97 protein-coding genes, 3 tRNA genes, 4 rRNA genes and 4 pseudogenes (1 of these 108 running past the window's edge) are annotated in these 115,343 nt (G+C 52.8%); 68 read left to right on the forward strand and 40 right to left on the reverse strand.

Features of this window, described 5'->3' with window-relative positions; translation table 11 throughout:
* The 4 genes from pyrG to bglB all read left to right on the forward strand — a co-directional run.
* Positions 1-1,209, forward strand: the 3' portion of a protein-coding gene (gene pyrG / locus HC231_RS04540) for a glutamine hydrolyzing CTP synthase (protein ID WP_208229920.1). The gene continues 429 nt to the left of window position 1, outside the view; 1,209 of the gene's 1,638 nt are visible here — the last part of the coding sequence; its start codon lies beyond the left edge, outside the window; the stop codon is at positions 1,207-1,209.
* An 81-nt stretch (positions 1,210-1,290) separates the two neighbouring features.
* On the forward strand, positions 1,291-2,592 hold the full coding sequence (gene eno, locus HC231_RS04545; protein WP_208229921.1) for a phosphopyruvate hydratase: 1,302 nt from the start codon (positions 1,291-1,293) through the stop codon (positions 2,590-2,592).
* A 415-nt stretch (positions 2,593-3,007) separates the two neighbouring features.
* Positions 3,008-4,564, forward strand: coding sequence for an MFS transporter (locus HC231_RS04550; RefSeq protein ID WP_208229922.1), 1,557 nt, complete (start codon positions 3,008-3,010; stop codon positions 4,562-4,564).
* A gap of 43 nt (positions 4,565-4,607) precedes the next feature.
* Entirely contained in the window at positions 4,608-5,747 is a 1,140-nt protein-coding gene (gene bglB / locus HC231_RS04555) for a beta-galactosidase BglB (RefSeq protein WP_208229923.1), read from the forward strand.
* A gap of 142 nt (positions 5,748-5,889) precedes the next feature.
* On the opposite strand, the gene HC231_RS04560 is transcribed toward bglB, so the two are convergent.
* Positions 5,890-6,855, reverse strand: a complete 966-nt coding sequence (locus HC231_RS04560) for an MBL fold metallo-hydrolase (RefSeq protein ID WP_208229924.1) — start codon at positions 6,853-6,855, stop codon at positions 5,890-5,892.
* A gap of 190 nt (positions 6,856-7,045) precedes the next feature.
* Between HC231_RS04560 and queE the strand changes: the two genes are divergently transcribed.
* Positions 7,046-7,717, forward strand: coding sequence for a 7-carboxy-7-deazaguanine synthase QueE (gene queE, locus HC231_RS04565; RefSeq protein WP_208229925.1), 672 nt, complete (start codon positions 7,046-7,048; stop codon positions 7,715-7,717).
* Between the two features lie 201 nt (positions 7,718-7,918).
* Here queE and queD read toward each other — a convergent pair whose 3' ends face one another.
* Positions 7,919-8,281, reverse strand: coding sequence for a 6-carboxytetrahydropterin synthase QueD (gene queD, locus HC231_RS04570; protein ID WP_208229926.1), 363 nt, complete (start codon positions 8,279-8,281; stop codon positions 7,919-7,921).
* A gap of 376 nt (positions 8,282-8,657) precedes the next feature.
* Between queD and cysJ the strand changes: the two genes are divergently transcribed.
* From cysJ to HC231_RS04610, 8 genes are all read left to right on the forward strand, one after another.
* Complete coding sequence (cysJ, locus tag HC231_RS04575; protein WP_208229927.1) at positions 8,658-10,496, forward strand: NADPH-dependent assimilatory sulfite reductase flavoprotein subunit; 1,839 nt, start codon at positions 8,658-8,660, stop codon at positions 10,494-10,496.
* A 35-nt stretch (positions 10,497-10,531) separates the two neighbouring features.
* The gene (cysI, locus tag HC231_RS04580) at positions 10,532-12,247 is read left to right on the forward strand and encodes an assimilatory sulfite reductase (NADPH) hemoprotein subunit (protein WP_208231223.1); all 1,716 of its coding nucleotides are present in this window, start codon (positions 10,532-10,534) and stop codon (positions 12,245-12,247) included.
* Between the two features lie 12 nt (positions 12,248-12,259).
* A complete protein-coding gene (locus tag HC231_RS04585; protein WP_208229928.1) occupies positions 12,260-12,994 on the forward strand; it encodes a phosphoadenylyl-sulfate reductase in 735 nt (244 codons plus the stop codon).
* 541 nt (positions 12,995-13,535) lie between these two features.
* Positions 13,536-14,978 carry a siroheme synthase CysG gene (gene cysG, locus HC231_RS04590; RefSeq protein WP_208229929.1) on the forward strand — a complete coding sequence of 481 codons (1,443 nt, stop codon included), beginning with the start codon at positions 13,536-13,538 and terminating at the stop codon, positions 14,976-14,978.
* Between the two features lie 9 nt (positions 14,979-14,987).
* Positions 14,988-15,896 (forward strand): sulfate adenylyltransferase subunit CysD, encoded by a 909-nt coding sequence (gene cysD, locus HC231_RS04595; protein ID WP_208229930.1) that lies wholly within the window; start codon positions 14,988-14,990, stop codon positions 15,894-15,896.
* An 11-nt stretch (positions 15,897-15,907) separates the two neighbouring features.
* Positions 15,908-17,353: a sulfate adenylyltransferase subunit CysN gene (cysN, locus tag HC231_RS04600; protein ID WP_208229931.1), complete on the forward strand. Its 1,446-nt coding sequence runs from the start codon at positions 15,908-15,910 to the stop codon at positions 17,351-17,353.
* Positions 17,292-17,981, forward strand: coding sequence for an adenylyl-sulfate kinase (gene cysC / locus HC231_RS04605; RefSeq protein WP_208229932.1), 690 nt, complete (start codon positions 17,292-17,294; stop codon positions 17,979-17,981). The genes cysN and cysC overlap by 62 nt, the downstream gene beginning before the upstream one ends.
* 52 nt (positions 17,982-18,033) lie before the next feature.
* Positions 18,034-18,363, forward strand: coding sequence for a DUF3561 family protein (locus tag HC231_RS04610; RefSeq protein WP_208229933.1), 330 nt, complete (start codon positions 18,034-18,036; stop codon positions 18,361-18,363).
* 98 nt (positions 18,364-18,461) lie between these two features.
* On the opposite strand, the gene HC231_RS04615 is transcribed toward HC231_RS04610, so the two are convergent.
* From HC231_RS04615 to HC231_RS04625, 3 genes are all read right to left on the reverse strand, one after another.
* Positions 18,462-19,196 carry an amino acid ABC transporter ATP-binding protein gene (locus tag HC231_RS04615; protein ID WP_208229934.1) on the reverse strand — a complete coding sequence of 245 codons (735 nt, stop codon included), beginning with the start codon at positions 19,194-19,196 and terminating at the stop codon, positions 18,462-18,464.
* The gene (locus HC231_RS04620; RefSeq protein WP_208229935.1) at positions 19,183-19,947 is read right to left on the reverse strand and encodes an amino acid ABC transporter permease; all 765 of its coding nucleotides are present in this window, start codon (positions 19,945-19,947) and stop codon (positions 19,183-19,185) included. The genes HC231_RS04615 and HC231_RS04620 overlap by 14 nt, the downstream gene beginning before the upstream one ends.
* A 115-nt stretch (positions 19,948-20,062) precedes the next feature.
* The gene (locus HC231_RS04625) at positions 20,063-20,833 is read right to left on the reverse strand and encodes a basic amino acid ABC transporter substrate-binding protein (protein ID WP_208229936.1); all 771 of its coding nucleotides are present in this window, start codon (positions 20,831-20,833) and stop codon (positions 20,063-20,065) included.
* Between the two features lie 540 nt (positions 20,834-21,373).
* Between HC231_RS04625 and ftsB the strand changes: the two genes are divergently transcribed.
* The 7 genes from ftsB to rpoS all read left to right on the forward strand — a co-directional run bounded on the left by ftsB (position 21,374) and on the right by rpoS (position 27,171).
* Entirely contained in the window at positions 21,374-21,703 is a 330-nt protein-coding gene (gene ftsB / locus HC231_RS04630; RefSeq protein ID WP_208229937.1) for a cell division protein FtsB, read from the forward strand.
* A 3-nt stretch (positions 21,704-21,706) separates the two neighbouring features.
* Complete coding sequence (ispD, locus tag HC231_RS04635; protein WP_208229938.1) at positions 21,707-22,423, forward strand: 2-C-methyl-D-erythritol 4-phosphate cytidylyltransferase; 717 nt, start codon at positions 21,707-21,709, stop codon at positions 22,421-22,423.
* 101 nt (positions 22,424-22,524) lie between these two features.
* On the forward strand, positions 22,525-23,022 hold the full coding sequence (ispF, locus tag HC231_RS04640; RefSeq protein ID WP_208229939.1) for a 2-C-methyl-D-erythritol 2,4-cyclodiphosphate synthase: 498 nt from the start codon (positions 22,525-22,527) through the stop codon (positions 23,020-23,022).
* A gap of 2 nt (positions 23,023-23,024) precedes the next feature.
* On the forward strand, positions 23,025-24,071 hold the full coding sequence (gene truD, locus HC231_RS04645; RefSeq protein ID WP_208229940.1) for a tRNA pseudouridine(13) synthase TruD: 1,047 nt from the start codon (positions 23,025-23,027) through the stop codon (positions 24,069-24,071).
* Positions 24,072-24,198: 127 nt separating this feature from the next.
* A complete protein-coding gene (locus HC231_RS04650) occupies positions 24,199-24,825 on the forward strand; it encodes a protein-L-isoaspartate(D-aspartate) O-methyltransferase (protein WP_208229941.1) in 627 nt (208 codons plus the stop codon).
* A gap of 277 nt (positions 24,826-25,102) precedes the next feature.
* Entirely contained in the window at positions 25,103-26,131 is a 1,029-nt protein-coding gene (gene nlpD, locus HC231_RS04655) for a murein hydrolase activator NlpD (RefSeq protein WP_208229942.1), read from the forward strand.
* Positions 26,132-26,184: 53 nt separating this feature from the next.
* Positions 26,185-27,171 carry an RNA polymerase sigma factor RpoS gene (gene rpoS / locus HC231_RS04660; RefSeq protein WP_208229943.1) on the forward strand — a complete coding sequence of 329 codons (987 nt, stop codon included), beginning with the start codon at positions 26,185-26,187 and terminating at the stop codon, positions 27,169-27,171.
* 177 nt (positions 27,172-27,348) lie between these two features.
* Here rpoS and proS read toward each other — a convergent pair whose 3' ends face one another.
* From proS to metN, 6 genes are all read right to left on the reverse strand, one after another.
* Positions 27,349-29,067: a proline--tRNA ligase gene (gene proS, locus HC231_RS04665; RefSeq protein WP_208229944.1), complete on the reverse strand. Its 1,719-nt coding sequence runs from the start codon at positions 29,065-29,067 to the stop codon at positions 27,349-27,351.
* Positions 29,068-29,269: 202 nt separating this feature from the next.
* A complete protein-coding gene (tsaA, locus tag HC231_RS04670; RefSeq protein WP_208229945.1) occupies positions 29,270-29,977 on the reverse strand; it encodes a tRNA (N6-threonylcarbamoyladenosine(37)-N6)-methyltransferase TrmO in 708 nt (235 codons plus the stop codon).
* Positions 29,974-30,384 carry an Rcs stress response system protein RcsF gene (rcsF, locus tag HC231_RS04675; protein ID WP_208229946.1) on the reverse strand — a complete coding sequence of 137 codons (411 nt, stop codon included), beginning with the start codon at positions 30,382-30,384 and terminating at the stop codon, positions 29,974-29,976. The genes tsaA and rcsF overlap by 4 nt, the downstream gene beginning before the upstream one ends.
* 114 nt (positions 30,385-30,498) lie before the next feature.
* A complete protein-coding gene (locus HC231_RS04680) occupies positions 30,499-31,314 on the reverse strand; it encodes a MetQ/NlpA family lipoprotein (RefSeq protein WP_208229947.1) in 816 nt (271 codons plus the stop codon).
* A 69-nt stretch (positions 31,315-31,383) separates the two neighbouring features.
* On the reverse strand, positions 31,384-32,037 hold the full coding sequence (locus HC231_RS04685) for a methionine ABC transporter permease MetI (protein ID WP_208229948.1): 654 nt from the start codon (positions 32,035-32,037) through the stop codon (positions 31,384-31,386).
* Positions 32,030-33,061 (reverse strand): methionine ABC transporter ATP-binding protein MetN, encoded by a 1,032-nt coding sequence (metN, locus tag HC231_RS04690; RefSeq protein ID WP_208229949.1) that lies wholly within the window; start codon positions 33,059-33,061, stop codon positions 32,030-32,032. Before metN ends, HC231_RS04685 begins: the two co-directional genes overlap by 8 nt.
* 180 nt (positions 33,062-33,241) lie before the next feature.
* On the opposite strand from metN, the gene gmhB reads away from it, so the two are divergent.
* The 7 genes from gmhB (at position 33,242) to rrf (HC231_RS04725) (ending at position 39,781) form a co-directional block, all read left to right on the forward strand.
* Positions 33,242-33,817: a D-glycero-beta-D-manno-heptose 1,7-bisphosphate 7-phosphatase gene (gene gmhB / locus HC231_RS04695; RefSeq protein WP_208229950.1), complete on the forward strand. Its 576-nt coding sequence runs from the start codon at positions 33,242-33,244 to the stop codon at positions 33,815-33,817.
* Positions 33,818-34,189: 372 nt separating this feature from the next.
* Positions 34,190-35,731: ribosomal RNA gene (locus HC231_RS04700) — 16S ribosomal RNA — on the forward strand.
* A 175-nt stretch (positions 35,732-35,906) separates the two neighbouring features.
* Positions 35,907-35,982 (forward strand) — tRNA-Glu (locus HC231_RS04705).
* A gap of 257 nt (positions 35,983-36,239) precedes the next feature.
* Positions 36,240-39,234: ribosomal RNA gene (locus HC231_RS04710) — 23S ribosomal RNA — on the forward strand.
* A gap of 184 nt (positions 39,235-39,418) precedes the next feature.
* Positions 39,419-39,534, forward strand: a 5S ribosomal RNA gene (gene rrf / locus HC231_RS04715).
* A gap of 18 nt (positions 39,535-39,552) precedes the next feature.
* Positions 39,553-39,628: transfer RNA gene (locus tag HC231_RS04720), tRNA-Thr, on the forward strand.
* Between the two features lie 37 nt (positions 39,629-39,665).
* Positions 39,666-39,781 (forward strand): 5S ribosomal RNA (gene rrf / locus HC231_RS04725).
* The 16S, 23S and 5S rRNA genes sit together here with 2 tRNA genes alongside, the layout of an rRNA operon.
* Before the next feature lie 190 nt (positions 39,782-39,971).
* Here rrf (HC231_RS04725) and pssA read toward each other — a convergent pair.
* The 4 genes from pssA to trxC form a co-directional block, all read right to left on the reverse strand.
* The gene (gene pssA, locus HC231_RS04730; protein WP_208229951.1) at positions 39,972-41,327 is read right to left on the reverse strand and encodes a CDP-diacylglycerol--serine O-phosphatidyltransferase; all 1,356 of its coding nucleotides are present in this window, start codon (positions 41,325-41,327) and stop codon (positions 39,972-39,974) included.
* Positions 41,328-41,494: 167 nt separating this feature from the next.
* Positions 41,495-44,143, reverse strand: coding sequence for a bifunctional acetate--CoA ligase family protein/GNAT family N-acetyltransferase (locus HC231_RS04735; protein ID WP_208229952.1), 2,649 nt, complete (start codon positions 44,141-44,143; stop codon positions 41,495-41,497).
* Positions 44,144-44,192: 49 nt separating this feature from the next.
* Entirely contained in the window at positions 44,193-44,891 is a 699-nt protein-coding gene (locus HC231_RS04740) for a tRNA-uridine aminocarboxypropyltransferase (RefSeq protein ID WP_208229953.1), read from the reverse strand.
* 162 nt (positions 44,892-45,053) lie between these two features.
* Complete coding sequence (gene trxC / locus HC231_RS04745; protein ID WP_208229954.1) at positions 45,054-45,473, reverse strand: thioredoxin TrxC; 420 nt, start codon at positions 45,471-45,473, stop codon at positions 45,054-45,056.
* 268 nt (positions 45,474-45,741) lie between these two features.
* Here trxC and HC231_RS04750 point away from each other — a divergent pair, with 268 nt between their 5' ends.
* A complete protein-coding gene (locus HC231_RS04750; protein ID WP_208229955.1) occupies positions 45,742-46,893 on the forward strand; it encodes a tRNA/rRNA methyltransferase in 1,152 nt (383 codons plus the stop codon).
* A 235-nt stretch (positions 46,894-47,128) separates the two neighbouring features.
* Positions 47,129-47,572 carry a DUF3574 domain-containing protein gene (locus tag HC231_RS04755; protein ID WP_208229956.1) on the forward strand — a complete coding sequence of 148 codons (444 nt, stop codon included), beginning with the start codon at positions 47,129-47,131 and terminating at the stop codon, positions 47,570-47,572.
* Positions 47,573-47,714: 142 nt separating this feature from the next.
* On the opposite strand, the gene emrB is transcribed toward HC231_RS04755, so the two are convergent.
* From emrB to HC231_RS04805, 10 genes are all read right to left on the reverse strand, one after another.
* Positions 47,715-49,247 carry a multidrug efflux MFS transporter permease subunit EmrB gene (gene emrB / locus HC231_RS04760; protein WP_208229957.1) on the reverse strand — a complete coding sequence of 511 codons (1,533 nt, stop codon included), beginning with the start codon at positions 49,245-49,247 and terminating at the stop codon, positions 47,715-47,717.
* Positions 49,248-49,264: 17 nt separating this feature from the next.
* Complete coding sequence (gene emrA, locus HC231_RS04765) at positions 49,265-50,440, reverse strand: multidrug efflux MFS transporter periplasmic adaptor subunit EmrA (protein WP_208229958.1); 1,176 nt, start codon at positions 50,438-50,440, stop codon at positions 49,265-49,267.
* Between the two features lie 276 nt (positions 50,441-50,716).
* Entirely contained in the window at positions 50,717-51,232 is a 516-nt protein-coding gene (gene mprA / locus HC231_RS04770) for a transcriptional repressor MprA (protein ID WP_208229959.1), read from the reverse strand.
* A gap of 436 nt (positions 51,233-51,668) precedes the next feature.
* Positions 51,669-52,667: a glycine betaine/L-proline ABC transporter substrate-binding protein ProX gene (gene proX, locus HC231_RS04775; protein ID WP_208229960.1), complete on the reverse strand. Its 999-nt coding sequence runs from the start codon at positions 52,665-52,667 to the stop codon at positions 51,669-51,671.
* A 156-nt stretch (positions 52,668-52,823) separates the two neighbouring features.
* On the reverse strand, positions 52,824-54,053 hold the full coding sequence (gene proW, locus HC231_RS04780; RefSeq protein ID WP_208229961.1) for a glycine betaine/L-proline ABC transporter permease ProW: 1,230 nt from the start codon (positions 54,051-54,053) through the stop codon (positions 52,824-52,826).
* Positions 54,046-55,248 (reverse strand): glycine betaine/L-proline ABC transporter ATP-binding protein ProV, encoded by a 1,203-nt coding sequence (gene proV / locus HC231_RS04785; protein ID WP_208229962.1) that lies wholly within the window; start codon positions 55,246-55,248, stop codon positions 54,046-54,048. The genes proW and proV overlap by 8 nt, the downstream gene beginning before the upstream one ends.
* Before the next feature lie 653 nt (positions 55,249-55,901).
* Positions 55,902-57,284, reverse strand: coding sequence for an AtzE family amidohydrolase (locus HC231_RS04790; protein ID WP_208229963.1), 1,383 nt, complete (start codon positions 57,282-57,284; stop codon positions 55,902-55,904).
* Entirely contained in the window at positions 57,281-57,478 is a 198-nt protein-coding gene (hpxX, locus tag HC231_RS04795) for an oxalurate catabolism protein HpxX (protein ID WP_208229964.1), read from the reverse strand. The genes HC231_RS04790 and hpxX overlap by 4 nt, the downstream gene beginning before the upstream one ends.
* A 20-nt stretch (positions 57,479-57,498) precedes the next feature.
* Positions 57,499-59,085, reverse strand: a complete 1,587-nt coding sequence (locus HC231_RS04800; protein ID WP_208229965.1) for a gamma-glutamyltransferase family protein — start codon at positions 59,083-59,085, stop codon at positions 57,499-57,501.
* A gap of 172 nt (positions 59,086-59,257) precedes the next feature.
* A complete protein-coding gene (locus HC231_RS04805) occupies positions 59,258-59,395 on the reverse strand; it encodes a hypothetical protein (protein ID WP_208229966.1) in 138 nt (45 codons plus the stop codon).
* A 130-nt stretch (positions 59,396-59,525) separates the two neighbouring features.
* On the opposite strand from HC231_RS04805, the gene HC231_RS04810 reads away from it, so the two are divergent.
* The 10 genes and pseudogenes from HC231_RS04810 to HC231_RS04855 all read left to right on the forward strand — a co-directional run bounded on the left by HC231_RS04810 (position 59,526) and on the right by HC231_RS04855 (position 69,282).
* Entirely contained in the window at positions 59,526-60,365 is an 840-nt protein-coding gene (locus HC231_RS04810) for a MurR/RpiR family transcriptional regulator (RefSeq protein ID WP_208229967.1), read from the forward strand.
* 338 nt (positions 60,366-60,703) lie between these two features.
* Entirely contained in the window at positions 60,704-61,489 is a 786-nt protein-coding gene (locus HC231_RS04815; RefSeq protein ID WP_208231224.1) for a transporter substrate-binding domain-containing protein, read from the forward strand.
* Between the two features lie 13 nt (positions 61,490-61,502).
* The gene (locus tag HC231_RS04820; RefSeq protein WP_208229968.1) at positions 61,503-62,171 is read left to right on the forward strand and encodes an amino acid ABC transporter permease; all 669 of its coding nucleotides are present in this window, start codon (positions 61,503-61,505) and stop codon (positions 62,169-62,171) included.
* Complete coding sequence (locus HC231_RS04825; RefSeq protein WP_208229969.1) at positions 62,168-62,824, forward strand: amino acid ABC transporter permease; 657 nt, start codon at positions 62,168-62,170, stop codon at positions 62,822-62,824. The genes HC231_RS04820 and HC231_RS04825 overlap by 4 nt, the downstream gene beginning before the upstream one ends.
* Positions 62,805-63,548, forward strand: a complete 744-nt coding sequence (locus tag HC231_RS04830) for an amino acid ABC transporter ATP-binding protein (protein ID WP_208229970.1) — start codon at positions 62,805-62,807, stop codon at positions 63,546-63,548. Before HC231_RS04825 ends, HC231_RS04830 begins: the two co-directional genes overlap by 20 nt.
* A 140-nt stretch (positions 63,549-63,688) precedes the next feature.
* Positions 63,689-64,930, forward strand: coding sequence for a pyridoxal-phosphate-dependent aminotransferase family protein (locus HC231_RS04835; protein ID WP_208229971.1), 1,242 nt, complete (start codon positions 63,689-63,691; stop codon positions 64,928-64,930).
* Positions 64,927-66,182 (forward strand): annotated as a pseudogene (gene hpxK / locus HC231_RS04840) (allantoate amidohydrolase). The gene HC231_RS04835 and the pseudogene hpxK overlap by 4 nt, the downstream one beginning before the upstream one ends.
* Before the next feature lie 310 nt (positions 66,183-66,492).
* A complete protein-coding gene (locus HC231_RS04845; protein ID WP_208229972.1) occupies positions 66,493-66,849 on the forward strand; it encodes a YdiL family protein in 357 nt (118 codons plus the stop codon).
* A gap of 72 nt (positions 66,850-66,921) precedes the next feature.
* Positions 66,922-67,424, forward strand: a pseudogene (aroL, locus tag HC231_RS04850) (shikimate kinase AroL).
* A 638-nt stretch (positions 67,425-68,062) separates the two neighbouring features.
* Positions 68,063-69,282, forward strand: a pseudogene (locus tag HC231_RS04855) (MFS transporter).
* A 49-nt stretch (positions 69,283-69,331) separates the two neighbouring features.
* Here HC231_RS04855 and HC231_RS04860 read toward each other — a convergent pair.
* A complete protein-coding gene (locus HC231_RS04860; RefSeq protein WP_208229973.1) occupies positions 69,332-70,246 on the reverse strand; it encodes a LysR family transcriptional regulator in 915 nt (304 codons plus the stop codon).
* 727 nt (positions 70,247-70,973) lie between these two features.
* Between HC231_RS04860 and HC231_RS04865 the strand changes: the two genes are divergently transcribed.
* From HC231_RS04865 to HC231_RS04885, 5 genes are all read left to right on the forward strand, one after another.
* Positions 70,974-72,209: an MFS transporter gene (locus HC231_RS04865; RefSeq protein ID WP_208229974.1), complete on the forward strand. Its 1,236-nt coding sequence runs from the start codon at positions 70,974-70,976 to the stop codon at positions 72,207-72,209.
* 166 nt (positions 72,210-72,375) lie between these two features.
* Entirely contained in the window at positions 72,376-73,242 is an 867-nt protein-coding gene (gene ydiB, locus HC231_RS04870) for a quinate/shikimate dehydrogenase (protein WP_208231225.1), read from the forward strand.
* A gap of 11 nt (positions 73,243-73,253) precedes the next feature.
* Entirely contained in the window at positions 73,254-74,012 is a 759-nt protein-coding gene (gene aroD / locus HC231_RS04875; RefSeq protein ID WP_208229975.1) for a type I 3-dehydroquinate dehydratase, read from the forward strand.
* A gap of 265 nt (positions 74,013-74,277) precedes the next feature.
* Positions 74,278-75,870, forward strand: coding sequence for an acyl CoA:acetate/3-ketoacid CoA transferase (locus tag HC231_RS04880; RefSeq protein WP_208229976.1), 1,593 nt, complete (start codon positions 74,278-74,280; stop codon positions 75,868-75,870).
* A 21-nt stretch (positions 75,871-75,891) separates the two neighbouring features.
* A complete protein-coding gene (locus tag HC231_RS04885; protein WP_208229977.1) occupies positions 75,892-77,040 on the forward strand; it encodes an acyl-CoA dehydrogenase in 1,149 nt (382 codons plus the stop codon).
* Positions 77,041-77,480: 440 nt separating this feature from the next.
* Here the strand turns inward: HC231_RS04885 and HC231_RS04890 are convergent, their stop codons facing one another.
* Positions 77,481-78,392: an AraC family transcriptional regulator gene (locus HC231_RS04890; protein ID WP_208229978.1), complete on the reverse strand. Its 912-nt coding sequence runs from the start codon at positions 78,390-78,392 to the stop codon at positions 77,481-77,483.
* A gap of 806 nt (positions 78,393-79,198) precedes the next feature.
* Between HC231_RS04890 and HC231_RS04895 the strand changes: the two genes are divergently transcribed.
* The 5 genes and pseudogenes from HC231_RS04895 (at position 79,199) to fadK (ending at position 84,517) form a co-directional block, all read left to right on the forward strand.
* Complete coding sequence (locus HC231_RS04895; RefSeq protein ID WP_208229979.1) at positions 79,199-79,963, forward strand: electron transfer flavoprotein; 765 nt, start codon at positions 79,199-79,201, stop codon at positions 79,961-79,963.
* 22 nt (positions 79,964-79,985) lie between these two features.
* Positions 79,986-80,939, forward strand: coding sequence for an electron transfer flavoprotein subunit alpha (locus HC231_RS04900; protein WP_208229980.1), 954 nt, complete (start codon positions 79,986-79,988; stop codon positions 80,937-80,939).
* A gap of 213 nt (positions 80,940-81,152) precedes the next feature.
* A pseudogene (locus HC231_RS04905) lies at positions 81,153-82,441 on the forward strand (FAD-dependent oxidoreductase).
* Entirely contained in the window at positions 82,438-82,731 is a 294-nt protein-coding gene (locus HC231_RS04910) for a ferredoxin family protein (RefSeq protein WP_208229981.1), read from the forward strand. Before HC231_RS04905 ends, HC231_RS04910 begins: the two are co-directional and overlap by 4 nt.
* 124 nt (positions 82,732-82,855) lie before the next feature.
* Positions 82,856-84,517 carry a medium-chain fatty-acid--CoA ligase gene (gene fadK / locus HC231_RS04915; protein ID WP_208229982.1) on the forward strand — a complete coding sequence of 554 codons (1,662 nt, stop codon included), beginning with the start codon at positions 82,856-82,858 and terminating at the stop codon, positions 84,515-84,517.
* 31 nt (positions 84,518-84,548) lie between these two features.
* On the opposite strand, the gene HC231_RS04920 is transcribed toward fadK, so the two are convergent.
* Positions 84,549-85,316: an amidohydrolase gene (locus tag HC231_RS04920; RefSeq protein WP_208229983.1), complete on the reverse strand. Its 768-nt coding sequence runs from the start codon at positions 85,314-85,316 to the stop codon at positions 84,549-84,551.
* Entirely contained in the window at positions 85,304-86,461 is a 1,158-nt protein-coding gene (locus HC231_RS04925; protein WP_208229984.1) for a pyridoxal phosphate-dependent aminotransferase, read from the reverse strand. The genes HC231_RS04920 and HC231_RS04925 overlap by 13 nt, the downstream gene beginning before the upstream one ends.
* 153 nt (positions 86,462-86,614) lie before the next feature.
* Between HC231_RS04925 and HC231_RS04930 the strand changes: the two genes are divergently transcribed.
* The 5 genes from HC231_RS04930 (at position 86,615) to HC231_RS04950 (ending at position 89,184) form a co-directional block, all read left to right on the forward strand.
* Positions 86,615-87,229: a methylthioribulose 1-phosphate dehydratase gene (locus HC231_RS04930; protein ID WP_208229985.1), complete on the forward strand. Its 615-nt coding sequence runs from the start codon at positions 86,615-86,617 to the stop codon at positions 87,227-87,229.
* A complete protein-coding gene (gene mtnC, locus HC231_RS04935) occupies positions 87,226-87,930 on the forward strand; it encodes an acireductone synthase (RefSeq protein WP_208229986.1) in 705 nt (234 codons plus the stop codon). Before HC231_RS04930 ends, mtnC begins: the two co-directional genes overlap by 4 nt.
* A complete protein-coding gene (locus tag HC231_RS04940) occupies positions 87,927-88,472 on the forward strand; it encodes a 1,2-dihydroxy-3-keto-5-methylthiopentene dioxygenase (protein ID WP_208229987.1) in 546 nt (181 codons plus the stop codon). Before mtnC ends, HC231_RS04940 begins: the two co-directional genes overlap by 4 nt.
* A 95-nt stretch (positions 88,473-88,567) precedes the next feature.
* A complete protein-coding gene (locus HC231_RS04945; protein WP_208229988.1) occupies positions 88,568-88,801 on the forward strand; it encodes a type II toxin-antitoxin system Phd/YefM family antitoxin in 234 nt (77 codons plus the stop codon).
* Positions 88,798-89,184 carry a type II toxin-antitoxin system VapC family toxin gene (locus HC231_RS04950; protein ID WP_208229989.1) on the forward strand — a complete coding sequence of 129 codons (387 nt, stop codon included), beginning with the start codon at positions 88,798-88,800 and terminating at the stop codon, positions 89,182-89,184. The genes HC231_RS04945 and HC231_RS04950 overlap by 4 nt, the downstream gene beginning before the upstream one ends.
* 49 nt (positions 89,185-89,233) lie before the next feature.
* On the opposite strand, the gene mtnA is transcribed toward HC231_RS04950, so the two are convergent.
* Positions 89,234-90,274: an S-methyl-5-thioribose-1-phosphate isomerase gene (mtnA, locus tag HC231_RS04955; protein WP_208229990.1), complete on the reverse strand. Its 1,041-nt coding sequence runs from the start codon at positions 90,272-90,274 to the stop codon at positions 89,234-89,236.
* Between the two features lie 144 nt (positions 90,275-90,418).
* Between mtnA and mtnK the strand changes: the two genes are divergently transcribed.
* Positions 90,419-91,621, forward strand: a complete 1,203-nt coding sequence (gene mtnK / locus HC231_RS04960; protein WP_208229991.1) for an S-methyl-5-thioribose kinase — start codon at positions 90,419-90,421, stop codon at positions 91,619-91,621.
* A gap of 42 nt (positions 91,622-91,663) precedes the next feature.
* Here the strand turns inward: mtnK and yajD are convergent, their stop codons facing one another.
* From yajD to fadE, 3 genes are all read right to left on the reverse strand, one after another.
* A complete protein-coding gene (gene yajD / locus HC231_RS04965; RefSeq protein WP_208229992.1) occupies positions 91,664-92,017 on the reverse strand; it encodes a YajD family HNH nuclease in 354 nt (117 codons plus the stop codon).
* Positions 92,018-92,146: 129 nt separating this feature from the next.
* Positions 92,147-93,865, reverse strand: coding sequence for an ABC-F family ATP-binding cassette domain-containing protein (locus tag HC231_RS04970; protein ID WP_208229993.1), 1,719 nt, complete (start codon positions 93,863-93,865; stop codon positions 92,147-92,149).
* Positions 93,866-94,152: 287 nt separating this feature from the next.
* Positions 94,153-96,594 carry an acyl-CoA dehydrogenase FadE gene (gene fadE, locus HC231_RS04975; protein ID WP_208229994.1) on the reverse strand — a complete coding sequence of 814 codons (2,442 nt, stop codon included), beginning with the start codon at positions 96,592-96,594 and terminating at the stop codon, positions 94,153-94,155.
* A 321-nt stretch (positions 96,595-96,915) separates the two neighbouring features.
* Between fadE and lpcA the strand changes: the two genes are divergently transcribed.
* On the forward strand, positions 96,916-97,500 hold the full coding sequence (lpcA, locus tag HC231_RS04980) for a D-sedoheptulose 7-phosphate isomerase (RefSeq protein WP_208229995.1): 585 nt from the start codon (positions 96,916-96,918) through the stop codon (positions 97,498-97,500).
* A 34-nt stretch (positions 97,501-97,534) separates the two neighbouring features.
* Positions 97,535-98,302, forward strand: a complete 768-nt coding sequence (locus tag HC231_RS04985) for a class II glutamine amidotransferase (protein ID WP_208229996.1) — start codon at positions 97,535-97,537, stop codon at positions 98,300-98,302.
* On the opposite strand, the gene dpaA is transcribed toward HC231_RS04985, so the two are convergent.
* Both dpaA and HC231_RS04995 read right to left on the reverse strand, forming a co-directional pair.
* Positions 98,273-99,004 carry a peptidoglycan meso-diaminopimelic acid protein amidase gene (dpaA, locus tag HC231_RS04990; RefSeq protein ID WP_208229997.1) on the reverse strand — a complete coding sequence of 244 codons (732 nt, stop codon included), beginning with the start codon at positions 99,002-99,004 and terminating at the stop codon, positions 98,273-98,275. The two genes, HC231_RS04985 and dpaA, sit on opposite strands and share 30 nt — an antisense overlap.
* 299 nt (positions 99,005-99,303) lie before the next feature.
* On the reverse strand, positions 99,304-100,074 hold the full coding sequence (locus HC231_RS04995) for a class I SAM-dependent methyltransferase (RefSeq protein ID WP_208229998.1): 771 nt from the start codon (positions 100,072-100,074) through the stop codon (positions 99,304-99,306).
* Positions 100,075-100,215: 141 nt separating this feature from the next.
* On the opposite strand from HC231_RS04995, the gene dinB reads away from it, so the two are divergent.
* Positions 100,216-101,274 carry a DNA polymerase IV gene (gene dinB, locus HC231_RS05000; protein WP_208229999.1) on the forward strand — a complete coding sequence of 353 codons (1,059 nt, stop codon included), beginning with the start codon at positions 100,216-100,218 and terminating at the stop codon, positions 101,272-101,274.
* Between the two features lie 27 nt (positions 101,275-101,301).
* Here dinB and pepD read toward each other — a convergent pair whose 3' ends face one another.
* Together pepD and HC231_RS05010 are read right to left on the reverse strand one after the other, a co-directional pair.
* Positions 101,302-102,762, reverse strand: coding sequence for a beta-Ala-His dipeptidase (pepD, locus tag HC231_RS05005; protein WP_208230000.1), 1,461 nt, complete (start codon positions 102,760-102,762; stop codon positions 101,302-101,304).
* Between the two features lie 481 nt (positions 102,763-103,243).
* Positions 103,244-103,606 carry a hypothetical protein gene (locus HC231_RS05010; RefSeq protein WP_208230001.1) on the reverse strand — a complete coding sequence of 121 codons (363 nt, stop codon included), beginning with the start codon at positions 103,604-103,606 and terminating at the stop codon, positions 103,244-103,246.
* A gap of 239 nt (positions 103,607-103,845) precedes the next feature.
* Between HC231_RS05010 and gpt the strand changes: the two genes are divergently transcribed.
* From gpt to HC231_RS05060, 10 genes are all read left to right on the forward strand, one after another.
* Positions 103,846-104,304, forward strand: coding sequence for a xanthine phosphoribosyltransferase (gpt, locus tag HC231_RS05015; RefSeq protein ID WP_208230002.1), 459 nt, complete (start codon positions 103,846-103,848; stop codon positions 104,302-104,304).
* Between the two features lie 344 nt (positions 104,305-104,648).
* The gene (frsA, locus tag HC231_RS05020) at positions 104,649-105,896 is read left to right on the forward strand and encodes an esterase FrsA (RefSeq protein ID WP_208230003.1); all 1,248 of its coding nucleotides are present in this window, start codon (positions 104,649-104,651) and stop codon (positions 105,894-105,896) included.
* Between the two features lie 59 nt (positions 105,897-105,955).
* Positions 105,956-106,330 (forward strand): sigma factor-binding protein Crl, encoded by a 375-nt coding sequence (gene crl, locus HC231_RS05025; RefSeq protein ID WP_208230004.1) that lies wholly within the window; start codon positions 105,956-105,958, stop codon positions 106,328-106,330.
* 125 nt (positions 106,331-106,455) lie between these two features.
* Positions 106,456-107,559 carry a glutamate 5-kinase gene (gene proB, locus HC231_RS05030; protein WP_208230005.1) on the forward strand — a complete coding sequence of 368 codons (1,104 nt, stop codon included), beginning with the start codon at positions 106,456-106,458 and terminating at the stop codon, positions 107,557-107,559.
* A 10-nt stretch (positions 107,560-107,569) separates the two neighbouring features.
* Positions 107,570-108,823 carry a glutamate-5-semialdehyde dehydrogenase gene (gene proA / locus HC231_RS05035; protein WP_208230006.1) on the forward strand — a complete coding sequence of 418 codons (1,254 nt, stop codon included), beginning with the start codon at positions 107,570-107,572 and terminating at the stop codon, positions 108,821-108,823.
* Positions 108,824-109,013: 190 nt separating this feature from the next.
* Positions 109,014-109,089: transfer RNA gene (locus tag HC231_RS05040), tRNA-Thr, on the forward strand.
* 194 nt (positions 109,090-109,283) lie between these two features.
* Positions 109,284-110,189 carry a DUF6387 family protein gene (locus HC231_RS05045; RefSeq protein WP_208230007.1) on the forward strand — a complete coding sequence of 302 codons (906 nt, stop codon included), beginning with the start codon at positions 109,284-109,286 and terminating at the stop codon, positions 110,187-110,189.
* 122 nt (positions 110,190-110,311) lie between these two features.
* Positions 110,312-110,518: a helix-turn-helix transcriptional regulator gene (locus HC231_RS05050; protein WP_208230008.1), complete on the forward strand. Its 207-nt coding sequence runs from the start codon at positions 110,312-110,314 to the stop codon at positions 110,516-110,518.
* 32 nt (positions 110,519-110,550) lie between these two features.
* Positions 110,551-110,781, forward strand: coding sequence for a hypothetical protein (locus tag HC231_RS05055; protein WP_208230009.1), 231 nt, complete (start codon positions 110,551-110,553; stop codon positions 110,779-110,781).
* A gap of 83 nt (positions 110,782-110,864) precedes the next feature.
* Positions 110,865-111,137: a hypothetical protein gene (locus HC231_RS05060; protein ID WP_208230010.1), complete on the forward strand. Its 273-nt coding sequence runs from the start codon at positions 110,865-110,867 to the stop codon at positions 111,135-111,137.
* Between the two features lie 296 nt (positions 111,138-111,433).
* Here the strand turns inward: HC231_RS05060 and HC231_RS05065 are convergent, their stop codons facing one another.
* The 3 genes from HC231_RS05065 to HC231_RS05075 form a co-directional block, all read right to left on the reverse strand.
* Positions 111,434-113,596: an AAA family ATPase gene (locus HC231_RS05065; protein WP_208230011.1), complete on the reverse strand. Its 2,163-nt coding sequence runs from the start codon at positions 113,594-113,596 to the stop codon at positions 111,434-111,436.
* 524 nt (positions 113,597-114,120) lie between these two features.
* On the reverse strand, positions 114,121-114,495 hold the full coding sequence (locus HC231_RS05070; protein ID WP_208230012.1) for a hypothetical protein: 375 nt from the start codon (positions 114,493-114,495) through the stop codon (positions 114,121-114,123).
* A complete protein-coding gene (locus tag HC231_RS05075; RefSeq protein ID WP_208230013.1) occupies positions 114,485-114,994 on the reverse strand; it encodes a replication/maintenance protein RepL in 510 nt (169 codons plus the stop codon). The genes HC231_RS05070 and HC231_RS05075 overlap by 11 nt, the downstream gene beginning before the upstream one ends.
* Positions 114,995-115,343 lie beyond the last annotated feature (349 nt).

Below are 115,343 nucleotides of genomic sequence, written 5' to 3' on the forward strand. Positions count from 1 at the left end.
ACCGTCGGCGATATCGAATCACTGCCGTTCCTTGAGGCGATTCGTCAGATGGCGGTTGAAGTGGGCCGCGAGCATACGTTGTTTATGCACCTGACGCTGGTGCCTTATCTGGCCGCCGCCGGCGAAGTAAAAACCAAGCCGACCCAGCACTCGGTAAAAGAATTGCTTTCCATCGGTATTCAGCCCGATGTTTTGATCTGCCGCTCCGATCGTACCGTACCCGCCAACGAGCGTGCAAAGATTGCTTTATTCTGTAATGTGCCGGAAAAAGCGGTAATCTCCCTTAAAGATATTGATTCCATTTATAAAATCCCGGCGCTATTGAAATCTCAGGGTCTGGACGATTATATTTGTAAACGATTCAGCTTGAACTGTCAGGAAGCGAATCTGTCAGAATGGGAGCAGGTTGTTTACGAAGAAGCCAATCCGGGCGGCGAAGTAACCATCGGGATGATCGGCAAGTATGTCGCTTTGCCTGATGCTTATAAGTCCGTTATTGAGGCGCTTAAGCATGGCGGGTTGAAAAACCGCCTGACGGTGAACATCAAGCTTATCGATTCGCAGGATGTTGAAACCCGCGGCGTCGAAATTCTGAAAGATTTGGACGCTATCCTGATCCCCGGCGGATTCGGCTACCGCGGCGTTGAAGGTAAGGTGATGGCGGCGCGTTATGCCCGCGAGAATAATGTTCCTTATCTGGGCATTTGCCTGGGAATGCAGGTCGCATTGATGGAATATGCCCGTAACGTCGTCGGTATGGAAGGCGCAAACTCGACGGAGTTTGTGCCAGACTGTAAGTACCCGGTGATTGCGCTCATCACGGAATGGCGTGACGAAGACGGCAATATCGAGGTTCGCAGTGAAGATAGCGATCTGGGCGGCACCATGCGCGTCGGCGGGCAGCAATGTCATCTGGCCGAAGGCAGTCTGGTGCGCCAGCTCTACGGTGAACCGACGATCGTCGAACGTCACCGTCATCGTTATGAAGTCAACAACATGTTGTTGAAACAGATTGAAGCGGCGGGATTGCGCGTAGCTGGTCTTTCCGCCGATCGCAAACTGGTGGAGATCATTGAGTTACCCGATCATCCATGGTTCGTGGCTTGTCAGTTCCATCCGGAATTTACATCAACGCCGCGTGATGGACATCCATTGTTTGCTGGCTTTGTAAAAGCCGCTGGCGCGTACCAAAAGCGTCAGGTGAAGTAAGGTTTCGCCAGCGCCGCGCGGTCCAGAGATCGCGCGGTGTTCGTCTGAGGTTTTAGTTTAACTTGTACTGAGGAAATACTAATGTCCAAAATTGTTAAAGTCATCGGTCGTGAAATCATCGACTCACGCGGAAATCCAACTGTTGAAGCTGAAGTGCATCTGGACGGCGGTTTTGTTGGTCTGGCTGCCGCGCCATCAGGGGCTTCCACTGGTTCTCGCGAAGCGCTGGAACTGCGTGACGGTGACAAATCCCGTTTTCTGGGCAAAGGCGTAACTAAAGCCGTTGCCGCGGTAAACGGTCCGCTGGCTCAGGCTATCCTGGGTAAAGACGCGAAAGATCAGGCGAGCATCGATAAAATCATGATCGACCTGGACGGTACTGAAAACAAATCCAAATTCGGCGCCAACGCCATTCTGGCCGTGTCTCTGGCCGTGGCTAAAGCCGCCGCCGCTTCCAAAGGCCTGCCGCTGTATGCGCACATCGCTGAACTGAACGGCACTCCGGGTCAGTACTCCATGCCTCTGCCGATGATGAACATCATCAACGGCGGCGAACATGCCGACAACAACGTCGACATCCAGGAATTCATGATTCAGCCTGTTGGCGCGAAAACCGTTAAAGAAGCGATCCGTATCGGTTCCGAAGTGTTCCACAACCTGGCTAAAGTTCTGAAAGCCAAAGGCATGAACACTGCGGTAGGCGACGAAGGCGGCTATGCGCCGAACCTGGAATCCAACGCTGCTGCGCTGGCTGCGATCAAAGAAGCGGTAGAAAAAGCCGGTTACGTGCTGGGTAAAGACGTTACTCTGGCGATGGACTGCGCCTCTTCCGAGTTCTACAACAAAGAAACCGGTAAATACGAACTGAAAGGCGAAGGCAAAACCTTCACTTCTCAGGAATTCACTCACTACCTGGAAGGCCTGACCAAAGAATATCCGATCGTTTCCATCGAAGACGGTCAGGACGAATCCGACTGGGACGGTTTTGCTTATCAGACCAAAGTTCTGGGCGACAAAATCCAGCTGGTAGGTGACGACCTGTTCGTAACCAACACCAAGATCCTGAAAGAAGGCATCGACAAAGGCATCGCTAACTCCATCCTGATCAAATTCAACCAGATCGGTTCTCTGACCGAAACTCTGGCTGCGATCAAGATGGCGAAAGATGCCGGCTACACTGCCGTTATCTCTCACCGTTCCGGCGAAACTGAAGACGCCACCATCGCCGACCTGGCGGTAGGTACTGCGGCCGGCCAGATCAAAACCGGTTCTATGAGCCGTTCCGACCGTGTTGCTAAATACAACCAGCTGATTCGTATCGAAGAAGCGCTGGGCGCTAAAGCACCGTTCAACGGTCGTAAAGAAATCAAAGGTCAGGCTTAATTCTTAGCCTTTTCCTGCTGCTTATAACCAACGGCTCCTTCGGGGGCCGTTTTTTTTACCGCCATTCTTTGCTTCTTCGTATAAAAAACGCCGTTTTCGGCGCTCCGAAGGAGAACGGGTCAGGGCGCCCGTCATAAAAAAATTGCGGCCCGTCTCAAATCCTCCTCTTTCCGCATGCAGTAATACGCCGCCAGAACTACATTAATCAGACCGACGGTTCCATTAATATAAAATGCCTTTTTATAAAATATTTGAAGCCGATCGGTTAATTCTTTTCTGTGGTGCCAGTACGGGTCGCCCGGTGGCAAAAGCACAAAGGTGTGCGCTCGGTCTGAACGTTACCTTAGTGCCATGGCGGGTATAAGCATTTCGCCGGCTATGACACCTTCATAAAAATAACCGAGGAAGGATGGTAATGAAAACACGTAAGATCGGGCTGGCTAATTATCTGGCCTACGGCTCGGGCGACTTTCTTGGGGCAGGCACTACCGCACTGACGGCCGCCTGGTTACTCTATTTTTACACTACGTTCTGCGGTTTAACTCCGATTGAGGCAACCTTCATTTTTGCGATGGCGCGCGTATTGGATGCCGTCGTCAGCCCGTTAATGGGCTTCCTGACCGATAACTTCGGTTCTACCTGGCTGGGTAAACGCTTCGGCCGCCGTAAATTCTTTATCTTGCTCGGTATCCCTTGCGTATTCAGCTACAGCTTTATGTGGGTAGGCGATATGGGATATTGGTACTACCTGTTGACCTATCTGCTGTTTGATGTGATTTATACCATGGTGCTGGTGCCGTATGAAACGCTGGTGCCGGAAATGACCGACGATTTCAAACAGAAAACCAAATTCTCCGGCGCACGCATCGCGCTGGCTCAGCTTTCCGCCATTCTGGCCGCTTTCCTGCCCGGCATTCTGTTGGGATATTTCGGCAAAGACAACGCGGTTTCCTTCTTCTACGCCAGCCTGGTGTTCTCGGTGATCTGCGCCCTGGTGTTGACGCTGGTGTATTTGTTCACCTGGGAACGGCCTCGCGATCAAATGTCCGAGGCTTCTTTGCGGGCGGAAAAAGAGCGTCAATCCCTGTCGTTGGTGGATAGCCTGAAACGGCTGAATGTCGAACTGTTATCGACGCTGCGTATTCGTATTTTCCGCCAGCATTTAGGGATGTATCTGGGCGGCTATATCGCGCAGGATGTGTTCAATGCCGTATTCACCTATTACGTGGTCTTTGTGTTAATGCAAAGCCCGACGATGGCCTCTAACCTGATGGGGACGATGGCGATCCTGCAATTTATCGCGGTGATCGGCATGATCCCGCTGTGCATTCGCTTCGGACCCGCGCCGTCTTATCGTCTGGTGGTCTGCCTGTTCGGGCTGAGCGCGCTCTCTTACGCATTCCTCTGGTACAGCAATCTGCATGACGCTTTCTCGCTGCTGCTGCTGATTTCGGCGCTGGCCGGCTTGGGCCGCGGCGGGATTAACTACGTGCCGTGGAATACCTACACCTATATCGCCGATGTCGACGAGGTGATCACCGCACAGCGCCGCGAAGGGATTTTCGCCGGCATCATGACGCTGACCCGCAAGGCTTCCCAGGCAGGCGCGGTGATGCTGGTAGGGATCGTGCTGCAGCTTTCCGGCTTCGTATCCGGGCAGAGCGTACAGACGCCGGGCGTCAGCCACACCATCCTGATGATCCTGAGCTTCGGCACCGTTGGGGTGTTGGCGCTGGGCTTTCTGGTCTCCCTGCGTTTCAAACTCAATCTTCAGACGCACAGCGTATTGCGTGAGGAAACGCAGAAGATGCGCGAAGCCGGACGTCCGGTCCCTGAACAAATCACGCCGCAAGCCAGGGCGACCGTCGAAATGCTGGCCGGCATGCCTTATGAGTCGCTGTGGGGCAACAACAATATCGGCTACCTGAACCGGAATAAGGCGAACTCCGTAACGCGCGTGACTCAGCCCTGAACGTTTTGAATTGTTAAATGCTAACTAAATTGGATGATTTACTATGACCGTATTCAGTGTAAAACATAGCCCGCTTTTGTGTCAGCCCGAACGTTTCATCTCCCGCGAGGATCTGAAGGCGCTGATTTGCCGTATCACTGATAATCTGGTGAACATTGAAGATAAAACCGGCGAGTTTCTGCTGCGGCTGGATGACGGCCGGGTGATCGACACCAAAGGCTGGGCCGGTTGGGAATGGACGCACGGCATCGGTTTGTACGGTATTTATCAGTATTACCAGCAAACGGGCGATGAGCAGATGCGGGCCATCATTGACGACTGGTTTTCCGCCCGCCTGGCGGAAGGCACGCCGACCAAGAATGTGAATACCGTTTGTCCTTTCCTGACGCTGGCCTACCGTTACGAAGAAACGCATGATGCCCGCTGGCTGCCGTATCTGGAGCGCTGGGCCGAGTGGGTGATGTATGAAATGCCGCGCACCCAAAAGCAGGGATTGCAGCACATTGTTTATAACAATGAAAATACCGAGCAATTGTGGGACGACACGCTAATGATGAGCGTGCTGCCGCTGGCGAAAATCGGCAAGCTGTTAAACCGGCCGGAATTCGTGGAAGAAGCGACCTACCAGTTCCTGCTGCATGTTCAGTATCTGATGGATCGTCAAAGCGGGTTGTGGTTTCACGGCTGGACGTTCGCGGAAAAGCATAACTTTGCCAAAGCGCGCTGGGCGAGGGGCAATAGCTGGCTGACCGTGGCGATCCCCGAGTTTATCGAACTGTTGGAATTGCCGGAGCACAATGCGACGCGCCGCTTCCTGTTGCAGGTGTTGGAAAGCCAGATTGAGGCGCTGGCGAAATATCAGGATGACAGCGGTTTGTGGCACACCCTGATTGACGATCCGCAATCGTACCTTGAAAGCTCGGCGACGGCCGGTTTCGCCTACGGCATTCTGAAAGCCGTCCGCAAGCGCTACGTGGATAAAAGCTATGCGCCAGTGGCGGAGAAAGCGATTCGCGGCGTTATCAATCACGTAAATGCGGACGGTGAGCTGACTCAGGTTTCATTCGGCACCGCAATGGGCAACGATCTTGATTTTTATCGTGAAATAGCCCTGACTTCTATGCCGTACGGCCAGGCGATGGCGATCCTCTGCCTGTCGGAATATCTGCGGGTTTATCTGTAATGATGAAGGCGGGTATCCCGGCATGGGATGCCCGCCTCAGACTGTCGTAATGCCCGATATTAGGGTCAGCGCCCCTCGGCGCGATAATGAGGTTGTCGTCAACCGCAATGAACGTCTGGGCGGGGAATGCCCGCCTGAACGTTTAGTTGGTTAGCCCCGCCACGCTGTAATTAATCGGAACCCAGCGATAACCTGATTGCTCACCGGCTTTAACGTGGCCGATGCCGGGAAATGAAATGTGCGTGCCGGCCACCCAATAGCCCTGACTGGCGGCGTCCGCCAGTATTTTGCTGCGGGTTTGCGCCGCCGTATCCATATCGGAATCAAAACTGATGGTGGTGGCCGGCAGCGGGAACTGCACGGCCGCAACATGAATGATATCCCCCCAGATCAGCAATTTTTGTCCTGCGCTCTCTACCCAGAACGCCGTATGACCGGGCGTATGTCCGGGGGCGGGTAACGGCGTGATGCCGGTGAAGAGCGGATGCTCGCCGGCAAAGGTTTTCAGCTTGTTGGCCGCCTGGATGGTACGAAAGGCGGCCTGAACCCGCTGGAATGCCGGTTTCTGCGCTTCACCGGCCTGTTTCAGGTTCGCTTCGCTGAGCCAATAATCGGCCTCGGTCTGGCTGACGTAGACGGTGGCGTTGGGAAACGTGAGTTTGCCGTCGCTAATCAGGCCGCCGAAGTGATCGCCATGCAGGTGCGTCATTAACACCGTATCCACCTGTTCCGGTGAATAACCGGCGGCCTTAAGGTTATTCAATACCTTACCCACGGTAGGATTGGCCTGTTTGCCATTGCCGGTATCCACCAATATCAGATTTTGTCCGGTATTAATCAGATAGGTATTGATGGAGGTATCGACGGGCGCGCTCAGCGACTGTTCCGCCAGCCGGGTTGTGATTTGCTCCGGCGACGCCCGCGTCAGCAGTTTATCGACCGGCATGGCGTTGGTGCCGTCAGCCAGCGCGGTAATTTCAAATTGCCCCAGCAGCATGCGGTAATAGCCCGCTTGAGTTTTAACCTGCGGAACCGGCTGTGCCGTAGCGATGGCGGGGACGAAAACAGACGTCAGCAACAGTAAAGCGAGAGATCTCAATCGATTCATGTTTTTCGTTCCTTGTTAATGAGTTAGCGTTGAAATGCATCGGTGAAACGTATGGATTGCCTGCTGATTATTAACCGTACTGTAACATTACTCAAATCAGATACGAACATAGGGTAATCAATGTGGGAGTTTGGTGTGCCGCCGTCTATCTGCGATAATGTGTTTTTAAGTTACAGGTATAGTGAAAAACATGCAGTACCCGATTAATGAAATGTTTCAGACGTTGCAGGGCGAAGGCTATTTCACCGGTGTCCCGGCGGTGTTTGTGCGCCTGCAGGGATGTCCGGTCGGTTGTAGCTGGTGTGATACCAAACATACCTGGGACAAACTTGCCGAGCGGGAAATTCCACTGGATCAGGTACTGGTTAAAACGCAGGAAAGCGATGGTTGGGGAGCCGCCGGCGCCGAGGACGTTCTGAGGCTGATCGAACGGGAAGGCTATACCGCGCGCCATATTGTGATCACCGGGGGAGAGCCCTGTATTCACGATCTGGCTCCGCTGACGCTGCTGTTGGAACAGCAGGGGTTTAGCTGTCAGATAGAAACCAGCGGCACGCATGAAGTTCGCTGCTCGCCTAAAACCTGGGTGACGGTTTCCCCGAAAGTGAATATGCGCGGCGGCATGGCGGTGATCGATCAGGCGCTGCGCCGGGCGGATGAAATCAAACATCCGGTTGCCCGCGAGCGCGATATCGAAGATCTGGACGCCTTGCTGGCCCGGTTGCAGGATGACAAACCGCGCATTGTGGCGCTACAGCCGATCAGTCAGAAGGAAAGCGCCACTAAATTGTGCATCGCCACCTGTATCGCCCGTAACTGGCGGCTTTCCATGCAGACGCATAAGTATTTGAATATCGCCTAGATCCTCGCCAAGCCGTCTTTCCCGCGGCAGTGAACGAGGGTGAGTTTGACGACCCAGTTCGCTACGACCCCCTCCCAGCCTCCCTGCTAGGGGGAGGCGCGTTCTCCCTCCCCTGCGAGGGGGAGGGCCGGGGAGGGGTTAGCGTCGGGAGGAGATGGAGCGCTGTTTTTTGCAACGGTTCTGGTGGCTTGAGATGCGCGGCTACTCGCCTTTATATATGCAGCCCGCGGTGCAGGTCTCTTTTACCATCACGGCGCTCAGTTCTGGCAAGGAGGGCTTAACCTGCTGCCAGATCCAACGGGCCAGCACTTCGCTGGTGGGATTTTCCAGACCGGGAATGTCGTTCAGATAGTGGTGATCCAGCTTTTCCCACGTTGGTTTGAACGCGGCTTTTAATTCAGCGAAGTCCATCACCCAGCCGGTATGCGGATCAACCTCGCCGGTAATTTCCAGTCGAACCATAAATGAATGCCCATGCAGGCGTCCGCATTTATGTCCGGCCGGAACATGGGGCAGACGGTGGGCGGCTTCAAACTGAAAATCTTTAAATAGCGTGGTTGCCATGGCGGTGCTCTCAGGTTCTTTTACAAATCGCTTTTAATAAGCGAGATTAAAAACCGTCGCATACTACCGGAAATCGGCGCGTGAAGCACGTTTAGTCGCCATTCGGCGCGTAGCCGGGCGCAATTATGCCGCCAGTTGAACGCCGGCTCGCCCCTCAACGGGAATGTTATCGGCAGGGCAAGTAATGAATCGCGGCCTATAACACTTTAAGCAATAAGGGTTATCAGAAAAACCATTTAGTCATTTTGGTTATTTAATATTTCCATCATTTCTTTAGTTGTTAAGATGCTGGTGGTTAACCTAAATGCTGCATTCATCTTTTCATTGCATGAATTTGTCTTAGTCCGGTCACAAGCACAAGGAAATAGAGATCATAATGACAACTCCGGTTTCTCCGACTTCGTTGCTCCCGTTGAGTGCGGAGCAATTAACGCGTTTACAGGCGGCAACCGGTGATTTTTCACCTATGCAGCTAGCCTGGTTGTCCGGTTATTTTTGGGGGCTTCTACAGCAACCGACGGCGCAACAGCCGCCTGGTTCAGCGGCCATCGCCGCGAATGCGGGCTCATCGGCGGCGGTCTCTGTTCCGGTTCAGAGCATTACGTTGATTTCCGCCTCTCAAACCGGTAACGCGCGTCGGCTCGCCGAGCAGTTGAGAGATGATCTCTTAAACGCCAAACTGGCGGTAAATCTGGTGAATGCCGGCGATTATAAATTTAAGCAGATCGCGCAGGAAAAACTGCTGCTGATCGTGACTTCGACGCAGGGAGAAGGGGAGCCGCCGGAAGAGGCGGTCGCGCTGAATAAGTTCCTGTTTTCCAAAAAAGCGCCGCAGTTGAAAGATACCGCGTTTGCGGTATTTGGATTGGGTGATACCTCCTACGAGTTTTTTTGCAAAGCTGGCAAAGATATAGACGGGCGACTGGCCGAACTGGGCGCGGAACGGCTGTTGGATCGCGTTGACGCCGATGTCGACTATCAGGCCAAAGCCGAGCAGTGGCGCCGGCAGTTGGTGGATATCCTTCAGGCCCGCGTACCGGTACAGGGAACGGCGGTCGCGTCAGCGAGCGCCAGCGGCGCGCTGGATGAAATCACCAGCAGTCCCTACAGCAAGGAATCGCCGCTGCGGGCTGCGTTGTCGGTGAATCAGAAAATCACCGGACGTAACTCAGAGAAGGACGTGCGCCACATTGAGATCGATCTGGGCGATTCCGGCTTGCGTTACCAGCCGGGCGATGCGCTGGGCGTATGGTTTGAAAACGATCCGGCGCTGGTGCAGGAACTGCTTGAGCTGCTGTGGCTGAAAGGCGATGAGCCGGTGACGCTGGACGGAAAATCGCTGCCGTTGTCGCAGGCGCTGCGCAGCCATTTTGAACTGACGCAAAATACCGCGCCAATCGTTGAAAAGTATGCGGCGCTATCGCGTGATGAAACGCTGCTGTCGCTGGTGGCGGATAAACCGGCCTTACAGCAATTCGTTCAGCGGACGCCGCTGGTGGATATGGTGCGCCAGGCGCCGGTTGAGCTGACGGCGGAACAGCTTACCGGTCTGCTGCGTCCGTTGGCGCCGCGTTTGTATTCCATCGCCTCTTCACAGGCGGAGGTGGAAAATGAGGTGCACATCACCGTGGGCGTGGTGCGTTATGATTTTAACGGCCGCGCGCGCGCCGGCGGCGCATCCAGCTATCTGGCCGATCGTCTGAGTGAAGATGATGAGGTCCGGGTGTTTATCGAACATAACGATAACTTCCGCTTGCCGTCCGACCCGGATGCGCCGGTGATCATGATTGGCCCCGGCACCGGAATCGCGCCGTTCCGCGCCTTTATGCAACAGCGCGAGGCCGACGGCGCCGGCGGTAAAAACTGGTTGTTCTTCGGCAATCCTCATTTTACGGAAGATTTTCTTTATCAGGTCGAGTGGCAGAGTTACGTAAAAGACGGCCTGCTGACGAAGATCGATCTGGCCTGGTCGCGCGATCAGGCGCACAAGATTTACGTTCAGGACAGGCTGCGGGAGAAAGGCGCTGAAGTGTGGCTCTGGCTGCAGGAAGGCGCGCATATTTATGTTTGCGGCGATGCCAATCGCATGGCGAAAGATGTCGAACAGGCGTTACTGGATGTGGTGGCCGAGCACGGTGCTATGGATGCCGAGCAGGCCGACGAGTTTTTGAGTGATTTGCGCCTTGCGCGCCGTTATCAGCGAGATGTGTACTAATGAGCAAAAAGCCATTATCAGATGAAAAAAACGCCTTGAGTGAAAGACATCCCGGCCCATTGGTGGTGGAAGGGAAACTCGCTGACGCCGAGCGCCTGAAAAAAGAAAGCAATTTTCTGCGCGGCACCATTGCCGAGGACTTACAGGATGGCCTGACCGGCGGTTTCCACGGCGATAACTTTTTGCTGATCCGCTTTCATGGCATGTATCAGCAGGACGACCGCGATATCCGTGCCGAACGCGCCGAGCAGAAGCTGGAGCCGCGTCATGCCATGATGCTGCGTTGCCGTTTGCCGGGCGGGGTGATCACGCCCCAGCAGTGGCTCGGCATCGATAAATATGCCGCCGAAAATACCTTGTACGGCAGTATCCGGCTGACCAACCGCCAGACGTTCCAGTTCCACGGCATTCTTAAACCGAATGTGAAACCGGCGCATAAACTGCTGAACAGCCTGGGATTGGACTCGCTGGCAACCGCCAACGACGTTAACCGTAACGTGATGTGTACGTCGAATCCGGTGGAGTCCGAACTGCATCAGCAGGCCTATGCGTGGGCGAAGAAGATCTCTGAACACCTGCTGCCGCGCACCCGGGCCTATGCCGAGATCTGGCTGGATCAGGAGAAGGTCGAAACCACGGACGAAGAGCCGATTCTGGGGGCGACCTATCTGCCGCGTAAGTTCAAAACCACCGTGGTGATCCCGCCGCAGAACGATGTGGATCTGCACGCCAACGATCTTAACTTTGTCGCCATTGCCGATAATGGCCGGCTGGTTGGCTTTAACGTGCTGGTGGGCGGCGGACTGTCGATCGCCCACGGCGACAAGGCGACCTACGCGCGCACCGCCAGCGAATTGGGCTACATCCCGGTAGAACACACGCTGGCGATTGCCGAAGCGGTGGTCACCACCCAGCGAGACTGGGGCAACCGCACCAATCGTAAAAATGCGAAAACCAAATACACGCTGGAACGGGTGGGCGTGGAAACGTTTAAACAGGAAGTGGAAAAACGTTCGGGCGTACAGTTCGAGTCGGTGCGTCCTTATGAATTCACCGGCCGCGGCGATCGGATCGGCTGGGTGAAAGGCATCGATAATAAATGGCACCTGACGCTGTTTATCGAAAACGGCCGTATTCTGGACTATCCCGGCCGGCCGTTGAAAACCGGACTGGCGGAAATTGCTAAAATCCATAAGGGGGATTTCCGCCTGACGGCGAATCAGAACCTGATTGTCGCCGGGGTGCCTACGCGCAGTAAGGCGAAGATTGAAGCGCTGGCGCGCGCGCATGGGCTGATTGACGATAGCGTGACGGAACAGCGTAAAAACTCTATGGCCTGCGTGTCCTTCCCGACCTGTCCGTTGGCGATGGCGGAAGCGGAACGTTTCCTGCCGCAGTTTGTGACCAAAGTTGAAAATATCATGCAGCAGCATGGCGTGGGCGACGAGCATATTATCCTGCGCGTGACCGGCTGTCCCAACGGCTGCGGCCGGGCGCTGCTGGCGGAGATCGGTCTGGTGGGGAAAGCCATCGGCCGCTACAACCTGCATCTGGGCGGCAACCGGGAAGGTACGCGTATTCCGCGCATGTACCGAGAGAACATCACCGAGGCGGAAATCCTCAATGAGATAGACCAGCTAATCGGGCGTTGGGCGAAAGAGCGTAAAGATAATGAAGGCTTTGGCGATTTCACCATCCGGGCCGACATCGTTAAACCGGTGCTGGATCCCGCGCGCGACTTTTACGACTGACAGGAGATCCTGATGTCCGAGCTTAATCTTGAAGCGCTTAACGCCTTAGCTAAAACCGAACAGGCCGCGGCGCTGGCGGAAGTCAACCAGCGGCTGGAACGGCTATCCGCGCAGGAGCGGGTGGGCTGGGCGCTGGAAAACCTGCCGGGGGAATATGTATTGTCCTCCAGCTTTGGTATCCAGGCGGCGTTGTCCCTGCACCTGGTGACGCGGCAGCGGCCGGATATTCCGGTCATTCTGACCGATACCGGCTACCTTTTCCCGGAAACCTATCAGTTTATCGACGCGCTGACGGAACAGCTGAATTTGAATCTTCAGGTCTACCGCGCCGAGCTGTCGCCCGCCTGGCAGGAGGCGCGCTACGGTAAATTGTGGGAGCAGGGGGTTGAAGGCATTGAGCGCTATAACCAGATGAACAAGGTGGAGCCGATGAACCGGGCCTTAAGCGAACTTAAGGCGAAAACCTGGTTCGCCGGTCTGCGGCGCGAGCAATCCAGCAGCCGCGGCCACCTGCCGGTGTTGGCGGTACAGCGCGGCGTGTTTAAATTCCTGCCGGTCATTGATTGGGATAACAAGCAGGTGTATCAGTACCTGAAACAAAACGGGCTGAGCTACCATCCGCTGTGGGATCAGGGATATCTCTCGGTGGGCGACACCCACACCACCCGGAAATGGGAACCCGGCATGAGCGAGGAAGAAACCCGCTTTTTCGGTTTGAAGCGAGAGTGCGGCCTGCACGAAGAGTGAGTGATTAACCGGGTTTATTCCTGATATTAAATATAAATCCTGTATTAAACCGTTCGCCCCATGGCGTAAGAAATTACGCCGAGGTGGGTGTCCCCGCGAATGCACCGCAAGCCGGTGCCGCGTCGGATAAAAATGCCGGGAGCATATTAAACAGCGTTTACGCTGGCCCGGTAGGGCGAGTCTCAGGGATGAGACGAGTATTCCGTCACTGGCGCTTCGGAAAAAGGGCGACCGCCGAAGGGAACCGCGTCAGCGGCGTGATTTCAGCCATAAGTCCGGGTTCGCAGGGGGGCGTTTGAATCACCCTGCGTCGGTCGCGAGCTACGACGTAGCAGGGGAAATGGCGGCTTTATCGCGCACGAAATATTCTCCAGTATGACATATTTCAATTCCTGGGGAGTCCTCAGCGCCCAGCCGGGGCGCGGCTTAACACCCGCTGTTATTCCATTACGGAACTTGTCATTCCAATTCGGCATTTCATAAGTGTTCCGTCCGCGCCGTATAGTCACTTTATCTATTTTTTAGCTTAGTTAAGGCGATTGTGAACTATCTACCCATATTCGCGGATCTTCGAGATCGCCCGGTGTTGGTGGTCGGCGGCGGCGAAGTCGCCACGCGCAAAATCGAACTGCTGCAACGCGCCGGCGCCGAAATAAAGGTGGTCGCTCAGTCGCTGTCGGAACATTTAACCGCGCAGCATCAAGCCGGCCGGCTTGAGTGGACGGCCCGGCGTTTTACGCCGGAGCTGTTGTCGGATGTGTTTCTGGTTATTGCGGCAACGGACGATCGGGAACTTAATGCCGCCGTCTTCGAGGCCGCCAATCAGCGTTATTTGCTGGCGAACGTGGTGGACGATCAGCCGAAGTGCTCTTTTATTTTTCCCTCCATTGTCGATCGGTCGCCGCTGGTGGTGGCGATCTCGTCCGGCGGGCAGGCGCCGGTGCTGGCGCGGCTGCTGCGCGAGAAGCTTGAAGCCCTGTTGCCGGTCAGCCTGGGGACGATGGCCCGGCTTGCCGGAGGTTGGCGCGAGCGCATCAAGCAACATTTGCACTCTTCGGGGGAGCGACGCCGATTCTGGGAGCGCCTTTTCTACGGGCGTTTTTCCAATCTGGTGGCGGCAGGACAGCTTTCTCAGGCGGAAGAAGAACTGCAACAGCAGCTCGAACAGCAGCGACAGGAGCAGCAAAAAACACCCGCTAGCCGGGGGGAAGTCTCGCTGGTCGGCGCCGGTCCCGGCGATGCCGGGTTGTTGACGTTGCGGGGGCTGCAGGTTATTCAGCAGGCGGATGTGGTGCTGTATGACAACCTGGTAAGCGATGAGGTGCTGGAACTGGTGCGCCGCGACGCCGAACGTATCTGCGTCGGCAAACATGCCGGCGGCCATTCCGTATCCCAGGAAGAGATCAACCGATTGATTATCTCATTAGCCCGGCAAGGGAAACGGGTCGTACGCCTGAAAGGCGGCGATCCCTTTACTTTCGGCCGCGGCGGCGAGGAGTTGCAGCAGGTGGCGCAGGCCGGCATTTCTTTTCAGGTGGTGCCGGGCATTACCGCCGCCGCCGGCGCTACGGCTTATGCCGGTATACCGTTAACGCACCGCGACTATGCCCAGAGCGTCGTATTTATTACCGGCCATTGCCGGCCTGACGGCCAGGCGCTGGAGTGGGCGACGCTGGCGCGCGGCCGCCAGACGCTGGCGATCTATATGGGAACGGTGAAGGCCGCCGATATCGCTCGGCAACTGATCGCTCACGGCCGTGCCGCCGAGACGCCGGTGGCGGTGATCGGCCGGGGAACCCGGCAGGATCAGCAGGTGCTGACCGGCACCTTGCAACAGTTGGAACATTTGGCTCGACAGGCGCCGGCGCCGGCGTTGCTGGTGATAGGCGAAGTGGTGAATTTGCACCATCAGATCGCCTGGTTCGGTCGGCAGTCGCTGGCGGCGCGGCAAGATAGCCGGCCGGCGGTAGTGAATTTGTCTTAAGGAAGGGTTATGAACGAGAAACGACTCACCCATTTACGGCAGTTAGAGGCCGAGAGTATTCATATCATCCGCGAAGTGGCGGCGGAATTCAGCAACCCGGTGATGATGTACTCTATCGGTAAAGATTCCTCGGTGATGCTGCATCTGGCGCGCAAAGCCTTTTTCCCTGGATCGCTGCCTTTCCCGCTGCTGCATGTGGATACCGGTTGGAAATTTCGTGAAATGTACGAATTCCGCGACCGCACGGCGAAAGCATACGGGTGTGAGCTGCTGGTGCACCGTAACCCGCAGGGTGAAGCCCTGGGCATTAATCCGTTCATTCACGGCAGCGCCAAGCATACCGATATCATGAAAACCGAGGGGTTAAAGCAGGCGCTGGATAAATATGGTTTTGACGCCGCTTTTGGCGGCGCGCGGCGTGATGAGGAAAAATCGCGCGCCAAAGAACGGATTTATTCGTTCCGCGACCGCTTTCACCGCTGGGATCCGAAGAATCAGCGCCCGGAGCTGTGGCATAACTACAACGGTCAAATCAACAAGGGCGAAAGCATTCGCGTATTTCCGCTGTCCAACTGGACCGAGCTGGATATCTGGCAGTACATCTATCTGGAAAATATCGATATTGTGCCGCTCTATCTGGCCGCTCCGCGTCCGGTTCTGGAGCGCGACGGCATGTTGCTGATGGTGGATGACGATCGTATCGATCTGCAGCCGGGCGAAGTGATTGAACAACGCATGGTGCGTTTCCGTACCCTGGGCTGCTGGCCGCTGACCGGCGCGGTTGAGTCAAACGCGCAAACGCTGCCGGAAATCATTGAAGAGATGCTGATTTCCACCACCAGCGAACGTCAGGGACGGGTGATTGATCGCGATCAGGCCGGTTCAATGGAGCTGAAAAAGCGTCAAGGGTATTTCTGAGGAGCCGTCGAATGAACCAGTTTGTTGAACAACAGAGCGCAATCGCCAAGCAGATTGCGGAACAAGGGGGCGTGGAAGCCTATCTGCATGCTCAGCAGGATAAAACCCTGCTGCGTTTTCTGACCTGCGGCAGCGTCGACGACGGCAAAAGTACGTTGATTGGCCGCTTGCTGCACGATACCCGTCAGATTTATGAAGATCAATTAAACACGTTGCACAGCGACAGTAAGCGGCTGGGGACGCAGGGGGAAAAGCTGGATCTGGCTTTGCTGGTTGATGGTCTGCAGGCCGAGCGCGAGCAGGGCATCACCATTGATGTGGCTTACCGCTATTTCTCGACGGAAAAGCGCAAATTCATCATTGCCGATACGCCGGGACATGAGCAGTATACCCGCAATATGGCGACCGGGGCATCCACCTGCGAGCTGGCGATCCTGCTGATCGATGCGCGCAAAGGCGTATTGGATCAGACCCGGCGTCACAGTTTTATCGCAACGCTGCTGGGGATACGCCATCTGGTGGTGGCGGTGAACAAAATGGATCTGGTGGGCTATCAGCAGACGGTGTTTGAGCAATTCAAACAGGACTATCTGGATTTCGCCCAGCAGTTACCCACCGATTTGAATATTACCTTTGTGCCGATTTCCGCGCTGGACGGCGATAACGTCGCCAAGCCGAGCGGCGCGATGAGCTGGTACACCGGGCCGACGCTGCTTGACGTGCTGGAAACCGTCAATGTGGCGCAGCGTAGCCTTAGTCTGCCTATGCGTTTCCCGGTACAGTATGTGAACCGCCCGAATCTCGATTTTCGCGGCTACGCCGGTACGCTGGCGTCCGGCGTGGTGAGCGTGGGGCAGCGGGTAAAAGTGTTGCCGTCGGGCGTCGAGTCCAGCGTCAGCCGGATCGTCACCTTTGACGGCGATCTGCAACAGGCGCAGGCCGGCGAGGCGATCACGCTGGTGCTGGCCGATGAGATCGATATCAGCCGCGGCGATCTGCTGGTCGACGGTACGGAAACCCTGCAAGCGGTGCGCAACGCGCTGGTGGATGTGGTGTGGATGGCGGAACAGCCGCTGGTTCCGGGGCAGAGTTATGACATCAAGATTAGCGGCAAAAAAACCCGCGCCCGGGTAGAGAATATTCAGTATCAGGTCGATATCAATACCCTGACGCAGCGGGTAACGGAAAATCTGCCGTTGAACGGCATCGGCCTGGTTGAACTGGCGTTTGATGAACCTATGGTGTTGGACAATTATCAACAACATCACGTTACCGGCGGCATGATCTTTATCGATCGCCTGACCAATGTCACCGTGGGGGCAGGGCTGGTTCGTGAAGTTATTGAGCAAACGTATCAGGAGCCCGGCGCTTACAGCGCGTTCGAGCTGGAGCTGAATGCCCTGGTTCGCCGCCACTTCCCGCATTGGGGCGCGCGCGATCTGTTGGGAGGGAAATAGCGTGTCCCAACGCCATTCATCTTTTTTATCCGCCGATGAGAATGTCGTCTGGCATTCTCACGTGGTGTCTCGTCAGGAGCGCGAACGGCTGCATGGCCATCAAGGAGCGGTTATCTGGTTTACCGGGCTTTCCGGGTCGGGCAAATCGACGCTGGCCGGCGCGCTGGAGCAGGCGCTGCATCAGCGGGGCGTCAGTACCTACTTGCTGGACGGCGATAACGTCCGTCACGGTCTGTGCCGCGATTTAAGTTTTACCGACGACGATCGGCGGGAGAATATTCGCCGCGTCGGCGAAGTTGCCAAACTGATGGTCGATGCCGGGCTGGTGGTGCTGACGGCCTTTATCTCGCCGCACCGCGCGGAGCGGAAAATGGTGCGGGATCTGCTGTCTGAAGGGCGGTTTATCGAGGTGTTCGTCGATACGCCTTTAGCCATCTGCGAAGCTCGCGATCCGAAAGGACTCTATAAGAAAGCGCGGGCCGGGGAACTGCGTAATTTCACCGGCGTCGATTCGGTTTATGAAGCGCCGGAAGCGCCCGATGTTCATCTGAACGGCGAACAATTGGTAACAAATTTGACCGCTCAACTGTTAGATCTGCTGAGCCAGCGAGCTATTATCAACCTCTAATACTTCGTCACTCCCGCATTTGTGCGGAGTGACGAAATTGAAGGGGAAAACTATGCAGAATGTCACTCAGTTAGGTGTCGCCAAGACAGATACAATGCGCGACGAAGACGACGGTTTCTCATCTCTGTTTCTGGGGGCCGGCGTCGGCTTTTCATTTTATTGCCTGGCTTTCAATATTCCCTTTCTGGTCTACGGCGCTAATACCGCGTTTTTCCTGATGCTTTACACCTGGCCGTTTTTTCTGGCGCTGATGCCGCTATCGGTGGTGATAGGCGTGGGGTTCAGCGTGGTGCTGAACGGCAACGTCTGGTATACCCTTTCCGCAACGGGATTATCGGTGATTTGTCTATTTTGGCTGGTATTTTCGCTTCTCGTTGGTTGACGATAAATCCGGCCGGTGGGATAGATTTATTGCGGAGCATCGACCCGAATGGATTGTGCGTTCAGATGATCGGCCCGTGCGAGGCACGGGCAACGGCCTTAAGAATTGACCTGTAGAACTTTACTCAGAAAAGCGCGAGTGCGCGGATTCGCCGGATTGGTAAAGATATCTTCCGGCTTGCCCTGCTCCTGAATGATGCCCTGATCGATAAAGATGACCCGATCGGCCACCTCTCTGGCGAAGGTCATTTCATGGGTTACGATAACCATGGTCATTCCCTCATTCGCCAGCGTTTTCATCACCGCCAGCACTTCCCCCACCAATTCGGGATCCAAAGCGGAAGTCGGCTCGTCAAATAGCATGATGGCGGGTTCCATGGCCAGCGCGCGGGCAATCGCCACGCGCTGCTGCTGACCGCCCGACAGGCTGTTCGGCCAGGCGTCGATTTTATCCAGCAGTCCGACCTTTTGCAGCAGGGCTTCCGCACGCTCGATCGCCTGCGCTCTGGAAAGTTTCTTCACATCCATCGGCGCCATAATCAGATTTTCCAGCACGCTCATGTGCGGAAATAAATTGAAGCGCTGAAATACCATGCCGACGCTTTCCCGCATACGGTTTAAATTGGTTTTTTGATCGTGGATGGCGAAGCCGTTAACGGTCACTTCCCCGCCGGAGAGGGTTTCCAGCGCGTTGATACAGCGCAGGAACGTGCTTTTACCCGAACCGGACGGGCCAATCAGGCAAACGACTTCCTGAGGCGCGATATCGCAGGAAATGCCGCGCAGAACGTGGGTATTGCCAAACTGTTTTTGCAGGTTATTAACGTGAATCACTTTTACCGAACCTCATTTCCATGTGCCGCACCAACAGTGAAAGCAGGAATGTAATGACCCAATAGACTACGGAAATAGTCAGGTAGGGTTCCCAATAAGTGGCGTAGGCTCCAGAAACCGTACGGGCGGCATAAGCGAGGTCGGCCAGACCGATTGCCGACGCCAGCGACGAATCTTTCACAATGGCGATGGCGTTGTTACCCAGCGGGGGGAGCATACGCCGGAACGCCTGCGGCAATATGACTCTTCGCATGGTACGGCCGTAGCTCATCCCCAACGAGCGAGAGGCTTCCATCTGACCGCGATCGATCGACTGAATTCCCGCGCGGAATATCTCGGAAACATAGGCGCCGGCATTCAGGGTAATCGCCACGATGCAGGAGAGAAACGCGCCATAGTCGGAGCGTAACATACGGGCGAAATCCGACGACATAATGTTGCTGGTGACCAGCAGACCGTCGCGTGGGTTAATAAACATCGGAACCAGGGCGAAGTGCACCACCATAATTTGCACAAACAGCGGCGTACCGCGAAATGCGCTGATATAGATGCGTACCGGCCATTGTACGCCGTAGTGCAACACATATTTCCATAGGCCGTGCGGCGCCTGGGCCAGCCGTCCCAGCCCCAGGGTTAATCCCCAGCAGGTGCCTAGAATGACACAGATGAAGGTGCATTTGATGGTCATCCAGGCGCCTTGCGTAAACAATGGCGCATATTCCTGAATGATCTCCCAACGAAATCCCGTCAAGATTATTTCCTTTATTGAATAGATGGTCTGTCAGTAAGGCAAACGGGCATGCGCGCTCGCGGGTTAATGCTTGAGCGCGCCGCCGCGCTATCAGCCGCGTTTGTGAGGGCGCCGATTACTCAGTGGGTAAAGCGGGTACATCGTCATCAAACCAGGTCTGGTAGATTTTGGCATAGGTGCCGTCAGCAATGATTTTCTTCAGGCCGGCATTAATTTTATCGCGCAATGGCTCATTGCCTTTCGCCACGGCGATCCCGAAATACTGACGTTCAAATTTCGCATCGGAAACCAGGCTGAACTGTTTTTCAGGATGGGTCTTAATGTAAAACTTCACCACGCCGACATCGCCCACCGCCGCGCCGATACCATCTTCATATAGCTCCTGCAGCATCAGCGGCGTGTTGTCAAAGCGTTTGATTGCGGTACTGTTTTTGCCCAGCACGTTAGAAACCACCAGATCGCCGGTGCTGGAGTTAACCACGCCGACTTTGTAATCCTTCAAGGAGGCAATGGAATCGACGGCGGAGCCTTTCGGTACGACGATCGCCTGTTCCGCCGGGAAATAAGGAGATGAAAAATCGACCATTTGTTTGCGTTTGTCGGTAATGGTGATGCCGGAAATAATGATGTCGCGATCGCCGGAGTTCAGCGTGGCGAAGATGCCTTCCCACGGCGTGTTGACGAGTTTGATATTGAAGTTTTCAGCTTTGGCTATGGCTTTAATGATGTCGATATCAAAACCTTCTAATTCTTTCTGGGCGTTTTCAAATTCGAACGGACGATAGGTGCCGCCGGCTCCGACCATATAAGTCGGCTCTGCGGCAATAACGGTACTTGAGATAGCGGCGGCAAATACCGCGCTAATCAATAAAAGTCGTTTAAACATGTTTCCCTCGGTTTGAAATTAAATTTTTTTTATGCGCTTTGGCTGGGTAAAAGTACACAGATAGCGATAAAGCTTCAACTTGCCCCTGCTTGGACGGATTTTTATTCCGTTTATCGCTAACGTTATCTAACCCGATAAAAGCCAAAGGAAACAATAACAAAAAGCCTTACAAAAGAAATGGGCATTTGATCGCGGATAGCCATATGATTCAGTTATATATAAGGCGTTGATAAGTAAGCGTCCGCGCAGGCGGCGTTCAAAGACGCGCGCGTTTTGGCAAGGGAAACGCGGCGATGAGGTTAACGCTTGCGATGCCTTTCGCCGTGGACGTTCTGGCGTCCGATCCTTAAACGCGCAGTATTGCCTGCGCGGACGATTACCCGGTTAATTCTCCGTTGACGGTAGGATATTTGACATCGATCCGGTCGCGAACAGCCCTATTATCATCCTCCTCAGAGGAGATTCTTGCTGCCCTCCGCCAGACAGTGTGGAGTCGAAGCAAAAGTTATGGGATGATTAGGCGGTTTTTCAGGGGGCGGGATGGGAAAACTTACGCTGTTATTATTGATAATACTTGGCTGGCTTCAGTATTCGCTGTGGCTAGGGAAGAATGGTGTTCATGATTATGTTCGGGTTAAAGACGACGTTGTCGTCCAGCAAGGGAACAATGCCAAGCTGAAGGCCCGTAACGAACAACTGTTTGCGGAAATCGACGATCTGGACGGCGGACAGGAAGCGATTGAAGAGCGCGCGCGCAATGAACTGGGCATGATTAAACCCGGAGAGAGCTTTTATCGTCTGGTTCCTGAGTCCGGCTACCGCAGTAGTACGACTACCCCGTCATCGTTACCCAACAATACATCACATTAACGCATGCTAAAACAAACTGCTTCCCAGCCAGAGGTTGTCGCTGTCTTACCTGCCGCCGGCAATGGCAGCAGGATGCAAAGCGCTTGCCCTAAACAGTATTTAATCATCGGCAATAAAACCATTCTTGAACACGCGATCGGCGCACTGTTGTCTCATCCCCGCATCACCCGCGTGATTGTCGCCATTAGCCCTGATGATGCCCGCTTTCACACTTTACCTATCGCCGGCGATCCGCGCGTCGGCGTGGTCATCGGCGGTAAACAGCGCGCGGATTCCGTACTGGCGGGGCTGGATAGCGTCGCTGACGCTGAATGGGTGCTGGTGCATGACGCGGCGCGTCCCTGTCTGCATCAGGACGATCTCGACCGGTTGCTGAGTATTACTCTGCATAGTGACGTCGGGGGAATTTTGGCGTCTCCCGTCCGTGATACCATGAAGCGCGGCGCGGGAACGATGATAGAGCACACGGTAGAGCGCAATGACCTGTGGCACGCATTGACGCCGCAGCTGTTTCCATTAGCGCTGCTGAAAACCTGTCTACGGCAGGCGCTGCATGATGGCGCGACAGTAACAGACGAAGCCTCCGCTCTGGAGTATTGTGGTTATCACCCGCAAATAATCAGCGGGCGAGCTGATAATATCAAAGTCACTCGTCCGGAAGATCTGGCGTTGGCTGAGTTTTATTTAACGAATTTACAGCATAGCCGTTCTATCCCCTAAATATGCGAGCCGCGGGCGGCCAACGCGCCGGCGGCTTGAAGTATGACGGTTATATTGGGTAAACCTACATTCTACTGAATAAGTCATAAGGAGAACGCACGATGCGTATCGGTCACGGTTTCGATGTTCATAAATTTGGTGGCGAAGGTCCACTGGTGATCGGCGGGGTGCGTGTTCCTTACACTCAAGGGCTGCTTGCGCACTCTGACGGGGATGTCGTGTTGCATGCGGTGACGGATGCGTTGCTGGGCGCCGCTGCAATGGGCGATATCGGCAAACTGTTTCCCGATACCGATCCGGCGTTCAAAGGCGCCGACAGCCGCGGATTGCTGCGCGAAGCGTGGCGCCGCATCAGCGAAAAAGGTTACCGGTTGGGCAACCTGGATGTCACGATTATCGCTCAGGCGCCGAAAATGGCCCCCCACATTCCGCAAATGCGCGTCAATCTGGCGGAAGATCTGCAAAGCCATATGGACGATGTAAACGTCAAGGCCACCACCACTGAGCAGCTTGGCTTTACCGGCCGGGGTGAGGGTATCGCCTGTGAATCCGTCGTACTCTTGGTGAAAAATGAAACGGATGAAATCGTCGCATGGTAGGCATGGAAAAAAGCGAAGCGCTTACCTGGCTGCATGGTGAACCGCGGGCATCGGGCGTACTGAAGTCCGCGGCGGAAGATTTCATGGTTATTGAGGATTTGGGATTTCAACCGGATGGCGAAGGCGAGCACATCCTGGCGCGGATCCGTAAACGCGGCTGCAATACGCAGTTTGTGGCGGACGCGCTGGCGAAATTCGCCCGAATCCCTCAACGCGCGGTGAGCTACGCAGGTCTGAAAGACCGCCATGCGGTTACGGAACAGTGGTTTTGCCTCCACATTCCTGGCAAGGCCTCCCCTGATTTACGCGATTTCACGCTGGAAGGCTGCGAGGTGCTTGAGTTTGCACGACATCGCCGTAAATTGCGTATTGGCGCATTGCAGGGGAATGCTTTTACCCTGGTGTTGCGCCAGGTCAGCGATCGGGCTGAGGTGGATGCCCGTTTGCAGCTGATTGCGCAATACGGCGTACCTAACTATTTCGGCAGTCAGCGATTCGGCAAAAACGGCAATAATCTGGAGCAGGCCCGTCTCTGGGCGAACAACGATATCCGGGTTAAGGAACGCAGTAAGCGCAGCTTTTATCTTTCCGCCAGCCGCAGCGCATTGTTTAATCAGGTAGCCAGCGCCCGCTTGGCGCAGCGGTTGGCTAAAACGGTTTTGTGCGGCGACGCATTACAATTGACGGGGCGCGGCAGTTGGTTTGTCGCCAAAGCGGATGAGCTGCCCGCTTTACAGACGCGGCTTGACGCCGGCGAACTGCAGATAACGGCGCCTTTGCCGGGCGATGGCGCGCCGGGCACGCAGGATGCCGCGCTGATTTTTGAACAGGAGAGCCTTGCCGGGCAGGAAACATTGCTGTCTTTGTTGCAGCGTGAACGGGTGGAGCCGGCTCGCCGGGCGATATTGCTCTATCCGCGGCAAATGCGCTGGGATTGGCGGGACGAGACAACGGTTGAACTAAAATTCTGGTTGCCGGCGGGGAGTTTCGCTACCAGCGTCGCGCGTGAAATATTGAATCCGCATCAAGACATGGATATCAACGCCTGATGTATTGCGGTTTGTTTTTTATTGAATGGATATCAGTGACAACAATGATGGTGGCTGCAAATTTTACCCCGACGGGGAAAATGAGTGTATCGACGACAAGGTTAACCAAAGCAGAGGTTAGCGGGGTATGGTAAATAAACGCATGCAAACGCTGCTGGAGCTGTTGCGTCAGCAGGGAATACAGGATGAGCGCCTGCTACAGGCGATAGCCGCCGTGCCCAGAGAACGCTTTGTTGACGAGGCTTTTGAACATAAAGCGTATGAAAATACGGCGTTGCCGATAGGGTCCGGTCAAACGATTTCGCAGCCTTATATGGTCGCGAAAATGACGGAGTTATTGCGTTTGACGCCGGTTTCCCGCGTATTGGAAATCGGCACCGGTTCCGGCTACCAAACTGCGATCCTGGCGCATTTAGTTAAGCATGTCTGTTCCGTTGAGCGGATTAAAGGGCTTCAATGGCAGGCTAAACGCCGTCTTAAACAGCTTGATTTGCATAATGTATCTACCCGTCATGGCGATGGCTGGCTGGGGTGGGCGTCGCGCGGGCCTTTTGACGCGATTATCGTTACGGCCGCCCCGCCGGAGATCCCCCAAGCCCTGCTGGATCAGTTGGACGAGGGCGGCGTGATGGTGCTGCCGGTTGGCGAGCAGTCACAAATGTTACAGTTGGTTAAGCGTCAGGCGGGCGAGTTCATTATCCAAACAGTTGAGGCAGTTCGGTTTGTTCCTCTAGTCAAAGGCGAATTAGCCTGATACGGTTGCGGCGGCGCTATTCGTTGTTGTTGAAAATTTAAGATTTCAATACAACTGGTTTATGGTATGGGCTGGCTGATATTGCTAGCATCGGATAAAGATGTTGTCTCTCCGGTTTCGTTTCTGTACCAGGGATGAAGAAATGGCGATCTTTCTTGTTCCGATTGACGAAAAAAATACCTGAACTCAGCTACGCTACAATGGGTATGTGCTACAAATATCTGAACTGATTACTGAATTTTATAGTTATAGGGGAGTAAGGCGCATGGGAAGCCGAATGATGAATTTGCGTCAGATCGCTGCTTGTTCGATGGTTGTCTTAGGGTTGGCTGGCTGTTCTAACGATAATACCAAATCCGCGCCGATCAGCAGTGTCGGCGGAAATACGGGCAGCAGCAGAAGCGCCATGCCGTCTGCCTCCTCATCACAGATAACGCCGTCCGCCGGGGCGAACGTGACCACCCGTGACGGTCGAATCGTTTATAACCGCAGTTATGACAATATCCCCAAAGGAAGCTATAGCGGCAATACCTATACGGTTAAGCGGGGAGACACGCTGTTTTATATCGCCTGGATTACCGGCAACGATTATCGGGACCTCGCCCAACGCAACAATATTCCTGAGCCTTATAGCTTGAATGTCGGTCAGACGCTGAGTCTGGGCAACAGTGTAAATACCGGCGGAGCGGCGGCCGGCGGCGGTATGTTGGCGGCTAGGGATGCAACTGCGGGCGGCGTACCTGTACCGCCTTCTAGCAACCAAATACAAACGAGTAGTCAATTACAAACTACGCCGGTTGATTCTCAGTCAAGTAACGCGTATTCTGATAATTCGGGTAAACAGAATGTAGGTAAGATGTTACCTGCAACAGGGGCAGCGACGACCGCTCCTGTTACCGCACCAGCGGCTGTTGCCAGCAGCAATACTGCTGCTGTCGGCAGTTGGCGTTGGCCCACCGAAGGGAAAGTCATTGATAGTTTCTCCGATTCTGAAGGGGGAAATAAAGGGATTGATATCGCCGGCACGCGTGGACAACCCGTTATCGCTACCGCCAGCGGGCGCGTAGTTTATGCGGGCAACGCCTTGCGAGGTTACGGTAATCTGATAATCATCAAACATAATGATGACTACCTGAGCGCCTACGCCCATAATGAAAATATGCTGGTCCGGGAGCAACAAGAGGTCACGGCGGGGCAGAAAATAGCTACTATGGGTAGCACCGGAACCAGTTCAGTTCGTTTGCATTTTGAAATTCGTTACAAGGGGAAATCCGTAAACCCGCTGCGTTTTCTTCCGCAGCGATAAATCGGGCAGAGTATTTCGGTATTCTGCCATGGGATCACGGGTAGGAGCCACTTATGAGCCAAAGCACGCTGAAAGTTAACGAGTTACATGAAGATGCTGATTTTGAAGAGAATGGACTTGACGTTTTTGACGATAAGGCGCTGACAGAGGAAGAAACCAGTGATACCGCTGAAGAAGAGCTGTTATCACAGGGGATTCCGCAGCGTGTTTTAGATGCGACGCAGCTCTATTTGGGAGAAATTGGTTATTCACCGCTTTTAACTGCTGAAGAAGAAGTCTATTTTGCCCGGCGAGCATTGCGTGGCGATACGCCATCGCGCCGCCGGATGATAGAAAGTAACCTGCGGTTGGTAGTAAAGATTGCCCGCCGTTACAACAATCGAGGTCTGGCGCTATTGGATCTGATTGAAGAAGGTAACCTTGGTCTGATCCGAGCCGTTGAGAAATTCGATCCGGAAAAAGGGTTTCGTTTTTCAACATACGCCACCTGGTGGATTCGGCAAACCATAGAACGGGCGATTATGAATCAGACCCGAACCATTCGTTTGCCAATCCATATCGTTAAAGAGCTTAATGTCTATCTGCGTACCGCACGCGAACTTTCTCATAAACTGGATCATGAGCCGAGTGCGGAAGAGATTGCCGAACAGCTCGACAAGCCGGTTGATGATGTTAATCGCATGCTTCGTCTGAATGAGCGCATTACGTCTGTTGATACCCCATTGGGGGGAGATTCGGAAAAAGCGCTGTTGGATATTCTTGCGGATGAAAAAGAAAATGGGCCGGAAGATACCACTCAGAATAATGATATGAAGCAGAATATCGTTAAGTGGTTGTTTGAACTGAACGCGAAGCAGCGTGAAGTGTTGGCCCGTCGTTTTGGTCTGTTAGGATATGAGGCGGCTACGCTGGAAGATGTCGGTCGGGAAATCGGTCTGACGCGTGAGCGCGTTCGGCAGATTCAGGTCGAAGGGTTACGTCGTCTGCGGGAAATCCTGCAGGTGCAAGGATTGGATGTTGAAGAGCTATTCCGTGAATAATTGCCGATTGGCAGCTTTCGACGGAATAGAAATGGTGGGGGAACCCACCATTCTTTTATAGCTGGACGCCCTGTCCGCTGTGCCGTTTAAACATTCCTTCGTAACGTTAAAAAACGCTTCCGGCGTTTTTTTTATGCCTGTCCTTCCCCACCAGCGGAAAGGACAGATTTCCGGCGGTTAGCGCACAACGTTTGCCACCAGGAAATCGACGATTTCGCTGGTTTTAATCATTTGCTTTTCACCGCCGCGGCGATTTTTATATTCAATCTCTTCATTATCCAGGTTGCGATCGCCAATGACGATAGTGTGCGGCACGCCAATCAGCTCCATATCGGCAAACATCACGCCCGGACGCTCTTTCCGGTCATCCAGCAGAACTTCGATACCTTTTGCCCGCAGCTGTTGATAAATATCTTCGGCAACCTCTTTCACACGGAAAGATTTGTGCATATTCATCGGCAGAATGGCGACGTGGAAAGGCGCGATAGCGTCAGGCCAGATAATGCCGCGATCGTCATGGTTTTGCTCAATGGCCGCAGCCACCACGCGGGTGATGCCAATACCATAGCAGCCCATCGTCAGGATCTGATTACGACCGTCTTCTCCCTGAACGGTCGCTTTCATGGCTTCGGAGTATTTGCTGCCCAATTGGAAAATATGGCCGACTTCAATACCGCGTTTGATCTGCAGCGTGCCTTTGCCATCCGGGCTAATATCGCCTTCCACAACGTTGCGAATATCGGCGACCATCGGCAGAGCCGCATCGCGCTCCCAGTTGATGCCAAAATAGTGTTTGCCGTCAACGTTGGCGCCGGCGCCGAAATCGCTCATCGCCGCGACGGTGCGGTCGACCACGGCGGGAACCGGTAAATTAACCGGTCCCAGCGAGCCGGGGCCGGCGCCGATAATAGCGCGGATCTCTTCTTCCGTGGCGAATGTCAGCGGGCTGGCTACCAGTTCAAGTTTTTCGGCTTTAACTTCATTTAATTCATGATCGCCGCGAACCAGCAGGGCAACCAGCTTATGGCCGCTTTCCTCGGCGGCTTTCACCAGCAGCGTTTTTACGGTTTTCTCAACCGGCAGCTTGAATTGCTCGACCAGTTCAGCGATGGTCTTGGCGTTTGGCGTATCAACCAGACGCATCTCTTCTTTTGCTTCAGCACGTCCTAATTTAGGCGCGACGGCTTCCGCCAACTCAATATTGGCGGCATAGTCAGAGCCGGTAGAGAAAACGATATCGTCTTCGCCACTGGCCGCCAGCACCTGGAATTCATGGGAAGCGCTGCCGCCGATGGAGCCGGTATCGGCCTGAACCGGTCTGAAATCCAGATCCATACGGCTGAAGATTTTGCTGTAGGCGGCGTACATCGCATCGTATGTGACCTGCAATGACTCCTGCGAGGTGTGGAAAGAGTAGGCATCTTTCATCAGGAACTCGCGGGAACGCATTACGCCAAAACGGGGGCGGACTTCATCGCGGAATTTGGTCTGAATCTGAAAGAAATTCAACGGCAGCTGCTTATAGGAGCTGATTTCGTTACGAATCAAATCGGTAATGACTTCTTCATGCGTCGGGCCGAGTACGAACGGGCGCTCGCCGCGATCGACAAAACGCAGCAGTTCCGGACCATATTGTTCCCAGCGGCCGCTCTCCATCCACAAATCGGCGGGCTGAACGACGGGCATGGATATTTCGATTGCGCCCGCGTTGTTCATCTCTTCGCGAACGATGTTTTCAACTTTTTTCAGAACCCGCAGGCCAGTCGGCAGCCAGGTATAAAGACCGGAGGCCAGTTTGCGGATCATCCCGGCTCGGAGCATCAGCTGATGGCTGATCACTTCCGCATCGGCAGGCGTCTCCTTCAGTGTGGAGAGCAGATATTGGCTAGTACGCATGGTGTTTTAGTTCCGTTAGAACGACGAATGGCATCAGGCTGCCAGTGCAGCCGAAGATATAAAAAGTGGCTTAGTTTACCAGTGTGAGCCGTTCGTCAAAAGAGACTCTGAACAATTTTATGGCGGGCTGACGCGGTTCGCTGCTTACGTCCGTCACTATAGGTTTAGAAAACGAGTAGGTTTAGAAAATGTTTCCACGTTTTTAGCATGTTTCGAGACACAGGACTTCAGTTCCCTCGGCCGATACCCGCCAGCGGACGTTAAATTCCAGCAGCAGAACGGCGTATTCCCGCTCGCTGTCCTCGCCTTTGCGATAGGCCGGGCGTGGATCCTGAGCGAGTACCTGGAGAATAAAACGTTTTAAATGGGGATATTTTTTCTGATGCGCGGCGATCTGCCGCTCGGCTAGAGAGGAAAAAATAACCGGCATGGCGGCTTCCGGGGCCATCTGTGCAAAACCAGCCAGGGCGTGAGGCTGGCTTTCCGCAAATGGCAAATAGGGCTTGATATCGATTACCGGGGTTCCATCGACCAGATCGAGGCTTCCCAGCTCCAGTGTTACCGAATCGCCTTTGGTGTGGACCGCTTTCAGTTCCACCAGCGACATGCCGACAGGATTGGGGCGAAAGGTTGAACGTGTCGCAAAAACGCCCACGCGCGCATTTCCGCCTAATCTGGGGGGCCGAACCGTAGGACGCCAGCCGCCCGCCATGGTTTGATGGAAAATAAACAGAATCCAGATGTGGCTAAAGTCGGATAGTCCACGCACGCATTCAGGCTGGTTATATGGCGGTAATAGTTGAAGCTCACCTCCGCCATCTTCAATCAGACCAGGCTGCCGCGGAATCGCAAATTTTTCTTTATAAGGGGAGCGAATAACGCCGATCTGATTAAGAAAAAATTCCGTCATTGATTAGGCACTTGTAGCGCCGAACCTTGGCAAACCGCTTGACGATAACAGCCGGCAACGCCGCTGATAATCTGGCAATCATGCAGCAGAACGGCATTGGCTTTCATGGCGGTCGCTCGGCTCTGCATTCTCTTGCGGGCGTTAGCGAGGCTGGGCGGCGCGTCCTGAGCGCTGACCTGACAGGATGAGCCGGAAACTTCGCCCATATCCCGGAACGGGCTGCCAACTAATTCCTCGGCGTTTTTGTATAATACCGCCGGAGCAACGGGGCGAGGGGCTGGTTTAGGTTTAGCCGCCGGCTCTACTTTAGTTTCGCTTGCGGGGCGGTGCTCCGGGGCCGGTGACTTTTGTAATAAAGAACATCCTGTTAGCGACATTGCTAACAGAATAAGCGGTAAGGCGCGCATAAGATTTCCTCAGTTCTTCCTTTTAAGAGCGGATATTGAAGCAAGCTATTACACAAATAACAAGACGGGCCGCAGCCCGTCTTGGATATATTTTGTAAAAGTAGTAATAATGGTTTACCAGCCTTTAACGGCGCCGCCGTTAAAGATTTTATTGGCCGCTTCGTTCACTTCATCTGACTGGTACGCCTGGACGAATTTTTTCACATTTTCGGCGTCTTTATTATCTTCGCGTGAAACTAAAAGGTTCACGTAAGGAGAATCTTTTTCCTCGATAAATATACCATCTTTGGTCGGCGTCAGATTGATTTGGCTGGCATAGGTGGTATTGATAACCGCCAGTGCGATCTGGGCGTCATCCAGCGAACGTGGTAACTGAGGCGCTTCCAGTTCAACCAGCTTCAGATTTTTCGGGTTTTCCGTTACATCTAAAACAGTCGGCAGCAGGCCAACGTTTTCTTTCAGCTTAATCAGCCCTACTTTCTGCAACAGCAATAAGGTCCGGCCCAGGTTTGTTGGATCGTTCGGCACCGCTACCTGAGCGCCGTCCTGCAATTCATCCAGCGACTTTATTTTTTTGGAATAGCCGGCAATGGGATAAACAAAGGTGTTACCCACGGAAACCAGTTTATAACCACGATCTTTAATCTGTTGATCCAGATACGGTTTGTGTTGGAAGGCATTAAGGTCGATATCGCCTTTGCTCAATGCTTCATTAGGTAATACGTAATCATTGAACGTGACTAACTCAACATCCAAACCATATTTATCTTTCGCCACTTTTTGAGCGACTTCCGCAACTTGCTGCTCTGCGCCAACGATGACGCCTACTTTAATGTGATTAGGATCTTTTTCTTCCTGACCGCATCCCGCTATAGCCAATGCGCCGATCAAGGCGCCGATGGCTGCGATGGATTTTAATTTGATAGCCATATCCTTCCCTCTAAATTATTAATGTCTTTGTAGCATGTGCTTGGAATAAGCGCATGCGAGTTTCAATGCTTACTTATGTGTGACGGCTTTTACTGCACGATCGCCGCAGAACTGAATCAGGTAAACCAGAATAACCAGCAATATTAATACCGTATTCATCACTGTCGCGTTATAACCAATATAACCATATTGATAACCAATTTGACCTAAACCGCCGGCGCCAACGGCTCCTCCCATTGCGGAATAGCCAACAAGTGTGATGAGCGTGATGGTCGCGGAGTTAATTAGCCCCGGTAATGCTTCCGGCAACAATATTTTTCTGATGATTTGCATCGGGGTCGCCCCCATGGCGCGTGAGGCCTCAATCAATCCCGTAGGAATTTCCAGCAGAGCATTTTCTACCATACGGGCAATAAAAGGCGCCGCCCCGACGGTTAATGGGACAATTGCCGCCTGCAGGCCGATGGATGTGCCGACAATAATTCGGGTAAAGGGGATCATCCAGACCAGTAAAATAATGAACGGGATGGAGCGAAAAATATTCACTAACGCTGAAAGCCCGCGGTAAAGTTTGGGATTGGCGATAATTTGTCCCGGCCGGGTGATGTAAAGCAGCACGCCCACCGGTAGGCCCAGCACAAAACCAAAAAAGCCGGAAACCAATGTCATCGCCACGGTTTCCCACACGCCGCGGACCATTAGCCACATCATGGCTTCAGACATAACCTAATACCTCGATATTTGCATGGTGATCCTGCAGGAATTTTATCGCCGCCTGAGTATCCGCCTCCTGGCCGTGCATTTCCGCCAGCATAATGCCGAATTTTACTCCGCCTGCATAATCCATCTGCGCACTGATAATATTATTGTTGACGTTGAAACGACGGGCGACTTCAGACAGCAACGGCGCGTCCACGGATTGACCGGTGAACTCCATACGTAGCAACGGCACGCTGCCTTCCCGCCGCGTCGGCGTCATACGTTCAACATAATCCTCGGGAATATCCAAATGTAATGTTGAATGAATGAATTTCTGCGCCAGCGGCGTTTTGGGGTGGGAAAACAGTTGCCCCACCGTGTCCTGCTCAATCAGACATCCGCCGCTGATCACCGCAACCTGGTCGCAGATACGTTTTACGACGTCCATTTCGTGGGTGATTAACAGGATCGTCAGTCCCAGGCGACGATTGATATCTTTAAGTAATGTCAAAATGGATCGGGTGGTGGCCGGATCTAAAGCGCTGGTTGCTTCGTCGCACAATAAAACTTTAGGATTGCTGGCTAATGAACGGGCAATCGCCACACGCTGTTTTTGTCCGCCGGAAAGGTTGGCCGGATAGACGTCATGCTTGTCGGACAAACCAACGATATCCAGTAATTCATTCACCCGACGCGCGATTTCGGCTTTGGGCGTGTTATCAAGTTCCAGCGGAAGGGCGATATTGCCGAAAACTGTGCGCGATGAAAGCAGATTAAAATGTTGGAAAATCATCCCAATCTGACGGCGCGCTTGTGTTAGCTGGCTCTCGGATAATTTCGTCAGATCCTGCCCGTCAACCAGCACGGTACCTTGGGTCGGCCGCTCTAATAAATTGACGCAGCGAATCAGCGTGCTTTTACCTGCACCCGATGAGCCAATGACGCCATAGATTTGTCCTTTGGGAACATGAAGGTTTACATTGGCAAGCGCAGTGATTTCTCGCCCGTTTTGCTGAAAAACCTTAGTAATATTAGAAAGTTCAATCATAAATTTTGTTGTAAGCGCCTATGGCTGGGTAAATCAGATTCTGAAGAGTCAGAATGTTAGCTGGATGGTAGGGCGTCTAGACGTCTAAGTCAATTGGGATTGTCGTTACCCCGGCATTCTCTCTGATGATGAAAACATGCGATACTAACCGGCAATTTACGCCATCGGGAGCAAAAGTAAGTGGCACAGAGTGTTCCAGCAGTTTTTCTTGATCGTGACGGTACGATCAACGTCGATCACGGTTATGTTCATGAGATCGATCAGTTTCAATTCATTGATGGCGTTATTGATGCCATGCGTGAGTTGAAAAATATGGGATTCACGTTAGTTCTGGTTACCAACCAATCGGGCATTGCCCGCGGTAAATTTACTGAAGATCAGTTTATGCAACTGACAGAATGGATGGATTGGTCTTTGGCCGATCGCGGCGTGGATTTGGATGGCATCTATTTCTGTCCGCATCATCCAGAGTTCGGGAGCGAAGAGTACCGTCAGGTCTGCGATTGCCGCAAACCGGAACCGGGCATGCTGATTTCCGCCCAGCGTCATTTAAATATCGATATGGCCGCTTCTTATATGGTCGGTGATAAAGCTGAAGATATGCAGGCCGCAATTGCTGCGGGCGTTGGAACCAAAGTTCTGGTTCGTACGGGTAAACCCATCACCGAGCTGGGCGAATCTCTGGCCGATGACATTATCAATAGCCTGGCAGACTTGCCTCAGTGGATAAAAACGCGCGCTAAATCGACCAAGTGAACGAATGTTGCGCAAACAGTAAAAAGTTGGCGATATTCGCTTGCGCTTCTGAATCGGCTCCCTATAATGCGCCTCCATCGACACGGCGCGGTGAACTCACCGGCGGGTCGGTAAGAAAAAGAGAATCAAATGTTTAAAATAAACATTGACTCTTAAAGAGGGAAGCGTAATATACGCCACCTCGCGCAGCGGCTCAGGCCACGGCGCACTGCTCTTTAACAATTCAATCAGACAATCTGTGTGGGCACTCACAAGACCGTATCGGCAACGATATAAAAAAGTCTTGAAGAGTGACAACAGTAAATTCATTACGAATAAACAGTTATTAATTCTTTGAGCACAGCTTTTAATTAAGCGAATCAAACAAATCTTAAATTGAAGAGTTTGATCATGGCTCAGATTGAACGCTGGCGGCAGGCCTAACACATGCAAGTCGAGCGGCAGCGGGAAGAAGCTTGCTTCTTTGCCGGCGAGCGGCGGACGGGTGAGTAATGTCTGGGGATCTGCCCGATGGAGGGGGATAACTACTGGAAACGGTAGCTAATACCGCATAACGTTGCAAGACCAAAGTGGGGGACCTTCGGGCCTCACACCATCGGATGAACCCAGATGGGATTAGCTGGTAGGCGGGGTAAAGGCCCACCTAGGCGACGATCCCTAGCTGGTCTGAGAGGATGACCAGCCACACTGGAACTGAGACACGGTCCAGACTCCTACGGGAGGCAGCAGTGGGGAATATTGCACAATGGGGGAAACCCTGATGCAGCCATGCCGCGTGTGTGAAGAAGGCCTTCGGGTTGTAAAGCACTTTCAGCGGGGAGGAAGGGGATAAGGTTAATAGCCTTATTCATTGACGTTACCCGCAGAAGAAGCACCGGCTAACTCCGTGCCAGCAGCCGCGGTAATACGGAGGGTGCAAGCGTTAATCGGAATGACTGGGCGTAAAGCGCACGCAGGCGGTCTGTTAAGTTGGATGTGAAATCCCCGGGCTTAACCTGGGAACTGCATTCAAGACTGGCAGGCTAGAGTCTCGTAGAGGGGGGTAGAATTCCAGGTGTAGCGGTGAAATGCGTAGAGATCTGGAGGAATACCGGTGGCGAAGGCGGCCCCCTGGACGAAGACTGACGCTCAGGTGCGAAAGCGTGGGGAGCAAACAGGATTAGATACCCTGGTAGTCCACGCCGTAAACGATGTCGACTTGGAGGCTGTGGTCTTGAACCGTGGCTTCCGGAGCTAACGCGTTAAGTCGACCGCCTGGGGAGTACGGCCGCAAGGTTAAAACTCAAATGAATTGACGGGGGCCCGCACAAGCGGTGGAGCATGTGGTTTAATTCGATGCAACGCGAAGAACCTTACCTACTCTTGACATCCAGAGAACTTTCCAGAGATGGATTGGTGCCTTCGGGAGCTCTGAGACAGGTGCTGCATGGCTGTCGTCAGCTCGTGTTGTGAAATGTTGGGTTAAGTCCCGCAACGAGCGCAACCCTTATCCTTTGTTGCCAGCGATTCGGTCGGGAACTCAAAGGAGACTGCCGGTGATAAACCGGAGGAAGGTGGGGATGACGTCAAGTCATCATGGCCCTTACGAGTAGGGCTACACACGTGCTACAATGGCGCATACAAAGAGAAGCGACCTCGCGAGAGCAAGCGGACCTCATAAAGTGCGTCGTAGTCCGGATTGGAGTCTGCAACTCGACTCCATGAAGTCGGAATCGCTAGTAATCGTAGATCAGAATGCTACGGTGAATACGTTCCCGGGCCTTGTACACACCGCCCGTCACACCATGGGAGTGGGTTGCAAAAGAAGTAGGTAGCTTAACCTTCGGGGGGGCGCTTACCACTTTGTGATTCATGACTGGGGTGAAGTCGTAACAAGGTAACCGTAGGGGAACCTGCGGTTGGATCACCTCCTTACCAAAAGCCTGATACAGGTTAGTGCAGTGTCCACACAGATTGTCTGATGAACGTCATGAGCAAAAGCGTTATCCGGTAGAGTGCGGCGACAAACAACAATGTCGCTCGATTTTCTCTGGAAAATCTCGCCTCTACCCGAAATTATCGAATCGGTGATTCGACAGGCAAATTTCGGGTCCCCTTCGTCTAGAGGCCCAGGACACCGCCCTTTCACGGCGGTAACAGGGGTTCGAATCCCCTAGGGGACGCCAGCGCATCCGACCAGTCCGGTGAAAGCGGGGGTCATCCAGTAAGTCATGAAATGATTACTTACGTCATATCCTAAAGCTGATTAGCAATAGTCAGGTTTTATGATATTTGCTCTTTAACAATCTGGAACAAGCTGAAATTTGAAACGATGCGGCTGAACCTGTCTCTCCGTGCAGTATTGAGATGTGGTTTGGTTGTATCAGAGTCTCTCAAATAATCGCAATGCGAACGTGTTTTACGAAACACCTTCGGGTTGTGAGGTTAAGCGACTAAGCGTACACGGTGGATGCCTAGGCAGTCAGAGGCGATGAAGGGCGTGCTAATCTGCGAAAAGCGTCGGTAAGGTGATATGAACCGTAACAGCCGACGATACCCGAATGGGGAAACCCGGTGCACTTGTGCATCATCGTTTGATGAATCCATAGTCAAACGAGGCGAACCGGGGGAACTGAAACATCTCAGTACCCCGAGGAAAAGAAATCAACCGAGATTCCCCCAGTAGCGGCGAGCGAACGGGGAAAAGCCCAGAACCTGAATCAGTTTGTGTGTCAGTGGAAGCGTCTGGAAAGTCGCACGACAGAGGGTGATAGTCCCGTACACAAAAATGCACAGATTGTGAGTTCGATGAGTAGGGCGGGACACGTGATATCCTGTCTGAAGATGGGGGGACCATCCTCCAAGGCTAAATACTCCTGACTGACCGATAGTGAACCAGTACCGTGAGGGAAAGGCGAAAAGAACCCCGGCGAGGGGAGTGAAATAGAACCTGAAACCGTGTACGTACAAGCAGTGGGAGCCTTGATTAATCAGGGTGACTGCGTACCTTTTGTATAATGGGTCAGCGACTTATATTCTGTAGCAAGGTTAACCGAATAGGGGAGCCGCAGGGAAACCGAGTCTTAACTGGGCGTTAAGTTGCAGGGTATAGACCCGAAACCCGGTGATCTAGCCATGGGCAGGTTGAAGGTTGGGTAACACTAACTGGAGGACCGAACCGACTAATGTTGAAAAATTAGCGGATGACCTGTGGCTGGGGGTGAAAGGCCAATCAAACCGGGAGATAGCTGGTTCTCCCCGAAAGCTATTTAGGTAGCGCCTCGTGAACTCATCTACGGGGGTAGAGCACTGTTTCGACTAGGGGGTCATCCCGACTTACCAACTCGATGCAAACTGCGAATACCGTAGAATGTTATCACGGGAGACACACGGCGGGTGCTAACGTCCGTCGTGAAGAGGGAAACAACCCAGACCGCCAGCTAAGGTCCCAAAGTCATGGTTAAGTGGGAAACGATGTGGGAAGGCCCAGACAGCCAGGATGTTGGCTTAGAAGCAGCCATCATTTAAAGAAAGCGTAATAGCTCACTGGTCGAGTCGGCCTGCGCGGAAGATGTAACGGGGCTAAACCATGCACCGAAGCTGCGGCAGCGAACGTATCACCCAAGACAATTTGGCGATGTTGAATAACGATTGATGGAGCGAAGCGACATCAATGCGTTTTACAAAGTCGAGTTGGCTTAGGGATACGTTCGTTGGGTAGGGGAGCGTTCTGTAAGCCTGCGAAGGTGGCCCGTGAGGGTTGCTGGAGGTATCAGAAGTGCGAATGCTGACATAAGTAACGATAATGCGGGTGAAAAACCCGCACGCCGGAAGACCAAGGGTTCCTGTCCAACGTTAATCGGGGCAGGGTGAGTCGACCCCTAAGGCGAGGCTGAAAAGCGTAGTCGATGGGAAACAGGTTAATATTCCTGTACTGGGTGTTGCTGCGAAGGGGGGACGGAGAAAGCTAGGTTGGCCGGGCGACGGTTGTCCCGGTTTAAGCGTGCAGGTGGGTGTTTTTGGTAAATCCGGAACACTGTTAACACTGAGGCGTGACGACGAGTCACTACGGTGACGAAGTAACCGATGCTACGCTTCCAGGAAAAGCCTCTAAGCTCCAGGCAACACGCAATCGTACCCCAAACCGACACAGGTGGTCAGGTAGAGAATACTCAGGCGCTTGAGAGAACTCGGGTGAAGGAACTAGGCAAAATGGTGCCGTAACTTCGGGAGAAGGCACGCTGGATTTGGTGAAGTCCCTCGCGGATGGAGCTGAGACCAGTCGCAGATACCAGCTGGCTGCAACTGTTTAATAAAAACACAGCACTGTGCAAACACGAAAGTGGACGTATACGGTGTGACGCCTGCCCGGTGCCGGAAGGTTAATTGATGGGGTCAGCCTTTGGGCGAAGCTCTTGATCGAAGCCCCGGTAAACGGCGGCCGTAACTATAACGGTCCTAAGGTAGCGAAATTCCTTGTCGGGTAAGTTCCGACCTGCACGAATGGCGTAATGATGGCCAGGCTGTCTCCACCCGAGACTCAGTGAAATTGAACTCGCTGTGAAGATGCAGTGTACCCGCGGCAAGACGGAAAGACCCCGTGAACCTTTACTATAGCTTGACACTGAACCTTGAGCCTTGATGTGTAGGATAGGTGGGAGGCTTTGAAGCGTGGACGCCAGTCTGCGTGGAGCCGACCTTGAAATACCACCCTTTAATGTTCGATGTTCTAACGTGGGCCCCTGAGCGGGGTTGCGGACAGTGTCTGGTGGGTAGTTTGACTGGGGCGGTCTCCTCCCAAAGAGTAACGGAGGAGCACGAAGGTTAGCTAATCCTGGTCGGACATCAGGAGGTTAGTGCAAAGGCATAAGCTAGCTTGACTGCGAGAGTGACGGCTCGAGCAGGTGCGAAAGCAGGTCTTAGTGATCCGGTGGTTCTGAATGGAAGGGCCATCGCTCAACGGATAAAAGGTACTCCGGGGATAACAGGCTGATACCGCCCAAGAGTTCATATCGACGGCGGTGTTTGGCACCTCGATGTCGGCTCATCACATCCTGGGGCTGAAGTAGGTCCCAAGGGTATGGCTGTTCGCCATTTAAAGTGGTACGCGAGCTGGGTTTAGAACGTCGTGAGACAGTTCGGTCCCTATCTGCCGTGGGCGTTGGAAGATTGAGAGGGGTTGCTCCTAGTACGAGAGGACCGGAGTGAACGCACCACTGGTGTACGGGTTGTGATGCCAATTGCATTGCCCGGTAGCTACGTGCGGAAGAGATAACCGCTGAAAGCATCTAAGCGGGAAACTTGCCTCGAGATGAGTCTTCCCTGGGACTTTAAGTCCCCTGAAGGGCCGTTGAAGACGACGACGTAGATAGGCTGGGTGTGTAAGCGTTGCGAGACGTTGAGCTAACCAGTACTAATGACCCGAGAGGCTTAACCTTACAACACCGAAGGTGTTTTAGAGAGACAAAATCGTCGGTAACGATTTTGAACGGTGCGGAGCACTGGCCCCGTGGGGGTGAGTATCAGGATGATACGAATAGACTCAGAGAAGTTCAGCTTGTTCGAAGATTGGTTCCGATGGTTGCAGAGAAAACTGCGACGGTTGGGATAAAACAGAATTTGCCTGGCGGCGATAGCGCGGTGGTCCCACCTGACCCCATGCCGAACTCAGAAGTGAAACGCCGAAGCGCCGATGGTAGTGTGGGGTCTCCCCATGTGAGAGTAGGGAACTGCCAGGCATCAAAACAACTAGGTGCGCTGATATGGCTCAGTTGGTAGAGCGCACCCTTGGTAAGGGTGAGGTCCCCAGTTCGACTCTGGGTATCAGCACCAGATTTACGGGTTAATGTTTCGGCTTAAAAAGAATTTACCTGGCGGCGATAGCGCGGCGGTCCCACCTGACCCCATGCCGAACTCAGAAGTGAAACGCCGTAGCGCCGATGGTAGTGTGGGGTCTCCCCATGTGAGAGTAGGGAACTGCCAGGTTTCAATTAAGACAAAGGGCCATCCGATCGGATGGCCCTTTGTCTATCTGTAAAGTCCTCCCGATATGCTTTTCCATCCTGCGAATTCCCAGAGAAAAGCAGTCGCTCTGTCATATTCAGACAGTCAGATCATAAAGGCCGCAATGCTTAAAAAGTATTGCGGCCTTTATGGTTTTTGATAACGGGAAATATTAGAGGATGCGGCTGATAAGCCTGTCTATGCGGATGCGGCGTAAGCGCCGAATAAGTTTACGCACCTTTATCGGATATTGCGCGATGCTTTCCAGCTCCATGTAGCTTGCTATGATATGGGTATGTACCCGGATACTTTCCAGTTCCTGTAGGCGCTGCGTCAGCAAAACTTTTTTCGGATCGTGAATGAGGATGGCATTTTCCAGATCCAGGCGCCAAGCGCGCGGATTGAGATTATTACCGGTCAGCAACTGCCATTTATCATCAACCCACATACCTTTAAGGTGGAAGCTATTGTCGCCGTCTTTCCATAAACGTATGACGAGCTGCTGGTTGTCGATATAACGCTGCAAACGGCTTAGAAATCGGCGCAGGTTGATTTCATAAAGATAGGGTAAAGCGCCTATGATTTTAAACGGCTGATCTTCTGGAATATAAAAATCATTTGCGGTTTTATCGCCAATAATGATTTCAACCTTTTTCCCTTCCCGCAATAGCCGGATAATGTTTCTGACCAGCAGGGCGGGCAGGTTAAAATACGGCGTGCACATCACCAGATGATTATCCGTACAATACATTAAGTGATGAATGGTTCTATTCAGCGGGCTTTTTTTACCTAATCCCACTAATGGCGTAACGGTAAGTTGATCGTTAACGTCACCGCAGTTCGGCGTCTGATAGGTTGCGATACGCAATGACTGCCTGAATTGCCGGGTTTCGTTTTTGATTTCCAGACTTTTCGGACGATCGCTGCGATCCAACCGGTGTATTGCCGATGCCGACAGAATATCTTGAATATACTGCGCCATGGTATCGGCCAGTATTGGATTGTGGATGATCTGATAGCGATCGTAGCGGTATTTATCGTGCTGATGCAGATAGACGTCGTTCAGGCTCGCACCGCTGTATATCACGGTATCATCAATAATAAAGCCCTTTAGGTGCAGGACGCCCAGCGCCTCGCGCGTATTAACGGGCACGCCATAGATGGGAAACTGCGTGTCGGCGTGTTTTTGCGCCATCTCGCAATACCAGTCGGCATTGGTGTTCTCCGCCGCCGCGCCTATTCGTCCGCGTTGTGCGCGATGCCAGTCTACCAGTACGCGGACATCAAGTTCGGGACGCTGCCGTTTGGCTTCATATACCGCAGACAAAATCCCCATACCGCCATCGTCATGTTCCAGATATAACGCCACCAGATAAATACGTTTTCTGGCCTGCAGAATAGTATTCACCAGTGTGGTACGGAAGAGTTCAGGTGTGTGGAGTGTCTGAACGTCATCAGCTGTCTGAGGGATTTTGGGCAGTTGTGCAAGGTGTTGTTGGTATTTATTGCGTTTAAGTTTTGACAACATCACAGTGCGTTTCTTCTCTCATCAGTGTATGACCGGCAGGTCATCATCAAAAATTAAGGAATAGCCGAATTGGGCGATAATACCATTACTTTCCTGCCGTTGTGAGCATGTTTTGACATTGATAGCCAGATCGTCTCTTGATGCGGGAGCTATATCACGTATGGTGATTAAACTTTCAACGATAATTCCAGCGTGACGATCCCCTCTTCCAACTGAATATTGACGCTAAAGCCTAGTTTCTTCGCCAGCGTAATCATCCCTTGATTATACGGCATGGTGATCCCATTCAAACTCCCCAGCCCGTGTAATTTGGCATAGCGGATCAGCTTTTCCAGCAGGCGTCTGCCTAGCCCCAATCCTTTCAAATCGGAGCGCACCAAAACAGCGAATTCAGCATTGGTATTATCGGGATCGGATATGGCTCGCGTAACGCCGATAATTTCCTCGCCGGTTTCCGTCTGGCGTATGGCGACAAAAGCCATCTCCCGGTCGTAGTCAATCTGCGTCATATAGGCTAAATCTTCGTGATTAAATTCACTGATTTCGCTGAAATAGCGATAGTAAAGGTCTTCTTTCGTCACCTTAGAGATGAAGAGGCTCAGTAACGGCTCATCTTCGGGCAGAATAGGGCGAAACAGGCAAGTTGAGTTATCTTTTAGCGTAACGGTCTCCTCCAGATCCTGCGGATAAGGGCGGATAGCCAACCTTGACTGGGGATCGCCGCTAAACGGCGTCAGCTGGAGCGTAACGTCCAGCAGGGTAAACTCATCGCCCGAAGCCAGCAGAGGATGAATGTCCAGCCGGGATATTTCCGGGCAGTCGAGGATCAGGTTTGAAACCTGTACCAGCAACCGGCTGAGCGCTGCAATATCCAACGGACACAGCGCGCCGCGGCTGTGAATTTTCCCTCCTTTGACCGCCTGCAGCACCAGATAGCGCGCCAAGGTCATATTTAACGGCGGCAGCGCCACGGCGGCCTGGTTCTCTTGCCATTCAACGCCGCCATCGCCCAGCATGATTAACGGCCCGAATACCGGATCCTGCTCAACGGCCACCCGCAGTTCCTGAGCGCCGGCCCGGTTTGCCATGCTTTGTACCAACAAACCGTGGATACGCGCCTGGGGATAGGTTTGTTTCACCCGATCGAGAATCGCCTCCGCCGCCTGTTGCACTTCTCTGGCGGTGCGCAGATAGAGCATCACGCCCTGAACTTCTGATTTATGCGCAATATCTGGCGAGCGTAGCTTAATGGCGACCGGATAGCCGATCTGTTCGGCGATGTATACCGCTTCGGTACTGTCGTTGGCAATCCAGGTCGGCAGCGTGTTTAAACCGTAAGCCTGCAGGATGGGGCGGACTTCGTGGGTGTCTAACTGAGTGATGCCGTTCGCCAGCGCCTGATGGATAAGTTCATGCGCCTGATCCGCATTGATCGACAAATCCTGGGGCAGCGCGGGGGTTTCCGTCAGCTGCTTCTGGTTGCGCCGGTATTCGACAATATGCATAAACGCCGTCACGGCGCCTTCTGGCGTGCGATAGGTGGGAATGCCGGCCTCATTGAATAAACGGCGCGCCTCTTGTGAAGAAAATTCGCCGGACCAGTTGGTCAGCAGCGTTATGCGTTTGCCGCGCGGATGCCGTTGAAACAGATTAATCAGTTGGGCGGCGCTTTCGGTTCCTGGCGCTGCGGCGCTGGGAGAATAAATGATCAGCAGCGCGTCAAAGTCATCGCTATCCAACAAAATAGATACCGCCGTTAGATAGCGTTCGATGGTGGCCTCATCACGTAGATTAAGCGGGTTGCCGATCGCGACGTGTTCCGGCAGCTTTTCCCGCAGTTTCTGTTGAGTGGCTTCGCTGAGGAGCGCCAGTTTCCCTTGTCTGCTTAGCAACTGATCGAGCGCCTGCGCCGCCGGCGATGCGCCATTGCTGACCAGCAGCAACCGTTCGCCGTGTAATGGCCGCAGATGGCTAAGGGTTTCCACCGCCGAGAAGAGTTCATGTGTGTCGTGCACCCGTAAAAGGCCCGCGCGTTGAATAGCCGCGTCGTAGGCCGCGTCAGACCCTTGAGGGCGCTCATTGAGCAATCGTTGCGATTGCCGGCTGCGTCCGCTCTTGATCACCAGAATAGGTTTGTTTCTTGAGGCGCTGCGGGCGGCGGAAAGAAAACGTCGGGCATCGCTAATGTGTTCGAGGTGCAACAGAATTGCGCTGGTCTTGCCATCTCGGGCTAAAAAATCCAGCAGATCGTCAACATCAATATCCAGGCTGTCGCCCAGCGCAATAAAATAGGAGAAACCGATGCCCCGTTGCTGAGCCCAGTCCAGAATGGTGTTTGATACGGCGGCGGATTGGGAAATAAACGCCAGCTTGCCTTTCATAATGGGTACCGGCGAGAAACTGGCGTTGAATCCTTGCCAGGGCGCGAGTAAACCGAGGCTGTTCGGGCCTAAAAGACGCATGTTATAGCGGATTGCGCAGGCTTTTAACTCGCTGAACTGAAATGGCGGAGCGGATAGGATAATGGCGGTTTTACAGCCTGATTGCCCCACTTCTTCCAGCAAAGCCAGATTGCGCCCGGCATTGGTGCAAAGGATGGCAAGATCGGGCGTAATCGGCAAGCCGGCGACGTTCGGATAGGCTAAAACGCCGCAGACGGCGCGATATTTGGGAGTAACGGGAAGAACCGGGCCGCTGAAGTTGCCATCCAACAGGTTGCGCATCAACAGAAAGCCTGCCCGTCCCGGCTTTTCCGAAGCGCCCAAAACCGCTACCGACTTAGGTCGTAATAGTGCTTCCAATCCGCGCTGGCTCATAAGTCACCCTTTTAGGAAAGACTATATGATACTAAGTGTTTTTTGCCGGTTATGCTGTGATGGCAGGTAGCAATTCCCGTAAGGTATGATGCGATTTCCCGGCCAGATAGCGTTTACGAAAGCGATCGAAGTGTTCCGACAATGCCGCCGCCGCCGCGCTATCTCCGGCTTGGCCAAGTAAAGCAATGGCGATTTCCGCGGTGCAATGCTGTCCGGCGTTGCTTGCCTCCCGCAGTTGGTAACGAGAAAGCGCATCGACATTCAGTGATAGAATGGGCAGCGCATCCAGATAAGGACTTTTGCGGAACATTTTCCGCGCTTCCGGCCAGGTGCCGTCCAGCAGAATAAATAACGCGGGCTTTCCCTGCGAGGGCAGTTGCCGGAAAATCTGACGCTCTTCTTGCGCATCATCGGCCAGAAAAACCAGATAGGGTTGATAATCCGCATCGCCGAGGGCGGCGAGCAACCGTGGATCGGGCGATATACGGGACCAGAGGAATGCCTGAGTTTCTGGTAGAATATCGGCAATCAACCGTCCGGTATTGCTTGGCTTTAGCGGTTCCGTATCGAACATAAGCAGACAAAAACGGCTGCGGGCGTGGCTGGGCTGAATTGTGTGGCACAGACAGTTTGTTGCCGGCAGCAAACAGCGCTGGCAGCGCACAACGCGGCAGCCGCGGGCGCGGAATGGTTTGGTGGACTGCTCCAGACGTTGCTGGCGCAGGCGAAGAACGGCATTGTTAATCATTGGAGTATCGGGGATCTCGGCGTTCCGTCAGGAAGCGGTTTACGGTCTGCGTTTTGGGAAACATCGACAATAATGGGCTTTGAAAGGGGTCATTCTAATCGACGGACAGTCTGACCAAAAGACCCAGAGCTAAAATACTCTGGGTTTGGGGATGGCGTATATTTATAGGGATTCGTCAAGCCAGCCTTCAAACGGCGCTTTAGGAAGCGCGCCATTAAGCATATCGACCAGTTTCCCTTGTTTAAACAGCATCAGGGTCGGGATGGTGCGGATACGATAACGAGAACTAAGCGCAGGCTCTGATTCGGTATTAACCTTAACAAAGCGTATTTTTTCGCCGCGTTCCTGCGCGACGCTCTCAAATACCGGGGCGAAGTTGACGCAGGGGCTACACCATGGCGCCCAGAAGTCGACGACGACCGGCAGATCGTCCTGTAACAGTTTATCCAGCGTCGCTTCGGTGGCGTTGATAACTTCACCCGTGAACAGCGGTTCTCCGCAATTGCCGCATTTAGGATGATCGTCAATACGTTTTTCTGGCAGACGGTTTGTCGTGTGGCAAGATGCGCATACCGTATTCATAACAGGGCCTCAGGTCAAAGGGACGAATAGCATGGCGCCGATAAAAACCGTTGCGAACAATTAGTAAATGTCGTCAACATGTTAAATTATTGGTGCATTACTCGAACAATATGTTACTTGGCAGTTGGCTAAGTATGGCGAGCCGTTTCGTCGTCAACAACGTGGTTTACTCAATAGCTACGATAGTTTTTGGCTTTTACCACAAGCTGGTAGCTAAGCGGCGGTACATAAGGTAATCTTCGCGCCCAGCGCGTAGGTGGAGATAACGATGAGCGATTCATTCAATAGTAAGAGCGGCAAGGTCCGCGTGATGTACGTCCGTAGCGATGACGAGGGCGGGAAAGAGAACAAAAATAAGCGTCCGTCTGGTAAGGAGCGCCGTAGCGAAAGCGGGCGCGGCCGCCGTGATGAGACGGGTTCCCGTGAGAAGCCTCAGCATCCCCGAGATAAAAATCCGCGTTATGCCCGTGAGAATCCCTCTCGTGACGGCGATAACGGCCCGTGGGGCAAGGATCGCGGCGAGCGTAATGGCGAACGTGCAGAACGGCCGCGCCGTCCGCGCGGCGAGGATCGCGCTACCGGCGATTCCCCCTGGAAAACGGTTTCGCGCGCGCCGGGTGAAGAGCCTGAATTCGATCATGGCGGGATCAGCGGTAAAAGTCAGATCGATCCCGCGCAGCTGCGCCGCCAGCGTCAGGAAGAGACGCGGGTTTATGGTGAAAACGCCTGTCAGGCGTTGTTTAAAAGCCGTCCTGATTCCATTGTTCGCGCCTGGTTTTTACAGGAAGTGACGCCGCGTTTTCGTGAGGCCCTTCGCTGGATGGCGGCCAATCGCAAGGCCTATCATGTCGTTGAAGATGATGAGCTGATCAAAGCCTCCGGTACCGAGCATCATGGCGGCGTGTGTTTCCTGATTAAAAAGCGTCGGGGAATGGATGTTCGCGAGTATCTGGAAACGGCGGGCGAGCGTGATTGCGTACTGGCGTTGCAGGATGCCGGCAATCCTCACAACCTCGGCGGCATTATGCGCAGCTGCGCGCATTTTGGCGTTAATGGCCTGCTGGTTCAGGATGCGACGATGTTGGAGTCCGGGGCGGCAGTACGCACTGCCGAAGGCGGGGCTGAGCATGTTAAAGCGATTAATGCCGATGATCCCATCGCCGTATTCGATGAGTTCCGTAAAGCCGGCTATACCATTGTGACGACCTCCAGTCACAAAGGAACGGCATTATCGAAAACCACATTTCCGGCTAAGACCGTAATCGTGCTGGGGCAAGAGGGCGATGGCCTGTCCGACGGCGCCTGGCTGCAGGGCGATACCAATATCTCGATTGATGGAACGGGCAGGGTTGAAAGCCTGAACGTTTCCGTTGCGACAGGTATTTTGCTGTCCGAATGGTGGCGGCAGAATAAAGCCTGATGAAATAAATCCGATTAAAGAAGGGAACGGCTCACGGCTTAACCTTCGCCCTCGGTCAAACATCAGCACAGGGGAACTTGCGCTGATGTTTTGTTTTTAAGCGATGAAAGTCTGGCGCCGGGGTGATAGCGCATGTCAAGGCGCGGGATGCCGCGGCGTCGAGGCTCAGGCGCGACAGGGATAATGGCGTAGTGAGCCGGTAAGATTTCACGATGATGACGACAAGAAACACCTAATGATACGGAAACAATCACACTATGCAGCGCTATCGCTGCTCCTGGGAACACTTTTTATGAGCGGCTGTTCTCAGCCGTCGCCCGCCCCTGATGCCGATCGCGCTGCGCCATATGCCTGCCGCATCGGCGATAAAATGGTGCAAACCACCCTCTATTTCGGTCTAAGCCGCCCGGCTGGCCCGCCGGTTTCCGATGCGGAATGGAAGGACTTTGTCGATAGCGAAGTCACGCCGCGTTTTAAAGACGGGTTGACGATTTTTGATACCAGAGGACAGTGGCTGGGTCAGAATGGCGCAGTGGTGCGGGAAAACAGCAAAGCGTTGCTGCTTATTCATGGATCTGAACAGGAAAGCGCGGTAGAAGCGCTGCGTACCGCATACAAAACACGCTTTGCCCAGGAATCGGTAATGCGGGTTGATGCGCCGGAGTGCGTCGCTTTTTAAGCGTTTTCTGTCGGCCCTTCCGTCGGGAAGAGCCGATAAATAGAATGACTTTGGGTAGCTTACAGCACCAATCCTGTCACGTAGCTGAAAAACACGTTCCCCGACGAGCCATCCGGCGGATCGGCGGCGCAGGGAACGTGGCTCAGTGCGCGCCGCCCCCGCCCCCGGAGGTAAACGGCGGTCGCGCAAACCACACCAATACCAACAGCACCAGGAATACCCCAGCCGCAGCCCAGAAGATTTCATTGGCGGAGATAATCAGTCCCTGCGCGGTGATCTCGCTGGCGATATAGGATGAAGCCTGCGATTGGCTCATTCCTAGCGACTGTAGCTGCTGATAGGTTTCCTGCGCGAGCGGATTATAGGGCGTTACCGATTCCGTTAACTGCGAATGGTGTAACGACTCGCGCTGCGCCCACAGCGTTGTGGTGATGGATGTTCCGATAGAACCCGCCAGCGTCCGGGTAAAGTTGGACAGGCTGGATGCCGCGGCCATCCGCTCCGGCGGCAGGCCCGACAGCGTAATGGTCGTCAGCGGCATAAAGAAGCAGGCCACGGCGAAACCCTGTACAAACTGCGGCCACGCGGAAGCGCCAAAGTCCATTCCCGGTTCAAAGGTATAGGCGCGCCAGTAAAAGCAGACGGCGTACATAATGAAGCTGAAGGTAACCAACTGCCGCATATCCAGGCGCGGGGCGAAACGGCCGATAATCGGCGACAGCACCACGGGCATTAAGCCGACAGGGGCCGACGCCAGCCCGGCCCAGGTCGCGGTATAACCATAGACCTCCTGTAATAATTGCGGCAGCAGTACGATCGCGCCGAAATAGAACATATAGGCCAGGCTGAGGCACAGGCATCCAATGGTGAAATTGCGCGATTTAAACAGCGATAAATCCACGACCGGGTGGTCGTCGGTCAGCTCCCAGACGATTAAAAACGTCAGGGTGATGACGGCGATAACGGTAAGAATAATGATCTCATTGGAGTTAAACCAATCCAGTTCCTTACCCCGATCCAGCATCATCTGAAGGCTGCCGATGCCGACGATCAGCAATGCCAGACCCACGGTATCGATAGGCTTGATTTCGGTTTTGGTCTCCCGTCCGCGCAGCGTTTGCAGCGTAATGAGCACAACCGCCACGCCCAGCGGGACGTTGATGAAGAAGATCCAGCCCCAGTGGTAGTTGTCGCTAATCCAGCCCCCCAGAATCGGCCCGCAAATCGGCGCGACCACCACGGTCATCGACCATAACGCCAACGCGATGCTCCGTCTGGCGGGAGGATAGTTGTTTAACAACAGACTCTGCGACAACGGGATCAACGGTCCGGCCACGATTCCCTGTAAGACACGGGCGAAGATCAGCATTTCCAGGCTGGTGGATATACCACACATCCAGGAGGTGAAGGCAAACAGGGCGGTGGACAACAGGAAAAGGCGAACTTCGCCAAAGCGTTTGGCCAACCAGCCCGTGATGGGAATGGAAATGGCGTTGGCGACCCCGAAAGAGGTGATCACCCACGTTCCCTGCGAGTTGGACGCCCCCAGGTTGCCGGCAATCGTCGGAATTGCCACGTTGGCGATGGTTGAGTCCAGCACCTGCATGAACGTTGCTAATGACAGGGCAACAGTCATCCAGGCCAGACTGGCGCCTTTAAGCGGTTTTCTCTGCACGCTTCTCTCCTGACCGATTAGCTGGCATTAGCCTGAATGATGTCGCTAATCATTTGATTGACCGGAGCGAGATCCAACGTCAGCGCATCGCTTGCGTAAGCCGGGGTGCCGCGTGGCGTTTCCGACAGTGATTGGCCTGCGCTATCGGCGGTATCGACGTTAACCAGCGCGGACAGGCCGATACGCAGCGGATGTTCGGCAACCTGTTGCGGATCCAATTCAATACGGACGGGCAAACGCTGGACGACTTTTATCCAGTTGCCGGTGGCGTTCTGCGCCGGAAGCAGGGAGAACGCGCTGCCGGTGCCCATATCCAGACCCACGACCTTGCCGTGATAAACGACATCATCGCCGTACATGTCCGCGACGACGGTGGCGGGTTGACCAATGCGCATATTGGCGAGCTGGGTTTCTTTAAAGTTGGCGTCGACCCACAGATGGTCCGCAGGCACAACGGCCATTAGCGCCGATGTCGTCGCGATCCTGGCGCCGACCTGAACGCTGCGGCGCGAAACATAGCCGTTCACCGGGCTGACGATTTTTGTGCGTTGCAGCGCCAGCCAGGCATCGCGCATTTCCGCCGCGGCCTGCTGAACCGTCGGCTGCTGTTCTAACGGCGTATCCAGAATCATTGCCTGATTGGCCTGATATTGCTGTTTCGCCACTTCCAGCGAGGCTTTGGCGCTGGCTACCGCATCCCGGGCGTGCTGAACTTCTTCCCGGCCGATGGCGTTTACATGACCCAGCGTTTCACGGCGGTTTAAATCGCTCTGCGCCTGATTCAGCTGGATCTGGAGTAATTCTATATTGGCCTGATACTGCTTGCCGTTGATTATTAACTGATGCGTTTGACGCACGCTGTTGGCCAGCGCGGTTTTGGTCCGCTCAAAAGCCTGTTGGGCATCGGTCGGATCCAGTTCAACCAGAACATCGCCCTGTTTGACAAAATCGGTGTTGTCTACATTTACGCGCGTAACGCTCCCCGTTACCTGAGCCATCACCTGAATCTGATTGCCCGCGACGTAGGCATCATCGGTGCTCTGGTGATGTCTGAGGACCAGGAACCAATAAACAAACCACGCGCAGCCAAGCACGATAAAGATAAGCGTTAATAGCGTCAGCACGCGTTTGCGCTGTTTTTTCTTATTGCGTTTTACCGGCTGTGGCGCCTGTTTTTCCACACTTTCACTCATGGTGTTCTCTCTTCTAATGCTCTTTGGCCTGGTGTCACATCATTTGATGGCGCTGTTATGAATGAACATTCAGCGCCGATCCGCCGGCGGTACTGCAGCAGTCTGCAGTTGACCGGCAGTCAGAGTCGGTTTTGTTTTATTATCAAGCGACGGAATGACAGATTACTGAACAGTAAACGGGCATTGTCCGCAGTAAATATCCGCGCTCCAATAACGCGAGCACAGGAAAGCGTCCGGTACAGCGAGGGATATACGGTTTTTATTAAAATTCATTAATTACAATTTTTCGGCCGCTTCCATCTCATCTATTCGGGTCAACAGTTTTCTCATTAATGTTTCAAGCTGTTTCTGCTCATCGTTGCTGAGCGTAGACCAGAGGAAATGGAGGCTTTTATGCTGCGGGGGAAGCAGCTGGCTAAGGAAATTTTTGCCTTCTTCCGTCATATGCAGGTGCAAGCAGCGCCGATCGTTACTGCTTTCACGCCTTTCAATCCAACCTCTTTTTTCCAACTCATCGGCAATTCGCGTGGCGTTAGTGCGTGACGAACCGAGCGCGGCACTGAGTTCCGATGGTTGAATACTGTAAGATTCCTGTGATTCCAGGGTGATGAGCGCCATGAATAAGGTTTCATTAATGCCCTGTTCTTTCAGTATTTTATTTCTGTGTTCCAGTATTTTGCTTTGCATGTGCATGCATAAACGCAACAGCAGGACTTCCTGGTATGGGAAATCGGGTTTACGTGAAACACGCAGGCTCAGCATCTTCTCTATTGGAGTAAACGAACTATCCATTTTGATATAACCTCATTAATCACGGTGTGCATAGTAACGAAAGTTACTACCTAGGTAAACGGTATCAAGTTAGACAAAATTGATTATTCTGTGACAGAAAGTAAGCGATAGGAACGTCGAGAATCGAAGGAAACACCGCTATCAGTTAATAGGGTAGCTCATGCGCGACGTTAGGGAATGGCTGAGTGGGGAAAACAGAATCAGTTGATTACTAAGTCGTCATTAAATGGAAAAAGGCGGCAAAAAGCCGCCTGAGATTATTGGCAATGTCGGAAACATCGTCATTAATGACCTCCACCCCGCCTCTCCCATATTAGGGGGAAGGCGCTAACGCATTAGAAACGCGGTTTTTGCGCCCTCCCCTGTGAAGGGGAGGGCGGGGGGTTGGAACCAGAAGGGTTGGCATCAAACGCTTCTGAAATTCACGAGCGGTGATTTATTTAGCCGCTTCAGCCGCGGTTTTGACCCAGCCGTCAAACAGCTGCTGGTGCGCCTTGATCCAGCCGTTGACATGACGTTCGATATCCTGCTGCGAGCCCTGGCCTTCGTGCATACGCAGGTTCTGCGCATTGATGTCGGCCAGAGGCAATTTCATGATGGAAAACAGCTTCGCCGCCGCCGGGTTTTTCTCAGACCAGGCCTTGTTGGCGGCAATTCTCATGCTGTTGACCGGGAAACCGTAGTCTGCGCCGTTCGGCAGCTTGGTGCTCTTGCCTTCCATCTCGCCCGGCTGTGAAGAGAACGGTACTTGCAGCCAGACGACATCGCGTCCCGGAACCAGCACATCACTAACCCAGTATGGCGTCCAGGTGTAATACAGAATCGGCTTGCCTTCTTTATAGCGGGTAATGGTATCTGCAATCATGGCCGCATAGTTGCCCTGATTGTGGTCGACCGTTTGGGTCAGACCATAGGCCTGCAAGTGATGGTTAATCATTGCTTCACAGCCCCAGCCAGGGTTACAGCCGGTCAGGTCGGCTTTGCCGTCGCCGTTGGTATCAAACAGTTTGGCGATGTTCGGATCTTTTAACTGCTCGACATTGGTGATTTTATACTGGTCGGCGGTTTTTTTATCGATCAGGTAACCCTGCGCGGCCCCGGTTACATACTCGCCTTCACGGTAGAGTTTATTATCGCCGCCGACCGCCTGATATTGATCGGCATGCAACGGATCCCAATTGACGGCGAGGAATGTCGCATCCCCGTTGGCGACAGAGGTATAGGCGACGTTGTAATCCACTTCGCGGGGCGTCTGGACGTCGTAGCCCAGTTTTTCCAGCGCTTTGGAAACCAGCAGCGTTTGGAAAGTCTCTTCAGAGATAGTGCTTTGCACCGGAATAACTGTGACGCCTTTGCCCGGTAAATCGGCTGCATAGATGGATGAACTCAGCAGTGCAGTCGTCAGGGCTGCGGCCCAGATTTTTGTCTTGCTCATAGTTATTTCCTCGTTCCTATTCCATACCCTTGGCTTTCAAATTGCAGCGCTACTGCGCGTTAAAATCCATTGGATGCGGAAATCAGGTTTTATAATGTTGATTTAATTATGAATGGTTCGGTTACCCGGCGCGGGGCCGGGTAACCGACACGAAAATTACTGCTTAATGAAAGGACGGGTTACCAGACCGATTGGGCCTGTGGTATACCAGCTTTTATTGCCCTTGCTGCGTCTGTCGCGGCCCAGAGACTGGGTCAGACGGTCAAGGATGATAGCCAGAATAACGATACCGACGCCGCCAACGGCAGCCAGACCCATATCCAGACGGCCAATGCCGCGCAGAACCATCTGACCCAGACCGCCAACGGCGATCATTGAAGCAATCACCACCATCGACAGCGCCAGCATTAATGTCTGGTTGACTCCAGCCATGATGGTCGGCATCGCCAGCGGCAGCTGAACTTTGAATAACATCTGCCGAGGGCTGGCGCCGAAGGATTCCGCCGCTTCAATCAGATCGGCCGGCACCTGGCGGATACCCAGGATCGTCAGACGAATAATCGGCGGCAGCGCGAAGATGATGGTAACCACGACGCCCGGCACGTTGCCGATACCGAACAGCATCACGATCGGCACCAGATAGACGAACGCCGGCGTGGTCTGCATCGCATCCAGCAGCGGCCGGATAATTCTGGCCGCCCGTTCGCTGCGCGCCAGCCAGATCCCTATCGGCAGGCCGATCAACATACAGAAGAACAGGGCGGTCAATACCAACGCCAGAGTCACCATCGCCTGCGACCATGCGCCGATGGCGCCGATGATGATCAGCGAGATCAACGCGGCGACCCCCATTCCGAAACTGGAGATTTGCCAGGCGATCAGCGAGAAGATCAGGATAGCGATCGGCGCGGGCATACCAAGCAGCAGTTGTTGAAACGTGCTCAGGATGAAGTCGACCGGAACGCGGATCCCCTGAAATAGCGGTCTGAAGTGCATAACCACCCAATCGATCCCGTTGGTTACCCAGCGATCCAGCGGAATCAGCGTATCTTTAAACGGATCGAGCAGGCTGAAATGCTCCGGCGTATCGGTCGGCGCGCTGTTCAGCCAGTCGCTGGCGGCCTGAGTCGTATCCGCTGAGCCGCCGTCCGGCGGCGCGGCGCTCCAGGCGTCCGCTCCGTTGGCCGGCGCATCCTGCGCGGGGGCGGCGGTCGAGGACCAGGGATCGCTCTGCGCTCCGGCATCGGGCGCGGCACTATTTTCCGCCTGCGGTGAATTTTGGGTCGTGGCCGCCCAGGGATCGCTCTGCGCCGCCGCGCTGTGTTGGTCGGCGTTTTGCTCAGGCGCGGTGCTGTTTTCCCAAGGATTGGTTGTTGGTTTACTCATTGTTCGCTCCTTCCTTATCCAGTGCCTGTAGCAACATTCCCTTTGAAATGATGCCGATGTACTCGTTGTTTTCACCGATGACGGGGACAGCGCAAGGGGCTTGCGCTACCTGCGAAATCAGCTCATTGAGCGACATATCTGCGGGCACAGGGGCCGGATCGGATAACAGCGCATGTTCCAGCGGCTGCTGCTCTTTCAGGGCCTGTTTCAGCGAGTCGATGGAGACCACACCAATGAATTTTTGTCCGCGCTCCAGCACGTAGCCGTAATCGCGGTCTTCGTCCTGGAGGATTTTCAGTGCGGAACGCGGTCCGACGGCCGGCGTTTTACGGATCAGCGTGACCGGACGGCGGCGGGCGATATCCTTGGCGCTGAAGACATGGCTGACGTCCACGCCGCGGAAGAAGGTGCGAACGTAGTCATTGGCCGGATTGTTCAGGATTTCATCCGGCGTGCCAACCTGGATGACTTCACCGCCATGCATGATGGCGATACGATCGCCGATACGCATGGCTTCATCCAGATCGTGCGAGATAAAGATGATGGTACGCTGATTACGGGACTGGAGCTTGATCAGCTCATCCTGCATTTCTGTACGGATCAGCGGATCGAGGGCGGAAAAAGCCTCATCCATCAGCAGAATATCCGGGTTATTCGCCAGCGCCCGCGCGAGTCCGACGCGTTGGCGCATCCCGCCCGACAGTTCATCCGGGTAGGAATTGGCGTAAGCCTCCAGGCCAACCTGTTGCAGCGCATCCATCGCCTTTTGTTCGCGTTCCGCTCTTTCTATCCCGGCCAACTCCATACCAAAAGCGGTATTGTTGAGGATATTCAGGTGCGGCATTAACGCAAAAGACTGGAACACCATACTGATTTTTTTACGCCGCACGTCGCGCAGCGCTGCGTCGGATATTTGAGCAATATCCTCGCCGTCAATTAGAACCTGACCCCGGGTAGGTTCTATCAGACGATTGAGAAGGCGTACCATGGTTGATTTGCCGGAACCGGATAATCCCATGATGACAAATATCTCGCCTTCTTCAATGGCCAGATTGGCATCTTTTACACCGACGGTAAGGCCCGTTTTTTCAAATATCTGATCTTTAGTTAAGCCTTTGTCGATCAGTTTAAATGCTCGGTTAGGATGTTCGCCAAATATTTTATAAAGGTTTTTTACTTCTAGTTTAATTGCCATGAAACGATTGTTTTCCTATGGTCATTTATAATTCTATAACGTTTGTCCTGGTAATGATTAAACGCTCTATACCCTACCATAATGAGATTCTGAGACAACCCCCGATAGCTGAATCGATTTTTTCGGGTACATAATTAATCGGGAAAATTAACCCTATTATTTTCATGTGATTGGATAAATTCCGGCGATGCCGTCTGGGTGATTTTTTTACTTTTATTTTTTAAAACAACTAATTAACTTAGTTTTTTAACCATGCTTTTTTCTGCGGGAAATAAGACTTTTACTCAGGCGTGGATTGATAAATATTGTCCGCGTTATCAATAAAATACGTCGATATATAAATTTAATTTTCTACATCGCCAGCGCCGGAATAGTCCGATTTTCGTGCAAGATAATTTACATAAATCGTGATCGCCGCCTTAATTATAGCAAAAATGGACGTCATGATTTTATGGCGAAATTTGCCGGCTGGCGCAGCGCTTGTACCGGTAAATATTGGGCAGGCGGCGGGTGTGACATAGTTAACATTATTATCCTTTTGCCGGAGATCATTTTCAGCTAATCACGATCTGAATATCAGCAAATAATAACCCGTCATTTCATGTGGTTAATCGGCGGTGTTTTTCCGCCGGATAACGATATAAGTGTAGCGCTTAAGACAATAGACAACAGCCTTGCTGTTCCAGCGTCCAGGCGGCGCGCAGACAGCGATCCTCACGCCACGGGGCGGCGATGATCTGAACCCCGATAGGCAGCCCGCCCGCCGTTTTCACCGGCACGGTAACAACCGGTAATCCCACAAATGAAATCGGTTGCGTCAACATTCCCATATTGGCCCGCACCGGCAGGTCGAGGCCATTAATATGCATGGTCTCCTGGCCGATTAGCGTGGCGCTGCATGGGGTTGCCGGCGCAATCAGCAGGTCGGTATGTTCGAACAGGGGCAAAACCTGCTGGCGGAAGTAGTCGCGAAAGCGTTGCGCCTGTACATACCAGGCGGCGGGGATCATGGCTCCGGCCAGCAGACGTTCGCGGGAGAACGGTTCGAACAGCTCAGGCGTGTCGCGCAACGCGGGAAGATATTGGTTTCCCCCTTCGCTGGCGGAAAGGATAAATGCCGCGGAGCGCGCCAGAGCGGCTTCCGGCAAGGTGACGCGGGTTTGCGCGTTCAGCGCGTGAGCAACCTGTTGTACGGCGGTTTTGGCTTCGTCGCTGCTCCACTCGGAAAAATAGCCGTCCAGCAGCGCGCAGCGCAGGCCGCTATTTCCCTCCGCCAGCCGTTCGGCGCATGTCAGCGCAGGCCGCGCCGCCTGAAAACGATCCGCGCTATCCTGACCTTGCAGCGCGTCGAAAACCAGTGACAAATCCTCCGTGTTGCGCGCCATCGGGCCGATGTGATCGAGACTGGCGACAAAGGGATGGCTGCCGCTGCGTGATAAGCGGCCAAAAGTCGGTTTGAGGCCGAAAATGCCGCACAGCGAGGAAGGAACCCGAATCGAGCCGTTGGTGTCGCTGCCCAGGGTAAAATTGACCAGCCCTGCGGCCACCGCCGCCGCGGAGCCGCCGGAGGAGCCTCCGGCAATCCGTTGCGTATCCCGCGGATTGCGCGTCGCGCCGTAATGGCTGTTCTCAGTGGTGAACCCGTAGGCGTAAGCATCCATATTCAGCATACCGGACAACATTGCGCCCTCGCGGGCTAGCTGTTTGATGGCGAACGCATCCTGCGACGCGGGCGGACGTTGGCTAAATAACTGCGCGCCGGCTAATGTGGTTTCCCCCGCGACATCAAATAAATTCTTCACCGCATAGGGCGCGCCGGCCAGCGCGGGCAAGGGTTCGCCGCGTTTGCGCCGGCGATCGATGTTATCCGCTTCTTCCAGCATGCGCCGGCGGGTTATTGCCGTATAGGCGTTAATCGTCGGGTTGACGCGTTCAATCGCATCGAGCGTGTGTTGCGCCAATTCTTTGGCCGAGAATTCGCCGGACAGCAGCCCATGACGGATTTGCTTAATGGATAGCGCCTGAAGGGAACTCATAACGTATAGACTCCGGCAATCTCCTGACGCGCTTCCAGCGGAAAATCCATCAACGGCTGGGCCATGGCGTTAATACGACTGAATTGAAGCAGCAGTTCCTGGCGTCGCTCCTGGGTTAACGTAAGCGCCAGCAGCGTTTCCATTTGTCGGATATAGGATTCCAGTTCGGCATTGCCGGTTGATTGGGAACTCATCGTATTCCTCGATAGTAAAATTAAAAACCTGCGGCGCTGCCGTTACTACGGGGATCGAACGCCCCTTCCAGCATGCCGTGCGTATGACGGACGATGGCGCCGGCATGACCGACGGATTCGCTAAAGCCGCTGAGTAATTCGACGTCATGGCCTAAAGCGCGCAGCGCGTCGATAGTGGCCGGATTGAATCGCTCTTCCAGTTTTAAGGTGTCGGACGCTTGTCCCCAGGTACGGCCCAACAGCCAACGCGGCGCGGTAATCGCCTGCTGTAACGGCAGCCCCTGAAGCACATGACGAATAAACAGCGCCGCCTGCGTCTGGGGCTGTCCGTCGCCGCCCATCGAGCCATACACCATGGTGCGGCCGTCGGACAACTTCGCCGCCGCCGGATTCAAGGTATGGAACGGCTGCTTGCCCGGCTCCAGCGCCAGCAGATGATGAGGATCAAGGCTGAAGGCGGCGCCGCGATTCTGCCACAGCACCCCGGTTCCCGGCAGTACGACCCCGCTGCCGAATTCATGGTAGATACTCTGAATAAAGGAGACGCAAAGCCCACTGCTGTCGCACACGCCCATCCAGACCGTATCGCCTGGGCCTTTTCCCGCGTGCCAGGGGGCCGCTTTGCGGGTATCGATCTCGTTTGCCATCAGGCTGAGGTTATCCGGTTCCAGCAGTTCCTGAACGTTTTGCGTCATCATGTTCGGATCGGTAATGAAACGATCGCGTAGCTTGAAAGCCAATTTAGTGGATTCGACAATGCGGTGGACGGTCTGACTATCGTTTAGGTCCGCCATCTCCAGGCGATCGGTTAAGCCGAGGATAGCTAATGACACCAGACCCTGCGTTGGCGGGGCGAGGTTATAAATATCGCCTTTGCTGTGCTTCAAGCGTAGCGGCGTGGCGCGTTTAGCGCGGTAGGCGGCTAAATCATCGCCCGTTACGGGCATGCCCAGCCTGGCCATTTGCTCGGCAAAGTGCTTCGCCAGCGATCCCCGATAGAAACTGTCCAATCCTTCCAGCGTCAATAGCGTCAGCGTTTCGGCCAGGTCGGGTTGGGTAAAACGGCTGCCGGCGCGCGGGATCGCCCCGGAAGGCATAAAAACGCGGTTAAATTCCTGAAAATCAATCAATTCATTATAGTGCTGCGTCAGCGCATTTTCCTGCGACTGGGTAACGGCGATGCCGTCGGCGGCATAGCGGATGGCGTCGGCGAGCAGGCGCGCAATGGGCAGCGGTTCGCCGCCCAGTTCCTGGGAAAATTTCAGCGCTTCTTGCCAGCCGCCCACGGTTCCGGCAACGGTAAGCGCGGCTTTGGGGCCGCGATGGGGGATGCGCGGCTCTCCCCGGTAAAAGTCACGGCTGGCGAGCTGTCCGGCCGCGCCGCTGGCATCAATGGCGATCGGTTCGCCGTGCGGCGGCAGAATTAACCAGAAGCCATCCCCGCCTAATCCATTCATGTGGGGATAAACCACGGAGATGGTCGCCGCCGCCGCCACCATCGCTTCAATGGCGTCGCCGCCTTCACGCAGAATAGCCTGAGCGCTGGCGCTGGCTAAGTGGTGTGGCGTCACCGCCATGCCCAATGGCGCGGTATTGCTTTGCATCATGCCGTCATTCCTTTTCTTTATCCGGCTGTAGGGTGAGTGCGAACGGCTTTAATTTGTCGCCTTCTTTATTTGCCGTTGTTTTGTGTCGCCGAGGTTTGCCCTGTTTAAACACCAAGTCGTTTTAAGCAAATGCCGTTCCAGTTTTTCCGCCGAACGCGCTACCCGTCATCTTTCACGTTGCAGATGCGTTGGCTTTTCTATTGCCCGGCGCCCCTCCGGGGCCGCGGTCGGCGGCGTTCATTGCTGCTTTGCTGCTCCCGGCGGATTTGCCGCCCCAGCCGCTTAATTGAGTCAGTGCCTGGGGATTCATTCAGTCGCCGTCTGCCCGCGCCGCGAAATTTATTGGGGAGGTAACGATAGCCGGGCTGTGTTATGTTGCGATGAAACAAGGCGCAAAACTGAAACGAAAGTTACAGATGTTCAGCGATGGATGATGGGTTATGAAGCAGATTGATGAAAGGCTACAGCGTCGTTATAGCGAGCTTTCGCCGCAGGAACAACGGGTTGCGGATTTTATCTTCGATCATTTCGATGATTTGATCAGTTATAACAGCGCTGAGCTGGCGCAGCTTAGCGGCGTATCTAAAGCCACCGTCAGCCGTTTATTTAAGCGTCTTGGATATTCCAGTTTTCGCGCCATGCGAGAGGAACTGCGTACGCTGCGTCAGAGCGGGATGCCTCTGGCTGATAATCGTGACGCGGTGCAGGGAAACACGCTGTTGGCGCGACATTACAAGCAGGAAATGGCCAACCTGACTCAATGGACGCAGCAGATCGATCCGGCGCAGTTCAGCGCGGTCATTGAAGCGATGATGAATGCGAAGCGCCTGTGCATTATAGGATTACGCAACAGTTATCCGGTCGCGCTCCACCTGCGCCAGCAGCTGGCGCAGACTCGCCGGCAGGTGATGATGCTGGTTCAGCCGGGACAAACGCTATCGGAAGATCTGGTGGATTTGGACGAACAGGATCTGGTGGTGGTTGTGGCGTTCCGCCGCCGCGCCCGGCTGATTCAGCCGCTGCTGACGGCGCTGCGTGAGCAACAGGTTCCGGTATTGTTGCTGTGCGAGCCGCAGGCGCACGCCTTATTACCCCTGGCGAACTGGGCGCTGTGCGCGCCGCTGGACAGCGTTTCCGCTTTTGACAGCTACTCTTCCGCGATGAGCCTGGTCAACCTGATCAGCAACGCGTTGCTGCATGAAATGCTGCGTGACGGCCGCCAGCGAATTCATCAAATCGCCGATCTTTACACCGAGCTGGATGAACTGGAACAGCGATAACGGGGCGCAAAAATGGTGCTTTGCACTATATTGGCGCATTGTTTGCGCGCTATCGTCCGGCCTTCGACCTCGCTTTCTTTGCTTTTTCCGTTATCTCTTTGTCGGCATAGAGAGGTTCCCCTCTACGCCGGCGCTGCCTAAGATGCCCGTTAATTCCGGCGCGACGGGCCGTTTGTTCTTGAGTGATCCGCGGCGGCGATCGCCAGGCTGAAATGTTATCGGTCATTCTTTTAGACTGGCATGTTCTTTGCTTTGTGTTTGCAACAATAGTTTCATGTTTTGAATTTAAAGAATCTTTAGTTTCAATCGTGGGTTAACTGGGGGCAGAGAATATGAGCATTAAAAAATGTTTATTGGCGATGGCGGGAGCGGCGCTGTTGTTGATTCAGGCCGGCGGCGCGATGGCCGATCAATTAAAAGATATCGAGCAGCGCGGCGTGTTGCGCGTTGCCGTACCGCAGGATTTCCCGCCGTTTGGTTCGGTCGGGACGGATTTACAGCCGCAGGGCTATGACATCGATATTGCCCGTTATCTGGCGAAAGAGATGAAACTGAAGTTGCAACTGGTGCCGGTGACCAGCGCGAATCGCGTCCCTTATCTGCAAACCAACAAGGTTGATCTGGTGATCTCCAGCTTGGGTAAAAACGCCGAACGTGAAAAGGTCATCGATTTCAGCCGCGCCTATGCGCCGTTCTTCCTGGGCGTATTTGGCGCGAAGGACGGCGATCTGGCGTCCGCGGACGCTCTGGCGGGTAAAAGCGTCGGCGTAACGCGGGGGGCGGTGGAAGATATGGTGCTGAGCGACATTGCGCCGAAAGCGGCGCAGATCAAACGCTATGAAGACAATAACACCACGCTGTCGGCTTATTTATCCGGTCAGGTGGAGTATGTCGCTACCGGCAATCTGGTCGTGGCGGCGATTGCCGAACAAAACCCGGCCAAAGCGCCGGTAGCGAAATTCATGCTGAAAGATTCCCCGTGCTTTATCGGCCTGAAAAAAGATGAACCGGCGTTAAAAGCCAGGGTGGATGCGCTTATTGAGAAGGCGTTGAAGGATAACACGCTCAATGCTCTGTCGGAAAAATGGCTGAAAGCGCCGTTGCCTGACAGCATTAAGGCATAAGGAGCGCCGCGTCATGACCTATCAGCTTAATTTCTCTGCGCTGTGGCCGTTCTGGCCCGAGCTGTTGGCAGGCTTATGGGTCACGATTGAGTTGACGGCGATGGCGACGGTTGGCGGTATCGCCATCGGTATTTGCGGCGCCGCGCTGCGCAGCGGCCGGCCCACGCCGCTAAGCCGGCTGTGGGGGCTGTATGTCGAGTTGATCCGCAATACGCCGTTTGTGGTGCAACTGTTTTTTATCGTTTTTGGTCTGCCCAGCCTGGGGCTGAAACTCACCGCCGGACAGGCGGCATTACTGGCGATGCTGATTAATCTGGGCGCTTATAGCACCGAAATTATTCGCGCCGGCATTCAGGTTACGCCGAAAGGCCAGTGGGAAGCGGCCAGGGTACTGGGGCTGACGCGCGGTCAGACTTTCTTCCGGGTGATTCTGCCGCCGTCGCTGCAAAGAATTTATCCGGCGCTGGTGAGCCAGTGCATTATCGTCATGCTCGGATCGTCGGTGGTTTCGCAGGTTTCCTATGAGGAACTGACCTTTGCCGCCAACCTGATCCAGTCTCGTACTTTTCTGAGCTTTGAGGTGTATCTGGTGACCACGCTGTGTTATCTCGCGTTGTCCGTTCTGATGCGCCAGCTATTGCTGCTGGCGGGGCGGCGCTTTTTGGGGATCCAGCAATCATGACGACGTTTACCGATTGGGATATTGTCCGCAATCTGCTGCTGGCGGCTCGCTGGACGCTGCTGCTGTCGCTCACCGCGTTTATTGGCGGCGCGCTAGTGACCTTCCCGCTGATGCTGTTGCGATTGATGAAACGTAAATGGCCGGCGCGCGTTATCCGCCTTTATACCGAACTGTTCCAGGGAACGCCGCTGCTGATGCAGCTGTTTCTGGCGTTTTTCGGCCTGGCGCTGTTTAGCATTGACGTCAGCCCGTGGACGGCGGCGGCGCTGGCGCTAACGCTGTTTACCAGCGCCTTTCTGGTGGATATCTGGTGCGGCAGCGTCGAAGCCTTGCCGAAAGGACAGTGGGAAGCCTCGCGGTGCCTGGGGCTGACTTTTTGGCAAGCGCTTTATCGGGTGATCGCGCCCCAGGCTATGCGTATCGCTATCGCGCCGACGGTGGGATTTTCAGTTCAGGTGATAAAAGGAACGGCGCTTGCCTCCATTATCGGTTTCATCGAACTGACGAAAGCGGGAACCATGTTGAACAACGTGACCTACCAGCCGTTTAAGGTGTTCGGCTTGGTGGCGCTCGGCTACTTCCTGATGTGTTATCCGCTTTCCTACTACAGCCGCTATCTGGAGAAGAAATTCAATGCCGCTCATAACCATTAATCAGGTACAGAAGTATTACGGTCAGAACCATGTCCTGAAAGGCGTGGATCTGGATATTGAAATGGGCGAGGTCATCTCCATCATCGGACGCAGCGGCTCGGGTAAAAGCACCTTGCTGCGCTGTATGAACGGTCTGGAAGGGTATCAGGAAGGCAGCATCAAGCTAGGCGGCATGACCGTCACCGATCGTGACTCGCAGGCGCGGGAAATCAGCCGTTCCGTTGGCATGGTGTTCCAGAATTTTAATCTGTTCCCCCATATGACCGCGCTGCAAAACGTGATGCTGGCGCCGCGCCGGGTGCTGGGAAAAAGCGCCGCCGAATGCCGCGAGCTGGGCGAGCAGGTGCTGAACAAAGTCGGGCTGGGGGAACGGATTCATTATTACCCCGGCAATTTGTCCGGCGGGCAGCAGCAGCGCGTGGCGATTGCCCGGGCGCTGGCGATGAACCCGAAGGTCTTACTGTGCGATGAAATTACCTCGGCGCTGGATCCGGAACTGGTCGGTGAAGTGTTGAAGGTGCTGGAGCAGCTTGCCGCAGAAGGCATGACGCTGATTCTGGTGACGCACGAAATGAACTTTGCCCGTGAAGTGGGGGATCGGGTGGTGTTTATGCATCAGGGCAAAGTTTGGGAGCAGGGAGAAAGTAAGGCGCTGTTCGCTAACCCCCAGACCGCCGAACTGAAGCAGTTTATCGCCTCGGTGCGCGGGTTATCGGAGGCGTAGCCTCACCATTTTCGCATTTCCGATGCGCCGGAGAACCCCAGCCAACCCTCTCCTTCGCCGGGGAGGACATTGGGTTCCTCCCCCTGACAAGGAGGGAGAATGAACAAACGGCGGCGCATAAATTTTTGGAGCAAATAACAATGAATAATGAACCGTACGCGCAGATCAATCCTCCTCATCGTTTATTGATGGGGCCGGGGCCGATTAATGCCGATCCGCGCGTACTGCGCGCCATGTCCAGTCAATTGATCGGGCAGTATGACCCGGCGATGACCCACTATATGAATCAGACGATGGCGCTTTACCGCCGGCTGTTTCGTACCGAAAACCGCTGGACTCTGCTGGTGGATGGCACATCGCGGGCCGGAATAGAGGCGATTCTGCTGTCGGCGATCCGCCCCGGCGATAAAGTGCTGGTGCCGGTATTTGGCCGTTTCGGCTATTTATTGTGCGAAATCGCCCGCCGTTGCCGTGCCGAGGTGCATACCATCGAGGCGCCCTGGGGCGAGGTATTCACGCCCGATCGGATTGAGGATGCGATTAAAAGCGTGCGTCCGCGATTGCTGCTGACGGTGCAGGGCGATACCTCGACCACCATGCTGCAACCGCTGGCGGAGCTGGGCGATATTTGCCGTCGTCACGGCGTGTTGTTTTATACCGATGCTACCGCCTCCTTCGGCGGGAACGCGCTGGAAACCGATGCCTGGGGGCTGGATGCGGTGTCCGCCGGGCTGCAAAAATGCCTGGGCGGCCCGTCCGGCAGTTCGCCGATCACCCTGAGCCCGCAGATGGAAGCGGCGATCCGCCGCCGTAAATGCGTTGAACTGGGGATCCGTACCGGCGCGCATCAGGACGGCGACGATGAAATGATCTACTCCAACTACTTCGATCTTGGCATGGTGATGGATTACTGGGGGCCGGAACGCCTGAATCACCACACAGAGGCCACCAGCATGCTGTTTGCGGCGCGCGAATGCGCCCGCATTATCGTCGAAGAAGGGCTGGATCAGAGTATAGCCCGCCATGCTTTACATGGATCGGCGCTGGCGGCGGGCATTCAGGCGATGGGGCTGGCGGTTTTCGGCGACCGCGATCATCGCATGAACAACGTACTGGGCGTGGCGATCCCGCAAGGAATTCACGGCGAGCAGGTGCGGAAGATGCTGTTGGATGATTTCGCCATTGAAATCGGCACCTCTTTCGGGCCGTTGCAGGGCAAGATCTGGCGTATCGGCACCATGGGCTATAACGCGCGTAAAGATTGTGTGATGCAGACGCTGAGCGCATTGGAAGCGGTGTTGAATCATCTGGGATTCCGCTCCGTTCAGGGCGCCGCATTGCAGGCCGCGTGGGATCGCTATGCCGGCGAGGAACGCGCATGAGCGGTGCCCTAATGCCGGCGTTTGAGACGCAACCCGCCGCGGAACGGGTTATGGCGCGCTGCGATGCGCTGGCTGAAATTAGTGAAACGGCAGGACAACTGACGCGGGTCTATCTGTCGCCTGAGCATCTGCGCGCCAATTCGTTGGTCGGCGAGTGGATGCGCGAGGCCGGGATGCGTGTCTGGCAGGATAGCGTCGGTAATATCTGCGGGCGCTATGAGGGACGGCAGCCAAATGCGCCCGCTCTGTTATTGGGTTCCCATCTGGATACGGTGCGCAACGCCGGGCGGTACGACGGGATGCTGGGCGTATTAACGGCGATCGAAGCCGTCGGTTTTCTGCATCGGCGCAATATCCGCCTGCCGATCGCCCTGGAAGTGGTGGGATTCGGCGATGAAGAAGGCGCCCGCTTTGGCATCACGTTGCTGGGAAGCCGCGGCCTGACCGGCACCTGGCCGGCGGACTGGCTGGGCTGCCGGGATGCGCGGGGAGTAACGGTTGAGCAGGCGCTGATATCCGCCGGATTGGATCCGCTGGCTATCGCGCAGGCGGCGCGCCCGGTGAGCGATATTGTCGCCTATCTGGAATTGCATATTGAGCAGGGGCCCTGTCTGGAACAGCAGGGGTTGGCGCTGGGCGTGGTCACGGCCATTAACGGCGCTCGCCGTCTGAACTGTACATTTCGCGGCTCGGCCGGACATGCCGGGACGGTGCCGATGACCCGGCGTCAGGATGCGCTGGCGGCGGCGGCTAACTGGATGGCGCTGGCGGAACGGTTGACCAGGGAAAGCGATCCTTATCTGGTCGCGACGTTCGGTACGCTGCAATGTTTGCCGGGAGCGGCGAACGTCATTCCCGGCGAAGTAAGATTAACGCTGGATATTCGCGGGCCGGAAGACGCGGCGTTGGATGCATTGCTGCGCAAACTGCTGACGGCGGCGGAAACGATCGCCGGCGAGCGCGGATGCCGGTTCACGGCGCAAGAGTATTACCGGATCGCGGCGACCCGTTGCGATCCGGCGTTGCAACAACGCTTGAGCCACGCCGTTGAGCAAGCGCAGGGGGCAATCTGTTGCTGCCGAGCGGCGCGGGGCATGATGCCATCGCCATTGCCGAACGCTGGCCCGTCGCCATGCTGTTTGTCCGCTGCCGGGAAGGCGTAAGCCATCATCCTGACGAGTCGGTGATGACGGCGGATGTGGCGCTGGCGTTAAGCGCGTTGACGGGGATGATTCTGACGTATCAGGGCTAGGCGATGCGTCATCCCCCGCAGATCTGTCTTTGGGTTATAATTATTTCCCGATAACGGTATATGTGGGGTCAGTGTTATTTCGTGCGCCACAATGTTGCCATTAATGACCCCTCTCATCCTCCCCCTTGCCTGGGGGAGGAGTTAACCAGATGTGTTTTTTTTCGCAGCCCTTCATTTCAAGATGATTATCATGACTTTCTTATAACAGCCTTATTATTCCATCATATATTGATAGCGATCACACATCTAAGGTAAGCAGAATGCTATTTAGTCATGAACCTATCCAAAATATTCCTGGAGTCAATGTATTATGAATCATTTGGAACTACAGGCTCTGCGTCAACTTTTTTTTATGAGCGTCGATGAAGCGGCAAACTATATTGCAGGCGATAACAATACGGAAATGTGGCGGCAGTGGGAAAAAGGCGAAAAGGGAATACCGCTTTCTGTTATCGATACGCTTACATTGATGAATAAGAAGCGCAAAGAAAGGATCAATGCCATCATTGAAAAGATAAATAATCGTATCGGAAATAATACCATGCGCTTTTTCCCCGATTTCGACGCCTTTCGTTCGGTCTATATCGAGGGCGATTATTTAGAGTGGAAGATATATCAATCCGTTGCGGCTGAACTCTATTCCCATAATCTGGAACGGTTGTGCTAAAGGGACCTATTCATGATCAACATCATCATACTTGTCGGCCCGCGCGCGTCAGGTAAAACAACGGTAGGAAAAATGCTGGCCGCCCATTTGAAACTGAATTTCATTGATACGGATGAGGTAGTCCAGACAAAAACCGGCAAGACTATCGCGCAAATCGTCGATGAGCAAGGGTGGGACAGCTTTCGAACGATTGAAAGTCGGATATTGAAAGAAGTTACGCTCTCCGGCTGTATTATCGCCACCGGAGGGGGATGGTGATCGCGCAGGAGAATCGCAATCACATGAAAAATAAAGGTATTGTTTTCTATCTTTCGACATCGGCCGAGACGGTGGTTAAGCGGCTCAAGTCGAATCCCGCGGTGAGCCAGCGTCCTTCGCTAACCGGGTTGTCGATTACCGAGGAGATAGCCGGCATTATTAAAACGCGCGATCCGCTGTATCAGGAAACCGCCCACTTTATTATTGATGCCAATAACGGCAAAGAGCAGGTCGCGCACGATATTGATGCCATTTATCGCACCTTGTTGCAAGATGCCGCAAACGATGCCGCGGCGCCGCCGCCGTTAGCGGATTGATTCTCTGATAGCGCCGGCGGTGGGCGAATGATTTCTTCCATTGCCGGGAGACGAGCGATAGCGAGTATATACGTCTATTTTTTACCGTATGACGCTGGTCATAAAAATAAATAATATGCCTTCTCTATCACAAAATTGAAAAATAAATAACTCTCATGTTGTCCGTTATTGCGTAACGCGCCGGCCTCCCTTTTTTATGCATCGATTAATTAGCCAGAATAATGTTTTATTGATGCTCAATATGACGCGGATCCCGTTTTTGTTAATTATTGCACGGGGATGTTGCCGTCGCGTTATTTTGCGCGAAGAAAGTGTGAGCGCTATAAAAAGATGAGTAACATAAAAATTCTTATGAATTTTGTCTATAGAAGTAATCTATGAGTTGCTTTCAAAAAATGAATTATTTATTCCTCATCAGAGTTGCTAGCATGGAAATATATCGAAAACGATATTTAACGCGCTCGCGCCGAATATATTCGACAATGAATTTCAACGCGCGGGAAATGACGACGTAACGACTCTTCAGGTATTTCTTATGCCCGGAACCGGGCGGCGGGAGCAGGGCTTTTTGACATCAGGACAGGAAAGACAATACCAGGCAACTACACCAAAAATATCCTTTTCTGAAAAGGCTTTCTATGAAAAACAATTACATACCGACATCCATCGGGCTATATATCAATTATCTGGTGCACGGCATGGGCGTCATATTGATGAGTCTGAATATGCCCCACTTACAACAGCAATGGCAAACCGACGCCGCCGGCGTATCGGTCGTTATCTCTTCGCTGGGGATTGGCAGACTGAGCGTGTTGCTGGTGGCGGGCATGCTTTCCGATCGCTTTGGCCGGAAACCCTTTATCTATCTGGGCATGGCCTGCTATTTGGGGTTTTTTCTGGGGATTCTCACTACGCATAGCATTGTCGTCGCTTACTGCTTCGGCTTCCTGGCGGGCATGGCGAACAGTTTCCTTGACTCCGGCACCTATCCGACATTGATGGAGGCGTTTCCCAATACCCCCAGCACGGCCAATATCCTCATCAAAGCCTTTGTTTCCGGCGGGCAGTTCACCTTGCCGCTGATAATCAGCGTGCTGGTCTGGTTCGATTTGTGGTTCGGCTGGTCGTTTCTGATCGCCGCCGGCATGATGCTGCTGAACGCGATTTATCTGTTCAAACGTCCTTTCCCTGCGCATCGCGTCCTCGCCGGCGCAGAGCAAAAACCGGATGCGCCTGAGCCGCCGGTGTTCAAGGGGTGCACCTGTTCCGTGTTGGATCTCGCCAGTTTTACCCTTTATGGCTACATTTCCATGGCTACGTTCTATTTGATCAGCCAATGGCTGTCCCAGTACGGACAGTTTGTGGCGGGGATGCCCTATACCATGGCGATCAAGCTGCTGAGTATCTATACCGCCGGTTCTCTGGTGTGCGTTTTTATTACCGCCGGGCTGGTAAAGAAGACGGTCAGTTCGACCACGCTGCTGATGCTCTATACGTTTATCTCATTTATCGCGCTGTTGACCGTGTGTCTGCATCCCACGGTTACGGCAGTGATCGTCTTCGCCTTTGTGATCGGTTTTTCCTCGGCGGGGGCGTCATGCAATTAGGTTTGACGCTGATGGCGATCCGTTTCCCTCACGCCAAGGGGAAGGCGACCGGCATTTTTTATAGCGCGGGCAGTCTGGCCACCTTCACGATCCCTTTGATCACCGCCAAACTTTCACAAATCAGCATCGCCAGCATCATGTGGTTTGATGTCGGTCTATCGGCCGCCGGTTTCCTGATTGCTTTGTTTATCGGTTATCGCAGCATGAAAGAGCGCCGCTGCACGATGAATATTAATCAGGTGCGGGTATGAATAAGCGCCTGATGAGCGTTCAGGCTCATAGAACATCACGCGTGTTATATCATCGTGCCGCGCTACTGAACTGCATGGTTTGGCAGGCGCTGAAGATGAATTTTTTGAACGTCTGGGTCGCGGGCGACAGCATCTTATCTTTGCGGGTCGCCAGATAGATATAACGCGTGGGGCCGGGATCCTTGATGCGCATGACGTGAACGTCGGAATGCGCAAGCGTGCTGATGCGCGGCATGATCGCAATACCATAATCAATGCTCACCAGCCCCACCATCGCGGTATCCTCCTCGACATAACAGGCTATCTCAGGGATCAGCTTTTTCTGCATAAACATGTTGTCGATGAACTGGCGCAACCCGCTCTTTTGCGAAAAAAAGATGAATGGATAAGGCGTGGTATCTTCCAGGGCGATTTCATGTTGATTGCGCTGCGCCAGAGGGTGATTCCGCGAGGTCACCAGCACCAGTTCCTGGCTGATTAACGGAATAAATTCGACTTCCGGCTCTTCCGGAACCAGGGAACAGATAGCCAGATCGAACTTATCCGCCTTAAGATCCTGTACGATTGATGAGGTTGTTCCCTGATAAAAACAGAAGCGTTTGTTTTCATTGCCGGGAATATGGGTAAAACGGTCGATCAACTGTGGAACCACCGTTTCCCCCATGGTGTAAATGAACGCCAGGCTGATAATGTCGTCGTGACAGCCGCTCATTTGGCGCAGCGCCAGACGGCCGTTTTCCAATTCAAGCAACGCATTTTCCACATAGGGTAAAAATATTTTACCTCCCTGCGTTATCCGCACATTCCTGCCGGATTTTTCAAATAGCATCACGCCCAGCTCTTTTTCGAGTTCGGATATCGCATGGCTTAAAGAGGGTTGGGCAATAAACAGACTCGACGCCGCTTCGGTATAATGCTGTTTTTCCGCCAGACGCTTAAAATAGTGTAATTGTTTTAAATTCATTTGGTTTCCCATGGTATTGATGAATTATTTAACATACTGCAAACCGGCTGTACGTACCGCAGAGCCAGTCACATTACGTGGCGGCGCGGCCGTTTGCAGCAGCATACATCAGACATAAGAACCTAATCGCCGCTCCGGCGATCGATATGCAAAATTATTATGGCGTCGTGCAATATAGCATGTCCTCCGGGCGATATTCCGGCGGCAAGAGACAGTAAATAAGTTGTTAATTTATGTTCATAGCGAACGGATATAGGCGACGCGGCTATTTATCATGCCGGGTAAGGCAGCCGCTATTCAGAACGGTTTATCGAGAGATAATGTTTGCCGGCTCACAGTAAGATGATAACTTTATTATAAGAATGTTTATTTTTTAAAAATTGCTGACGCCGTTTTTTCCCTCTTAGAGTAAATAAGTTTTAACTACCTCACAAAATGAAAAAATGTTTAGCGTTACAGCATTCATCACATGCCGTGTATTATTTTTGTAAACTAATACACAACTCATCAACAAGAGCCAAACGCTTCCTTCCCCGCGCGCTGCAATAAAATTGGAAACAAAAGCCTTATATGACGTATTAATTGTTGTCTCCCTTCTATACATTAAATACGGATATTAATTTAACGATGTTTTATGAGGAATATAAATTAAACGTAATCTGAAAAGTTAAGTGAAACGGCCTGCACAATCTATGTGATGAAAAACTAACAATAAACGGAGAAAAGCATGAGCCAGCTCAAGGCCTTCAATGCGCCATTTTTATTAGCCGCCATAGGTATATATCTGAGCTATTTTCTTCATGGCATCAGTGTTATTACCCTGGCGCAGAATATGACCCCTTTGGCGGAAAAATTTAACACCGATAACGCCGGTATTGCCTACGTGATTTCAGGGATCGGTCTGGGCAGACTGATCTGTATCCTGTTCTTCGGCATCATCTCCGACAAGTTCGGCAGACGCTCGGTTATTTTTCTGGGCATCGCGTTGTATCTTCTGTTCTTTTTCGGCATTCTCGCCAGCCCTAATCTCATCGTTGCGTTTATTCTGGCTTTCTGCGTCGGCGCGGCGAATGCGGCATTAGACACGGGGGGATATCCGGCGTTGATGGAGTGTTATCCCAAGACATCGGGATCCGCCGTTATTCTGCTTAAGGCGATGGTTTCTTTCGGACAGATGTTTTACCCGATGTTGGTCAGCTACCTGCTGGTGAGCCATCTCTGGTATGGCTACGCCATGATCATCCCTGGCGTGCTGTTTATTCTGGTCACGCTGCTGGTGATCAGAAGTAAATTCCCCAGCCAGACCGTCGATGCCAATATTGCCAAAGAATTGCCCCAGATGAACAGTAAACCGCTGGCATGGCTGGAAGGCGCGGCCTCTGTCGTCTTTGGCGTCGCCGCATTTTCCACATTTTACGTCATCGTCGTCTGGATGCCTAAATACGCGATGGCCTTTGCCGGCATGGCGGAAGCCGAGGCATTAAAAACCATCTCCTACTATAGTCTGGGATCGCTGGTGTGCGTATTTATCTTCGCCTTTCTGCTTAAAAGCATGGTTCGGCCGGTGTGGGCCAACGTATTTAATACCGGATTATCGGTGATTACCGCGGCCATCATCTATCTTTATCCGTCCCCGCTTGTCTGTAATGTCGGGGCGTTTGTTATTGGTTTCTCTGCCGCGGGCGGAATATTACAGCTCGGCGTTTCTGTTATGTCCGAGTTCTTCCCAAGAAGCAAAGCCAAAGTTACCAGCGTTTATATGATGATGGGCGGATTGGCGAACTTTGTTATTCCTCTGATCACCGGTTATCTATCAAATATCGGACTGCAATACATTATATTGCTGGATGTCTTGTTTGCTCTTGTCGCTTTTATTACCGCGATAATCGTCTTTGTTCGTTACTATAAAGTTTTCAAGATCCCAGAAAAAGATATGCGCTTTGGCGAACACTTTTTTCAATAAAACGGCCGGCGAATAACAAGCGGGTAAATCAAATCTAACGATATAAACATGGTTTTTAATTCAATATTGAAATGACGAATTTTGTCTATTTGCTTGGCGATATCAGCAATGGTTATCGCCGAGTTAAATGACTCAAGCATGATAATAATACCGTAAGGAGTTTATGATGGATGTTACTGCAAAATACGAACTGATTGGATTAATGGCTTATCCCATCAGACACAGTTTGTCTCCTGAAATGCAGAATAAAGCGCTGGAAGAAGTAGGTTTGCCTTATACCTATATGGCCTTTGAAGTCGATAACACGACTTTCGGTCAGGCAATTGAAGGGCTTAAAGCGTTAAAAATGCGCGGCACCGGCGTTTCCATGCCCAATAAAAAGCTGGCTTGCAAATATGTGGATGAATTAACTCCGGCAGCTAAACTGGTTGGCGCGATTAATACCATCGTAAACGACAACGGTTATCTCAAAGGATATAACACCGACGGAACGGGGCATATTCGCGCAATTAAAGAATCCGGCTTTGATATCAGGGGCAAAAAAATGGTGCTTGTCGGCGCCGGCGGGGCTTCTACGGCGATTGGCGCCCAGGCGGCAATCGAAGGCATTAAGGAAATTATGCTGTTTAACCGTAAGGATGAGTTTTACCAAGACGCGCTCGACTTCGCAAAACGGGTTAATGACAACACGGATTGCACTATTACGGTCACCGATCTGGCCGACCAGAAAGCATTCGCCAAGGCGATTGCCGGCGCCGATATCCTGACCAACGGCACGAAAGTGGGGATGAAACCGCTGGATAATGAGTGCGTCGTCAGCAACAAATCGATGCTGCGTCCGGATTTGCTGGTGTCCGAATGTGTCTACAACCCTCATATCACCAAGCTGCTGCAAATGGCAATGGACGCCGGCTGTAAAACCATCGACGGCTATGGAATGTTGCTATGGCAGGGGGCGGAGCAGTTCAAACTGTGGACCGGGAAAGAGTTTCCCCTGGAATATATTAAAAAGGTCATGGGATTCAACGCATAGAAGGGCGAAGAATGAAAACCGTAACAGTGAAAGATGTGGTGATAGGCGAAGGCGCTCCCAAAATCATCGTGTCATTGATGGGAAAAGATCTCCCGTCGATGGAGTCAGAAGCGCAATATTACAAAGATTTTGACTTTGATATCCTGGAGTTGCGTATCGATCATTTTGATGACGCGGAACATACCGATAGCGTTATCGAAGCGGTGCGCCGCATCAGGAGCATCATTCACGATAAACCGATCCTTTTCACCTTCCGCTCCGCCAAAGAAGGGGGAGAGAAGGACATATCGCCCGATGAGTATATTTCCCTGAATAAAAAGATCGTTGATAGCGGTCTGGTAGATCTCATCGACCTGGAGCTTTTTACCGGCGATCGGCTGGTAAGCGAGGCGATAGAACATGCCCATGCCCGCGGTGTGAAAGTCATCATGTCCAATCATGACTTTCATAAAACGCCGCCTAAGGACGAAATTGTCAAACGTCTGTGCAAAATGCAATCGCTGGGCGCCGATATACCTAAAATTGCGCTGATGCCGCAAAACAGAAACGATGTAGTGACACTGCTGGCGGCCACGCTGGAAATGTATGAAAAACATGCGAACCGCCCCATTATTACTATGTCCATGGCGAAACCCGGCGTTATTTCGCGTTTATCGGGGGAAACGTTTGGTTCGGCGGCCACATTCGGCGCGTTGAAAAAATCGTCTGCGCCGGGGCAGATAAATGTTAAAGATTTAAGGTCGATTTTAAATATATTACATCAATCATAAAACGGCATTTATTGAAAAATCAAATAGAGAGTTATTAGCGTTCCTGAATAACTGACTATACCCGTTATCATTTAAATGGCTGACGTGTTGTTTTCCTGCATTGGAAGAATTATTGGGTATATAAGAAAACCATGCGTATGGGTGATGGGGACTTTTATATCATTTTTCGTGGTGTCGGAATTATCAGAACCACCTTAACTGTGATGCGTTGTTTCACATTTTGAGTGGAGAAGAAAAACGAATTCGGTCATGACTAGGAGTATCTATGAAACTGGATAAACCAAAAAGAATTAATGGTAGAGTCCCCGTATTATCCGCTGAAGAGGCGGTAAAGTTTATTCCGGATGAAGCGACGCTTTGCGTGTTGGGGGCCGGCGGCGGCATTCTGGAGGCGACGACATTAATTACCGCATTATCTGAACGGTATAAAAATACACAAACGCCGCGCAATCTTTCTTTAATCAGCCCGACGGGGTTGGGCGATCGGGCGGAAAGAGGAATTAGTCCGCTGGCGCAGGAAGGTCTGGTTAAATGGGCGCTTTGCGGCCACTGGGGACAGTCTCCGCGTATTTCCGATTTGGCCGAGCAAAACAAAATCATCGCTTACAACTATCCGCAAGGCGTGTTGACGCAGGCCATCAGGGCTTCAGCCGCCCACCAGCCGGGTATATTGAGCAATATCGGTATCGGCACTTTTGTCGATCCAAGACAGCAGGGCGGTAAGCTCAATGAAGTGACCAAAGAAGAGTTGGTCAAACTGGTGGAGATCGATAATCAGGAATACCTCTTTTTTAAAGCCATAGCGCCGAATATCGCCTTTATCCGCGCCACGACCTGCGATAGCGAAGGTTATGCCTCTTTTGAAGATGAAGTGATGTATCTGGACGCGCTGGTTATCGCGCAGGCCGTGCATAACAACGGCGGCATTGTGATGATGCAGGTGCAGAAGATGGTTAAAAAAGCGACCCTTCATCCCAAGTCCGTCAGAATACCCGGCTATCTGGTGGATATTGTCGTCGTCGATCCGGCCCAAACGCAGCTTTATGGCGGCGCGCCGGTTAACCGCTTCATTTCCGGCGATTTTGTGCTTGATGACAGCGCTAGGCTGGAGATCCCGCTGAATCAGCGCAAACTGGTGGCGCGGCGCGCGCTGTTTGAAATGCGTAAAGGCGCGGTAGGGAACGTCGGGGTCGGGATCGCCGACGGTATCGGTCTGGTCGCCAGGGAAGAAGGCTGCGCCGACGACTTCGTCTTGACGGTTGAAACCGGCCCGATAGGCGGCATCACCACGCAAGGCGTCGCCTTCGGCGCCAATGTTAATACGCGCGCTATTCTGGATATGACCTCCCAATTCGATTTTTATCACGGCGGCGGATTGGACGTCTGTTATTTGAGTTTTGCTGAAATAGACCAGCACGGTAATGTCGGCGTCCATAAATTTAACGGAAAAATTATGGGCACCGGGGGATTTATCGATATCAGCGCGACGTCGAAAAAAATTATATTTTGCGGAACATTAACCGCCGGAAGTTTAAAAACCGAAGTCGGATCAGGAAAACTGAAAATTATTCAGGAAGGCAGGGTCAAGAAATTTATAAAAGAGATACCGGAAATTACATTCAGCGGAAAAATCGCGCTGGAACGCGGGCTGGATGTTCGTTATATCACCGAACGCGCGGTATTCACCTTGAAACAAGACGGCCTGCATTTAGTTGAAATCGCGCCCGGTGTGGATTTGGAAAAAGATATCTTATCTCAAATGGACTTCAAACCCATTATATCCAGTGACTTGAAATTGATGGATGAAAGAATGTTTTATGACAAAGTCATGGGGTTTATTTTACCTGAAGGCGAATAATAATAAGTAGGAGTACAGATTATGGACTTTGCTTTAACCGAAGAGCAAGAACTGCTGCTTGCAAGTATCCGGGAACTTATTACCAATAATTTCCCCGAAGAGTATTTCAGAACATGCGATCAAACGGGCACCTACCCTAAAGAATTTATGCAGGCGCTATCTGATAATGGTATTTCCTTATTGGGCGTGCCGGAGGAGTATAACGGCATACCGGCCGATTATGTGACGCAAATGCTGGCGCTGATGGAAGTCTCGAAATGCGGCGCTCCCGCATTCCTGATCACCAACGGACAGTGTATTCACAGTATGCTGAGATTCGGTTCGCCGGAGCAGCTGCGGAAAACGGCGGAAAGCACATTAGCCACCGGCGATCCCGCCTATGCGCTGGCTCTTACCGAACCCGGCGCAGGTTCGGACAACAATAGCGCGACAACCACATACACGCGCAGGAATGGCAAAGTGTATTTGAACGGCCAGAAGACGTTTATTACAGGGGCGAAAGAATATCCCTATATGCTGGTGCTGGCCCGGGATCCTGAACCCAAGGATCCGAAGAAAGCCTTTACCCTCTGGTGGGTTGAATCAGATCGTCCGGGCATCAAAATCAACCCGCTGCATAAAATTGGCTGGCATATGCTAAGCACATGCGAAGTCTATCTGGATAATGTCGAGGTGGATGAAAGCGATAGGGTGGGTGAAGAAGGCATGGGCTTCCTGAATGTGATGTATAACTTTGAAATGGAACGTCTCATCAATGCCGCCCGCAGTACCGGCTTCGCGGAGTGCGCCTTTGAAGACGCCGCCAGATACGCCAATCAGCGCATTCAGTTTGGCAAGCCAATCGGCCATAACCAGATGATTCAGGAAAAGCTGGCTTTAATGGCGATCAAGACCGAAAACATGCGCAACATGGTGTTGAAGGTGGCCTGGCAGGCGGATATGCATCAGTCATTAAGAACCAGCGCGGCGTTGTGTAAGCTGTATTGCGCCCGTACCGCGCTTGAAGTTATTGATGACGCGATACAAATCATGGGCGGATTGGGTTATACCGATGATGCGCGCGTTTCCCGATTCTGGCGCGACGTTCGTTGTGAAAGGATTGGCGGCGGAACGGATGAAATTATGATCTATATCGCCGGCCGCCAGATTCTGAAGGATTATCAGAATTAATTTAATGCATTATAAAAAATCAGTTCACGCTTGGCGGCGTGAACTGATTGCGTTTGATGACAAACTTTCCGGTTCTAACCCCACCCCGTCCCTCCCCTTCGCAGGGGAGGGGGTTTTAATCAGTTTGCTCCTTCCCTTCGCAGGGGAGGCGGATTTTAATCAGTCAGCACCTTCTCTTCGCAGGGAGGGGGTTTTAATCAGTTAGCTCCTTCCCTTCGCCGGGGTGGGGTTTTAATCAGTTAGCTCCTTCCCTTCGCCGGGGTGGGGGTTTTAATCAGTTAGCTCCTTCCCTTCGCAGGGGTGGGGGTTTTAATCAGTTAGCTCCTTCCCTTCGCAGGGGAGGCGGGCTCCTCCCCCTGACAAGGGGGAGGATGGGTGGGGGTAATTAACGGCGCTATTTGAACTTTATCAACAGGAGAAAAGGGATTGCATGATGATATTCAGATTAACATTCCCTGATTTTCATCGCACCCTGTAATATATTCCTGATTGTTGAGATCGTTTTTAAACTGTTTCCTGTATTCGGAGGGAGAACACCCGACGTGCCGAATAAACAATTTTGTGAAGTGGTCGACATTATCGTACCCGACTCTGAAAGAAATTTCGTTCAGGCATAACTCCGTATTGGTCAATGAAAATTTGGCTTCCGTGATGCGGCGGCGAATAACATAGTTGATGGGGGAAATGTTATATTCTTTAGTAAATTCATGGCAAATATAGCTTACGCTGGCCCGGAATTTTTTTGCAAGCTGATCCAGGGTGATTTTTTCTCTGTAGTTATTATTTAAATAAACCAAAATATCTTTTACCAGAACGTCTTTAATTATATGCCCGGAATCAGTTCGGTAGGCGCTTTTGAAATTGTCGTAAAAGATGACCGTCAGCGCATAGCCAAAAGCATCATAAACGGATGACGCGGTACTGTCTTTTTGTTTGGGCAATATCATGCTGATTTCTTGAAAAATGCTCTTTATAACATCTTTGTTTTTGACGCTGGAAACAACGGGACATGAGTTCGGCTGCATGATCCGGCCTTCATCGAGCCCCTTGATCTTGAAGCCGTAAACCGCGCAGGTATAGGTCGTTGCGGGCGATGCGCTATCAGACGCCACGGCGTGCAGGCTGCCGCGCTCGATGATCACGATATCGCCGGCCTGGGCTACATAGTCCGACGAGTCTATGGTGAGTCTGGCGACGCCGTTTTTCACATAGATCAGTTCGGTTTCCGCTTCATGCATGTGATGACCAGACTCCCAGTTGGGGTCATCGCTAATTACGTATCTGGATAACTTGGGCATCAATCCGTTTTCAAAAATGGTATCCGCTTTATTGTCAAACCAATACTGATACATGACTACCTCCGCTTTTAATCGTAAGGTGTAAGCCAATTATTAGATGATGCGATAATATAGCAACCGATGACAGTTATAACATGGATCCAGCGCGCGAAAACAAGATTGTTTGTATGCCATGCAAGATAGTACGTCAGCGAAAAAGTACAATAAAACACCCGGCCGCTACAGCAAATTATCTATTTATCTTCTCTCCGTTACGAACCGATCAAGACCATAATATACAAATTTTATACGTCGGATTTACAATGCTAACGTGATTTTATTTTTTTCATCAATATCATGAGAATCCTCGCTAAAAAACGATCATATTTATGATGTGCGTCACATCCTTTTTTTCTCATTTATATCGGCATGTTAATTTCATGTTTAACGTTGTTCTATCCTTGCGTATTACTTTGTCTGAACAAATAAAAAATAAATAATTAACACGCCATTATAGGCCGCCTGTTTTTTTGCAAGATAGTTGGTAACTAAAACATATTATCATGTCGTTTTTTATCCCAAACCGTATCAATATATCACCATAAATTTTATATATCCCTTTGAGATAAATAGATTTTGTCCCCAATGTTCCCTCATTGGGAAAACAAGGCATTCGTCCATTTATTGAGTGGATATACCCCAAATCAGGGGATATCGATGTTTAACCGGAGAAAAACATGCAAAAAATATCTCCCTCTTCATTTATTGCCAGCAATCGGCATCTATCTGAATCGTTTTATTCACCCGCAGGGGCATCGCCATTCAGCTTCAGACGCCTTTGCCGCTGATCCGAATATCTGTTATTGCCGATAGGAGATACCATGAAAATCATAACCTGCTTTAAGCTGGTGCCCGAAGAGCAAGACATTGTGGTCACCGCGGAACAGACGCTCAACTTTGATCGCGCCGACGCCAAAATCAGCCAGTTCGACCTGAATGCCATTGAAGCCGCCGTTCAACTGGCCGGCGATGATGGTCAGGTAACGGCGCTCAGCGCGGGCGGTAAGTTTTTGCAAAATACCAAGGTGCGTAAAGACGTGCTGTCGCGCGGTCCGCAAGCGCTCTATTTGGTTCAGGATCCGCATCTGGAACAGGCGTTGCCGAAAGATACCGCGCAGGCTCTGGCCGCCGCCGCCGGTAAAATCGGATTCGATCTGCTGCTGTTCGGCGAAGGGTCCGGCGATCTGTACGCGCAACAGGTCGGGCTGCTGGTCGGCGAGATGCTGCAGCTTCCCACGGTCAACGCCGTCAGCCATATCCAGATTACCGATAACCGCGTTCTGGTCGAACGCACTCTGGAAGAGGAAGTGGAAGTGCTGGAGTTACCGCTTCCGGCCGTGCTTTGCGTCACTTCAGATATCAATGTTCCTAAAATTCCGACCATGAAGGCCATTCTCGGCGCAGGGAAAAAACCGGTAACGCAATGGCAGGCCGGCGATATAGGTTGGACCCCCGCTCAGCCCTATTCCGAACTTATCAATGTCCGTGTGCCGCCGCAGGCGGAACGCAAACACATCATTATTGAAAGCGATACGCCAGAAGCGATTGGTGAATTGGCGGAACATCTGAAAAAAGTGCTGAACTAATCCGAGACGGAGAGAAATCACCATGAGTAAATTAACGAATGTATGGGTGTTCAGCGACAATCTCGATCGCTACGCCGAATTGTTGGCGGGAGCCCGCCAGTGGGGAGAACGGGTCAACGTACTGGTTCAGGACGCCGACGCAGTGCCGTCCGTTAAGCCGCTGGGTGCGGATATGCTCTATGTCTTGGGGGAAAAATCCGCCCTGCAGCGTATAGAAAACTATGCGGAAACCATTGCCTCCCTTCTGGAAAAACCGGCCGCTCAGCAACGGCCCGTCTCCCTGATCCTGATATCCGCCACCAAACGCGGCAAGGCGCTGGCGGCCCGACTGAGCGTTCTGCTCGATGCCGCGGCGGTGAACGACGTCACCACGCTGACCGTCGGCGATGACGGCGTTTATGCCGAACACCGGATGTACGGCGGTCTGGCGTTCGGGAAAGAAAAAATCAACACGCCGATTGCCATCGTCACTTTGGCGCCCGGCGCCGTAGAGCCGGCATCGGCGGATCAAGCGCGCGACTGCCCGGTTTCCCAGGCGAATTACGTCGCCCCCCGTCAGGAAATTTTGTGTAAGGAACGCCGCGCGAAATCGCTGAGCAGCGTTGACCTGAGTAAAGCCAAGCGCGTGGTCGGCGTGGGCCGCGGTCTGGTTTCCCAGGACGATCTGCGCATGGTACAGGAACTGGCGACGCTGCTCGGCGCGGAAGTCGGCTGTTCCCGGCCGATTGCCGAAGGCGAACACTGGATGGAGCGCGAACGCTATATCGGCGTCTCAGGCGTACTGCTGAAGTCCGATCTTTACCTGACGCTGGGGATCTCCGGGCAGATCCAGCATATGGTCGGGGGCAACGGCGCGAAAACCATCGTCGCCATCAATAAAGACAAGAACGCGCCTATCTTCAAATACGCCGACTACGGTCTGGTCGGGGATATTTATAAAGTGGTTCCCGCTCTGATAGCGCAACTGACCCGTTAACCATGTGAGTTCCGCCGTTTTAGACCTGATAGATTCCGGGTTGCAGGACAAAACGCGACGCAACGCGTTGCCTCTTTACCGGCGAGGCTCATGAGTGGGCCTCGTAACGCGACAACCGAGAGACAAATTCGCCGGGAACGAATTTGATCGGCCGGCGCGCCTGCAACTTGCAAGATAAAAGGTAGAGCCGCGGCGGGATAGGGAGCCGAGACAATGTCGGAAGAAAAATTCGATGCCATCGTGGTCGGCGCAGGCTGTGCGGGCTGCGTCGCCGGTTACGTCATGGCAAAAGCCGGGCTGGATGTACTGGTCATCGAGCGCGGCAGTGCCGCCGGCAGTAAAAATATGACCGGGGGGCGTCTCTACGCGCACAGCCTGGAAAAAATCATGCCCGGCTTCGCGCAGGAAGCGCCGGTTGAGCGAAAGGTCGTCCGGGAAAAAATCTCATTTCTTACGGACGAAAGCGCCGTCACGCTGGATTTCCATAGCGAACAGCCGGATATCGCGTCGAAAGCGTCTTACACCGTGCTGCGCAACCAGTTCGACCCCTGGCTGATGGAAAAAGCGGAACAGGCCGGGGCGCAGTTTATTCCCGGCGTCCGGGTCGATTCCCTGCTCAGGGAAGGCCGCCGGGTAACCGGCGTACAGGCGGGCGAAGATTCGCTGGAGGCCAATATCGTCATTCTGGCCGACGGCGTTAACTCGCTCCTCGGCCGTTCTATCGGGATGGTGCCGGCGGCGTCGCCTCATCACTACGCCGTGGGCGTTAAAGAGGTGATATCTCTGTCGCCATCTCAAATAGAAGAGCGTTTTGGCCTTTCCGCCGGTGAAGGCGCGGCCTGGCTGTTCGCCGGTTCGCCGTCAAACGGTCTGATGGGGGGCGGGTTCCTTTACACCAACCGGGATTCCCTTTCGCTTGGGCTGGTCTGCGGCCTGGGCGACATTGCCCACGCCGATAAAAGCGTGCCGCAGATGCTGGAAGATTTTAAACAGCATCCCGCCATCCGTCCGCTGATTCAGGGCGGCTCGCTGCTGGAGTATTCCGCGCATATGGTGCCCGAAGGGGGCTGGTGATGGTGCCGCCGCTGGCGGACGACGGCGTGATGATAGTGGGGGACGCGGCCGGTCTGTGCCTGAATCTGGGCTACACCGTCCGTGGTATGGATCTGGCCATCGCTTCAGCGGAGGCGGCGGCGCTGACCGCTATTGAGGCTAAGGACAGTCAGGATTTTTCCGCCGGCGGATTGATGGCGTACAAGAAGAAACTGGAGCAAAGTTTTGTGCTGCAGGATATGCATCTTTACCGCAAGCTGCCGGCGCTGATGGAAAATCCGCGCTTGTTCAGCCAATACCCGCGGATGGTCGCCGACATCATGACCGATATGTTCATTATCGACGGCAGTCCCGGTAAGCCGATGCGTTCAAAACTACTGACCCGGTCCAAACAGGTCGGACTGATGAATCTGCTGAAGGATGGCATCAAAGGGGCGAGTGCGCTATGAGCAGCAAAGATACGGTAAATGTGGATGTAAAACTGGGCGTCAATAAATTCAGGGTGGATGAAAGCAATCCGCACATCGTTCTGGTGGAGAACCCCGATCCGGAGCAGTTTCGCAAACTGGTTAACGCCTGTCCTGCCGGCCTCTATAAGCAGGACGACGAAGGCAATATCCATTTTGACTATGCGGGGTGTCTGGAATGCGGAACCTGCCGGGTGCTCTGCGGCGATACCATCCTGCAAAAATGGGAGTACCCCCAGGGCACTTTTGGCATTGAATTCCGTTTCGGCTAATCCCTTTCATCGCAGATTCGTACTGGCCGGCTGCGCATTCTTTATGCGGGTTGAGACTCGACACGCCGGCTATTGACGATAAAACGATACAGCATCTTGCCGTCTATCACTGAGAATAAAAAGAATGACCGTCACCATAAAATTCAACGCTGCGCGCAGGGACGAATACCGACAACAGGGATACTGGGGAGACGCTTCACTCGCCGATTATTGGCATCACGCGGTTAAAACCGTACCGGAAAAGATCGCCGTCATCGACAATCAGGGAACATCCTATAGCTACGCCGATCTGGATCGGGCGGCGGGGCGTTTGGCCGCTTATCTGCTCGACTGCGGCATTATGCCGGGCGACAGGGTCGCTTTTCAGCTTCCGGGCTGGTGCGAGTTCACGCTGATCTATCTGGCGTGTCTGAAAACGGGGGCGGTCTCCGTTCCTCTGCTGCCCGCTTACCGCGAGACGGAACTTATCTGGATCCTCAATAAGAGCCGGGCCCGCGTGCTGTTCGTCCCAACGATGTTTAAAAACGCCAACCCGGTGGAGAGGGTCGCTCCGCTGCGCTCCCAGCTTCCGCATTTACAGCAGGTGGTGGCCGTTGATAAGCTAGCGCCCGCCGCGTCGTCCCCGGCGCTCAGCCAACTGCTGCAAGACTACTCCCCGCTGGAAAACCCCGTTAAGACGCATGGCGATGAACTGGCCGTGGTGCTGTTTACCTCCGGTACGGAGGGCGTGCCCAAAGGCGTTATGCTCACCCATAACAACGTCCTTGCCAGCGAACGCGCCTATTGCGCCAGGCTGAATCTGACCTGGCTGGATACGATATTGATGCCCGCGCCGCTGGCTCATGCCACCGGTTTTCTGCACGGCGTCACCGCGCCCTTTATCATCGGCGCCCGCAGCGTGCTGCTGGATATTTTTAATCCGGCGGAGTGTCTCGCCTTGTTGGAACGGGAACAATGCACCTGCGTGATGGGCGCCACGCCCTTTGTTTACGATCTGCTGTGCGCCGTGCAGCAACGGCATTACGACCTGTCTTCACTGCGTTTTTTTCTGTGCGGCGGCACCACCATTCCTAAAAAAATCACCCGCGACTGTTTACAGGCGGGCATCAAATTGCTGAGCGTCTACGGCGCGACGGAGAGTTCGCCCCATGCCGTCGTCAAACTCGACGATCCGCTGTCGCGCGTGATCAATACCGACGGCGCCGCCGCCCCCGGCGTTGAAATAAAAGTCGTCGATAAGGAGCGTAAGCCGGTTCCTTACAACGAAGAGGGGGAGGAGGCATCCCGCGGTCCCAATGTTTTCATGGGATATCTGGATGAACCAGAGCTGACCGCGCGGGCATTGGATGATGATGGCTGGTACTACAGCGGCGATCTCTGCCGGATGGATGAAGAAGGCTACATCAAAATCACCGGCCGGAAAAAAGATATCATCGTCCGCGGCGGCGAGAATATCAGCAGCCGGGAGGTGGAGGAGATCCTGATGCAGCATCCGCGCGTGCGTGACGCCGGCGTCGTCGCCATGCCGGATGAGCGTTTGGGGGAGCGTTCATGCGCCTATATCGTTCTGAAAGCGCCTTACCGGACGCTGACGCTGGAAGAGGTGGTCGCCTTCTTTAGCCGCAAGCGGGTCGCCAAATACAAATATCCGGAACGCGTGGTCATTGTCGAAAGCCTGCCGCGCACGGCGTCCGGGAAAATAAAGAAGTATCTGTTGCGTCAGGACATCATCAGCCGGCTGTCTATTTGCTCCGATGACGCGGGCGATTTGTACTCCCCACACTGAAAGCGCGGCGTTCTTTGTTATCAAGGCCGGTTTACAGCGTAAACCGGTCCGCGTCACGCCAGGCGGGAAAGGCTTCGCGGTAGCTTTGCAGCGTCTCCAGCGATAGCTCGGCGTCCAGCCGGGCCGGCCGGTTCGGCGGCGCAAAAGCCAGCGTTTCCCCCAGGGCGTTAATGATAAGACTATCGCCCTGATAGCTGTGGCCGTTGCCGTCGCTGCCTACGCGGTTACATCCGGCGACATATGCCTGATTTTCAATCGCCCTGGCGGCCAGCAGCGTTTTCCAGTGCGCCGCGCGCGGCGCCGGCCAGTTGGCCACATACAGCAATAGATCGTAATCCCGCTGATTGCGCGACCACACCGGAAAGCGCAGGTCATAACAGATCAGCGGACAGATCCGCCAGCCGCGCCACTCAATAACGGCGCGTTCGGCGCCGGCCTGATAATACTGATGCTCGTTCGCCATCCGGAACAGATGACGCTTATCGTAGTGATAAACGTTGCCCTGCGGATCGGCCAGCAGGAAGCGGTTGACCGCGCCTTTGGGCGTGCGCACGGCGACGCTGCCGCCGACCAGCGCATTATTGCGCTGCGCCCACTGATGGAGCCACTTCTCAATCACCGCCTGCTCGATTCCCTTTTGAGCCGCATCCATAGAAAAACCGCTGGTAAACATCTCAGGCAAAACGATCACGTCGCGCCCGGCGATACCGGCCAGCAGCGTATCGAAATGGTTCAGGTTGGCCGTGGCGTCCAGCCAGGTCAGCGGCTCCTGCAATAGGGTAATTTTCAAAGTCGACATAGGCGCTCCGCTGCGGCATCCAGCGTAGACTCCTGTTTGGCAAAGCATAACCGAATCAGCGTATGCGGGAAGGGTTCGGCGCAAAATACCGACAGCGGAATGGCCGCCACGCCGACATGCTCGGTTAACCAACGGCAGAAGCTGACATCGTCCCGATCGGAAATCGCACGGTAATCCGCCAGCAGGAAATAGGTGCCTTCACAGGGCAGGGTTTCAAAGCGGCTGGCCGCCAGCGCATTCACGAAACGATCGCGGCGGGCGCGATAAAAATCGGGCAGGGCGCGCCAGTGATCGGGCTGTTCCCGCAGCATATCCGCAATGGCCAGCTGCGCCGGCGTATTGACCGCGAACGTCAGGTACTGATGAATTTTACGCACTTCGGCGCTCAGCGCGGCGGGCGCGATGCAGTAGCCCACTTTCCAGCCGGTCATATGAAAGGTTTTGCCGAATGAGGAGACGGCAATGGCGCGCTGACGCAGTGACGGATGGGCCAGCACGCTGGCGTGTCCCTCGTTGGCGAAGCATATATGCTCGTACACTTCATCGCTCAGCACGTAGATCTCGCGTGCGGCAATGGCCTGCCAGAGCTGCTGGAAATCCTCTTTCCGCCATACGGTGGCGGAGGGATTGTGCGGCGTATTCAGGATCACCAGACGAGTGCGATCGCTCAGCAGACCGGAGAATTCCGCCCAGTCGACGCGGAACGCCGGCGGTTGCAGCGCAACGCGTTTTAGCTTGCCGCCCGCCAGCTCTACCGCCGGGGCGTAGCTGTCGTAGCTGGGATCGAAACAGATGACTTCATCGCCGGGGCGCACCAGCGCGGCGATGGCGGCGAACAGGGCTTCCGTCGCGCCGGCCGTGACGGTGATTTCCGTATCGACGTCCGGCCGCCAGCCATAAATCTCGGCGGTTTTCTCCGCAATCGCCGCCCGCAACGGAGCGACGCCGGTCATTGGCGCATACTGATTATTCCCCTGGCTGACGTGGTAAGCCAGACGTTGCTTCAAATAGTCCGGGCCGTCAAAATCAGGAAAACCCTGCGACAGATTGATGGCTTTATGCTGCTGAGCCAATGCGCTCATCTGCGTGAAAATGGTGGTGCCGAGGGAAGGCAGTTTACTTTCGGGTATAAGTGCGGCGCTCATGACTGAATAGGACTCCTGCAGGCCTGTGTTGCTAGCCAATATAACACGATGCTAGTATTTGGCAATCAAGACGCTTGGACGTTTAAACGGCTAAATGCCATTAAATGCTAAGTCATAACTAAAAGTACTAAGTACTGGTAAATAGGAAGTTTCATGACGGAAAACCTGCAAATTACGGCACTACTCGCCGCCTGCCATTGGATCGGACAAAAAGGCTGGTGTCCGGCGACCGGCGGCAATATGTCTGTGCGCCTTGATGAGCATCAGTGTCTGATTAGTGCGTCAGGCAAGGATAAAGGCGGCTTACAGGCTGATGATCTCCTGCTGGTGGATATCGCCACCAACCATGCGCCCAGCGGACGTACGCCGTCGGCGGAAACCGGACTGCATACGCAACTGTACCGCGCCTATCCGCAGATCGGCGCCGTGCTGCATACCCATTCGGTCAACGCGACCGTGCTCTCCAGAGTGGAAACCGCTCCAGAACTGGCGCTGCAAGGCTATGAGATGCAAAAATCGCTGGCGGGGCAGAAAAGCCATTTGGATCGCGTAGCCATCCCGATTTTCGATAACGATCAGGATATTGCGGCGCTGGCGCGTGAAGTGGCCGCCCGGAACGAGCGTCAACCGCTGCGTTACGGTTTCCTGGTGCGCGGGCATGGCCTTTACTGCTGGGGCGAAAGCGTAGAAGAGGCGCGCCGTCACCTTGAGGGGCTGGAGTTCCTGTTCCAGTGCGAACTGCAGCGCCGTCTGCTGGAGGCCAGATGAGTAACCGGAATGCGATTAAAGCCATAGTGACGGATATCGAAGGCACCACCAGCGATATTCGTTTCGTGCATAACGTGCTGTTTCCCTATGCTCGCGCCCGTCTGACGGAGGCGGTGCAACGGCAGGAGCATGATAAGGATATTGCTCAGTCGCTGGCGGCGTTGCGGCAGGAGCTGGGACAGCCGGACGCGGATCAAACTACGCTGATCGCGGCATTGAACCGTTTCATGGATGAGGATCGCAAATCGCCGGCGTTAAAGCTGCTACAGGGCGTTATCTGGCGCAGCGGCTATCTGAACGGCGATTTTCGCGGTCATGTTTATCCGGAGGTGGCGGCCCAACTGGCGGAGTGGCGGCGGCAGGGCATCCGGCTGTATGTCTATTCGTCCGGTTCGGTTGAAGCGCAACAGCTACTGTTCGGCTACAGCGAGGCCGGCGATCTGCGCCCGCTGTTCAGCGATTATTTTGATACCCGCGTCGGCGCGAAACGTGAAGCGACGTCCTACCGCGCCATTGAGCAATCCATCGGCCTGCCCGCCGGTCAGTTACTGTTCCTGTCGGATATTCGTCAGGAGTTGGACGCCGCGCGGCAGGCCGGATGGCATACCTGTCAGCTGATCCGTAGCGACGCTGATGACTTGAGCGGCCATCGTCAGGTGGCTCGTTTTGACCAGATCGATTTACAGGAGTATTTCCCATGAGTGCACTGACCATCTTTAGTGATAGCGATGCCAGCCAACCGATTTGGCAAAGTCAGGATGCGGAGGCTATCCGCCGACAGTTGGCCGATATCGGCGTGCGTTTTGAGCGCTGGCAGGCGAACCAGACGTTAAGCGCCGACCCGGATTCCGCAGAGGTGCTGGCGGCCTATCAGCATGAAATAGATCGCCTGGTGGCGGAAAAAGGCTACCAGAGCTGGGATGTCATCAGTATGCGGGCGGATAATCCGCAGCGCGCCGAACTGCGCACCAAATTTCTGGCCGAGCATACCCACAACGAAGATGAAGTGCGTTTCTTCGTTGAAGGCGCCGGGCTGTTTTGCCTGCATCTGCAAAGCAAAATTTTCCAGATCCTGTGCGAGAAAAACGATCTGCTGTCCGTTCCGGCGGGCACCGCCCACTGGTTTGATATGGGGCCGGAACCGCACTTCACCGCCATTCGCCTGTTCGATAACCCGGAAGGCTGGATCGCGCATTTCACCGGCGACAAGATCGCGGATGCGTATCCGAAGCTGGCGGGCTGAATGCAAGCCGTTTTTTAAATCCCACTCGCGCCAGTTTGACTGGCGTTTTTTTTTACCTCATTATAGATTAGCTAATCTAGCTAAGGAGGTGAATAATGACAGTTCAGGCCAATATGCATGAAGCCAAGTCCCGGCTTAGCCAGCTTGCGGATAAAGCGGCGGAAGGGGAGACGGTGATTATCGCCAAGGCGGGTAAGCCTTATGTCCAGCTTATCCCTGTATCTCAGGGCGACAGAACGCCGGGCGGGTATGAGCATCGTATCGCGATGGATCGCCGTTTTGATGAGGCAGATGGGGATATTCAGAGGATGTTTGAGGCGGATGAATGAAACGTCTGTTGATCGATACTCATGTATTTATCTGGTGGCTGACGAATGATCCGGCGCTGGGGCCGATCGCCCGGAGTTCAATTGCAAAAGGAACTAACAGCGTATTCGTCAGCGCGGTGACGCCTTGGGAAATAACCATAAAGCGCTCCATTGGCAAACTACAGTTTGATGCGGATTTTGATGAAGCCATGGAACGTAATAACTTTTACGCGTTGTCGATCTCCCATGCTCATGCTGAACAGGCAGGGGATTTACCACGACATCATGGTGATCCGTTTGACCGTATGCTTATCGCTCAATCTCAAATGGAAGGCTTGACGCTGGTTTCCGCCGACACCGTCTTTTCCCAATATGGTATCCGGCTGCTCAATGCAAGAAGCTGAACGGCATAAATATTGGATACGCCAATCCTCCGACTGGCGTTGATATCAATCAGGCTTTCTTTTCCCCCAGCGCAGAGTGAAATATCCCGTCTTTCACCGCCTGCGGCGTCACGATGCCGGTATCCAGCACCCAACCGCTGATTAATGCCGCCGGCGTCACGTCAAAGGCCGGGTTGTAGACCGGCGCATCCTGCGGTGCCCAGCGGCAGCGGCCGAAGCTGCCTGAGACGCCGGTGACTTCATCGGCGGCGCGTTGTTCAATGGGAATGGCGCCGCCGTCCGGACATGCCGGGTCGTGCGTGGTATGCGGCGCGGCAACGTAGAAAGGGATCTGGTGATAGTGCGCCAATACGGCCAGACTGTAGGTGCCTATCTTATTGGCGACGTCGCCGTTGGCGGCGATGCGGTCCGCGCCTACCCATACCGCGTCTACTTTGCCCTGAGCCATCAGGCTGGCGGCCATTGAGTCGCAAATCAGCTGATAGGGGATTCCCAGTTCTCCCAATTCCCAGGCGGTAAGGCGTCCGCCCTGTAGCAACGGCCGGGTTTCATCCACCCAAACCTGGGTAATCTTTCCCTGTTGATGCGCGCGCAACAGTACGCCGATGGCGGTGCCGATGCCGGCGGTCGCCAGGCCGCCGGTGTTACAGTGGGTTAACAAACGGCTGTCCGGCGCAACCAGCGTGGCGCCGTGAACGGCTATTTTTTCGCACAATCGGCGGTCTTCCTCGACCAGCCGCAGCGCTTCCCGCTGCATGGCGCGGACGAATTGCGGCTGCGCCAGCGCCGCTTTCATCCGATCCAAATTATTCATCAAATTAACCGCGGTGGGGCGGGCGGCGCGCAGCGTTTCCAGCGCCTCCGCCAGCTGCGCTTGGGTCAATCCTTGTTCCGCCAGCAGCGCCAGCAGCAGGCTGGCTGATAGGCCGATAAGCGGCGCGCCGCGCACCCGTAACGCCTGAATATGTTCGACCAGCGTCGTCACGTCCGGGCAGGGCAGCCAGCGCGTTTCCTGCGGCAGCGATTGCTGATCGAGGATCCAGAGCCGGCCGTCAGCCATCTTTAAGCTGGTGGTGTTAAGTTTCTGCATGATTGGTTAAATCCATGTTGCGTTATTGCGTCGATTTTCTTATTCTGCCAATACGCGAAACAGATGTATAGACGTCCAAACGCTTTTATGTCCAAAAGTTGTCTTTCTAAAACATCGTGAATGTAAAACAACGAGGGGTTGGCAATGTCACCTTACCGCACCTTTACGGCGGATGATGCCGTGGAATATGCCCGCCGGTATGGCGGAGTGAGCGATCCGCAAGCGCTGATCGCCGCAGAAGAAATTGGCGACGGTAATCTGAATTTGGTATTTAAAATTCGTGATGCGCAGGGAATAAGCCGGGCGATCGTCAAGCAGGCGCTGCCCTATGTGCGTTGCGTCGGCGAATCCTGGCCGCTGACGCTGGACCGCGCGCGTATCGAAGCGGAAACGCTGCTGACGCACGCGCGGTTTTGCCCTCAGCATACGGTTACCGTACTGCATCATGATGCGGAACTGGCGGTAATGGTGCAGGAAGATCTTTCCGACCATCGTATCTGGCGCAGCGAGTTGATTAAGGGAATTTACTATCCGCAGGCCGCGGAACAGTTGGGCGAATATCTGGCGCAAACGCTGTTCCATACGTCGGATTTTTATCAGGCTCCGCATGATAAAAAAGCGGCGGTGAGCCGGTTCACCAACCCTGAATTGTGTCAGATCACGGAAGATTTGTTCTTTACCGACCCTTATATCGATCACGAAAGAAACCGGTTTGAAGCGGTTCTGTCGGCGGAGGTGCAGGCGCTGCGCGGCGATCGGGCATTGAAGCTGGCGGTGGCGGAATTAAAGCACCGCTTTTTGACCAAGGCGGAAGCGCTGCTGCACGGCGATATCCATAGCGGCTCGATCTTTGTGGCGCAAGAGCGCTTAAAGGCGATTGACGCCGAGTTCGGCTTTTATGGGCCGATAGGGTTCGACGTAGGTACGGCGTTGGGCAATCTGCTGCTTAACTACTGCGGCTTACCGGGGCTGCTGGCGCCGCGTGAAGCGGCGGCGGCCAGAGAGCAGCGGCTCGGCGATATCCGCACGCTGTGGAATACCTTCGCCGAGCGTTTTTCGCTGCTGAACCGCCATCACGGCCGTGAGCCCTCTTTGGCCGCGTCAGGTTACGCCGAGCAATTTTTACGGCAGGTATGGCGTGATTCCGTCGGCTATTGCGGCACGGAACTGATTCGCCGCACGATAGGGCTGGCGCACGTCGCCGATCTCGACAGTATTCAGGATGACGACGCGCGGGCGGCGTGCCAGCGTCATGCGCTGCATCTCGGCCGGACGTTGATTCTTGCCGCGCCGCATATCGATAACGTGGATGAACTGCTGGCCCGCGTGCGTCAAAGCGGGGCATAAGTCCGTTTCTCTGCTTCGGGGCGAGCCGTCGCCCCCTGGCGCTTACTTTTTCTTCCCTTTCTCCATCAACGCCTTCAGATCGGCAAAGGGGTTATGCGTCGCGACGCCGACATCTTTCTGGGCGTCTTCGCCCGCCACCACGGTCGAGCCATAGGTATCCGCATCGGTGTATTTCGAATGTTCGTGATCGTGACAGTACAGGCACAGCATTTCCCAGTTGCTGCCGTCTTCCGGGTTATTGCTGTGGTCGTGATCGATATGGTGAACGGTCAGTTCACGCAGGTTGGAATAGACGAATTCGCGTGAGCAGCGCCCGCATACCCACGGAAAGAGTTTCAGCGCTTTTTCACGATAGCCGCTTTCGAGCTTCGCGTAGTTCTTGGGGATATATGCCATGTGCCGATTGCCAATATAAAGGAAATAAGGGTTATTTTAGCTGATTTTCGGCTTGGATCATCTCATCGGAAACATCAATGGCAAAATGAATTTTATTGCATCCGCCCCTGACTCGCAGGGGCGGATGGGTTATTCCCGTTCCAGACGGGCGTTAAGCGCGTCAATCTCCCGTCGCCATTGTGCCTGCCGTTGCGGCTTCTGGTGTTTTGGCTTACGCGCCAGATCGTCCGCCAGCAAGGTTTCGAGCGTAATCAGTTGTTCCAACAGATTGTCGCTGTCCATCTCTGGCTTAGCCGCCGTCTCGGACGGTTGGTCGCCGGGCGCGTCAACTGCGTTATCGCGTAAACGCGCGAAAACCGCCTCAACATCGTGCCATTCGCTCAGTTCGCCGTTTTCAACCAGCCAAAAGCGGTTACAGCTTTGGCTGATTAAATCGCGATCGTGGCTCACCAGCAGCACGCCGCCTGCAAATTGCGCCAGTGTTCGCGCCAGCGCCTCTTTGCCGTCCATGTCCAGATGATTGGTCGGCTCATCGAGCATCACCAGCCCATAGCGCGCCAGCGACATGCCGACAAACAGCAAGCGCGAACGCTCGCCGCCGCTCAGCGTACTGACTTTTTGCCCGTGACGAACCCAGGCGAAACCGGCGCTAATCAACGCTTGTTTACGCGCATCCGGAGCCGGCGCGAAAGGCTCAAGGGCATCGAACAGCGTATCGTCATCGTTAAGCTGATGCAGCGTCTGGTCGTAATAACCGAGCGTCACGCGTGGATGGAGCGTCAAACCGTCGGATAAACCCGGCTGTTGGTTATGTCGCCAGATAAGGCGCAACAACGATGATTTTCCGCAGCCGTTGCGCCCCATAATCGCCACGCGATCGCCGCTTTTCAGCCGCGCCAGCGGCAGGGTAAAGAGCGGCGGCAGGCCGACGGCAGGGGCGACCGGCAACTGCGTCATTTCCAGCAGGCGATCGGCTCGCAGCGCGTCGCCCTGTAATGACAGCACCCACTGGCTGCCCGCGGTGACATCGGTTTGGCTCTCTTTTAGCCGCTCGACCTGTTTTTCCATCTGTTTTGCTTTACGCGAGAGATCTTCGTTATCGTAAACCTGACCCCATGTCGCCAGCCGTTTCGCGCTGGCGGTAATGCGGTCGATCTCTTTTTGTTCGGCTTTTTGCCGGAGCGCATCGGTCTCATCGCTGTCGGCCAGCGCCTGACGCGCGGCGGAGCAGGTAAGCGCGAAGCTGTGCAGCGTCCGATCGCGCAGAACCCAGGTGCTGTTCGTCACGGCATCCAGTAACCGGCAGTCGTGAGAAACCAGTACGAAACTGCCTGACCAGTGACGTAAAAAATCCTCCAGCCACAGCAGCGTCGGTAAATCCAGATGGTTGCCCGGTTCATCAAGCAGCAACAGATCAGGGTGTTGAATCAACGCCCGCGCCAGTAATAAGCGCGTATGCTGCCCACCGCTTAATGTGCCGGTACACAACGACTGGTCGTTATCATCAAACCCCATCGAGGCCAGAAGCGCCTGCGCCTGCCAACACTGGTTTTCCCGTTCCGCTGGCGGAAACTGGGCCAGCACCGCCTCCAGCATGGTGAACGGGAGCAGATCTTCCGGTAAATGTTGTTCAACACGCGCCAGCAGGCACCGTCGGGCAACGGAATACAGACCGGATGTGGGCGGCAGCGATCCGTCGAGAACTTTTAACAGGGTACTTTTACCGCAGCCGTTGTAACCAATCAGGCCAATGCGGTCGCCTTTTTTGACGGTAAAAGAGATATCGCGAAACAGCGAACCGAACGCCGTATCGACATGGAGGGATTGTGCAGTTAGTAATGTGCTCATTGCTTACTCAAGAGTTACAGACGCGTATACGCCTCGTCAAACATCGCTGACGATAACCCGGTAAGCCCGAGAGAAGGGATTCAGTAGTGGACTTCGCTCAAGCCAAAGTTATCGCAGCACGATACCGATAACGCTTGAGTGGCGACGATCGCCAAGGTGATGTGAAGTGTAAAACAGTTCACAGCGCAGCATAGTTATCCTCCTTTTCATTTTCCAGTATGTGATTGGGTGAGTGAATTGTAGCGGGAGTTGAACGCATTGGCTACGCGATATAGACATCGGGGCCGTTACGCCGCCTGCGTTTTTTGCGGCGGCTCGCGTTGCGGCCGCGCTGCCGCCAGCGCATCGGCGGCGAAGTCGTCAACCTTAATCGAGCGTAAGCGGCTGGCTTCGGCTTTGATAAGTATTTGGGCTTCATCCTCGGTAATATTCCCTTCCGCCAGCGCCTGTTCGGCCAGCTCATCCAGCCGCATAAACGGCAGATGCTTACCGGCGGCTTTCGCTAAGCGCTGATGAATCGGCTCCGCCGCGATAATATCCCGCAGCGTTTCTTCCAGCAGACCGACCGGATTGTGCTTGCCGGCGGCCAGATATTGTCCCCGCCCCAAACGGCTGCGAGTGGAAGAGGGGGTCAGCAGTAGCTTCGCCACTTCATGATCCAAACGATCGGACGGCGCTGCATTGCAGCGGCCCAGCGGCAGAAGGAGGCGTTGCAGTAAGGCGGACGCGGCGCGGTCAGGAAAATTGCGCAGCAGGTCGGCTAACGCCTGTTCCGCCTGGTAAAGACAGTCTTGAACGCCCCAGTGCACCAATGGCAGATCGGCTTGCTGGCGTCCTTCCTCGTCATAGCGTTTCAGCGTGGCGGAGGCCAGGTAAAGCTGGCTGAGAATATCTCCCAGACGGGCGGAAATACGTTCGCGCCGTTTCAGGCCGCCGCCCAGTATCGCCATGGAGATATCGGCCAATAGCGCCATATTCGCGCTGAGGCGGTTCAGCCGCTGATAATAACGTCGAGTCTCGTCATTAACCGGCGCGCGGCTCAGGCGGCCGTTGGTTAAACCAAGCCACAGACTGCGTACTGCGCTGCCGCCAATGTGGCCGATATGACCGAACAGCGCGCGATCGAAACGCGGAAGATCCCCATGCAGCGCCGCCGCCATCTCTTCCAGCACATACGGATGGCAACGGATCGCCCCCTGACCGAAAATAATCATGCTGCGGGTCAGAATATTCGCGCCCTCAACGGTAATGGCGATGGGGGAACCCTGGTAGACGCGGGCCAGAAAGTTGGAGGGACCAAGGCAGATGCCTTTTCCTCCGGTAATATCCATTGCGTCCATCACCGCGCGCTGACCGCGCTGGGTACAGTGATATTTTACAATGGCGGATAGCACCGCCGGTTTCTCACCCAGCATAATTCCGTTGGTAATCAACGTTGAGGCGGCATCCATCACATAAAGGTTGCCGGCGATGCGCGCCAGCGGTTCCTCTATCCCCTCCATCTTACCGATAGGAACTTTGAACTGACGGCGAATACGAGCATAGGCGCCGACGCCAAGGGCGATTGATTTCAGTCCGCCGGTGGCATTGGCCGGCAGCGTGATGCCGCGCCCGACGGACAGGCATTCCATCAGCATTCGCCACCCTTGTCCGGCCATTTGCGGGCCGCCGATGATGTAGTCCAGCGGTACGAAGATGTTTTCCCCCTGGGTCGGCCCGTTCTGAAACGGGATGTTCAGCGGGAAATGACGACGGCCGATTTGTACTCCGTCGGTAGCGGTGGGGATAAGGGCGCAGGTAATGCCCATATCTTCCGTTTCTCCCAGCAGATGGTCCGGATCGTACAGTTTGAAGGCCAGACCGAGCACGGTGGCTACCGGCGCCAGCGTGATGTAGCGCTTATTCCATGTCAGGCGCATGCCCAGCGTCTGTTTACCCTGCCAGAGTCCATAACACACCACGCCGCTGTCCGGAATCGAACCGGCGTCGGAGCCCGCTTCCGGGCTGGTCAGCGCAAAACAGGGAATTTCCTGACCCCGCGCCAGACGGGGCAGATAGTAATCTTTCTGTTGGTCCGTGCCGTAGTGTTGCAGCAGTTCCCCCGGGCCCAGCGAGTTGGGCACGCCGACGGTGATCGCCAGAATACTGGAGACGCCGGCCAGCTTTTGTAGCACTAGCGCCTGAGCGTAGGCGGAAAACTCCAATCCGCCGTACTGCTTTTTGATGATCAGCGCGAAGAAACGATGCTGTTTCAAAAACGCCCACAATTGCGGCGGCAGGTCGGCAAGCTCGTGGGTAATTTCAAAATCGTTCGCCATACGGCAGGCTTCTTCGACCGGCCCATTAATGAAAGCCTGTTCTTCGGCGCTCAGCCGCGGCGGCGGATAGTGATGCAGTTTTTTCCAGTCCGGCGCGCCGCGGAACAATTCCCCTTCCCACCAGGTGGTTCCCGCATTGATGGCCTCTTTTTCCGTATTCGACATCGGCGGCATGACTTTCTGAAACCGAGGCAGCGCGGCGGCCGAGAAGAATTTGCGGCGCAGCGGCGGAACGTTGAACGGCATCAGTAAGACAACCAGCGGGATAATCAGCCAGACGGGCCATACCGATATGACTGACATGATTGCAAAATAGGCCAGCAGAATCACGCTGCCTAACAGCAGGTTGAGCCGATGGTAGAACATGGCGCCGATGATGATCGATAAGAGAAGAATGCTGACAGCAACCATTGCGTGTCTCCAGCGTTGTCGTCGAATTCAGAAACGCATTCCATCCGCTTTCTTCTGGCCGTTACACCCAATGGAAGCGTCGCTGGCTGACAACAGGTCTGACCTGTGGGTTATGTTTGTTGTAGTTTAGCTGCCGATTTTTATCAATTTGTTTACATCATAATTACAACTAAACTCACAATCTAAGACGCTATCCGGCATTTTCTGATTGCCGTCAGCGATCCTGACGATCGTGACATTGCGCGCTTCTCGCTGTTTAGGCGATCCGCTACACTGCATAACAGAATATGATGATGTCACCGGACAAATTGAGAGGATTCCATGTATCAGGACTTAATCCGTAGTGAGCTGAAAGAAGCGGCGGAAACGCTGAATGCGTTTTTGAGTGATGATGCGAATATTCAGTCTATTCAAAATGCGGCGGTACTGCTGGCCGATGCATTTAAATCAGGCGGGAAAGTCATTTCCTGCGGTAATGGCGGTTCCCACTGCGATGCGATGCATTTTGCCGAAGAGCTGACCGGCCGCTATAGGGAAAACCGTCCGGGCTACCCGGCGATTGCCATTTCTGATCCGAGCCATCTTTCCTGTGTCAGCAACGACTTTGGCTATGATTTTGTTTTTTCTCGTTATGTTGAATCCCTGGGCCGTGAAGGCGATGTGCTGTTGGGGATCTCAACTTCCGGCAACTCCGGCAATATTATTAAAGCCATCGCAGCGGCTAAGGCCAAAGGCATGAAAGTTATCACGCTGACGGGCAAAGACGGCGGCAAAATGGCCGGTACGGCGGATGTGGAAATCCGCGTGCCCCATTTCGGTTACGCCGACCGTATTCAGGAAATCCATATCAAGGTGATTCATATCCTGATCCAGCTGATCGAAAAAGAGATGGTTGCTAACGGATAACGGAAGACGCGCAAGAGAGGTTAAGAGATTTACCATGTGTGAACTGCTTGGGATGAGCGCAAACGTACCGACCGATATCTGTTTCAGTTTTACCGGGTTGGTGCAGCGTGGCGGTCTGACGGGGCCGCACCGGGATGGTTGGGGAATTACGTTTTATGAAGGGCATGGCTGCCGGACGTTCAAGGATCCCCTGCCAAGCTGTAGCTCGCCGATAGCCCGGTTGGTGCAGGACTATCCGATTAAATCCTGCGCTGTGGTGTCGCATATCCGTCAGGCGAATCGGGGATCCGTGGCGCTGGAAAATACCCATCCGTTTACGCGCGAACTTTGGGGCAGGAACTGGACGTTCGCCCATAACGGGCAATTAAAAGGGTATCGTTCGTTAAAAACCGGCACGTTCCGGCCTGTCGGCCAGACGGACAGCGAATATGCGTTCTGTTGGCTGCTGTATCAACTGTCGCAACGCTATCCGCGCACGCCGGGAAACTGGCCCGCGGTGTTTCGCTATATTGCCGGGCAGGCGGATTTGCTGCGGAAAAAGGGCGTGTTTAACATGCTGCTGTCCGACGGGCAATTTGTGATGGGGTACTGCTCCACCAATCTTTATTGGATCACCCGGCGCGCGCCGTTTGGTAAGGCGACGTTGCTGGATCAGGATGTGGAAATTGATTTTCAACAACAGACCACGCCGAACGACGTCGTCACGGTGTTGGCGACGCAGCCGCTGACGGGAAATGAAACCTGGCATAAGATCATGCCAGGCGAATTCGTCTTATTTTGTTTCGGTGAACGCGTAATTTGATACCGGCTTGCTGGTCATCAACGGCGGATTGACGACGTACTGCCCGTTGAACACCGTGATGGCCGGTGGCTGATAATGTTGATTGAAATAGGCATAGCCCGGCTGCAACTGACGCCAGAACGAGTAGTAGGTGGAATTACGGTGGCGTTGCATATTGCGCTCCGTCATGCGGAACGGGTAAATGGCGAGCTCTATTTTCGCCTGCCCGTTAAGCAGCGCCTGTTCGGCGTAACGATAGATCTCGTCAATGTAATTATTGGTCATGGCGTAGCAGCCCACCGAAACGCATTCACCGTGGATCATCAGATAACGGCCGGAATACCCTTGTGATTTATCATATTCGTTGGGAAATCCAATATTAATCGCACGATAATAACGGCTGTCCGGTTTGAGCTGGCGGAGATCGATCTGATAGAAACCCTCAGGGCTTTTCAAATCCCCCTCGATACGTTTCGGCCCAAGACCGCCCGAATATTTACAAATTGGATAATTTTCCAATAAGCGATATTCATTTCCTATTTTTGCGTAGAGTTCTAATACTCTCTCTTCCTTAAATATCTGAATATAGATCGGAGAGCCCAATAATTGCCGCTTTAAATTTTTTGCTATCGGCGCGGGTTCACTGGCTTCACTGGCGGAGCAGGTAACAGCAAGGGATGGCAAAAAAAACAGCATCGCAAATGACAGCGCGATTTTTTGCATTGTTGATCCTGGTAAATAAAAGCTGTGCTACAAAACAACGGGGATAACTATTGTCTGTCTTCCCGTATTCCTTTTGCCATTAGGCGAATATAAAACGGTTTCACATTATCACTGCCTTAATTTTAATCAAGAGTGAAAACCGATAAAAAAGCTAATTTCATGATGAAAGCGTTGCGCGGAGGTTTATCCGCCAGGCTGACTATAAAAAATAGTGTTTAAGGGACAACAGTTTTACGAAAATGACGTTTGCTGCTGCCCATTATTTATTCAGATGGGAAAGCGTAACATGTAATCAGTGATTACAATTTTGTCGCTTCGAACATCATAATATCCGTCACAAAAGAGCCGTCATCCTGTACTTCAAAATGCTGGGCGACTTCCGCGGACAGCGTTTTTTGCAGTTCGCGGATTGCGGCGGCGAAGTGTTCGGGCGTTCGCATGCGCGCGATCCAACTGCCGAACTCCAGCGTCAGACGATCGCTGGCGACGTTACGCACGATAAAGCCGGCATCGGTAAACATCGTCAGCCATTCTCCGGGCGAGTAATCGCGCACGTGGGAAGTATCACGCAGTTTTTCCACGGTCTGTAAATAGATATCCAGCACCGGATGGCCCGGCGATACCACATCCATCATGATGACCAGACCGCCCGGCTTCAGAACCCTGCGGATTTCACGCAGCGCCTGTCCGACATCATGCCAGTGGTGGGCGGAGTAGCGGCTGATAACGATATCGGCACTGGCGTCGGCAAACGGCAGCGACTCGGCGACGCCTTGCTGGGTGCGGATGTTGGTCAAGTTTCTTTGTTCGGCGGCCTGAGCGACGACCTCCAGCATTTGCGCGGAAAGATCATAGGCCACAACGTTCGCCGTCACCTGCGCCGCCGCGAAACTGGCGTGCCCGGCGCCGCATCCCACATCGATAACGCAGGCATGGGGAAAAGGGCTCAGCAAAGCGGACAGACGTTCCAAATCTTTGCCTTGCGCATGCACCGAACTGGTCAGATAGTTTTTTGCCTGTGAACCGAACTGGCGCTCGACGCTATTACTATGACTCTGTTTACTTTCCATCGTGATTCCCATCTCTGATAAAACGGCGGTTTGGCATAGAGACTGACAGATTAACACGGAAATAACATAGGCAAGCTTCCCAACTTGTGCGCAAGAATTTATATATGTATATTTATACAGTACCGTTGTGGGAGGGGGAGCATGCGCAAAATTATTCATGTCGATATGGACTGCTTTTACGCAGCGATTGAGATGCGTGATAATCCGCGTCTGCGCGATATCCCTCTGGCGATCGGCGGCAGCGCCGACCGGCGCGGCGTGATCTGTACCGCCAATTACCCTGCCCGGCGGTACGGCATTCATAGCGCGATGGCGACGGCGACCGCCTTGCGCTTGTGCCCGCAACTGACGTTGCTCTCCGGGCGAATGGAGGTCTATAAAGCCGCTTCTCGCCAGATACGCGACATCTTTGCGCGTTATACCTCGCTGATTGAGCCGCTCTCCCTTGATGAAGCCTATCTGGATGTCACCGATAGCCCCCACTGCAACGGTTCTGCGACGCTGATGGCGGAAGAGATCCGGCAGGCGATTTTCGACGAGCTTAATCTGACCGCCTCGGCGGGAGTGGCGCCCATCAAATTTCTGGCCAAAGTCGCCTCCGAACAGAATAAACCCAATGGCCAGTACGTTATCACGCCGGATAAGGTGGATGCGTTTTTACGGCAGTTGCCGTTAGCGAAGATCCCCGGCGTTGGCAAAGTGACGGCCAAGCGGCTGGAAGAGAAGGGCATGCTGACCTGCGCCGATGTGCGCAATCACGATCTGGCCGAATTATTAAAACGTTTCGGTAAATTCGGGCGGGTTTTGTGGGAGCGCTGCCACGGAATTGATGAACGCGCCGTATCGCCGGACCGGTTACGCAAGTCGGTTGGCGTTGAGAAGACGCTGGCGCGGGATATTCATCACTGGCATGAGTGCGAAGGTTTGATCGAGCAGCTCTATCAGGAACTTGAGTTCCGTTTAAAACGGGTAAAGCCCGATCTGCATATCGCGCGCCAGGGAGTAAAACTGAAGTTCGATGACTTTCGCCAGACCACGCAGGAACACGTATGGCCGGTGTTGAACAAGCAGGATTTGCTTACGCTGGCGCAGCAAACCTGGGAAGAAAGGCGCGATAAGCGCGGCGTTCGGCTGGTGGGGCTACACGTTACGCTGCTCGATCCGCTGATTGAGCGTCAGCTGGTTTTTAATTGGGAGTAAGCGGCTTCGAAAAGCCGCTTGATATAGTTAGGCGCGTTCGGGGATCGCCTTCAGCAATGCGGTCAGCAACTGCCAGTATTGGCCGACGCTGGCGATATGCACCTGTTCGTCCGGCGAGTGCGGCCCGGTGATGGTCGGCCCGATGGAGACCATATCCATATCAGGGTACGGCTTTTTGAACAATCCGCATTCCAGTCCGGCGTGGATAACCATGATGTTCGGCGTTTTATTGAACAATTTCTGGTAGGTTTCCCGCACTAACTGCATCACCTGGGATGTCGCGTCGGGTTGCCAGCCAGGGTAACCGCCTTTGGGCGTGGTCTGCGCGCCGGCCAGTTGACCCAGGGCCGTCAGCGTGCCGACGACGGCATCTTTGCCGCTGTCGATCAGCGAGCGAATCAGGCAGTTAATTTCGGCTTGTTTTTCATCCATGGTAACCACGCCGATGTTGAGCGAGGTTTCAACTACGCCTTTCGCCACGTCGCTCATGCGGATTACGCCGTTCGGCATGGCGTTCAGCAAGGCCAGTAACCGGGCGCTGATGTTTTTGGTCAGCGCTTGGGCGCCGCTGTCCGATGTTTCTACCTGCAGGGACAGGTTTTTCTCCACCGCCGCCAGTTCATTTTTCAATACCGACAGGTATTCCTGACTTTGCGTCTTAAACGCCGCTACATTCGCCGCCGGCAATGCCAGCGTGGCGAACGCTTCGCGCGGGATAGCGTTACGCAGCGTACCGCCGTTCAGAGCCAGAATGCGGATATCCAGTTTATCCTCCTGCTCAAACAGGAAGCGCGCCAGCAATTTGTTGGCGTTACCTAAGCCAAGGTGAATATCGCAGCCGGAGTGGCCGCCTTTCAGCCCTTTGAGCGTCAGTTTCAGCGTCTGATAACCGGCTGGCAGCGCTTCTCGCTCTAATGACAGGCGGGTGATGAAGTCGATGCCGCCCGCGCAACCCATATAAACTTCGCCTTCTTCTTCCGAATCGGTATTGATCAGAATTTCGCCCTGCAACCAGTTGGGCTGCAAACCGAACGCGCCGTCCATGCCCGATTCCTCGGTCATGGTCAGCAAAACTTCCAGCGGACCGTGTTCTACGCTGTTATCAGACAGCACGGCCAACGCGGAAGCCATACCGATGCCGTTATCCGCGCCCAGCGTGGTGCCGCGCGCTTTTACCCACTCGCCGTCAACGTAGGGTTGGATCGGATCTTTGGTGAAATCATGCGCCGTGTCGTTATTTTTCTGCGGCACCATATCCAGATGCGCCTGCAAAACAACCGCTTTGCGTTTTTCCATTCCCGGCGTCGCCGCTTTGCGCAGCAGAATATTACCAACCCGATCGCGCTCGGCATGAATGCCTTTCTCTTTTGCCCATGCAAGGATATGTGCGGCAAGCGCTTCTTCATGATAAGACGGATGAGGGATGGAGCAGATTTTGGCAAAAATGTCCCACAGCGGTTGCGGGGCAAGTTGAGACAGTTCAGACACTATTAAAGTCTCCTTTTCAGCAGGCCTGTCTTCGCGTCTGGCGCGAGGCGCTACAGGTTGAAAGTTAGTCACTATCAGCCATCTATACCTTTAATCTTCCAAGCCGCAGACCCTTTATTACTCGGCTCAGCCGCCGCGTTACGAAGCTCATGAATGGGCCTCGCCAGTAAAAGGCCAACGTTTTGCGTTGTTCAAAACGACGACGTTTTGTTCCGCGCCTTGAAATCTATTGGGCGTATACGTTTATCTTTCAGACCGCCGACTGGCGGTATCCTGAAAGCTACCGGGTTTCGCATGGCGTCTTGCAACAGAATATCACTTTCCGCAGAGGGTAGGGCAAGTTGCCATGAAAAACCGAAGCCGCGTTGCATCGGCCGGCGGTAAAAAGACGAAAACGCAGGCTGAAGGCCAGATAAACCGACCTTCTGAATGCATCGAACGATAGGAAAATAATATGGCGGAGAATGGCCGCCCGGAGAGGTTAGCTCGCGGAGCTTGGATGATGGTGAATGGTTACTTTATCTCCCACCGACAATACCCGGTACTCAATCTCGGTGGCTTCAACCTGGTAACGCTGCCCGTTGGCTTCGACATCCAGAATAAACTTTTCGCTTTCCAGCGTATGTACCGGAATATAGCTGTAAAAATTATCAATCAGCGTGAGCGTCTTTTGCGCGGGAAGATGGTAACGACGCACGATTTTCCCTTGTAGCGCTTCGGGTTTTTTCCACAGCGCCTGAAAGCTGGCGCTCAATTCGTTATAAAACAGCACAACCAGTCCAATGACTAAAACAGTGCTGATCACAGTGAGCTGTTCTTGAACCAAAACATAAAATTCGGTCATGGTCGTCTCCGGTTGATTTGCCTCGGTCTTATTTAATATATTTTTCTGCCGGAAGCGTCCAATCTCTTTTTGTGCTTAGTTATCGCCAAATTTTTGTTTAGACTGCACGCAGGCGGAGTGAACTCAGCTATAACGCAGAGAAACGCTGGTTTTTGTGTCGTTGGATATCTATAATCCCGCGCAACCTTTTTCCCTTCAGACTCAACGTAAGCCATTTCTATTCGGCTGGGATATATTTTATGAGCGAAAAGTACGTCGTAACCTGGGATATGTTGCAAATTCATGCCCGCAAACTGGCACAGCGTCTACTGCCTGCCGAACAATGGAAAGGCATCATTGCCGTTAGCCGCGGCGGATTGGTTCCTGGCGCGCTGCTGGCGCGTGAACTGGGCATTCGTCATGTTGATACGGTTTGCATCTCCAGCTATGACCATGATAACCAGCGCGAAATGAAAGTGCTCAAGCGCGCGGAAGGCGATGGCGAAGGCTTTATCGTGGTGGATGATTTGGTTGATACCGGCGGTACGGCGAAAGCCATTCGCGATATGTATCCCAAGGCCCACTTCGTCACGATTTTCGCCAAACCGGCCGGTAAGCCGTTGGTTGACGATTATATCATCGACATTCCTCAGAATACCTGGATCGAACAGCCGTGGGATATGGGCGTGGTCTTTGTGCCGCCGCTATCCGACCGCTGATATAACCCTTCATCTTTCAAGTTGCAGGTGCGTTGGCTGCGTTTGCTCACCCGAATCACTTACCTGAGTAAGCTTATCGGGATTCACTCACTTGCCGCCTTCCTGCAACTCAAAATCTATTGGGTATAACCACTCGTCTGTTTATTTGTCTCATGCCCGGTTATGCCGGGCATTTTTGTTTATCAACGCTCGTCATATTTCAAGACTTGTTTGCCATTTACGGCTAATTTGCGCTGATTATGTGCTCTTGTGTTGATTTGCGCGCGCCGCCGTTTGTCTTCACTATGATGAGTTAGTTACACTCGGCACTAAGTTTAGTGTCGCTTACATTAAGGGAGACTGCTGTGGCGCAAGCTAACTTGTCTGAAATCCTGTTCAAACCGTCCTTTAAGCATCCGGAAACGTCTACGCTGGTAAGGCGCACGCGTCATGACCAGGATGCATTGAGTTCGCACTCCGCGCTGGAAGGAGAGAACACCGGCAACTGGTATCGCATGCTGAATCGACTAATGTGGATCTGGCGCGGCGTCGATCCGTGGGATATCGAAGAAGTGCTGGCGCGCATTGCCATCAGCAAGGCGGAGAGAAGCAAACGTCAGTTACTGGATACGGTGATTGGCTACCGCAGCGGCAACTGGATTTACGAATGGGTAAAGCAAGGGGCCGTCTGGCAGAGCCGGGTCACAGACGACGACAGTAGCGAAAACGGCCGGTATTGGCTGAACGCGGCGAATCTGTATAGCATCGCGGCCTATCCCCATATTAAAGGCGATGAACTGGCCGAACAGGCTCAGACGTTGGCCAACCGCGCTTATGAAGAGGCGGCGAAATATCTTCCCTATGAGTTAAAGGAACTGACCTTCCCCATTGAAGGCGGCGGCTCGCTGACCGGTTTTCTGCATCTGCCCCACAAGGGCGAAGCGCCGTTTCCAACGATACTGATGTGCGGCGGCCTGGAAACATTGCAAAGTGACTACTATCGCCTGTTCCGTGACTACCTGGCGCCGGCCGGGATGGCGATGCTGACCATCGATGTTCCGTCGGTCGGTTTTTCTTCCCGCTGGAAATTGAACCAGGATTCCAGCTTCCTGCATCAGCAGGTGCTGCGGGCATTGCCGGACGTGCCGTGGGTGGATCATTGCCGTATCGGGGCATTCGGCTTTCGTTTCGGGGCCAACATCGCTGTGCGGCTGGCTTATCTTGAGACGCAGCGTCTGCGTGGCGTCGCTTGTCTCGGTCCCGTGGTGCATCATCTGCTGTGTGACGCTGAGCGTCAGCAGCAGGTGCCGGGAATGTTTATGGATGTGCTGGCGAGCAGGTTGGGCATGCCGTTTTCTACGGATGCCGCGTTGAAAATAGAGTTGGGCCGCTATTCGCTTAAAACGCAGGGGCTGCTTGGCCGGCGTTGCCCAACGCCGATGTTGGCCGGATATTGGGACAACGATCTGGTCTGCCCGAAGGAAGAGGCGACGCTGATCGTCAATTCATCGCAGCAGGGGAAATTGTTGCCGGTGAATTTTTCACCGGTCTACCAGAATTTTCATCATGCGTTACAGCAAATCACCCGTTGGTTAGGACAAAAATTAGCTTAGTTGATTGATAAATTGCCATACTCTGCTAAAAAGAAAGTTCAAACCGAGGAGATTGCCGAATGTTGTTACCGAGTGGGCATACGAAAAGCAGACTCATGAAAAACTTTGCCTCTCTGGGGCCGTATTTACGCGAAGCCCAGTGTGAGCATGACCATTTTTTCTTTGATTGTCTGGCCGTTTGTGTCAATGTAAAACCCGCCCCGGAAAAACGTGAATTTTGGGGCTGGTGGCTGGATCTTAAAGCGCAAGACCAGACGTTTACCTACGATTATCGCTTTGGCCTGTTTGATAAAAACGGCAATTGGCGTGAAGAAAAAATTAAAGATAAAGAAGTGATGGATAAGCTGGAAAGTACGAAAGAAGCCTTCCATGTTCGTTTGGAAAAACTCCTGCAATCATTGGACCCGGTCTGTTCATTAACCGCACGACCGTGACGCTCCCTGCCTGATCCCCGATTTATTAGCGGGTTTTCGCGTTATGCCTGTTGGCATAATGCGCCCGGCCTGTTACAACGTTTTTCTTATTTATTTTTTTAATGACTTTCAACGGCAGAAAAATTATGAGCGGTAGCCAAACTTTGGTTGTGAAACTTGGCACCAGCGTGCTGACCGGCGGTTCGCGCCGCCTTAATCGGGCCCATATTGTAGAACTGGTGCGTCAGTGCGCGCAGCAGCATGCGGCCGGGCATCGGATTGTTATTGTGACGTCTGGGGCGATTGCCGCCGGACGTGAACATTTGGGTTACCCGGAACTTCCGGCGACCATCGCCTCCAAGCAACTGTTGGCCGCGGTCGGACAAAGCCGCTTGATTCAACTGTGGGAGCAGATGTTTTCCATTTACGGCATTCACGTCGGCCAGATGCTGCTGACGCGCGCCGATCTGGAAGATCGCGAGCGCTTTCTTAACGCGCGCGACACCATGCGGGCGCTGTTGGATAACCACATTGTTCCGGTCATCAATGAAAATGACGCGGTAGCCACCTTAGAAATCAAGGTCGGCGATAACGATAACCTTTCCGCGCTGGCGGCCATTCTGGCCGATGCGGATAAACTCTTATTGCTGACCGATCAGGACGGATTGTTCACCGCCGATCCGCGTAAAAATCCGGATGCAGAGCTTATTCGCGAGGTTACCGGCATCAGCGACGCGCTGCGCAATATCGCGGGCGACAGCGTATCCGGCTTAGGCACCGGCGGCATGTCGACCAAACTACAGGCTGCCGATGTCGCCTGCCGCGCCGGTATCGACGTGGTGATTGCGGCGGGCAACAAGCCGGGCGTTATCGGCGATGTTATCGCCGATGTCTCCGTCGGCACGCGTTTCCATGCGCTGGAAGCGCCGCTGGAGAAACGCAAGCGCTGGATTTTCGGCGCGCCTCCGGCTGGGGAAATCACGGTGGATGACGGCGCGCTATCGGCGATCCTCGAACGCGGCAGCTCGTTATTGCCCAAAGGGATCCGCGAAGTGACGGGGGATTTCTCCCGTGGCGAAGTCATTCGCATCCGCAGTCTGACCGGACGCGACTTAGCGCATGCCGTGACCCGTTATAATAGCGATGCATTGCGTATGATTGCCGGACACCATTCCCAGCAGATCGCCGATATTCTCGGTTACGAATACGGTCCGGTGGCAGTTCACCGGGACGACATGATTATCAATTAAGGAGTACGCGATGCTTGAACAAATGGGCAAAGCGGCGAAAGCGGCGTCTTACCAACTTTCGGTGTTGAGCACGGCCGAGAAAGATCGCGCACTGATGACGATTGCCGATTTACTGGAACAGGAAAGCGTTCAGATTCTGGCGGCCAATGAGCAGGACGTGGCGCAGGCACGGCAGAACGGCATGAGCGAAGCGCTGCTCGATCGGTTGTTGCTGACGCAGGAAAGACTGGCGGCGATTGCCAATGATGTTCGCCAGGTATGCCGGTTGACCGATCCGGTGGGGCAGGTGATTGACGGTCGTATGCTGGACAGCGGCCTTAAGCTGGAGCGGCGCCGCGTGCCGCTCGGCGTTGTCGGCGTGATTTATGAGGCCCGGCCCAATGTCACCATCGATGTGGCTTCGCTGTGCCTGAAAACCGGTAATGCGGTGATCCTGCGCGGCGGCAAGGAAACGTACCGCACCAATGCGGCAACGGTGAAGGTCATCCAACGGGCGTTGGCGCAGTGCGGCCTGCCGAAGTCCGCGGTGCAGGCCATCGAAAGCCCGGATCGTGAGCTGGTGAATCAGTTGCTGAAACTGGATCGCTATATCGACATGCTGATCCCGCGCGGCGGGGCCGGTTTGCACAAGCTGTGCCGCGAACAGTCGACGATCCCGGTTATTACCGGCGGGATCGGCGTGTGCCACATTTATGCGGATGAAAGCATCGATTTTGCCAAAGCCCTGACCGTAATTGAAAGCGCTAAGGTGCAGCGCCCCAGCGCCTGCAACAGTCTGGAAACGCTGCTGGTGAATAAAAGCATTGCGCCTGACTTCCTGCCTGCGCTAAGCAAAAAAATGGCAACGGCCGGCGTAACTTTACACGCCAGTGCATCCGCAATGCCGTATCTGGCCGACGGTCCGGCAAAAGTCGTAGCGGTGGAAGCGGCCAACTATGACGATGAGTGGCTGTCGAACGACCTCAACGTCACGCTGGTGGATGATTTGGAAGACGCGGTGGCGCATATCCGCGAGCACGGCACACAGCACTCCGACGCGATTCTGACGCGTTCGCTGAGCAATGCGGAACGTTTTGTGCGCGAAGTGGATTCCTCGGCGGTTTATGTCAATGCCAGCACCCGCTTTACCGACGGCGGACAGTTTGGTCTGGGGGCGGAAGTGGCCGTCAGCACACAAAAACTGCATGCGCGCGGCCCGATGGGATTGGAGGCCTTGACCACCTATAAATGGATTGGCTACGGCGACGATCTGGTTCGGCCATAACCTTATCTTTTAATCCGTAAAGTTATAGGGATCTCTGTTATTAGCGTGGAAAATTATCAGAGAATCCCTATCTTCAATACAGCGATTATAAAACCAGCAGACGATAGCCAATCACTTGACTTGCCGCCTCATTTTCAATAGTTTGTCACCCCGTAGTTCATCGTCATGCATTCGCCAAGACGATCCCAACGCCGATATAGCTCAGTTGGTAGAGCAGCGCATTCGTAATGCGAAGGTCGTAGGTTCGACTCCTATTATCGGCACCATAAAATCAATAAGTTACGAAAATTCCTCTCATAAAATATTCCCGTTTTTCCTCTCGCGTACTTACTGGCGTACTTATTTAGCACGGTATAGCCCTTTACCATAATCTCCCCCCAGAAAGCATTAGCCTTTGACCGTTGGCTGAAATCCGGTTGTTGCATATAGTGGTGTAACGACATAAAGACCGGGCAATATAATGACAAAAAAAGAAAAAATGCTGGCGCTGAGAAAATGGTTCAATCCTGATAACTATGACGCCTTGCTGGATCTTACCGTCGAAGAGCTGTGGCAGGAGTTCAGGTACAGGCAGAACATGTTTTACTCTCTGGAAACGGCTATCGAGAGGCAACGCGAGAAGCTCAACTATAAAGAGGAAGAACTGATTTTCTCTGGTCAACCTGTCCTTACCGCTTCGCTAGGTGAAAATAAACCCTCTGTTGGTGAACATAACCTTGAAAGCAATCAACATGTCAGGCTTTTTCCTGTCAGTTGGCTTTACCAGCTTAGGGACGTGATACGCAAAAGCAAAATCGTTCCTTTTGATGAGTTCGGGCGGCCAGAATCTGACACCCCCTACAATAGTTACCCTGCCTCGTGGTTCTGGGGAAAACTGCACGAATCACAGAAAGGACGAATGATATTCCATATCAACCTGCGGGGTTCAACGGATGATGAAATCCTTGAATCCATGCGTTACCTGTTACCAAAGTGGCGTAAAGCAACCGGGGCGAAGCTAATCGACGGAAAGCTGACTCTCAATTTTGGTGAGGTAATGATTAAGAAGTTGGTGGATTTTCGCATAATCCCCTTGCTTGATTTGCTGTACTGGTCAGGGCGTAACGAGATAAAACTGAGTGATGCCGAGCTATCGGCGCTCATATACCGGGTGGGAATTGATGTGGTTCGTGGTGACTCCCAGATCAAGGAAACGGATAAACCGATGGCCCTCAAAGCTAAAACATACCATTTTGATAATCAGTTTATGGCTTTTTTGTATAAAAACAGATACATGATGGATATGAAAGTATCCGCTATCGTGGATAAGCTCAATAAGGAGCAGGAAGAACGAGAAGAAAAGAGAAAGTCAAGGGGTAAGGGATAAAAAATCGTTCCTGGTAAAACTTGAAGGAGAGCGTTTCAGACGCCCTCCTTTTTTTTGGTCCATTTTTTAGCATGGCTATTCGCAATATCATTCTTCACATCAAAACAACAAAGGAGAAAAATATGAACCAAAAATATGAAAGTTTTATTCGCTTGTCAGAAGTAATAAAAAGAACAGGTATAAGCCGATCAAGCATTTATCGTCTGGTAAATAAAAATAAGTTTCCTGCACCAGTAAAAATAAGTGAAAAGGCCATTGCCTTCATCGAGAGAGAAGTAAATGACTGGATTGAAAACCTGATTAATTCTTCACGCAATAAAGCAGCATAACTTAAATTAATATAAAAATAAAAGAGGTGTTTATGAGTACATTGATTAAAAAAGCAACAAGAGAAATGGATAAGCTGGACTGGGGGTCTCTGGATATATTAGCAGAGTATTTATACACGCCGCACTGGATAGCTGAGTTCGACGATAAAAAGAGCAAGTTTTACAATATAATCATAATCTATCGTGATCTTGATCGCTTTGGTCAGGAATCATTGAAAAGCTATCTGGCGTATAGAAAAAATAAAATAATTTCAGAACGATAATAATATAACAACAGATTTTAAAAATGGTGAGTAAACGCCATATGGCTGGCGTTTGCCTGAGATAAACAATGGGAGAGATAAAGATGAAAACGTTTTATATAAGAAGGTTGTGTTTTAAAATTGAAGTTAATATTTTAGATGAGTTTTATGAAGAGGAACTAAGAAGTGCAGTAAGACGGGCGTTGGATAAGTGGATTACGGATACAGGGATCTTGGAAAGGACAAACAAACAGAAAAAAGCGTCTGACAAGATAGCTTTGCAGGATTACTTAAATAAATATGCAATCAAGGAATCTCATGTTAATGCAGTAGAAGTGAAGGTTAAGATAATATGGGATATGCCGTGGGTTAGGTAATAGTCTGGAACAGCCCGAAACGGGCTTTCTCACGGTTTCTATACCAAAAAGTACTACTGTATCTGTTGGAGTTAATAAATAGATTATGAACTCCATATTAAAAATCCAGCAAGTTACTGAAACAACAAATATCAAAATAAAGGAATGGGCCTTCCGCCCACTACGCTTGGTCGGGAGGGGAAATAGTAGACGTGCGAACATGGTGGTACATCAGATAAATAGCCTATCAACGATAACATTCCTGATAGGCTGTTAGGGATATTAGCTCAGTAATTGAAAGTTATACTGAGGTTGTTTTAGTTCTTTATTTTTGCCATCTTTTTATAATGTGCAGAATAACCTGTATGTTCGAATACTAATCTAAGCCCCTCTTTGAAATCATTATAGTTAAATTCTTTGAAGTCAAAAATGTTCTGTCCTAATGAGTGTGATTCTCTGTTTATGTAGCGAATAAAAGACTGAAATCGTGGGTTTTTTAACTCCGGTTTTTGAGTGACGTTGCTTAAATCTGCTTTTTGTACAAAGTTGAAAAAGTATTCAATTATATTCCTCATGCAGTTAGCAATTAAGGCTGGGGGTTGTTTGTCATCATTGATTACTGACCAGTAAGACTGATAGTCATTTTGTATTTCATCGTACTTCATTAAGCTAATTGAACTGCCATTGGAGTTTTTAGAAAGCCTAAATAAATTTTGAGTTTCTTTTCTTCTTTCATGGTTTGCATCAGCAAGTTCATAGAAAAAATATAGGCTGTGAGATAAAACAAATACCTGCTCTATTTCATCAGAGTTAAAGAAGTCATTTTTTATCAACTGGCCAATATTATAGACAAAAATATGTGATAAGCTTGATACAGGATCATCGATTATTGCTATTTTTCTCGTTTTACCCTCGGTAGCGATTCTTTTACCTCTGAATAGTTCTCTAAAATATAAAAGGCTGATAATCATTTTTTCGCCTTCACTTAATGATGAGAATATTTTAGAATTAGACTCATTGCGTACTATGCGATAAAGAGCATCTTCATATTTTTCGATATAAAAATCAGTGATTCCGATATCATTTAGACCTTGATTGATGTTGAATACTGCCTCATCTATATTTACGGTGGATTTCTGATATTCAATCCGCTCTTCATCTTTAACCTTTATTGTTTCTTCTTTACCATCTTTTTCTGTGTTTTTTTGAATGATGATATTGTTCGCACTGCTTTTTATATCATTGAAATTTAAAATTGTTTGATCATACTCATGCCTTAATATCTGCCAGAAGGATATCTTTATTTTTTCTAACTCATCTTTTGCATTGTCTATTTTGGAGTTATGTGTGTTTATTTCAATGTTCACTAATTCCACTAGTGAATTGAAGTTATCAACAGAGTTAGATATGTCAGTCAGAGTTACCGGATTACTGGGATTTATTACTTTCTGTTTTATTAGTTCTAGATTGCCCACTGCATCTTTGCTTAATTGGTTATAATAATCGCTTAATTTAATTATATGATTGGCAGACAGTTTGCATTCTTTATAAGTATCCAGTGAAGGAATGCGGTCAATCAATGACTTATATTTAGTCTGGATAGAATTAATTTTTTCTACACTATTTTGATACGTTTCGTCGAAATAATGACGAATATGCTGAACCAGGTTTTCAGTTATAGTTTTGGATTGACAAAATGGACACTGAGAGTATTCAGTTTGTTCTAAGTATTTTAGCCCTTCATTTACCCAATCTGAGTTCTGAAGCTTACTTATAAGATATGAAACGGGACTATCTGTACTTCCCACAATGATATCTTGAAGCAATTCTACTTCATCGAATGATAATTCAATGGTGTCAATTTTCTCTAACATGCTGTATTTAATTGCTGTTTCGCCATCAACCGCACTTACTTCTTCTTTTAGGTTAGAGATGTTTTTTGATGGCTTAGTATTAAGTAAAGGAATGGAGCAAAGATGGTTAAATAATGATTCTTTACTTCCCATTTTCCCTGACAAACAAAATTCAAGGACCCTATCACCACCTGAATAGTTAGTTTTTATTTCCCATGTTTTACTTTGAGCTTTGTTTTTTGCATCAGAAATAATGGTGTTTTGTGCTGTAATTTCATTTTCAATTTCACGTTTTTCATCAGATAACTTTATTATTTCTAATGTAAGACTCTCAACCTTTTTTTTTGCTTCTTTATTTTCTTTGGATAAACTAAATATTCCATTTAGAGAATCTTTTGCATAAAAGTTATCCTGAATGAACTTCTGATTGTAGACAAGGACTTCATCATACTCACCTGAGTGAGAGCAGTGCTGATATTTTTTATTATCTATGTCATAGAAATAATTGGAGAGTGTGCTTTTACCTGTTCCATTTAAACCATAAATAATATTTATTTTTTTATCAGTATTTAACTCTGACTTTGATTTATAACTTGCAACTTCATTTAGTACTATATTGTTTATCATGATTTGCCCTTTAGATGTTCGTGACTAAAGACCCAATGTTGATAAAGTATCTCTTATGAGAGTGCTATGCAAGTAAGCGAGTGATGTTTTACGACGTAGATACACAAGATATTAACTTGCTACTGCGGCGTCATATTCTCTTCATTGCAAGAGTGGGATGCCCTTTAATTGACAGTGTGGTTTTTACTGTTTTCTATTTTTCATGTTAGCCAATCATCATAAATCTTATCTGCCATTTTAGCTAGTCTGTTTTAATTTAAAGAGTGTACGGTGTATAGGATAAGCGTAAACATAATTTATGTACCGAAAAAGTTGACGGCTCGGTTTATGTTTTCATTCGAGTAGACTCAGCTTCATCAAAAGTACGATCAGGAGCAGACCCTTTCTGCCACAACTTTTCTAACTACCCTCAGAAAATAGGTAGTAAAAGTGTGCCAACGAAGTTACAAGATCTATTCCTCGCTTACAGCGGTCAGTCAACTTCAACAATCGGCAGGAGTGTAGTATAACCGCTTTGTAGTTTGTTATTGGCTGATTATGCTTAGAATCTGCCTATTATCAAAAAGCTCAGCCAGAACCGCTTCCAGCGCCTCTGGTTGCCACATACTGGACAGGTGGAACTCCTCCGTTCCGGTTTTGCATGTGAGGTCTTCTCGAACTGCTACCATGACAGTGCTAAGAATCTGGTCTTTATATGACAGTAGTTTTTCTTTGTCCAAAAAATGGAACCGACGACCGGAGAAAATCATTCGCAGGTAGTTCAGATAATTATCTTGGAACTGGTCATGGTGGTAGCTATTAACAGAGTAATAACGAATCAGTGATGCTGCTATGAGGCAGGCTATACCGTCTTCATTGTTGTACTGGTTTAATATTGTTGTTATTTCTTTATTTAGCATTTTTATCTCCATTTTTTATTTTTATTTCCTCAATGAATTTTGCTCTATCGCCGTTAAATACTACCGCAGGGTTAATATAGTAAATATATTTAGACTTGCTTGGTGCTATAATCTGTTTTTCTATAAGCTCTTTTATTCCACGGTAAAAAACGGGATTCGACAGATTAAAATCACACTCACTTGCTATATCCTTTGCAGTTTCAAAATTCATATAAACCTGATCTTTACCAATCGCATCAGAAATAGAAAAAAGGAATATGTAAAACAGCTTATTTCCTGTCAGGGACAGATCAAAGAGGACACGGATCTTGGAAATGAAAAGCTTAACGAATTTTTCTTTATCAACTTCCTGTATAGAATGAATAACTCTTTCGTATCGGTCTCCCTCTGGTGATTCAAATTTTTCTCCGCGAGCTATTGTTCTTCTTTTATCTTTCGTTTTTATCTCTATGCCATTTTGCAATACGAATGGATTTTTATCATAAGTGTGGTTGTTCATTATATTTCCTTTTTATTATTATAATAATACATATATAACTATGGATTTTAAAATGTCAAATATATTTTGAAGTGTTTTCTTCATTTTAATATTCAGGAATGAAGTAAAATACAACAAACCCGAAGAGAAAAAGAACAAACCCGAAGAAAGATCTACAAACCCGAAGAAAAATCAACAAACATGAAGAAAATGAGTTTTTAATCTATTGTTTTATATGATTATTTTTCTCTTAAGAAGTATAAGAAATATAAGATCTAAGAGGACAAAAAGAAACCATGTGCGTTTTAACCGCACAAACAGGTTTCGACAGGGGTAATAACACTGCGTTATTAAAGTTATGTGATTTCAT

Source organism: Brenneria izadpanahii, from assembly GCF_017569925.1.
Classification (GTDB): Bacteria; Pseudomonadota; Gammaproteobacteria; order Enterobacterales; family Enterobacteriaceae; genus Brenneria; species Brenneria izadpanahii.

Bases quoted from the DNA above. Each gene is read 5' to 3' on its own strand.
- eno (WP_208229921.1), top strand. From the start codon at position 1,291: ATGTCCAAAATTGTTAAAGTCATCGGTCGTGAAATCATCGACTCACGC.
- HC231_RS04550 (WP_208229922.1), top strand. From the start codon at position 3,008: ATGAAAACACGTAAGATCGGGCTGGCTAATTATCTGGCCTACGGCTCG.
- bglB (WP_208229923.1), top strand. From the start codon at position 4,608: ATGACCGTATTCAGTGTAAAACATAGCCCGCTTTTGTGTCAGCCCGAA.
- HC231_RS04560 (WP_208229924.1), bottom strand. From the start codon at position 6,855: ATGAATCGATTGAGATCTCTCGCTTTACTGTTGCTGACGTCTGTTTTC.
- queE (WP_208229925.1), top strand. From the start codon at position 7,046: ATGCAGTACCCGATTAATGAAATGTTTCAGACGTTGCAGGGCGAAGGC.
- queD (WP_208229926.1), bottom strand. From the start codon at position 8,281: ATGGCAACCACGCTATTTAAAGATTTTCAGTTTGAAGCCGCCCACCGT.
- cysJ (WP_208229927.1), top strand. From the start codon at position 8,658: ATGACAACTCCGGTTTCTCCGACTTCGTTGCTCCCGTTGAGTGCGGAG.
- HC231_RS04585 (WP_208229928.1), top strand. From the start codon at position 12,260: ATGTCCGAGCTTAATCTTGAAGCGCTTAACGCCTTAGCTAAAACCGAA.
- cysD (WP_208229930.1), top strand. From the start codon at position 14,988: ATGAACGAGAAACGACTCACCCATTTACGGCAGTTAGAGGCCGAGAGT.
- cysN (WP_208229931.1), top strand. From the start codon at position 15,908: ATGAACCAGTTTGTTGAACAACAGAGCGCAATCGCCAAGCAGATTGCG.
- cysC (WP_208229932.1), top strand. From the start codon at position 17,292: ATGCCCTGGTTCGCCGCCACTTCCCGCATTGGGGCGCGCGCGATCTGT.
- HC231_RS04610 (WP_208229933.1), top strand. From the start codon at position 18,034: ATGCAGAATGTCACTCAGTTAGGTGTCGCCAAGACAGATACAATGCGC.
- HC231_RS04625 (WP_208229936.1), bottom strand. From the start codon at position 20,833: ATGTTTAAACGACTTTTATTGATTAGCGCGGTATTTGCCGCCGCTATC.
- ftsB (WP_208229937.1), top strand. From the start codon at position 21,374: ATGGGAAAACTTACGCTGTTATTATTGATAATACTTGGCTGGCTTCAG.
- ispD (WP_208229938.1), top strand. From the start codon at position 21,707: ATGCTAAAACAAACTGCTTCCCAGCCAGAGGTTGTCGCTGTCTTACCT.
- ispF (WP_208229939.1), top strand. From the start codon at position 22,525: ATGCGTATCGGTCACGGTTTCGATGTTCATAAATTTGGTGGCGAAGGT.
- truD (WP_208229940.1), top strand. From the start codon at position 23,025: ATGGAAAAAAGCGAAGCGCTTACCTGGCTGCATGGTGAACCGCGGGCA.
- HC231_RS04650 (WP_208229941.1), top strand. From the start codon at position 24,199: ATGGTAAATAAACGCATGCAAACGCTGCTGGAGCTGTTGCGTCAGCAG.
- nlpD (WP_208229942.1), top strand. From the start codon at position 25,103: ATGATGAATTTGCGTCAGATCGCTGCTTGTTCGATGGTTGTCTTAGGG.
- rpoS (WP_208229943.1), top strand. From the start codon at position 26,185: ATGAGCCAAAGCACGCTGAAAGTTAACGAGTTACATGAAGATGCTGAT.
- proS (WP_208229944.1), bottom strand. From the start codon at position 29,067: ATGCGTACTAGCCAATATCTGCTCTCCACACTGAAGGAGACGCCTGCC.
- tsaA (WP_208229945.1), bottom strand. From the start codon at position 29,977: ATGACGGAATTTTTTCTTAATCAGATCGGCGTTATTCGCTCCCCTTAT.
- rcsF (WP_208229946.1), bottom strand. From the start codon at position 30,384: ATGCGCGCCTTACCGCTTATTCTGTTAGCAATGTCGCTAACAGGATGT.
- HC231_RS04680 (WP_208229947.1), bottom strand. From the start codon at position 31,314: ATGGCTATCAAATTAAAATCCATCGCAGCCATCGGCGCCTTGATCGGC.
- HC231_RS04685 (WP_208229948.1), bottom strand. From the start codon at position 32,037: ATGTCTGAAGCCATGATGTGGCTAATGGTCCGCGGCGTGTGGGAAACC.
- metN (WP_208229949.1), bottom strand. From the start codon at position 33,061: ATGATTGAACTTTCTAATATTACTAAGGTTTTTCAGCAAAACGGGCGA.
- pssA (WP_208229951.1), bottom strand. From the start codon at position 41,327: ATGTTGTCAAAACTTAAACGCAATAAATACCAACAACACCTTGCACAA.
- HC231_RS04735 (WP_208229952.1), bottom strand. From the start codon at position 44,143: ATGAGCCAGCGCGGATTGGAAGCACTATTACGACCTAAGTCGGTAGCG.
- HC231_RS04740 (WP_208229953.1), bottom strand. From the start codon at position 44,891: ATGATTAACAATGCCGTTCTTCGCCTGCGCCAGCAACGTCTGGAGCAG.
- trxC (WP_208229954.1), bottom strand. From the start codon at position 45,473: ATGAATACGGTATGCGCATCTTGCCACACGACAAACCGTCTGCCAGAA.
- HC231_RS04750 (WP_208229955.1), top strand. From the start codon at position 45,742: ATGAGCGATTCATTCAATAGTAAGAGCGGCAAGGTCCGCGTGATGTAC.
- HC231_RS04755 (WP_208229956.1), top strand. From the start codon at position 47,129: ATGATACGGAAACAATCACACTATGCAGCGCTATCGCTGCTCCTGGGA.
- emrA (WP_208229958.1), bottom strand. From the start codon at position 50,440: ATGAGTGAAAGTGTGGAAAAACAGGCGCCACAGCCGGTAAAACGCAAT.
- mprA (WP_208229959.1), bottom strand. From the start codon at position 51,232: ATGGATAGTTCGTTTACTCCAATAGAGAAGATGCTGAGCCTGCGTGTT.
- proX (WP_208229960.1), bottom strand. From the start codon at position 52,667: ATGAGCAAGACAAAAATCTGGGCCGCAGCCCTGACGACTGCACTGCTG.
- proW (WP_208229961.1), bottom strand. From the start codon at position 54,053: ATGAGTAAACCAACAACCAATCCTTGGGAAAACAGCACCGCGCCTGAG.
- proV (WP_208229962.1), bottom strand. From the start codon at position 55,248: ATGGCAATTAAACTAGAAGTAAAAAACCTTTATAAAATATTTGGCGAA.
- HC231_RS04790 (WP_208229963.1), bottom strand. From the start codon at position 57,284: ATGAGTTCCCTTCAGGCGCTATCCATTAAGCAAATCCGTCATGGGCTG.
- hpxX (WP_208229964.1), bottom strand. From the start codon at position 57,478: ATGAGTTCCCAATCAACCGGCAATGCCGAACTGGAATCCTATATCCGA.
- HC231_RS04800 (WP_208229965.1), bottom strand. From the start codon at position 59,085: ATGATGCAAAGCAATACCGCGCCATTGGGCATGGCGGTGACGCCACAC.
- HC231_RS04805 (WP_208229966.1), bottom strand. From the start codon at position 59,395: ATGAATCCCCAGGCACTGACTCAATTAAGCGGCTGGGGCGGCAAATCC.
- HC231_RS04810 (WP_208229967.1), top strand. From the start codon at position 59,526: ATGAAGCAGATTGATGAAAGGCTACAGCGTCGTTATAGCGAGCTTTCG.
- HC231_RS04820 (WP_208229968.1), top strand. From the start codon at position 61,503: ATGACCTATCAGCTTAATTTCTCTGCGCTGTGGCCGTTCTGGCCCGAG.
- HC231_RS04825 (WP_208229969.1), top strand. From the start codon at position 62,168: ATGACGACGTTTACCGATTGGGATATTGTCCGCAATCTGCTGCTGGCG.
- HC231_RS04830 (WP_208229970.1), top strand. From the start codon at position 62,805: ATGCCGCTCATAACCATTAATCAGGTACAGAAGTATTACGGTCAGAAC.
- HC231_RS04835 (WP_208229971.1), top strand. From the start codon at position 63,689: ATGAATAATGAACCGTACGCGCAGATCAATCCTCCTCATCGTTTATTG.
- HC231_RS04845 (WP_208229972.1), top strand. From the start codon at position 66,493: ATGAATCATTTGGAACTACAGGCTCTGCGTCAACTTTTTTTTATGAGC.
- HC231_RS04860 (WP_208229973.1), bottom strand. From the start codon at position 70,246: ATGAATTTAAAACAATTACACTATTTTAAGCGTCTGGCGGAAAAACAG.
- HC231_RS04865 (WP_208229974.1), top strand. From the start codon at position 70,974: ATGAGCCAGCTCAAGGCCTTCAATGCGCCATTTTTATTAGCCGCCATA.
- ydiB (WP_208231225.1), top strand. From the start codon at position 72,376: ATGGATGTTACTGCAAAATACGAACTGATTGGATTAATGGCTTATCCC.
- aroD (WP_208229975.1), top strand. From the start codon at position 73,254: ATGAAAACCGTAACAGTGAAAGATGTGGTGATAGGCGAAGGCGCTCCC.
- HC231_RS04880 (WP_208229976.1), top strand. From the start codon at position 74,278: ATGAAACTGGATAAACCAAAAAGAATTAATGGTAGAGTCCCCGTATTA.
- HC231_RS04885 (WP_208229977.1), top strand. From the start codon at position 75,892: ATGGACTTTGCTTTAACCGAAGAGCAAGAACTGCTGCTTGCAAGTATC.
- HC231_RS04890 (WP_208229978.1), bottom strand. From the start codon at position 78,392: ATGTATCAGTATTGGTTTGACAATAAAGCGGATACCATTTTTGAAAAC.
- HC231_RS04895 (WP_208229979.1), top strand. From the start codon at position 79,199: ATGAAAATCATAACCTGCTTTAAGCTGGTGCCCGAAGAGCAAGACATT.
- HC231_RS04900 (WP_208229980.1), top strand. From the start codon at position 79,986: ATGAGTAAATTAACGAATGTATGGGTGTTCAGCGACAATCTCGATCGC.
- HC231_RS04910 (WP_208229981.1), top strand. From the start codon at position 82,438: ATGAGCAGCAAAGATACGGTAAATGTGGATGTAAAACTGGGCGTCAAT.
- fadK (WP_208229982.1), top strand. From the start codon at position 82,856: ATGACCGTCACCATAAAATTCAACGCTGCGCGCAGGGACGAATACCGA.
- HC231_RS04920 (WP_208229983.1), bottom strand. From the start codon at position 85,316: ATGTCGACTTTGAAAATTACCCTATTGCAGGAGCCGCTGACCTGGCTG.
- HC231_RS04925 (WP_208229984.1), bottom strand. From the start codon at position 86,461: ATGAGCGCCGCACTTATACCCGAAAGTAAACTGCCTTCCCTCGGCACC.
- HC231_RS04930 (WP_208229985.1), top strand. From the start codon at position 86,615: ATGACGGAAAACCTGCAAATTACGGCACTACTCGCCGCCTGCCATTGG.
- mtnC (WP_208229986.1), top strand. From the start codon at position 87,226: ATGAGTAACCGGAATGCGATTAAAGCCATAGTGACGGATATCGAAGGC.
- HC231_RS04940 (WP_208229987.1), top strand. From the start codon at position 87,927: ATGAGTGCACTGACCATCTTTAGTGATAGCGATGCCAGCCAACCGATT.
- HC231_RS04945 (WP_208229988.1), top strand. From the start codon at position 88,568: ATGACAGTTCAGGCCAATATGCATGAAGCCAAGTCCCGGCTTAGCCAG.
- HC231_RS04950 (WP_208229989.1), top strand. From the start codon at position 88,798: ATGAAACGTCTGTTGATCGATACTCATGTATTTATCTGGTGGCTGACG.
- mtnA (WP_208229990.1), bottom strand. From the start codon at position 90,274: ATGCAGAAACTTAACACCACCAGCTTAAAGATGGCTGACGGCCGGCTC.
- mtnK (WP_208229991.1), top strand. From the start codon at position 90,419: ATGTCACCTTACCGCACCTTTACGGCGGATGATGCCGTGGAATATGCC.
- yajD (WP_208229992.1), bottom strand. From the start codon at position 92,017: ATGGCATATATCCCCAAGAACTACGCGAAGCTCGAAAGCGGCTATCGT.
- HC231_RS04970 (WP_208229993.1), bottom strand. From the start codon at position 93,865: ATGAGCACATTACTAACTGCACAATCCCTCCATGTCGATACGGCGTTC.
- fadE (WP_208229994.1), bottom strand. From the start codon at position 96,594: ATGGTTGCTGTCAGCATTCTTCTCTTATCGATCATCATCGGCGCCATG.
- lpcA (WP_208229995.1), top strand. From the start codon at position 96,916: ATGTATCAGGACTTAATCCGTAGTGAGCTGAAAGAAGCGGCGGAAACG.
- HC231_RS04985 (WP_208229996.1), top strand. From the start codon at position 97,535: ATGTGTGAACTGCTTGGGATGAGCGCAAACGTACCGACCGATATCTGT.
- dpaA (WP_208229997.1), bottom strand. From the start codon at position 99,004: ATGCAAAAAATCGCGCTGTCATTTGCGATGCTGTTTTTTTTGCCATCC.
- HC231_RS04995 (WP_208229998.1), bottom strand. From the start codon at position 100,074: ATGGAAAGTAAACAGAGTCATAGTAATAGCGTCGAGCGCCAGTTCGGT.
- dinB (WP_208229999.1), top strand. From the start codon at position 100,216: ATGCGCAAAATTATTCATGTCGATATGGACTGCTTTTACGCAGCGATT.
- HC231_RS05010 (WP_208230001.1), bottom strand. From the start codon at position 103,606: ATGACCGAATTTTATGTTTTGGTTCAAGAACAGCTCACTGTGATCAGC.
- gpt (WP_208230002.1), top strand. From the start codon at position 103,846: ATGAGCGAAAAGTACGTCGTAACCTGGGATATGTTGCAAATTCATGCC.
- crl (WP_208230004.1), top strand. From the start codon at position 105,956: ATGTTGTTACCGAGTGGGCATACGAAAAGCAGACTCATGAAAAACTTT.
- proB (WP_208230005.1), top strand. From the start codon at position 106,456: ATGAGCGGTAGCCAAACTTTGGTTGTGAAACTTGGCACCAGCGTGCTG.
- proA (WP_208230006.1), top strand. From the start codon at position 107,570: ATGCTTGAACAAATGGGCAAAGCGGCGAAAGCGGCGTCTTACCAACTT.
- HC231_RS05045 (WP_208230007.1), top strand. From the start codon at position 109,284: ATGACAAAAAAAGAAAAAATGCTGGCGCTGAGAAAATGGTTCAATCCT.
- HC231_RS05050 (WP_208230008.1), top strand. From the start codon at position 110,312: ATGAACCAAAAATATGAAAGTTTTATTCGCTTGTCAGAAGTAATAAAA.
- HC231_RS05055 (WP_208230009.1), top strand. From the start codon at position 110,551: ATGAGTACATTGATTAAAAAAGCAACAAGAGAAATGGATAAGCTGGAC.
- HC231_RS05060 (WP_208230010.1), top strand. From the start codon at position 110,865: ATGAAAACGTTTTATATAAGAAGGTTGTGTTTTAAAATTGAAGTTAAT.
- HC231_RS05065 (WP_208230011.1), bottom strand. From the start codon at position 113,596: ATGATAAACAATATAGTACTAAATGAAGTTGCAAGTTATAAATCAAAG.
- HC231_RS05070 (WP_208230012.1), bottom strand. From the start codon at position 114,495: ATGCTAAATAAAGAAATAACAACAATATTAAACCAGTACAACAATGAA.
- HC231_RS05075 (WP_208230013.1), bottom strand. From the start codon at position 114,994: ATGAACAACCACACTTATGATAAAAATCCATTCGTATTGCAAAATGGC.